Annotated in this window: 96 protein-coding genes, 1 tRNA gene and 1 riboswitch; of the genes, 26 read left to right on the top strand and 71 right to left on the bottom strand. The window is 44.6% G+C overall.

Annotation, left to right across the window (positions count from 1 at the left end; all coding sequences use genetic code 11):
• Nucleotides 1-158: 158 nt before the first annotated feature.
• From IQP38_RS11840 to yceD, 15 genes are all read right to left on the bottom strand, one after another.
• A complete protein-coding gene (locus tag IQP38_RS11840) occupies nucleotides 159-560 on the bottom strand; it encodes a hypothetical protein (protein WP_005372960.1) in 402 nt (133 codons plus the stop codon).
• Between the two features lie 212 nt (nucleotides 561-772).
• Nucleotides 773-2,203 (bottom strand): PTS glucose transporter subunit IIBC, encoded by a 1,431-nt coding sequence (gene ptsG, locus IQP38_RS11845; RefSeq protein WP_005372959.1) that lies wholly within the window; start codon nucleotides 2,201-2,203, stop codon nucleotides 773-775.
• A gap of 444 nt (nucleotides 2,204-2,647) precedes the next feature.
• Nucleotides 2,648-3,415, bottom strand: a complete 768-nt coding sequence (locus IQP38_RS11850) for a TatD family hydrolase (RefSeq protein ID WP_017633841.1) — start codon at nucleotides 3,413-3,415, stop codon at nucleotides 2,648-2,650.
• The gene (locus IQP38_RS11855) at nucleotides 3,406-4,368 is read right to left on the bottom strand and encodes a DNA polymerase III subunit delta' (RefSeq protein ID WP_017633842.1); all 963 of its coding nucleotides are present in this window, start codon (nucleotides 4,366-4,368) and stop codon (nucleotides 3,406-3,408) included. The genes IQP38_RS11850 and IQP38_RS11855 overlap by 10 nt, the downstream gene beginning before the upstream one ends.
• Nucleotides 4,369-4,392: 24 nt before the next feature.
• A complete protein-coding gene (gene tmk / locus IQP38_RS11860; protein WP_005387350.1) occupies nucleotides 4,393-5,025 on the bottom strand; it encodes a dTMP kinase in 633 nt (210 codons plus the stop codon).
• Nucleotides 5,022-6,038: an endolytic transglycosylase MltG gene (gene mltG, locus IQP38_RS11865; protein WP_054576217.1), complete on the bottom strand. Its 1,017-nt coding sequence runs from the start codon at nucleotides 6,036-6,038 to the stop codon at nucleotides 5,022-5,024. The genes tmk and mltG overlap by 4 nt, the downstream gene beginning before the upstream one ends.
• A complete protein-coding gene (gene pabC, locus IQP38_RS11870; RefSeq protein WP_005372949.1) occupies nucleotides 6,035-6,850 on the bottom strand; it encodes an aminodeoxychorismate lyase in 816 nt (271 codons plus the stop codon). Before pabC ends, mltG begins: the two co-directional genes overlap by 4 nt.
• Nucleotides 6,851-6,957: 107 nt before the next feature.
• Nucleotides 6,958-8,208, bottom strand: coding sequence for a beta-ketoacyl-ACP synthase II (fabF, locus tag IQP38_RS11875; RefSeq protein ID WP_005372948.1), 1,251 nt, complete (start codon nucleotides 8,206-8,208; stop codon nucleotides 6,958-6,960).
• Between the two features lie 93 nt (nucleotides 8,209-8,301).
• Entirely contained in the window at nucleotides 8,302-8,535 is a 234-nt protein-coding gene (gene acpP, locus IQP38_RS11880; RefSeq protein WP_004406112.1) for an acyl carrier protein, read from the bottom strand.
• A gap of 246 nt (nucleotides 8,536-8,781) precedes the next feature.
• Nucleotides 8,782-9,516 (bottom strand): 3-oxoacyl-ACP reductase FabG, encoded by a 735-nt coding sequence (fabG, locus tag IQP38_RS11885; RefSeq protein ID WP_025767222.1) that lies wholly within the window; start codon nucleotides 9,514-9,516, stop codon nucleotides 8,782-8,784.
• Nucleotides 9,517-9,561: 45 nt separating this feature from the next.
• Nucleotides 9,562-10,485, bottom strand: coding sequence for an ACP S-malonyltransferase (fabD, locus tag IQP38_RS11890; RefSeq protein WP_005387313.1), 924 nt, complete (start codon nucleotides 10,483-10,485; stop codon nucleotides 9,562-9,564).
• A 75-nt stretch (nucleotides 10,486-10,560) separates the two neighbouring features.
• Nucleotides 10,561-11,511: a beta-ketoacyl-ACP synthase III gene (locus IQP38_RS11895; protein WP_017821385.1), complete on the bottom strand. Its 951-nt coding sequence runs from the start codon at nucleotides 11,509-11,511 to the stop codon at nucleotides 10,561-10,563.
• A gap of 5 nt (nucleotides 11,512-11,516) precedes the next feature.
• On the bottom strand, nucleotides 11,517-12,542 hold the full coding sequence (gene plsX / locus IQP38_RS11900) for a phosphate acyltransferase PlsX (protein WP_017633846.1): 1,026 nt from the start codon (nucleotides 12,540-12,542) through the stop codon (nucleotides 11,517-11,519).
• Between the two features lie 10 nt (nucleotides 12,543-12,552).
• On the bottom strand, nucleotides 12,553-12,723 hold the full coding sequence (gene rpmF / locus IQP38_RS11905) for a 50S ribosomal protein L32 (protein ID WP_005396978.1): 171 nt from the start codon (nucleotides 12,721-12,723) through the stop codon (nucleotides 12,553-12,555).
• 59 nt (nucleotides 12,724-12,782) lie between these two features.
• Nucleotides 12,783-13,307, bottom strand: a complete 525-nt coding sequence (gene yceD, locus IQP38_RS11910) for a 23S rRNA accumulation protein YceD (RefSeq protein ID WP_005387307.1) — start codon at nucleotides 13,305-13,307, stop codon at nucleotides 12,783-12,785.
• A gap of 149 nt (nucleotides 13,308-13,456) precedes the next feature.
• Here yceD and IQP38_RS11915 point away from each other — a divergent pair, with 149 nt between their 5' ends.
• Nucleotides 13,457-14,038: a Maf family protein gene (locus tag IQP38_RS11915; protein ID WP_054577644.1), complete on the top strand. Its 582-nt coding sequence runs from the start codon at nucleotides 13,457-13,459 to the stop codon at nucleotides 14,036-14,038.
• A 58-nt stretch (nucleotides 14,039-14,096) separates the two neighbouring features.
• Here the strand turns inward: IQP38_RS11915 and rluC are convergent, their stop codons facing one another.
• Complete coding sequence (gene rluC, locus IQP38_RS11920; RefSeq protein WP_021033985.1) at nucleotides 14,097-15,041, bottom strand: 23S rRNA pseudouridine(955/2504/2580) synthase RluC; 945 nt, start codon at nucleotides 15,039-15,041, stop codon at nucleotides 14,097-14,099.
• A 639-nt stretch (nucleotides 15,042-15,680) separates the two neighbouring features.
• Between rluC and rne the strand changes: the two genes are divergently transcribed.
• A complete protein-coding gene (gene rne / locus IQP38_RS11925) occupies nucleotides 15,681-18,755 on the top strand; it encodes a ribonuclease E (RefSeq protein ID WP_193837603.1) in 3,075 nt (1,024 codons plus the stop codon).
• A 332-nt stretch (nucleotides 18,756-19,087) separates the two neighbouring features.
• Nucleotides 19,088-20,647, top strand: a complete 1,560-nt coding sequence (locus IQP38_RS11930; protein WP_005380840.1) for a SulP family inorganic anion transporter — start codon at nucleotides 19,088-19,090, stop codon at nucleotides 20,645-20,647.
• Between the two features lie 60 nt (nucleotides 20,648-20,707).
• Here the strand turns inward: IQP38_RS11930 and IQP38_RS11935 are convergent, their stop codons facing one another.
• Nucleotides 20,708-21,157, bottom strand: coding sequence for a low molecular weight protein-tyrosine-phosphatase (locus IQP38_RS11935; RefSeq protein ID WP_053304232.1), 450 nt, complete (start codon nucleotides 21,155-21,157; stop codon nucleotides 20,708-20,710).
• Nucleotides 21,158-21,274: 117 nt separating this feature from the next.
• Between IQP38_RS11935 and cobO the strand changes: the two genes are divergently transcribed.
• A complete protein-coding gene (gene cobO, locus IQP38_RS11940; protein ID WP_005380837.1) occupies nucleotides 21,275-21,880 on the top strand; it encodes a cob(I)yrinic acid a,c-diamide adenosyltransferase in 606 nt (201 codons plus the stop codon).
• Between the two features lie 62 nt (nucleotides 21,881-21,942).
• Here the strand turns inward: cobO and IQP38_RS11945 are convergent, their stop codons facing one another.
• The 3 genes from IQP38_RS11945 to apbC all read right to left on the bottom strand — a co-directional run bounded on the left by IQP38_RS11945 (nucleotide 21,943) and on the right by apbC (nucleotide 26,117).
• A complete protein-coding gene (locus IQP38_RS11945) occupies nucleotides 21,943-24,030 on the bottom strand; it encodes an AsmA family protein (protein WP_017633849.1) in 2,088 nt (695 codons plus the stop codon).
• 188 nt (nucleotides 24,031-24,218) lie between these two features.
• The gene (gene udk / locus IQP38_RS11950) at nucleotides 24,219-24,860 is read right to left on the bottom strand and encodes a uridine kinase (RefSeq protein ID WP_005380833.1); all 642 of its coding nucleotides are present in this window, start codon (nucleotides 24,858-24,860) and stop codon (nucleotides 24,219-24,221) included.
• Nucleotides 24,861-25,040: 180 nt separating this feature from the next.
• Nucleotides 25,041-26,117: an iron-sulfur cluster carrier protein ApbC gene (apbC, locus tag IQP38_RS11955; protein WP_017633850.1), complete on the bottom strand. Its 1,077-nt coding sequence runs from the start codon at nucleotides 26,115-26,117 to the stop codon at nucleotides 25,041-25,043.
• Nucleotides 26,118-26,279: 162 nt separating this feature from the next.
• On the opposite strand from apbC, the gene metG reads away from it, so the two are divergent.
• Nucleotides 26,280-28,355, top strand: coding sequence for a methionine--tRNA ligase (gene metG, locus IQP38_RS11960; protein WP_025767217.1), 2,076 nt, complete (start codon nucleotides 26,280-26,282; stop codon nucleotides 28,353-28,355).
• 78 nt (nucleotides 28,356-28,433) lie between these two features.
• Here the strand turns inward: metG and IQP38_RS11965 are convergent, their stop codons facing one another.
• Both IQP38_RS11965 and IQP38_RS11970 read right to left on the bottom strand, forming a co-directional pair.
• On the bottom strand, nucleotides 28,434-28,778 hold the full coding sequence (locus IQP38_RS11965) for a hypothetical protein (protein ID WP_104980051.1): 345 nt from the start codon (nucleotides 28,776-28,778) through the stop codon (nucleotides 28,434-28,436).
• A 10-nt stretch (nucleotides 28,779-28,788) separates the two neighbouring features.
• On the bottom strand, nucleotides 28,789-29,862 hold the full coding sequence (locus IQP38_RS11970) for a hypothetical protein (RefSeq protein WP_017633852.1): 1,074 nt from the start codon (nucleotides 29,860-29,862) through the stop codon (nucleotides 28,789-28,791).
• Between the two features lie 310 nt (nucleotides 29,863-30,172).
• On the opposite strand from IQP38_RS11970, the gene IQP38_RS11975 reads away from it, so the two are divergent.
• Nucleotides 30,173-30,982 (top strand): hypothetical protein, encoded by an 810-nt coding sequence (locus IQP38_RS11975; protein ID WP_017821380.1) that lies wholly within the window; start codon nucleotides 30,173-30,175, stop codon nucleotides 30,980-30,982.
• A 110-nt stretch (nucleotides 30,983-31,092) separates the two neighbouring features.
• On the opposite strand, the gene fadR is transcribed toward IQP38_RS11975, so the two are convergent.
• Nucleotides 31,093-31,932 carry a fatty acid metabolism transcriptional regulator FadR gene (gene fadR, locus IQP38_RS11980; protein WP_005380824.1) on the bottom strand — a complete coding sequence of 280 codons (840 nt, stop codon included), beginning with the start codon at nucleotides 31,930-31,932 and terminating at the stop codon, nucleotides 31,093-31,095.
• 639 nt (nucleotides 31,933-32,571) lie between these two features.
• Here fadR and nhaB point away from each other — a divergent pair.
• Both nhaB and dsbB read left to right on the top strand, forming a co-directional pair.
• Nucleotides 32,572-34,158 (top strand): Na(+)/H(+) antiporter NhaB, encoded by a 1,587-nt coding sequence (gene nhaB / locus IQP38_RS11985; RefSeq protein ID WP_005380822.1) that lies wholly within the window; start codon nucleotides 32,572-32,574, stop codon nucleotides 34,156-34,158.
• Nucleotides 34,159-34,241: 83 nt separating this feature from the next.
• Nucleotides 34,242-34,778, top strand: coding sequence for a disulfide bond formation protein DsbB (gene dsbB, locus IQP38_RS11990; protein WP_017821379.1), 537 nt, complete (start codon nucleotides 34,242-34,244; stop codon nucleotides 34,776-34,778).
• 79 nt (nucleotides 34,779-34,857) lie between these two features.
• Here the strand turns inward: dsbB and IQP38_RS11995 are convergent, their stop codons facing one another.
• Nucleotides 34,858-35,475 (bottom strand): YecA family protein, encoded by a 618-nt coding sequence (locus IQP38_RS11995; protein WP_005380818.1) that lies wholly within the window; start codon nucleotides 35,473-35,475, stop codon nucleotides 34,858-34,860.
• Nucleotides 35,476-35,645: 170 nt separating this feature from the next.
• On the opposite strand from IQP38_RS11995, the gene dusC reads away from it, so the two are divergent.
• Nucleotides 35,646-36,605, top strand: a complete 960-nt coding sequence (gene dusC, locus IQP38_RS12000) for a tRNA dihydrouridine(16) synthase DusC (RefSeq protein ID WP_017633856.1) — start codon at nucleotides 35,646-35,648, stop codon at nucleotides 36,603-36,605.
• Between the two features lie 51 nt (nucleotides 36,606-36,656).
• On the opposite strand, the gene IQP38_RS12005 is transcribed toward dusC, so the two are convergent.
• The 6 genes from IQP38_RS12005 to yfbV all read right to left on the bottom strand — a co-directional run bounded on the left by IQP38_RS12005 (nucleotide 36,657) and on the right by yfbV (nucleotide 43,910).
• A complete protein-coding gene (locus tag IQP38_RS12005) occupies nucleotides 36,657-38,117 on the bottom strand; it encodes a sensor domain-containing diguanylate cyclase (protein ID WP_005387278.1) in 1,461 nt (486 codons plus the stop codon).
• A 174-nt stretch (nucleotides 38,118-38,291) separates the two neighbouring features.
• Nucleotides 38,292-40,118, bottom strand: a complete 1,827-nt coding sequence (gene malZ, locus IQP38_RS12010; protein ID WP_064354186.1) for a maltodextrin glucosidase — start codon at nucleotides 40,116-40,118, stop codon at nucleotides 38,292-38,294.
• 141 nt (nucleotides 40,119-40,259) lie between these two features.
• The gene (locus IQP38_RS12015) at nucleotides 40,260-41,054 is read right to left on the bottom strand and encodes an ABC transporter ATP-binding protein (protein WP_005387275.1); all 795 of its coding nucleotides are present in this window, start codon (nucleotides 41,052-41,054) and stop codon (nucleotides 40,260-40,262) included.
• A complete protein-coding gene (locus tag IQP38_RS12020; protein WP_149192470.1) occupies nucleotides 41,051-41,986 on the bottom strand; it encodes an ABC transporter permease in 936 nt (311 codons plus the stop codon). Before IQP38_RS12020 ends, IQP38_RS12015 begins: the two co-directional genes overlap by 4 nt.
• A gap of 175 nt (nucleotides 41,987-42,161) precedes the next feature.
• Complete coding sequence (locus IQP38_RS12025; protein WP_053349612.1) at nucleotides 42,162-43,127, bottom strand: ABC transporter substrate-binding protein; 966 nt, start codon at nucleotides 43,125-43,127, stop codon at nucleotides 42,162-42,164.
• Between the two features lie 330 nt (nucleotides 43,128-43,457).
• Nucleotides 43,458-43,910, bottom strand: coding sequence for a terminus macrodomain insulation protein YfbV (gene yfbV / locus IQP38_RS12030; protein WP_005380809.1), 453 nt, complete (start codon nucleotides 43,908-43,910; stop codon nucleotides 43,458-43,460).
• 346 nt (nucleotides 43,911-44,256) lie between these two features.
• Here yfbV and IQP38_RS12035 point away from each other — a divergent pair, with 346 nt between their 5' ends.
• From IQP38_RS12035 to IQP38_RS12045, 3 genes are all read left to right on the top strand, one after another.
• The gene (locus IQP38_RS12035) at nucleotides 44,257-45,453 is read left to right on the top strand and encodes an acetate kinase (protein WP_005380807.1); all 1,197 of its coding nucleotides are present in this window, start codon (nucleotides 44,257-44,259) and stop codon (nucleotides 45,451-45,453) included.
• 136 nt (nucleotides 45,454-45,589) lie between these two features.
• Nucleotides 45,590-47,734, top strand: coding sequence for a phosphate acetyltransferase (pta, locus tag IQP38_RS12040; protein WP_005380805.1), 2,145 nt, complete (start codon nucleotides 45,590-45,592; stop codon nucleotides 47,732-47,734).
• A 342-nt stretch (nucleotides 47,735-48,076) separates the two neighbouring features.
• Nucleotides 48,077-48,499 (top strand): hypothetical protein, encoded by a 423-nt coding sequence (locus IQP38_RS12045; protein WP_005380804.1) that lies wholly within the window; start codon nucleotides 48,077-48,079, stop codon nucleotides 48,497-48,499.
• Nucleotides 48,500-48,613: 114 nt separating this feature from the next.
• On the opposite strand, the gene IQP38_RS12050 is transcribed toward IQP38_RS12045, so the two are convergent.
• The 11 genes from IQP38_RS12050 to moaA form a co-directional block, all read right to left on the bottom strand.
• Entirely contained in the window at nucleotides 48,614-49,561 is a 948-nt protein-coding gene (locus IQP38_RS12050; RefSeq protein WP_005380796.1) for a glutathione S-transferase family protein, read from the bottom strand.
• Between the two features lie 167 nt (nucleotides 49,562-49,728).
• Complete coding sequence (gene oppF, locus IQP38_RS12055; RefSeq protein ID WP_005387265.1) at nucleotides 49,729-50,742, bottom strand: murein tripeptide/oligopeptide ABC transporter ATP binding protein OppF; 1,014 nt, start codon at nucleotides 50,740-50,742, stop codon at nucleotides 49,729-49,731.
• Nucleotides 50,721-51,692 carry an ABC transporter ATP-binding protein gene (locus IQP38_RS12060; RefSeq protein WP_005380792.1) on the bottom strand — a complete coding sequence of 324 codons (972 nt, stop codon included), beginning with the start codon at nucleotides 51,690-51,692 and terminating at the stop codon, nucleotides 50,721-50,723. Before IQP38_RS12060 ends, oppF begins: the two co-directional genes overlap by 22 nt.
• A gap of 27 nt (nucleotides 51,693-51,719) precedes the next feature.
• Nucleotides 51,720-52,622, bottom strand: coding sequence for an oligopeptide ABC transporter permease OppC (oppC, locus tag IQP38_RS12065; protein ID WP_017633861.1), 903 nt, complete (start codon nucleotides 52,620-52,622; stop codon nucleotides 51,720-51,722).
• A gap of 15 nt (nucleotides 52,623-52,637) precedes the next feature.
• Entirely contained in the window at nucleotides 52,638-53,558 is a 921-nt protein-coding gene (oppB, locus tag IQP38_RS12070) for an oligopeptide ABC transporter permease OppB (RefSeq protein WP_005380786.1), read from the bottom strand.
• Nucleotides 53,559-53,686: 128 nt separating this feature from the next.
• The gene (locus IQP38_RS12075) at nucleotides 53,687-55,363 is read right to left on the bottom strand and encodes an ABC transporter substrate-binding protein (RefSeq protein ID WP_017633862.1); all 1,677 of its coding nucleotides are present in this window, start codon (nucleotides 55,361-55,363) and stop codon (nucleotides 53,687-53,689) included.
• 531 nt (nucleotides 55,364-55,894) lie between these two features.
• Complete coding sequence (gene moaE / locus IQP38_RS12080) at nucleotides 55,895-56,350, bottom strand: molybdopterin synthase catalytic subunit MoaE (protein ID WP_017821374.1); 456 nt, start codon at nucleotides 56,348-56,350, stop codon at nucleotides 55,895-55,897.
• A gap of 1 nt (nucleotide 56,351) precedes the next feature.
• Complete coding sequence (gene moaD, locus IQP38_RS12085; RefSeq protein ID WP_005388938.1) at nucleotides 56,352-56,609, bottom strand: molybdopterin synthase sulfur carrier subunit; 258 nt, start codon at nucleotides 56,607-56,609, stop codon at nucleotides 56,352-56,354.
• Nucleotides 56,606-57,085 (bottom strand): cyclic pyranopterin monophosphate synthase MoaC, encoded by a 480-nt coding sequence (gene moaC / locus IQP38_RS12090; RefSeq protein ID WP_005388936.1) that lies wholly within the window; start codon nucleotides 57,083-57,085, stop codon nucleotides 56,606-56,608. The genes moaD and moaC overlap by 4 nt, the downstream gene beginning before the upstream one ends.
• A gap of 26 nt (nucleotides 57,086-57,111) precedes the next feature.
• On the bottom strand, nucleotides 57,112-57,624 hold the full coding sequence (gene moaB, locus IQP38_RS12095; protein WP_005388935.1) for a molybdenum cofactor biosynthesis protein B: 513 nt from the start codon (nucleotides 57,622-57,624) through the stop codon (nucleotides 57,112-57,114).
• Nucleotides 57,625-57,725: 101 nt separating this feature from the next.
• A complete protein-coding gene (gene moaA, locus IQP38_RS12100) occupies nucleotides 57,726-58,715 on the bottom strand; it encodes a GTP 3',8-cyclase MoaA (protein ID WP_017636052.1) in 990 nt (329 codons plus the stop codon).
• A riboswitch (molybdenum cofactor riboswitch) is annotated at nucleotides 58,704-58,838 on the bottom strand. Its footprint overlaps the gene before it by 12 nt.
• Before the next feature lie 175 nt (nucleotides 58,839-59,013).
• Between moaA and IQP38_RS12105 the strand changes: the two genes are divergently transcribed.
• Complete coding sequence (locus IQP38_RS12105; RefSeq protein ID WP_193837604.1) at nucleotides 59,014-59,910, top strand: YvcK family protein; 897 nt, start codon at nucleotides 59,014-59,016, stop codon at nucleotides 59,908-59,910.
• Between the two features lie 138 nt (nucleotides 59,911-60,048).
• Here IQP38_RS12105 and luxU read toward each other — a convergent pair whose 3' ends face one another.
• The 3 genes from luxU to uvrB all read right to left on the bottom strand — a co-directional run bounded on the left by luxU (nucleotide 60,049) and on the right by uvrB (nucleotide 64,119).
• Nucleotides 60,049-60,393 carry a quorum-sensing phosphorelay protein LuxU gene (gene luxU, locus IQP38_RS12110; protein WP_054576229.1) on the bottom strand — a complete coding sequence of 115 codons (345 nt, stop codon included), beginning with the start codon at nucleotides 60,391-60,393 and terminating at the stop codon, nucleotides 60,049-60,051.
• Nucleotides 60,390-61,796, bottom strand: coding sequence for a quorum-sensing sigma-54 dependent transcriptional regulator LuxO (luxO, locus tag IQP38_RS12115; protein ID WP_005380768.1), 1,407 nt, complete (start codon nucleotides 61,794-61,796; stop codon nucleotides 60,390-60,392). Before luxO ends, luxU begins: the two co-directional genes overlap by 4 nt.
• 292 nt (nucleotides 61,797-62,088) lie before the next feature.
• Nucleotides 62,089-64,119 carry an excinuclease ABC subunit UvrB gene (uvrB, locus tag IQP38_RS12120; RefSeq protein ID WP_017636056.1) on the bottom strand — a complete coding sequence of 677 codons (2,031 nt, stop codon included), beginning with the start codon at nucleotides 64,117-64,119 and terminating at the stop codon, nucleotides 62,089-62,091.
• A gap of 559 nt (nucleotides 64,120-64,678) precedes the next feature.
• On the opposite strand from uvrB, the gene IQP38_RS12125 reads away from it, so the two are divergent.
• From IQP38_RS12125 to IQP38_RS12175, 11 genes are all read left to right on the top strand, one after another.
• A tRNA-Asn gene (locus IQP38_RS12125) sits at nucleotides 64,679-64,754 on the top strand.
• A 351-nt stretch (nucleotides 64,755-65,105) separates the two neighbouring features.
• Nucleotides 65,106-67,403: a formate C-acetyltransferase gene (pflB, locus tag IQP38_RS12130; RefSeq protein WP_065274718.1), complete on the top strand. Its 2,298-nt coding sequence runs from the start codon at nucleotides 65,106-65,108 to the stop codon at nucleotides 67,401-67,403.
• A gap of 305 nt (nucleotides 67,404-67,708) precedes the next feature.
• Nucleotides 67,709-68,287 (top strand): electron transport complex subunit RsxA, encoded by a 579-nt coding sequence (gene rsxA, locus IQP38_RS12135; RefSeq protein WP_005380762.1) that lies wholly within the window; start codon nucleotides 67,709-67,711, stop codon nucleotides 68,285-68,287.
• A 3-nt stretch (nucleotides 68,288-68,290) separates the two neighbouring features.
• Nucleotides 68,291-68,887, top strand: coding sequence for an electron transport complex subunit RsxB (gene rsxB, locus IQP38_RS12140; RefSeq protein WP_005380760.1), 597 nt, complete (start codon nucleotides 68,291-68,293; stop codon nucleotides 68,885-68,887).
• An 8-nt stretch (nucleotides 68,888-68,895) separates the two neighbouring features.
• Nucleotides 68,896-71,646 carry an electron transport complex subunit RsxC gene (rsxC, locus tag IQP38_RS12145; RefSeq protein WP_193837605.1) on the top strand — a complete coding sequence of 917 codons (2,751 nt, stop codon included), beginning with the start codon at nucleotides 68,896-68,898 and terminating at the stop codon, nucleotides 71,644-71,646.
• The gene (gene rsxD / locus IQP38_RS12150; protein ID WP_005390256.1) at nucleotides 71,646-72,692 is read left to right on the top strand and encodes an electron transport complex subunit RsxD; all 1,047 of its coding nucleotides are present in this window, start codon (nucleotides 71,646-71,648) and stop codon (nucleotides 72,690-72,692) included. The genes rsxC and rsxD overlap by 1 nt, the downstream gene beginning before the upstream one ends.
• A gap of 7 nt (nucleotides 72,693-72,699) precedes the next feature.
• Complete coding sequence (gene rsxG, locus IQP38_RS12155; RefSeq protein WP_193837606.1) at nucleotides 72,700-73,332, top strand: electron transport complex subunit RsxG; 633 nt, start codon at nucleotides 72,700-72,702, stop codon at nucleotides 73,330-73,332.
• Nucleotides 73,332-74,024 (top strand): electron transport complex subunit E, encoded by a 693-nt coding sequence (locus IQP38_RS12160; protein ID WP_005380745.1) that lies wholly within the window; start codon nucleotides 73,332-73,334, stop codon nucleotides 74,022-74,024. The genes rsxG and IQP38_RS12160 overlap by 1 nt, the downstream gene beginning before the upstream one ends.
• A 64-nt stretch (nucleotides 74,025-74,088) precedes the next feature.
• Nucleotides 74,089-74,730, top strand: coding sequence for an endonuclease III (nth, locus tag IQP38_RS12165; RefSeq protein ID WP_005380743.1), 642 nt, complete (start codon nucleotides 74,089-74,091; stop codon nucleotides 74,728-74,730).
• 32 nt (nucleotides 74,731-74,762) lie between these two features.
• Complete coding sequence (gene gloA / locus IQP38_RS12170; RefSeq protein ID WP_005380739.1) at nucleotides 74,763-75,179, top strand: lactoylglutathione lyase; 417 nt, start codon at nucleotides 74,763-74,765, stop codon at nucleotides 75,177-75,179.
• A 150-nt stretch (nucleotides 75,180-75,329) separates the two neighbouring features.
• On the top strand, nucleotides 75,330-75,764 hold the full coding sequence (locus IQP38_RS12175) for a DUF2753 domain-containing protein (protein ID WP_005384886.1): 435 nt from the start codon (nucleotides 75,330-75,332) through the stop codon (nucleotides 75,762-75,764).
• A gap of 120 nt (nucleotides 75,765-75,884) precedes the next feature.
• On the opposite strand, the gene motY is transcribed toward IQP38_RS12175, so the two are convergent.
• Nucleotides 75,885-76,766 (bottom strand): flagellar protein MotY, encoded by an 882-nt coding sequence (gene motY, locus IQP38_RS12180; protein WP_104975503.1) that lies wholly within the window; start codon nucleotides 76,764-76,766, stop codon nucleotides 75,885-75,887.
• 341 nt (nucleotides 76,767-77,107) lie between these two features.
• Between motY and rnt the strand changes: the two genes are divergently transcribed.
• Nucleotides 77,108-77,752: a ribonuclease T gene (gene rnt / locus IQP38_RS12185; protein WP_005384888.1), complete on the top strand. Its 645-nt coding sequence runs from the start codon at nucleotides 77,108-77,110 to the stop codon at nucleotides 77,750-77,752.
• A gap of 28 nt (nucleotides 77,753-77,780) precedes the next feature.
• The gene (locus tag IQP38_RS12190) at nucleotides 77,781-79,106 is read left to right on the top strand and encodes a Na+/H+ antiporter family protein (RefSeq protein WP_017821192.1); all 1,326 of its coding nucleotides are present in this window, start codon (nucleotides 77,781-77,783) and stop codon (nucleotides 79,104-79,106) included.
• Nucleotides 79,107-79,184: 78 nt separating this feature from the next.
• On the opposite strand, the gene IQP38_RS12195 is transcribed toward IQP38_RS12190, so the two are convergent.
• From IQP38_RS12195 to IQP38_RS12315, 26 genes are all read right to left on the bottom strand, one after another.
• Nucleotides 79,185-79,814 carry a DsbA family protein gene (locus tag IQP38_RS12195; protein WP_053304219.1) on the bottom strand — a complete coding sequence of 210 codons (630 nt, stop codon included), beginning with the start codon at nucleotides 79,812-79,814 and terminating at the stop codon, nucleotides 79,185-79,187.
• 780 nt (nucleotides 79,815-80,594) lie between these two features.
• Nucleotides 80,595-81,128, bottom strand: coding sequence for a hypothetical protein (locus IQP38_RS12200; RefSeq protein WP_193837607.1), 534 nt, complete (start codon nucleotides 81,126-81,128; stop codon nucleotides 80,595-80,597).
• 235 nt (nucleotides 81,129-81,363) lie between these two features.
• Nucleotides 81,364-83,004 (bottom strand): hypothetical protein, encoded by a 1,641-nt coding sequence (locus IQP38_RS12205; protein ID WP_193837608.1) that lies wholly within the window; start codon nucleotides 83,002-83,004, stop codon nucleotides 81,364-81,366.
• Nucleotides 83,001-83,474: a hypothetical protein gene (locus tag IQP38_RS12210; RefSeq protein ID WP_017635430.1), complete on the bottom strand. Its 474-nt coding sequence runs from the start codon at nucleotides 83,472-83,474 to the stop codon at nucleotides 83,001-83,003. Before IQP38_RS12210 ends, IQP38_RS12205 begins: the two co-directional genes overlap by 4 nt.
• Complete coding sequence (locus IQP38_RS12215) at nucleotides 83,468-84,358, bottom strand: hypothetical protein (protein WP_193837609.1); 891 nt, start codon at nucleotides 84,356-84,358, stop codon at nucleotides 83,468-83,470. Before IQP38_RS12215 ends, IQP38_RS12210 begins: the two co-directional genes overlap by 7 nt.
• The gene (locus tag IQP38_RS12220; protein WP_193837610.1) at nucleotides 84,355-84,756 is read right to left on the bottom strand and encodes a hypothetical protein; all 402 of its coding nucleotides are present in this window, start codon (nucleotides 84,754-84,756) and stop codon (nucleotides 84,355-84,357) included. Before IQP38_RS12220 ends, IQP38_RS12215 begins: the two co-directional genes overlap by 4 nt.
• Before the next feature lie 3 nt (nucleotides 84,757-84,759).
• A complete protein-coding gene (locus IQP38_RS12225) occupies nucleotides 84,760-86,538 on the bottom strand; it encodes a phage tail protein (protein ID WP_193837611.1) in 1,779 nt (592 codons plus the stop codon).
• A 6-nt stretch (nucleotides 86,539-86,544) separates the two neighbouring features.
• Nucleotides 86,545-87,141: a phage tail protein gene (locus tag IQP38_RS12230; protein ID WP_042522470.1), complete on the bottom strand. Its 597-nt coding sequence runs from the start codon at nucleotides 87,139-87,141 to the stop codon at nucleotides 86,545-86,547.
• Nucleotides 87,134-88,339 (bottom strand): baseplate J/gp47 family protein, encoded by a 1,206-nt coding sequence (locus IQP38_RS12235; protein WP_193837612.1) that lies wholly within the window; start codon nucleotides 88,337-88,339, stop codon nucleotides 87,134-87,136. Before IQP38_RS12235 ends, IQP38_RS12230 begins: the two co-directional genes overlap by 8 nt.
• Nucleotides 88,336-88,677 (bottom strand): DUF2590 family protein, encoded by a 342-nt coding sequence (locus tag IQP38_RS12240; protein WP_017635436.1) that lies wholly within the window; start codon nucleotides 88,675-88,677, stop codon nucleotides 88,336-88,338. Before IQP38_RS12240 ends, IQP38_RS12235 begins: the two co-directional genes overlap by 4 nt.
• A complete protein-coding gene (locus IQP38_RS12245; RefSeq protein WP_193837613.1) occupies nucleotides 88,667-90,646 on the bottom strand; it encodes a phage tail tape measure protein in 1,980 nt (659 codons plus the stop codon). Before IQP38_RS12245 ends, IQP38_RS12240 begins: the two co-directional genes overlap by 11 nt.
• A 30-nt stretch (nucleotides 90,647-90,676) precedes the next feature.
• Nucleotides 90,677-90,829, bottom strand: coding sequence for a DUF6890 family protein (locus tag IQP38_RS27035; RefSeq protein WP_017821181.1), 153 nt, complete (start codon nucleotides 90,827-90,829; stop codon nucleotides 90,677-90,679).
• Between the two features lie 32 nt (nucleotides 90,830-90,861).
• Nucleotides 90,862-91,143, bottom strand: a complete 282-nt coding sequence (locus IQP38_RS12250; RefSeq protein ID WP_017821180.1) for a putative phage tail assembly chaperone — start codon at nucleotides 91,141-91,143, stop codon at nucleotides 90,862-90,864.
• Nucleotides 91,136-91,324 (bottom strand): hypothetical protein, encoded by a 189-nt coding sequence (locus IQP38_RS12255; RefSeq protein WP_140337432.1) that lies wholly within the window; start codon nucleotides 91,322-91,324, stop codon nucleotides 91,136-91,138. The genes IQP38_RS12250 and IQP38_RS12255 overlap by 8 nt, the downstream gene beginning before the upstream one ends.
• Before the next feature lie 22 nt (nucleotides 91,325-91,346).
• The gene (locus tag IQP38_RS12260) at nucleotides 91,347-91,688 is read right to left on the bottom strand and encodes a hypothetical protein (RefSeq protein ID WP_052764199.1); all 342 of its coding nucleotides are present in this window, start codon (nucleotides 91,686-91,688) and stop codon (nucleotides 91,347-91,349) included.
• A complete protein-coding gene (locus IQP38_RS12265; protein WP_042522473.1) occupies nucleotides 91,663-92,253 on the bottom strand; it encodes a lysozyme in 591 nt (196 codons plus the stop codon). The genes IQP38_RS12260 and IQP38_RS12265 overlap by 26 nt, the downstream gene beginning before the upstream one ends.
• The gene (locus IQP38_RS12270) at nucleotides 92,240-92,449 is read right to left on the bottom strand and encodes an HP1 family phage holin (RefSeq protein ID WP_017635442.1); all 210 of its coding nucleotides are present in this window, start codon (nucleotides 92,447-92,449) and stop codon (nucleotides 92,240-92,242) included. Before IQP38_RS12270 ends, IQP38_RS12265 begins: the two co-directional genes overlap by 14 nt.
• Before the next feature lie 4 nt (nucleotides 92,450-92,453).
• The gene (locus IQP38_RS12275; RefSeq protein ID WP_017635443.1) at nucleotides 92,454-92,660 is read right to left on the bottom strand and encodes a TraR/DksA C4-type zinc finger protein; all 207 of its coding nucleotides are present in this window, start codon (nucleotides 92,658-92,660) and stop codon (nucleotides 92,454-92,456) included.
• A gap of 20 nt (nucleotides 92,661-92,680) precedes the next feature.
• On the bottom strand, nucleotides 92,681-93,133 hold the full coding sequence (locus IQP38_RS12280) for a phage protein (protein ID WP_017821175.1): 453 nt from the start codon (nucleotides 93,131-93,133) through the stop codon (nucleotides 92,681-92,683).
• Nucleotides 93,134-93,136: 3 nt separating this feature from the next.
• A complete protein-coding gene (locus IQP38_RS12285) occupies nucleotides 93,137-94,267 on the bottom strand; it encodes a DUF2586 domain-containing protein (RefSeq protein ID WP_193837614.1) in 1,131 nt (376 codons plus the stop codon).
• 2 nt (nucleotides 94,268-94,269) lie between these two features.
• Entirely contained in the window at nucleotides 94,270-94,929 is a 660-nt protein-coding gene (locus tag IQP38_RS12290) for a phage virion morphogenesis protein (protein WP_193837615.1), read from the bottom strand.
• A complete protein-coding gene (locus IQP38_RS12295) occupies nucleotides 94,922-95,410 on the bottom strand; it encodes a phage tail protein (protein WP_042522477.1) in 489 nt (162 codons plus the stop codon). Before IQP38_RS12295 ends, IQP38_RS12290 begins: the two co-directional genes overlap by 8 nt.
• Complete coding sequence (locus IQP38_RS12300) at nucleotides 95,407-95,871, bottom strand: head completion/stabilization protein (protein ID WP_017635448.1); 465 nt, start codon at nucleotides 95,869-95,871, stop codon at nucleotides 95,407-95,409. The genes IQP38_RS12295 and IQP38_RS12300 overlap by 4 nt, the downstream gene beginning before the upstream one ends.
• 108 nt (nucleotides 95,872-95,979) lie before the next feature.
• A complete protein-coding gene (gene gpM / locus IQP38_RS12305; RefSeq protein WP_193837616.1) occupies nucleotides 95,980-96,696 on the bottom strand; it encodes a phage terminase small subunit in 717 nt (238 codons plus the stop codon).
• The gene (locus tag IQP38_RS12310) at nucleotides 96,689-97,711 is read right to left on the bottom strand and encodes a phage major capsid protein, P2 family (RefSeq protein WP_017821171.1); all 1,023 of its coding nucleotides are present in this window, start codon (nucleotides 97,709-97,711) and stop codon (nucleotides 96,689-96,691) included. The genes gpM and IQP38_RS12310 overlap by 8 nt, the downstream gene beginning before the upstream one ends.
• A partial coding sequence (locus tag IQP38_RS12315) for a GPO family capsid scaffolding protein (protein WP_193837617.1) occupies nucleotides 97,711-98,548 on the bottom strand: 838 nt, incomplete at its 5' end. The genes IQP38_RS12310 and IQP38_RS12315, both read right to left, overlap by 1 nt.

Consider the following 98,548-nt stretch of genomic DNA (forward strand, 5'->3'; position numbering starts at 1 on the left):
AGCGAGGGAGTAATCGCGCTGAGTTCTTTTAGTTGTTGATTTCATAACACTCTCCAATTTTGGGGGTGGAAAGTGTCAACCTTATTTAGGACGGCACATTCCATACAAAAAAACGCCGGTAGTTACCGGCGTTTTTTTATACATACATTAGTTCAATTCTAGAAACTGTACTTGATGCCAACGGCGCCGCCAAGTTGCAAGTCAGCACCTTTGTAAAGATCTAGCTCTGGGTGTATTTGGCCATAAAGGTCCCAGCCGCGTGATAAATCCCAGTTCACACCAAGTGGTACTCTCACACCAAACTCGTCATCCCATTCATACCAGCCACCAACGCCGACATACCAAGTCACAGGCATGTTTTGATCGAATGTTCCACGCTTAGCGATGTAATCAAACGCCATACCATCGTTTCCGATAATGCCACGATATTTGTTATCTAACTCTACAACAACACTTAATTGTTGATCGACAGCCATACCAACTGATAGATCCGTTGGTTCGCTTGCCGCCATTGCCGTACTAGAAACTAGTCCCAAAACTAAAATGAATTTGTTCTTCATACACGTTATCAATTATTCAAAAAAACATTATTCGCTATTCAAACATAATGGCATATCAATATGTCAACGATGGGTAAGCTCGATGTATGAAAAAGCTGACAAAAGTAAAGATGAGTTTAGGATCACACTAAAAAGGAACTGTCAGTTAATAAAATAGGAACTAAAAAAGGAGGCCGAAGCCTCCTTTTATGCATTACTATGAATGACTGCGATTAACCGTGGTTACGAATCCACTCATCCATTTCAGTTTTTAGGTTATCAGACTTAGTACCGAAGATAGCCTGTACACCACCAGCTACAACTACAACACCAGCAGCGCCTAGTTGTTTTAGCTTGTCTTGGTCAACAGCTGCTGTATCTGCAACTGCTACACGTAGACGTGTGATACATGCATCTAGACCAGTAATGTTAGCTTTACCGCCAAACGCTGCAACCAGTTCACCGCCCATATCAGAGCCAGAAGTTACAGCTGCACTTTCCGTTTCATCTTCACGGCCAGGTGTTTTTAGGTCAAGCGCTGTGATTACACCACGGAACACTACGTAGTAAATTACTGCGTAAACTAGACCAACGGCAATCATTAGCACCATCTTCTGAGCGTTACCAGATAGAACTAGGAAGTCGATCAGACCGTGAGAGAAAGAAGTACCGTGTACAAAGCCTAGAGTGTTCGAAACGATGTATGCAGAACCAGCTAGTAGAGCGTGGATACCGTATAGTAGTGGAGCAACGAATAGGAATGAGAATTCGATTGGCTCAGTAATACCAGTTAGGAATGAAGTCAGTGCAGCTGACGCCATGATACCCATTACTTTTGCACGGTTTTCTGGTTTAGCACAATGAGCAATTGCGATTGCTGCAGCTGGTAGACCGAACATCTTGAACATGTAACCACCCGCTAGCTGACCGAAGCCATTACCAGCAGCACGAGATGCTTCATCAGCAACTAGGTAACAAGTTAGTACACCATTTTGAGCTTCACCGGCAGCGTTAACACAAGAACCTGCTTCGAAGAAGAACGGTACGTTCCATACGTGGTGTAGACCGAATGGGATTAGAGAACGCTCAACAACACCGTAGATACCGAATGCTAGCTGTGGGTTTTGGTGTGCAGCCCAATCAGAGAATGCAGAAATTGCACCGCCAATTGGTGGCCAGATAACAGAAAGGATAACACCTAGGATGATCGCAGCAAAACCAGTGATGATTGGCACTGCGCGCTTACCAGCGAAGAAGCCAAGGTACTCTGGAAGTTGGATTTTGAAGAAACGGTTGAATGCCCAAGCAGCCACACCACCGACAAGGATACCACCTAGTACACCTGTATCGATTTTCTCAACACCCATAACGCCCGCCATTACACCTAGCGTTGCCGTCATGATGCCGTAACCAACGATAGCTGCAAGACCTGCAACACCGTCGTTGTTAGTGAAGCCTAGAGCTACACCTACTGCAAATAGAAGTGCCATTTGGCCGAATACTGAACCACCAGCTTGTTCCATAAGATTAGAAACGATCTCTGGAATAAAGCTTAGATGGGCAGCACCCACACCTAATAAAATACCTGCAACTGGTAAAACTGATACTGGAAGCATCAGAGCCTTACCAACTTTTTGCAGGTTAGCAAAAAGGTTCTTAAACATGTTTATGCTCCTGATAAATTTATAAGTATTATTTGGGCACTAACGGCACACCCCCGTAGCCTAAAGGTTAGCACCCAATGAAAATGTAACCACAACTGCATTATATTTTCCGGCTCTAAATATATATTGATGACCCTCAAACTTTCCACACAGTTACGAAATTTAGTTTCAAAACAAGTCTTGGATCACACCCAAAAACAGCCGATGAAAAGGTTTGCATTGCACTTATATTACTGTTTTATAAAGAATTAATTATTTATATAATTAATTTTAAGGCGTAAATAAAATACGCCTCAATGTTATTTTTAGTAACAAAATTACATTTGTGATTTTTGAATGTTATTAAATCAACATTTTTAGTAAACATTAAACTCGTGAGCGTATCTGTTGTTTTTATCAACAAAAAAGGAGCCTAAGCTCCTTTTTTATGCTCTTATTATTTTTTCATCGCAAAAAAAGATCTCGGAAGTTTTCGGTGGTTTTTTGTGCCACTTCAGAAAGAGAGCACGATTTGAGTTGCGCAATATAAGAAGCGACTTCGACAACATAAGCGGGTTGATTCTCTTTGCCACGATGAGGGACAGGAGCCAAGTAAGGAGAATCTGTCTCAATAAGAAGCTTCTCTAAAGGTAGAGTCTTCACCACTTCTTTTAGCTCTGTAGCTTGACGGAAAGTAACAATCCCCGAGATAGAAATATAAAACCCCAGCTCCAGTGCAGCTTCAGCAAATGGAAGATCTTCTGTAAAACAGTGGATAACACCACCACATTTCTCTGCCCCACCCTTACGCAAAATATCTAGAGTATCCGCACGTGCGTTTCTGGTATGGATAATTAAAGGTTTGTTGAGCTCCACTGCAAGATCAACGTGTTGCTCAAAGCGCTCTTTCTGTAACGCGGCCGTTTCGGGCTTGTAATGATAATCTAAACCCGTTTCGCCAATAGCGACGACTTTTGCATTCGACGCATGGTGGCGCAATACGTCCATCGAAAAGTCGCTTTCAACATCAAGTGGGTGCACACCGCACGAAGCATAAACATTGTCATAAGGCTCGATCATTTCCATCATTTTCGGGAAAGAATCCAGCGTTACTCCAACAGAAAGTAGTTCAGTTACGTTTGCTTGTTTAGCTTTGTTAATAACGTCTTCCACATTGATGTGGAGATCGTCGTAATTCAATTTGTCTAAATGACAATGAGAATCTACGAACATAATGCCTCTCGTGATTCAATTAACCAATTCATTGATAGTAGCTCAAGGTTCAGGCCAGGAAAGGCTTGCACCTGAGCTTTCAGGTTCATCAGCGCCTTCGCTGATGAGTACAAACCGTTATAGTTGTCCGATTGAAACTTTGTCGCACCCGGAAGCATTTGAGCTTCTGATACACCAAACTGCGCTTTCTGAGCATCTGTCAGTAAATACCATGCCCAGTCTAGTGATTGCTCTGAGTGTTTAGCGATTAAAGAAGCACACTCAGAAACGTCTGAAACAGGCGAAGACATTGCCTTAATAAAACTGCGTTCAAAAGCCAAGTAAGCTTCGAGCTCACCATTATTTAACGCATCCAATGTTTTTATTGGAGAGCCCATATTCAGTTTTAAGGCATAAGCAGGAACTTGCTTCGCCCCTTGTTCGTGCATCCATTGCATCGCTTGTTCCGCTGACGGAGGCGCAACAACCCAGTGTTGGCAACGGCTACGAATCGTTGGGAGCAGACGCTCCTGATTGTGGGTAACGAGCAAAAACAAGCACTTTGCCCCAGGCTCTTCTAGCGTCTTTAACAGCGCATTCGATGCCGACTCGTTCATAGAGTCCGCCGGTTCTATTACAAATAGGCGGTAACCATTAAGCTGAGATGATTCCTGAGCAAGACGGTTACAAGCGCGAATTTGGTCCACCGTTATCGCCTTTCCTTCTTTCTCTGGCTTGATCCAGTGTAAATCAGGGTGGTTTTGAGATTGATTTAGCTGGCAGCTATGACAAAAACCGCATGCTTCACTCGCGTAATTTTGGCAAAGAAGTACTTGGCTAAAAAACTCGATAAGTTTTTCGATGCCCAAGCCCTGCTCGCTTTGTAATAAAAGCGCACCTGGTATTCTGTCCGACTCTAACCCTACTTTGAGGTTATCCCATATTGGCTGTAGCCATGGATAATCATTTAACATGAGTCACCTAAATTTACGTTTCACTTATTGACGAGCTAGCCACTCGTTTAGAGCGTCCCGAATATCACGCGACACGCCTTCAATCGTCTGTTCTGCGTTAATGATAACGATGGAAGGATCGGCATGAGCAATCTCCAAATAACGCTCACGTGTACGCTCGAAGAAACTAATATCCATCTTCTCTATACGATCTAACTCACCACGCCCACGCGCACGCTCAAGCCCAACACGAGGGTCAATATCCATATAGAGAGTGAGAGCAGGTTTAAAATCACCAAGCGTTGTATCCCGGAGATTTTTCATTAACGATGCGTCAATCTGACGGCCACCACCTTGATAAGCTTGCGACGACATATCGTGTCGGTCACCAACCACCCACTGACCGTTTTCCAAAGCTGGTTTGATCACGTTCTCAACCAACTGAACACGTGCAGCGTACAGAAGAAGCAACTCCGTCATGTCCTTAAGTTCTTCGCCTTCGTGCTCTTCTTTCACCAGAGCGCGCATTTTTTCTGCTAGCGGTGTGCCTCCTGGCTCACGGGTATTTACGATATCCTCAATACCGGCCGCTTTTAGCGTATCTAAAACGGTTTTAATCGCAGTGCTTTTACCCGCGCCTTCTAGGCCTTCAACGACAATAAAGTTTGCTTTCATCATTTTTTCTTTCTTAGTTCTCTTAAATAGGCACGAACAGCACGGTTGTGCTCAGCAAGGGATTTCGAAAATACATGTCCGCCCTTTCCACTTGCTACAAAATATAAATAGTTGCTGCTTTCTGGATTCAAAGCCGCTTCAATGGAAGCTTCACCAGCCATCGCAATCGGTGTTGGTGGCAAACCATTGATGGTATAGGTGTTATATGGTGTCGGCGTACGCAAATCTTTCTTACGAATGTTGCCATCGTAGGCGTCACCCATACCATAAATAACTGTCGGATCAGTTTGTAACCGCATGCGTTTGTTCAATCGGTTGATAAACACAGAAGCGACGCGCTCACGCTCAGAATCAATAGCCGTCTCTTTCTCGATGATAGACGCGAGAATCAAGGCTTCATATTTATCCTGTAATGGCAGCTTTTCTTGACGAGCTTCCCAGCTAGCATCCAGTATTTTATTGAGTTTTCGATGCGCTCGTTTTAATAACTGGCTTTCACTCGCACCCGCTGTGTAATGGTAGGTTTCTGCTAAAAACAACCCTTCTAGCTTTTCTCTCTCAATTCCGAGCTTCGCAGCCATTTCTTTTTCTGAAAGATCGGTTAAATCATGCTTTAAATAAGGAGCACTTTTTAGTTGATCTACCCATTCAGAAAAGCGGCTGCCTTCAACAAAAGTGATCGCAAACTGGTATTCTTTTCCAGTATTCAGATGCTCCAATGTTTGCGAAAGCGACATACCAGGCTCAAGTTGGTAAGTACCCGCTCGCACTTGCAACAATTCTGGATATAAGTGAGGAATTAAACGGATGTACTCCGATGTTTCAATCACCTCATCTTCAACTAAGGCGCGCATGACATGATGAAAGCTTGTACCACTTTCTACAGTAAACAGCTGAGGTTGTTCCAATAGAATAGGCTTTTCAACGTATTGTTTAGCCTGTGAAATTATATAAAAAACAGCTGCTGCGCCTATCACTGCGATCAGCACAACAAAAGCCAACAGTTTTTTAATCACGTAGTTAAATTCCCTTGCAGTCGTTGAGTCAATTTTCCTATCGGAAATATAGTCTTAGAGTTCGATGTCACTATGCTGCGAATAGGTGCGACACCTAATATTGAGTTACACATGAAAGCCTCGTCAGCACTCAGCAAATCTGGAAGTATAAAACGCCCCTCGATGACTTCAATATGACTTACTTTAAGTAACTCAAGCACCTTACGACGCATTACGCCCGTAACGCCTGATAAGGTCAGCTCCGGCGTAAATACTTTATTACCTTTAACCCAAAAAAGGTTGGCCATTGTAGTTTCAATGACATGGTTTTGCACATTTAACGTTATTGCATCTGCAAACTCTGTATTGTCGATTTCAGCCTTGGCGAGAATCTGCTCTAAACGGTTGTTGTGCTTATGTCCCGCAAGTAAAGGTTGAATCCCTAGACGAGTATTACAAACGCCCAAGTCCACACCTTGTTCTTGCCAAGATGAATAATGAGAAGGAAACGCAAAATTGGAAATCGTCACGATAGGGCCTTTAATCCCATTAGGGCTATACCCTCGCCCGCCAATACCGCGGCTAACGTGAATCTTCACCCCCGCTCGTGCGTCAGATAAAACCGCTTTGCTTGCCCAATCATGCACAACTTTCCAGTCAGGTGAAGAGATCTTCAAAGCGTCAAGGCAAGCACTCATGCGCTCAGTATGTTCTTGCCAGTAAACCAACTCTCCATTTTGGGTCAGGATGGTGGTAAAGCCTCCATCACCGTATTGGAATGAGCGATCACCTAGCTCTACATGCGTTTGCGGAACTCCATTTACCCAAAACATTCACGTACCTTCAAATTAGCAGACAACAAATAAAACAAAACGGCTCAATGCTAAGCATCGAGCCGTTAGAATACAAGTTTCGCTTATCTAAATAAGGTTAGATAGTGTTACTCAGCGAACTTTTTGAAGATCAAAGAACCGTTTGTACCACCAAAGCCAAACGAGTTACAGATAGCGTATTCCATACCTTCAACTTTGCGCGCAGTGTGCGGCACAAGGTCGATGTCTAGACCTTCTTCTGGATCATCAAGGTTAATCGTTGGTGGAACGATTTGGTCAACCAAAGACATAACCGTGATAATTGCTTCAACAGAGCCTGCTGCACCTAATAGGTGACCAGTCATAGACTTAGTTGATGATACAAGTACTTGCTTCGCACCTTCTTCACCAAGAGCACGTTTCACGCCCTTGATTTCTGCAACGTCGCCAGCAGGAGTAGATGTACCGTGAGCATTCACATAACCTACTTGGGTACCTGTGATGTTCGCGTCACGCATTGCCGCTTCCATCGCAAGTGCACCACCAGAGCCATCTTCGCTTGGAGAAGTCATGTGGTAAGCATCACCAGACATACCAAAACCAACCAGTTCTGCGTAAATCTTCGCGCCACGTGCTTTTGCGTGTTCGTACTCTTCAAGCACCATCATGCCAGCACCATCACCTAGAACAAAACCATCACGGCCTTTATCCCATGGGCGAGACGCTTTTTGAGGCTCTTCATTACGAGTAGATAGTGCTTTAGCTGCACCGAAGCCAGCCATGCCAAGAGGCGTAGAAGCTTTTTCTGCACCACCAGCAACCATCGCATCTGCATCGCCGTAGGCAATCATACGTGCTGCATGGCCGATATTATGCAGGCCAGTAGTACATGCGGTAGAAATCGCGATATTTGGACCACGGAGACCACGCATGATAGATAGGTTACCTGCAACCATGTTTACAATGGTCGAAGGAACAAAAAATGGGCTAACTTTGCGAGGGCCTTTGTCTACTAATGCAGTATGGCCAGTTTCGATAAGGTCAAGACCGCCAATGCCTGAGCCGATAGCAACACCAACTCGAGCCGCATTTTCTTCGGTAATTTGTAAGCCAGAGTTATCAAGAGCTTGAATACCCGCTGCAATGCCGTACTGGATGAAAAGGTCCATCTTACGAGCATCTTTTTTAGACATGTACTCTGTGCAATCGAAATCTTTAACAAGACCTGCAAAACGAGTTGAGAAGTTCGTAGTATCAAAGTGCTCGATATTTACGATACCACTTTGACCTTCTAGCAGGGCTTTCCAAGATGATTCTACTGTGTTGCCTACCGGTGACAACATACCCATGCCAGTGACAACTACACGACGCTTGGACACGATATAATTCTCCGGGAATTGAATATTTCTATGAGAGGATAGAAGAAGTTAGAAAGAACACAGGCGGTCTAGGAGACCGCCTGGGAGAGCTAATTACTGAGCGCTGTTTACGTAGTCGATTGCAGCTTGAACAGTAGTGATCTTCTCAGCTTCTTCGTCAGGAATCTCAGTGTCGAATTCCTCTTCTAGAGCCATAACTAGTTCTACAGTGTCTAGAGAATCAGCACCTAGATCATCAACGAAAGAAGCTTCGTTTTTAACTTCTGCTTCGTCTACACCTAGCTGTTCAACAATGATTTTCTTTACGCGTTCTTCGATGTTGCTCATTTTTCTTTTCCTTTACAGATTTCGCCTAATGCGATGATTCCGTAGTTTATTCGAACTATTGAAAGTTGCAAGGGGGTCCTTGCTGGTCAAACCACAAAATTAGCGAATTTAACCGAATTTCAATACATTTTTGACTTAAATCATGCACAAATCTTGCGCATAAGCATGACAAGTTCATGACAGTTAACTGCAACTATAGGCTATTTTTCACAATGTAAAATAGCTTATTTTGCATAAACTGTCGCATTAAACCATGTACATGCCACCATTTACATGCAAAGTTTCACCAGTAATGTACGCTGCTTCAGGAGAAGCAAGGAAAACTACTGCTGATGCAATTTCACGTGGGTCACCTAAACGACCTGCTGGCACGTTCGACAAAGTTGCCGCACGTTGGTCATCACTTAGCGCCTTAGTCATGTCAGTTTCGATGAAACCAGGAGCAACAGTGTTCACTGTTACACCACGAGACGCAACTTCACGAGCCATTGATTTAGTAAAACCAATCACGCCCGCTTTCGCTGCTGCGTAGTTAGTTTGACCAGCATTACCCATGGTACCAACAACAGAGCCTACGTTGATGATACGACCCGCACGTTTTTTCATCATACCGCGTAAAACCGCTTTAGACATGCGGTAGATAGGCGTTAGGTTGGTATCGATGATGTCGTTCCACTCATCATCTTTCATGCGCATCAATAGGTTGTCACGAGTAATACCAGCGTTATTCACCAGAATATCGATCACACCAAATTCTTCGTTGATCGTTTTTAATGTCGCTTCGATAGACTCGACATCAGTCACGTTAAGCGCTAAGCCTTTACCGTTATCACCAAGATACTCGCTGATAGCAGCCGCACCACTTTCAGAAGTAGCAGTACCGATAACCGTAGCACCTCGCTCGACAAGAAGTTCCGCGATCGCGCGGCCAATACCACGGCTTGCGCCGGTAACTAGCGCGATCTTACCTTCTAGATTCATCATGTTGTGTTTCCTTTTCTTATCGCAAATTTATCGCTTGATGGATTACTTCGCAGCGTCTAGCGATGCGATATCATTCACTGCTGCTGCAGTTAGCGTTTTCACGATACGTTTTGTTAGACCTGTTAAAACTTTACCAGGACCAAGCTCAAGAAGATTTTCTACGCCTTGTTCGTGCATCAGTTCAACTGTTTCAGTCCAACGAACTGGGCTATGTAGCTGACGAACAAGCGCATCTTTGATTTTTGCAGGATCTGTCTCAGCAACCACATCAACGTTGTTGATAACTGGCAGCTGTGGTGAGTTAAATTCGATAGACTCAAGAGCTACAGCAAGTTTTTCCGCTGCTGGCTTCATAAGTGCACAGTGTGAAGGTACTGAAACAGGAAGAGGAAGCGCACGCTTCGCACCAGCTTCTTTACATAGCGCACCAGCTCGCTCTACTGCGTCTTTGCTACCAGCGATAACGACTTGACCAGGCGAGTTAAAGTTTACTGGAGAGACCACTTCGCCTTGCGCTGCGTCTTCACACGCTTTTGCAATCGCATCATCAGCCAAACCGATAATCGCGTACATTGCGCCAGTACCAGCTGGTACTGCTTCTTGCATAAGTTGACCACGTAATTCAACCAGCTTGATGGCTTCTTTAAAGTCAATAACACCCGCACATACAAGTGCTGAGTACTCACCTAGGCTGTGACCGGCTAGGTTTGCTGGTTGCTCTAAGCCAAGTTCCTGCCATACACGCCAGATTGCAACAGATGAAGCTAGCAAAGCTGGTTGAGTACGGAAAGTCTCGTTTAAATCTTCTGCAGGTCCATTTTGAACAAGCGCCCATAGATCGTAACCTAGTGCGTCAGATGCTTCTGCAAATGTTTGTTTTACTACGTCATATTGTTCGCCTAGTTCTGCAAGCATACCTACAGCTTGAGAACCTTGACCTGGAAATACGATAGCAAACTTGCTCATGTTGTTTTCCTTTAAGCAAAGTAAAAAGAAATAAGATGCACCAAGTGCACCTTAAATTTTGAATTCTTGTGAAACTTAGAACTTCACAAGGGCCGAGCCCCAAGTGAATCCGCCGCCAAACGCTTCAAGAAGCAGAGTTTGACCGCGTTTAATACGACCATCACGTACCGCTTCATCTAGTGCTGTTGGCACCGTCGCAGCTGATGTGTTGCCGTGTTTATCAAGTGTAATCACGACTTGGTCTAGTGACATCGAAAGTTTCTTCGCTGTCGCTGAAATAATGCGGTAGTTCGCTTGGTGCGGCACTAGCCAGTCTAGTTCAGACTTATGCATGTTGTTGGCTTCAAGCGTATCTTTTACTAGTTTCGATAGCTGAGTGACAGCGACTTTGAATACTTCGTTCCCAGCCATATGAAGCCATTTATCCGCATCTTGCCCCCGCACAGGTACAGGTAGGCTTAGAAGCTCTCCGAATTGACCATCCGAGTATATGTGGGTAGAGATAATGCCAGGCTCTTGGCTAGCGCCTACGACAACGGCTCCGGCACCATCACCAAATAGGATAATGGTTGAACGGTCTGTCGGATCACACGTTTTAGACAAAGCATCTGAACCAATCACAAGTACGTTTTTGCACATACCAGATTTGATATGTTGGTCTGCAACAGATAATGCGTACACAAAACCAGAACAAGCAGCGGCTAAGTCAAAAGCTGGACAACCTTTAATGCCAAGCTTTGCCTGCACCTGACACGCAGATGAAGGGAAAGTATGGCTACTGCTCGTTGTGGCTACGATAATCAGGTCGATATCGTTTTTATCAATACCCGCCATATCGATAGCGTTTTCAGCTGCGTAGAATGCCATGTCTGCTACAGTCTCGTTTTCTGCAGCAATTCGACGCTCTTTAATACCCGTGCGAGCAACGATCCACTCATCACTTGTATCTACCATTTTCTCTAGATCTGCGTTTGTACGCACCTGAGATGGCAGGTAGCTGCCAGTACCTAAAATTTTGCTATACATGAAGACTAATAATGCCTCTCGAGTAAAACCGCTTCCAAACGATCGCTAATACGGCTTGGTACTTGTCGTTTGACCTCGTGTACTGCCTCGCCAAGTGCATTGACAATCGCAGATACATCCGCACTTCCATGGCTTTTTATGACAATGCCGCGCAATCCTAGCAAACTTGCGCCGTTATACTGGTCGGGGTTCAGTGTTTTTAGTTCATTAAACAGCCTAGAAAACAACTTTCTAGCTATCCAACCCTTTATCGTTGATGCCATTATGCTGGTTTTAATTTTTTCGATAAAAAGTTGAGCTGTTCCCTCACTGGCTTTTAAGCATACGTTGCCGACAAATCCATCACAAACAATGACGTCAGCAACATCATGCAAAATTTGATTACCTTCAATATAACCGACAAAGTTAATCGCATCGGTCTGAGAAAGCATTTCTGCGCAACGTTTGACTAAATCGTTACCTTTAATCTCTTCTGCGCCAATATTGAGTACAGCAACGCGAGGAGGACGACCCAAGTGTTCTTCAGCTAATGCACTGCCCATTACAGCAAATTGGAACAAGCTATCAGCATCGCACGATACATTCGCCCCCAGATCTAGCATCCAAGTGCGCTTTCCGGTAATCGTCGGTAAAGCGGAAACTAAAGCAGGACGTTCAATGCCAGGAAGTAACTTAAGAATGAAACGCGATAGTGCCATTAATGCACCGGTGTTGCCACCACTAACACAAGCATCCGCTTTCTGCTCAGAAACCAAATCGATAGCCATACGCATAGAACTATTTTGGCTATTACGCAACGCCAATGAAGGTTTTTCTGAGTTCGAGATAACTTTCTCGCTGTGAAGAATAGTCAAGCGGGAACTGGTCGAGGTACCGAGTTGAGATAATTGAGACGTGATCAGAGATTGATCACCAATAAGAATCACTTTTAGCTCTGGGAAATGAGACAGTGCCTGCACGGCGGCAGGCACTGTTACGCGTGGACCGAAATCCCCGCCCATTGCATCAAGTGCAACGGTAATACTTTGCAAAGGTTCAACCTTACTTGTTGATAACCTTTTGACCACGGTAGTAACCTTCAGCAGTTACGTTGTGGCGTAGGTGAGTTTCACCAGAAGTCGCGTCTACAGATAGAGCAGCTGTAGTTAGCGCATCGTGTGAACGACGCATACCGCGCTTAGAACGAGTTTTACGGTTTTTCTGTACGGCCATTGACCCTACTCCTATACTATTGGGTTAAAAACCTGAAGAAGAATCGGCTACCACACCTATTACTTTTTCAGACTTTTCAAAACGTCGAATGGATTCGGTTTTTCTTCCTCAATTTCTTCAGGAATCTCACCAAAAACCATGTTATTTGAATCAACGCTACAATCCGCTTCATCGTGCATCGCAATTTGAGGTAATGCTAAGATGAACTCGTCTTCAACAAGTTGTATGAGGTCTAATTCACCATATTCATTTAGATCTACCAAATCATAAATTTCTGGTGCTTCCTGTTCTGTTTTCTCACCGTAGTAAGGAGTAGAAAGGAATTCAACTTCGCACTCATGTGCGAATACCTCATTACAACGCTGACACTCTAAATCGACTTCGATGTTAGCTTTACCAGAGATAACAACGAGTCGCTGTTCATCCATCCCAAATGACAATGAGACTTCTGCGTCGCGTTTTACGCCTTCAGTTGTTTCCACTAAGCGCTTGAAAAGACTAGCTTGGATGATGCCATCGTAATCCAATCGTTTCTGTGCAGCTTTAGCTGGGTCAACCGTTCGCGGTATTTTTACCTTTTGCATAGGGCGCGAATATTATCTTCCAAATCAAAATTAGTCAAAGAAAAAGGCAAAAAAGTTGTACTTTTTTGCGCTTAACATACAGAGCATTAGCCAGAATCATTTTTGATCGATTATCCTATTGGAAATGCTCCCACGAATTGTAATTCAAAATGAAAAATTACCAACTGGTTTTAGCCTCAACTTCCCCTTTTCGTAAACAACTGCTTGAAAAGCTCTCACTACCATTCGTTTGTTTATCACCTGATTGCGATGAAACACCTTTTGACCAAGAAACGCCAACTGAACTTGTGCAGAGACTGGCCCAAGAGAAAGCAATATCTTGCCAGACGGATAAAGCAAGTTTAGTTATCGGCAGTGACCAAGTTTGTGTCATTAATGGTGAAATCGTTGGCAAGCCTTTAAATAGAGATAACGCGATAAATCAACTTTTGGCTCAAAGTGGAAAAGTCATCACTTTCTATACTGGTCTTGCGGTACATAACACCGTCACAAACCATACAGAAGTCGGCTTTGATTCTTTCGAGGTGCACTTTAGAGATTTAACGCTTGAACAAATCAAACGCTACGTCGACAGGGAAGAACCTTTTTACTGCGCAGGCAGCTTTAAAAGCGAAGGCATGGGAATTTGCTTGTTTACGAAATTAGTTGGTAAAGACCCGAACACACTTGTCGGACTACCATTGATTGATTTGATTGATATGTTGCATGTTCAAGGACTCGATGTCCTTTAACCCAAATACGATAAAAGGGAGCCACAGGCTCCCTTTTGCATCCGCGAGGAAAACATGGTTACGCGTTTCTTAAACCCGCCAACACTTTTTCTAGTTTCGGTTCCATCGGTGCGTTGATTTCCATCCACTCATCATTTGATGGGTGTTGGAACTTGATGTTTGCCGCGTGTAGGAACAAACGATCTAAACCAACTTGACCTGTGTAAGCGTCAAAGCGACGATCACCGTAGCGATCATCCCAAGCGATTGGGTGACCAGTGTATTGCGTATGAACTCGGATTTGGTGAGTTCGACCAGTAATCGGACTCGCCTGAATCAATGTAGCTTGTTCGAACTTTTCCAAAATCTTAAAACGCGTTTCTGACGGCTTACCATTAGGGTTAACACGAACAATACTGTTCACTTCGTTTTTGAGCAGTGGCGCGTTCACAACCTTACAACTGCTTTTCCATTGCCCCATGACAAGAGCTAAGTAAAACTTCTTTACTGTCTTTTCACGAAACTGGGCTTGCAAGTGACGAAGTGCAGAACGCTTCTTAGCAACCAGCAAAATCCCTGAAGTATCACGGTCAATACGATGCACAAGTTCAAGAAAGCGAGCTTGAGGACGCAGAGCCCTAAGCGCTTCAATCGCACCAAACTTTAAACCACTGCCACCATGCACAGCGGTGCCAGATGGTTTGTTTAGAATCAACATATGATCATCTTCGAAGATAATCATATTTTCCAACTCAGCGACTTTGTTAAGTTTCGTACTTGGTGCGACATCGTCATCTTTTTTCTCGACGGTCACCGGTGGAATACGAACGAGATCGCCTGCTTTTAACTTGTACTCTGCTTTTATACGCTTTTTATTTACGCGCACTTCGCCCTTACGCACAATTCGGTAAATCATGCTTTTAGGAATGTCTTTTAATTGGTTGCGCAAAAAATTATCAATGCGCTGACCCGCCATATCTTCGTCGATATCGACGAACTGGACTTTTGTTCTTATTTCGTTCATGGGCGGTATTGTAAACTCAATTTCGTGCGACTTCACATTATTCTTGTCGTAAAAGAAACACTCCGTGGCACATACTGGTCTAAATTTCGCCAAGCTTTTGTTTAAATTATTAAAACTCTCAATCAAGTTCTCAATTTGTTTTCTGTCTTGAACAGTTTGCACATCTCAATTGCTTATGAAACAGCCAGTTATAAAATAGAAATTTTGAGTTTAGCGGCAAATTTTCTATCGTTTGCGTGAAAGCAGATTGCTGATAGCCACGCGCACTGCTATAGTTCACAGCTGCTAAGGAAGGTTTGGTTACATTTTATTCATTACCAATCATTTATCCTCAAGCAATGTGAGTAGATCGTTGAAGGTCGAGTGCAGCATTGGCGTGAGACACATCGAATTCAACACTCTTGCCACCCTACTCCTCGCATATTCACGTTGAGTACCTACCGCCCAAATAGCGGGTCACAAGTCTACGTTTCCAACAGAAACCACAAGAGGCTTGTGATGACTGAAGTGCCCGAGAGCATCCCCTTCCAGCCGGGAGGCTGCAAAATACAAGCCATGGGATCAGGCACCGTGAAAGAGCGAAAAAACAGTGGCAAGTCGACAAGAAAGATATAAAAGAAAAGACAACGAGAATTTTCAATGAAAAGAATGTTAATTAACGCAACTCAAAAAGAAGAGTTGCGTGTCGCTCTGGTTGATGGCCAGCGACTTTTCGATCTTGATATCGAGAGTCCAGGACATGAATCTAAAAAAGCGAATATCTACAAAGGACGTATCACACGTATCGAACCAAGCTTAGAAGCCGCATTTGTTGATTACGGCGCCGAGCGTCACGGTTTCCTCCCTCTCAAAGAAATTGCCCGCGAATATTTCCCTGAAGGTTACACCTACCAAGGTCGTCCAAGCATCAAAGAAGTGCTAACGGAAGGCCAAGAAGTTATCGTTCAAGTGGAAAAAGAAGAACGTGGAAGCAAGGGCGCAGCTCTTACTACTTTCATTTCTCTTGCTGGTAGTTACCTTGTTCTGATGCCTAACAACCCTCGTGCTGGCGGTATTTCTCGTCGAATCGAAGGTGACGAGCGTACTCAACTAAAAGCCGCATTAAGTACTTTGGAACTGCCTCAGGGCATGGGCCTAATCGTACGTACTGCTGGCGTTGGCAAGAGTGCTGAAGAGCTTGAGTGGGATTTGAATGTACTACTTAACCACTGGGGTGCAATCAAAGGTGCAGCGGACTCTAACCCTGCTCCATTCTTAATCCACCAAGAAAGTAACGTTATCGTTCGTGCAATCCGTGACTATTTGCGTCGTGATATTGGCGAAATCTTAATTGATAGCAACACCATCTACGAACGTGCAAAAGAGCACATTCAATTGGTGCGCCCTGATTTCCTTAACCGCGTTAAGAAATATGAAGGTGAAGTTCCACTATTCAGCCACTACCAAATCGAAAGCCAAATTGAATCGGCTTTCCAACGTGAAGTGCGTCTGCCATCTGGTGGTTCTATTGTTATTGACCCGACTGAAGCACTAACGTCTATCGATATCAACTCTGCTCGTGCAACCAAGGGCGGCGATATTGAAGAAACAGCTCTAAACACGAACCTAGAAGCAGCCGACGAAATTGCTCGCCAATTGCGTCTACGTGACTTAGGTGGCTTAGTGGTTATCGACTTTATCGATATGACCCCAGTTCGTCACCAACGAGAAGTAGAAAACCGTCTACGTGAAGCCGTTCGCCTTGACCGCGCTCGTGTACAAATCGGTCGTATTTCTCGCTTTGGTTTGTTGGAGATGTCACGCCAGCGCTTGAGCCCTTCTCTTGCAGAAGCAAGCCATCACATCTGTCCTCGCTGTAGCGGAACTGGTGTCGTTCGCGACAACGAATCTCTAGCACTTTCTGTACTTCGTTTAATTGAAGAGGAAGCGCTAAAAGACAACACAGCACAAGTACTTGCAGTCGTACCTGTGCCAATCGCCTCTTACTTATTGAACGAAAAACGTCGTTCAGTAAACCATATCGAACGCATTCAAGAAGTGAAAATTACGGTTGTTCCTAACTCTGATATGGAAACACCGCACTTTGAAGTTATCCGTGTTCGTGAAGGCGAAGAGTTCGATCTGATATCTTACTTACTTCCTAAGAAACTGGAAGCAATGAAAGAAGCAGAAGGTAAAGAGCCAGCGGAAGTTGACGTAAAACCAAAACGAATTGAAGAGCCAGTTCTTAAAGGCTTTGCTGCTCCGTCTCAAACCGCACCTGCACCAGCAGCTAAACCAGCTCCTGAGGCGAAGAAGAAAGAACAAAATGTTGAACAAGAAGAGAAACCTGGATTGTTCAGCCGTCTGTTTAAAGCACTTGGTAGCTTCCTATTCGGTGGTTCTGAAGAAACAAAAGAAGAACAGAAACCTCAGGAAGAGAAAAAACCAAATCGCGATAATCGACGTAATAAGCGTGATCGCAACGATCGTCGTCGCAATAACAACCAGCGCGATAATCGTGATAACCGCGACAATCGCGATAACCGACGTCGTCGTAAGCCTCGTGATGAGCAAGCGAATGAGCAAAACGAAGCTCAACAACAAACCAATAAACAGCAAAACCGCAACCAAAAGCGTAAGCCTAAAGCTCAACAAGCAGACAAAGCCCAAGAGCAAAAAGCAAATGCAAAAGTAGCGGAAAAAGGCCTGCAGCTAGCGGCGGAAGCTCGAACTGAAACAAAACCAGAAGAGAGCAAACCAAAGCAACAAAACGCGAAAGCAGAAAAAGTGAAGGAGCGTCGCCAACGTCGCAAACTGAACAAGTCTGTACGCGTTAAAGACCAAGAAGCGGTTGAGAGGAAAGCCGAAGAAACAGCGGTTAAGACTCAAGAAACGGTTGAAACCAAAGTTGAGAAGCCAACAGAAGCAGCGGTAGAAGCACAGCAAGACAACAAGCAAGCAGAGTCTAAGCAACGTCGTAATCGTCGTTCGCCACGTCACCTGCGTGCAAGCGGCCAGCGTCGTCGCCGTGGCCGTGATCGCCGCCCTAACCCGTTCCGCCTACGTAAGGGAGGTGTCGCTTCTCCTGAAATGGCTATGGGTAAAGTAATGCCACGTTACATTCCGAAACCAGCACCTAAGAAGGAAGAGCGAGTTAAGGAAGAAGCTGTAGCAGCAGTACCTACAATCCAAGGTGGCTTTGCGTGTCCAGAAATGGCAATGGGTAAAGTGATTATTCGTCGCGAGCAACCTGTCGTAACAGATGCTCCAGTTGTTGAACACAAGGTTCAAGAAACCGTTGAAGCGAAAGTTGAATCTCCAGCAGTAGAAGCACCTGTTGTGGAAGCAGTAATCGCAGAAAAAACTGAATCGGCAGTAGTAGAAACAGCCTCTGTAGAGCCTATCGTTGAAACTCCTGCAACTGAACATGCTGAACCGGTTGATGCCATTGTAGAAACGGCACCAGCTGAAGAGCCTGTGGTTGAAGCAGCAAAAGAGATTGCAGCCGAAGCGCCAGTAGCTAAACCAGAGCCTAAAGTCGAAGCCATCAAAGTTGCTGCTAAGCTAAACGCTAGCGCACCGATGACAAAAGCACCTGGCCCTCAAGAGCTACGCGAAATCACGGTTGCAGCAGCACCGTTCAAAACCGAACGTTACCAAGCTAAAGGTGCGGGTAGCCAAGTGGCTAAAAACCGCGCATCGGCAGAGATGACAAAGCCTAACTTTAACTAGGCTAAATCATTACGTTCAACTGCTTAACGGCATAAATAAATTAAAGGCTACCATCTGGTAGCCTTTTTTATCTTCATATCTGCCCAATAAATTGTTCATATAAATACCAATTCGCGATCACATTTGTACGCCATTATTCGTATCATTCTTGAACTTAATCACACTTTTCGGTAGCATGCGCCGACTCAAGTTTTCGACACCATTCTGATGCTGCTCTTTTAATACTACGGTTTACACTGCAATGTTTGATTAGAAATCAACCACTCAGTGGCTTGTGCAAATACGAATATGTGTCGGGTTTAACTCATTGCAAAGAGAACTTAAAAACAAACATGTTCGAATTTCCCCAATTTTCTAAGCACTCCGTAAAAAATGATGTGCTATCAGGCTTAACCGTTGCGCTAGCATTGGTTCCTGAAGCTGTCGCATTTGCGTTCGTCGCAGGCGTAGATCCGATGGTCGGTCTTTACGCTGCATTCATCGTTGGTCTTATTACTTCCATTTTCGGTGGTCGTCCCGGCATGATCTCTGGTGCAACAGGTGCCATGGCAGTCGTAATGGTTTCGCTTGTCGCGACTCACGGTGTCCAGTACCTATTCGCAGCCATCATGCTCGCTGGTATTCTTCAAATTGCCGCTGGTATGTTTAAATTGGGTAAGTTCATCCGTATCGTACCTCACCCTGTGATGATCGGTTTTGTGAACGGTCTGGCTATTGTTATCTTCCTAGCTCAGTTGGGTCAGTTTAAAGCGCCTGACATCAACGGCATGCTTACTTGGCTACCACAAGACCAGATGCTGCTAATGCTTGGTTTGGTTGCGCTGACTATGGCAATCATTCACTTTCTACCAAAAATCACAACAGCTGTACCCTCTTCACTTGTTGCGATCGTAACGGTGACGGCTTTAGTGGTTGGCTTGGATCTGGAAACTCGCACTGTTGTTGACTTCCTGCGTACAATGTCTGGAGATGAAGCTGCAACACTCGCAGGTTCACTACCAACCTTCTCTATTCCTGCGGTACCATTTACACTTGAGACACTACAAATCATTCTTCCATACGCGATCATTCTCGCGGCCATTGGTCTAATTGAATCTCTACTAACACTGACAGTTTTAGATGAGATGACGAATACTCGTGGTCAATCTAACCGCGAATGTATCGGTCAAGGTATGGCAAACATGACGTGTTCTGTGTTTGGCGCAATGGGTGGTTGTGCGATGATTGGTCAGTCGATGATCAACGTAAACTCAGGTGGTCGCGGCCGTCTATCTGGTATCGTTGCGGCTATCGCTCTATTGATGTTTATCTTATTCGCTTCTTCGCTAATTGAAATGATCCCACTCGCTGCTCTGGTTGGTGTGATGTTCATGGTTGTCATTGGTACATTCGAATGGGCAACATTTAAGCTAGCACGCCGCGTACCGAAGCAAGACTTCTTCGTTATTGTTCTTGTGACCGTTGTTACTGTTCTTACTGACCTTGCTGTTGCCGTAGCGGTTGGTGTTATCGTTTCTGCATTAATGTTTGCATGGCAACACGCTAAGCACATCTATGCCGACACGTGCTTAAACGAGGAAGGTTCAAAAGAGTACAAGATTCACGGCCCTATTTTCTTTGGCTCTGCGGCTAACTTCCTGGAGTTGTTTAACGCGCCTGAAGATCCAAAAGATGTGATTGTCGATTTTGCAGACTCTCGCGTGACAGATCACTCTGCAATTGAAGCCATTGAAACACTGGCTGAGCGTTACAATGCTCAAGGTAAAACGCTGCACCTTCGTCACCTAAGCCCAGATTGTCGTAAACTTTTGGACAAAGCTGGCAGCTTGGTTGAAATTAACGTGAAGGAAGACCCAAGCTACAAAGTCGCAACCGACATACTAGCGGGTTAACACGAATAAAAAGGGATGAGCTGAGCTCATCCCTTTTTCTATTGTCTTCAAGCACGGCGATTATAGCTTCTTCAAAATTGCGTCTGATGCCTCTTCGATTAAATCAAGCACCAGTTCAAAGCCATCTTCCCCACCATAATATGGGTCCGGGACTTCGTCGTAAACTGACTCAGAATGACTTAAAAATAACGATACTTTGTGTCGATACTTCAACGGACAAATATCCAATAAATCGGCCAAATTTGCTTTATCTGCGGCTAATATAAGGTCAAACTTTTCAAAGTCATCAATGGTGACTTGGCGCGCTTGCATTCCTTTAAAAGAATAACCTCGCTGCTTTCCTGCTGCCATCGCTCTTGAATCCGGTCGGTTTCCTGCGTGGTAGCCAATTGTACCTGCCGAATCAACCTCTACTTCAACGCCTAGCTTTTGAGCTTTCGCTCTTAACACTGCCTCTCCAGTTGGTGACCGACAAATGTTTCCCATACAAACAACAAGTATTTTCTTCATTTTATTCCCTGAATTATCGGTGGTTTTTCTTCACGATATGTTGGTCTATCATAGCGAGATAAATCAATGAACCCAAATTAGCTTGGGCACAGCACGAAAAGGAATTGAGGAAGTATTATGTCTATCGAAGAAAATAAAGAAGCACGCCATAAAGCTCGCCAACAAAAAGTCAAAGAACAGGTAGACGCAAAAATCGCTGCTGCTCAAGAGGAAAAAGGTCTGCTACTGATCATTACCGGAAATGGTAAAGGTAAATCGACATCAGGATTCGGTACGATCGCACGCGCAGTGGGTCATGGTTTGAATTGTGCTGTCGCGCAGTTTATTAAAGGTACTTGGGACAACGGAGAGCGCAACCTACTTGAGAAACTCGGCGTTGAATTCCAAGTAATGGCAACCGGCTTTACGTGGGAAACTCAAAACAAAGCCGCTGATACCGAAGCAGCGCAAGGCGTATGGCAAGAATGTAAGCGCATGCTGCAAGACGACTCTATCGATGTCATCTTGTTTGACGAGCTAACTTATATGGTGAGCTACGGCTACATCGACTTAGACGAAGTGGTCGAAGCACTGAGCAACAGACCTAAAATGCAGTCGGTTATTATTACTGGGCGTGGCGCACATCGAACCCTGATTGAAATGGCCGATACCGTTTCTGAAGTGAAAAATGTAAAGCACGCATTTGAATCTGGCGTAAAAGCCCTCAAAGGCGTCGATTGGTAACACTCGCAGAGTAATTTAAAAAGGGTTGGCAAAATGCCAACCCTTTTGATTTTCACGCACGGTTAGTTGAAAAGATTCTTCAATAAACCATCGACCGCATCTTTGGTTTTCTCGTCTTTGATTTTGTCCGTTAGCTTCTCCACGCCACGATCGATTTCTTTTTGAGCTTTCTGCTTCAGAACATCATCGAATACGAGCTTGAATTTAGGATCTGCCCACTTACCAGACACATTGATTGGAATCGTGATGTCTTTCAGCTCATCTATATCTTTACCGCCCTGGCCTTCTAGGCTGCCTACAACTGACGTGCTGATAGTAAAGTCGACTGTTTCATTGATGTAGTTTGCGGTACCTTTACCACGAACACGTAACAATGGAGACTGAGCTTGCATATTATCCGTTGATACAACACCTTTGTTGAGTTTCAATGTCGCCGTCATCGCACTGAAGTCTGTTTTCTTAGCTACATTGGTGCCTTCAACTTTTTGCCCTTTAAATTTCGCATAGTTTTCACGAATCAACTGAGCAACGTTGATGCCATTCACCGCACCGTCAGCAAAATTGATAACAACCGTACCAGATAGATTCTTCTTGATACCGGTAGGCGTGAGACTCTTACCTGTAACATTCACATCAATGTTACCTGTCCCTTCAAGTTTGTCGTTTTCAGCAACGTCTATAAGTAGCGGTTGAACTTTCACGCCTTTGATTGACTTTTTAACACTGTAAGTCGCTGGTGATTGGCGTGCATCTAACTTCGCTGTCGCTGAGATTGAGCCTTGGTACAACTTCGAACTAAAAGATGTAAGCTCAAACACGCCACGATTTACAGTGAAGCTCGTTTTTACCGCTTCCATCTTCGCATTTGCCGCTTTGAATTTGTCGATGGTAATGTCACCCTTTACATCTAACGTTTTCAACGCAGACAAATCAGGCTCAACCTCAGGTCCGGCAGGAGCACTCTCGCCACCAGAAGCAGGCTTATTACCTTCGGCAGCTTGCTTATCTAACCCTAAGAACTCATCAAGATCGATATTGGGGCTATGGAGAGCAAAGCGTACTTTAGGAATGTCACCGAGTGCCACATCAGCCTTACCATCTAAGGCGATAGCATTCGCTGTTAACTTCTCTAGAACAAAACTCAGATGGTTTTTCGTTAGGTCGAAAGACAGATCAGACACCATGTCGACTTTCATCGGGGACTGAGGTAAAGCATCACCCTCAAAAGTCGATTTAAGAGTTAACTTATCCAACTGTACTTTGCTGATAGCCTTGTCCACGCTAAGTTGACCAGCACCCTGCATATCTAACTTCATACCACCAGCGTCACCCTTAATGGCATAAGTCAGGTTATTTACTTTATCGAATTCAAACGTGTCTAAACCGATCGTTGCCGATTCAATTTTATTGGCAGGGTCAGAGTATGTCGCATCAAAGTTGATGTTCTTTAGCGCGTAGTTTGCCAAACCTTTTTCTAGCTTAAAGTCTGCCTGACCTTTCGCGGTGAACTTTTGGTCGTTCATTTCGCCCTTCACGCCAAAATCAGCCGTTGTCCAGTTGTCAAAAGCGAATTCGGAAAGGTTTAATGAAATATCATAAAGTTTGGTGTAACTACCGGCTTGCTTATCCTGCATTTCTAATGAACCGTTAGAAACCGTAACGCCAGCAAGATTAATACTCCAATCAGAACCAGAAGTTTGCGTTTCACCATTTTGCGTAGGCGCAGCATTGTTCTCTTGTTCTGCTTGTTGTGTTTGGGCTTTCGTCAATGCATCAATATTCTTGCTGCCATCTTTCTTGGTTTCAATGTAGAACTCAGCACCATCAAGCGTGACGTTTCCAATTTCAAGCTGTTGACTAAAAAGTGGCATAACAGAGATGTCTACACCAACGGTATCAACTTTGAATAAATTGGGTTTACTAAAGCCTTGTGGGTTTCGCAATTCTGTATGTCCCAACTCAAAGCCAATTGATGGGAAAAATTGCCAACTGATATCCCCTTCAATCACCAACTCTAATCCCGTTTGCTTTTGCGCTTGCTCAACAATAAGGGGTTTAAACTGATTCGGATTGACGAAGATGGTTAACGCTAAAATTGCGACCAAAATGACCACAATCGGTATTGCTAGAATTAAGAGCAGTTTCTTCATTTGTTTTTCCTTGCTCGAGTGTTTTTACAATTATAAGCGCAGACTCCATTTGCCGCTGACAGTTCCACAAAAGCGTGAAAAGTGTCTGGTTTTAACCTGCAACTGACTAATTTAAAAACAAAAAAAGAAGTGGCACTTAAGGTGCCACTTCTTCTCCTAAAAATAAAGCGATATAGCCGTCTATAGGCTTAAGCTTTCAAAAGTCTTGCAATGTGAGCTTTTAATACATCAATTGCGATACGGTTTTTACCACCGCGAGGAACAATAATGTCCGCATATTGCTTAGAAGGTTCGATAAACTGCATGAACATCGGACGTACTGTTTGTTGGTATTGCTTAAGAACAGACTCCATAGTTCGGCCTCGCTCTTCCACATCACGCTTAACACGGCGAAGCAAGCAAATATCTAACGGTGTGTCCATAAATACTGTCGCATGCATCAAATCACGAAGACGAGGGTCTGTAAGAAGAAGGATACCTTCTAGAATGATCACCTTTTTAGGTGTCATTGTGGTGGTGTTAATTGTTCTTGTGTGCTCAGTGTAGCTGTACTCAGGCACTTCTACTGCTTCACCACGTACCAATTTTTCTAGGTGCTCACACAGTAGGTCGTGGTCCAACGCACTCGGGTGATCGTAGTTCGTCTTTACTCGCTCTTCCATGCTTAGGTGGCTTTGGTCGTTGTAGTAGCAATCTTCCGTGATGACACCGATTTGATGATCGCCTACTTTCGCGCGAAGCTCATTATAAATAGTGCTCGCGATCAGACTTTTTCCAGAAGCAGAAGCGCCAGCAATACCTACGATGACGCATTGATTATTATCAGACATTAGTTTGCACCCGATGATGATTTCTAGTCACATAAAAAGATAAACTGCCTGATTATAGGGAGTTCACCCCATAGTTACTAGTTGGAATTAGGGTTTAGTCATAAGTTTCTGCCTGCTCAGAGGATTAACCTCCGAGCAAACGTTAAAATGTGCAATTATCAACCAGCAGGCATAGTAAACTTAGTTCACCATTGTAAAGCTAATCGCATCTGGTTTTGCTTTGCCTTGCCAAAACATCGTGCTACATACGCGATCGGCAAGTTGCTTATAATACCCTGCATGCTCACTTTCTGGGCGTCTTGCTACCGTTGGCACGCCAGCGTCAATATCTTCTCTCATAGAGATATGAAGCGGAATTTGTCCTAACAATGCTAAGCCAAATTCTTGCGACATTTTTTCAGCTCCGCCCATACCAAAAATATGCTCTTTCGCGCCACATTGACTACAAATGTGATAACTCATGTTTTCCACAACACCAATAACCGGGACATGGACTTTGTTAAACATTGCCGCTCCCTTCCTTGCATCGGCAAGGGCTAAATCTTGCGGCGTTGTGACTAACACGCTACCTGTTACCGGAATTTGTTGTGACAGCGTCAATTGAATATCCCCCGTACCTGGCGGCATATCAATCACCAAATAATCCAAATCTGGCCAATCTGTTTCAGTTAATAACTGCGACAACGCTTTTGAAGCCATTGGACCGCGCCATATCGCCGCTTCTGATCTATCCACCAAATAACCGATAGAATGAGTATAGATGCCGTGAGCAAAAATGGGTTCCATCCACTTGCCATCACGAACTTCTGGTTTAGCATCTTCTTGCCCCAACATCATAGGTACAGACGGACCATAGATATCTGCATCCAACAATCCCACTTTCGCCCCAGATTGAGCAATCGCCAACGCTAAGTTAACTGCGGTAGTAGATTTACCAACGCCACCTTTCGCAGAACTGACGGCAATGATGTTCTTAACACCCTTAACCGAGTTAGCCACTTGAGTTTCTAAAGCTTTAACTCCAAGGCGAATATTAAATGGGAATTCAGCCACTTTACCCGAGGCTTGCTGCTGTTTGATCCAGTCATGCAGTACGGTTTGAAGCTCATTACTTGCGAATGGCAACGTTATATCAATAGAACCCTGTGTCGTAATCGAAATTGCGCCATGAATATCTGCCCAGTTTTCCACCAACTGTGGATGTTGGAATTGGTTAAACCAGTGACAAAAATCTTGTTTTGAAGTGAACTGATGCATAAGCCCTCCTTTTAGATGTCATGCTACCACCGTCCAGGCTCAACCAGAACCCCAAAAAAACTAAGGCATTCCGCAGTTTGACACCTTGGAGTTAGTCAGTTCATGGGGTAGTATTATCCATCAAAATTTATTTATACCTATCAAGAAAAGCGAATATTAAGTATGGCAAACGATCCAAAAAACTTTCCGTCAAGGAAAATGCTGGTAACTTGTGCCCTTCCGTACGCTAACGGTTCGATCCACCTTGGTCATATGCTTGAGCATATCCAAGCGGACATTTGGGTTCGTTACCAACGCCTACGCGGCAACACTGTAAACTTCATCTGTGCTGACGATGCTCACGGCACGCCAATCATGCTTAAAGCGCAACAGATGGGTATTACTCCTGAGGAAATGATTGCCGCAGTTAGCGAAGAGCACCAAAAAGACTTCGCTGGATTTGATATCAGCTTTGATAACTACCACAGCACACACTCAGATGAGAACCGTGAGCTAGCGTCACACATTTATCTTGAGTTGAAGAAAAATGGCTTTATCTCTAGCCGCACTATCTCTCAGCTGTTCGATCCAGAAAAAGAGATGTTCTTACCGGACCGTTTCGTAAAAGGTACCTGTCCAAAATGTAAGTCTGAAGACCAGTACGGTGACAACTGTGACAACTGTGGTGAGACTTACAGCCCAACAGAACTGATCAATCCTAAATCTGCGGTTTCTGGTGCGACGCCAGTAATGAAAGATTCAGAGCACTTCTTCTTCGACCTGCCTCAGTTTGAAAGCATGCTAAAAGAGTGGACTCGCTCTGGCTCGCTACAAGCTGAAACAGCGAACAAAATGCAAGAATGGTTCGAATCTGGCTTGCAGCAATGGGATATCTCACGTGATGCACCATACTTTGGCTTCGAGATCCCTGGTGAGAAGAACAAATTCTTCTACGTATGGCTAGACGCGCCTATCGGCTACATGGGCTCTTTCAAAAACCTATGTGACAAGCGCGACGACCTAGATTTCGACGAGTACTGGAAGAAAGACAGCTCAGCAGAACTGTACCACTTCATCGGTAAAGACATCGTTTACTTCCACAGCCTATTCTGGCCAGCAATGCTAGAAGGTTCCGGCTTCCGTAAACCAAACAACGTATTCGTACACGGTTACGTAACCGTAAACGGCGCGAAAATGTCGAAGTCTAAAGGTACGTTCGTAAAAGCAAGCACTTACCTAGAGCACCTAGACCCTGAGTGTCTACGTTACTACTACGCTGCGAAGCTAAACAGCCGTATCGATGATCTAGATCTTAACCTTGAAGACTTCACTCAGCGCGTAAACGCTGACGTTGTTAACAAGATCGTTAACCTGGCATCTCGTAACGCAGGTTTCATCGCGAAACGTTTTGAAGGCAAACTGTCTGACAACTTTGCAGAGCCTGAACTTTACAACGAATTTGTTGCTGCTGCTGACCGTATCGCTGAGCTTTACGAAACGCGTGAGTTTGGTCGTGCAATCCGTGAAATCACGGCATTGGCAGACAAAGCTAACCAATACGTTGATGAAAAAGCACCGTGGGTTGTAGCAAAAGAAGAAGGCAAAGATCAGGAACTACAAGACATCTGTTCTGTCGGTATCAACCTATTCCGCGTACTGATGACTTACCTGAAACCAGTAATGCCATCGCTAGCTGCGCGTACTGAAGCGTTCCTAAACCAAGAGCTAACTTGGGAAAACATCGCTGATCCACTAACAGGCCACGAGATCACTAAGTTCAAAGCACTGTTCAACCGTATCGATCCGAAGAATGTTGAAGCGATGATCGAAGCGTCTAAAGAAGATGCGGCGGCAGAAATGGCGGCGAAAGAGAAAGCTGAAGCGGAAAAGAACAAGGCTAGCCAAACCGAGTTAGACAAAGAACCAATCGCTGAAGAGATTGAGTTCGATGCTTTTGCTGCAGTAGATATGCGTATCGCTCGTATCATCTCTTGTGAAGAAGTACCAAAAGCCAACAAACTGCTTAAGTTCCAATTGGACATCGGTGGTGAAACTCGTCAGGTATTCTCTGGCATCAAGTCAGCTTACAAACCTGAAGAGCTAGAAGGCAAGCTAACGGTAATGGTAGCAAACCTAAAACCTCGTAAGATGAAGTTTGGTATGTCTGAAGGTATGATCCTAGCGGCAGGCCCTGGTGGTAGCGACCTGTGGATCCTTGAGCCACACGAAGGCGCTCAACCTGGCATGCGCGTAATGTAAGTATCTTTATTGAAAAGGCTTAACTAAATCAGTTAAGCCTTTTCTCGCAGTTAAGCTTATCGATTAAGCTTGATTGTACTACAAAGAGAATTCTTCTGGACCCCAAGTAATAATCGCGCCACATGCAAGGAAAAGTACAAAGCTGATCGTGACTACAAAAGCGAGAACTCGATCAAATGTCGTTGCGTATTTTAGTATTAACTGATCATCTACAAGTGATACTTTCGCAGGCTTGCCTCGCATTAAAACTGTAGTATACATTGGGAATCTAACCCCCCAGGTATCTCTATCCCAACCGACAGGGCCATGACCATCCTTCGACATCTTTTTCTCGATCCGCTTTACCGAAACACGAATGAAAAGCAAAGTACTAACTAACCAAGTACATCCGATAATCATATTTGTCATATCAAAATAAGACACGTTGATCCCTTTAATTCCAATGAATGTTAGAACTAACTTCATAGGCACCTTTGGCTAAATTTTGCCCTGCACTATCAGCCATCTTAGCTGCTGCATAGCCGACACCTAAGCTTACACCAATTAATACTACGACTCCAAATGGGCCAGCAGCCAAAGCGATTCCCATTCCAGATGCAATCACTTTGGATGTGGTCCAAACGCCAGCAGCGTTGCTCGCACCAAACCCTGCAACTTCCATTGCTGCTCTTTTTTGCCAATTTTCTCCGTTATTCTTGGCATTTCGAACATTGTTAAAGCGAACACCAGCATCAATCATGATGATCTTTTTACCCACAATACTAGAGCTTTGTTCAAGAAATCGAATTGAGCGGATGTTAGCTATAGATGTTAAATGTAACTTAGTTATATCCCTGCCACTTCTCGCGATATTGGCAGCTCTATTCGGGTTGCTCCAAATGTTTCCACGGCTACTTTTAACTCGTCCTGCATAATGGGTAAGCTCTTTTGTAAATTTTGCATTCAAAGAATTGTGAGCTTCTTTAACTCTATATCCAAGCTTCACAAGCTCCTTTTTCTGCGCACCATTTCGTGAGGCTGTACGTACATCTAGTAAGGCATTTTGATATTTGAGCAAAGCTTTCCCGAAATTACTCAATCTGACTTGCTTTTCATTAACAGCAGTAGCGGCAGCACCTACTGCAGTATACTCATCGATTTTCCCCCCCATAGTATGATTAGTAGCATCTAAAAAAGGCTTAATCTCTTTTTCATAGAGGAGGGCTACCGCTTGTAAGTTTTCATCGCCAAACTCACTTGTTAGATTGGCTACATTTCTTTTGGTTTCTTGTGACCAACTTTTTACAGTATCAAGAGCACAAGCTATATCAGGTCTCTCGCTACGCAACTTAGCTATGTTGATCACAGAGCCTTCGTTCAGTATGAAAGGAGTACCTGCGGGAATAAAACTACCAAATATATGTGGGTTGTCCTTACGAAACTGAAGGTACCTATACTCATCATTTGTATCGATAGGGAGCGTTATCTTTGAGTGAGTACTGAAGCATAGGTCGAATTTATTAGACAAATTAATTACCTCGAACAATCAACAAAATAGACAACTTATATCATATAAAGTGTTCGAATATTTTAATTTCTAAACATTGTGACTTGAATCAGACTAAAAAGTAATCAATATGTAACTCACAAAGAATAACGCGTACACCAAGCATCGACACCGAATAATCAAACATGTTCACAAATTTGGTGAATCCATGCACCAACAACGACCATTCAAAAAGAACATTCAATATAACCAATTGTTTAAATTGAGTTTTTGTTTGGCATCAAAACTGCAATCTTCCTTGTTAGGTCCAAACACTAACAAGGAGTTGGTTATGTTTGTTTTGATTTCCACACTATTGTCCATCGCTATTTTAGCCGGAATATATCACTTATCTTCTAAACGAGAGCAGCAACATGCGCGCAAATATCAGCTGTTAACATTGTTGCGAGATGTTGTTCACCTTCTGAGACACCACCGAGCTGCTACTCACTACTCGCTTCAATTCCAACAAAACGATCAACAAAAATTGGACGCTCTTCATGATGCTCTGACTAACAAGCTGCATCTTTTAGTCGAAACATCACGGTTTGAAAACAAACCCATGTATCGCGTATTACAGATTAAAGTAGGGAAACTACTTGAACAATGGAATGACCATAGTGTTGCAAGAAACCAGATGGAGCATGGTAAGTTAATTCGTCATTGCTTGTTTTTGATGGATGAAGTAACCATCGCATGGCTAGCGGTTGAGCAAAGAGATGACTTGCATAATGAGTATCACATGAACTGGCAAAACATTATGGATAGCTTGGAGACCCTGACTCAGTTACGAATCAGCATTCAAGATTTAGGAGAGCAAGGCGGAAATGAGCGTTTCAAAAATTATGCATCGGTCATGATGCGTAAGCTAAACCAACTAGCGGTTATCGCTCCACTTAGCATTACCTCTCCTGCTTCCACGCGCTCAATACAGACGCTAAATGAATACGTGACAGGGAGTCATGTCGACTTAACAGAAGCAGAGCTTTATGGCGTCACATCGGACTTGTCATTGACCATCTTCAATACTTACGACCATGTCCTTTCAGATGTCGTAGAGTCATTATATCTACCGTTACCCAGACTCTCACTAGCAGGATAAACGTTCCATACCTTATTATTGGTGCTTGGTTCGTCGCCGACTTATAAATAAAAACAAAAAAACCGCAGGCCTAAGGCACTGCGGTTTTCGTTTATTCAACTTGTCAGCGCTTAGCTGTCGTCTTCCGTGAAGTTCGTTGGTAATTGCTTTTTCATTTCGTTCCAGATCAACGCACTTTCCATACCATAATGACGAATCACTACTGGTAGTTGCTCACGCTGGCCACTTTCACAAGTTTCGAGCAATTGATGGTAAAACTTCAGAGCTAGCTCACGAGAAGCTGGATTTGAGAAGTAGTAGCTACCGACACGATCGTAGAGCTTCTTCAAACCATTAAAGATCAAACCGTAAATTTGATTTCCTGAATGGAATGCTAGGCGCTGGAAAAGCATATAATCGTAAAAGTTGAACGTTTTAGCAATCAAGATTTCTTGACGCTTCGCTTCATCTTTCTCGTTATCTTCTTTAACATTCTGCAGAACTTTTTCAGCATACGGCGAAGAAGCGATGAATTCGTCCCAGGAAGCCGCATTCATTAAAGCTTCACAAGATTCGATTACGTTCTTAATTGTACGCTCAGAGCTCTCTTTGTTCGCTTTAAATGCATAGCGCATAAAGATAGGACTGATGTTGGTACGTGCCGCAAGCAGATCTTCTACAATGTTTGTCGCATTATCAACGTCTAGCGTCATTAAAGTATCCAAAATATGCAGGCCAGAGGTCTCCATAAATTGGTTAACTTTCGTAGGTTTGCCGTGCTGGATAGTTAACCATCCGTCACGGGCTAGTCGTTGAAGAACCTCTCTTAAAGTCGTTCGAGTAACACCAATCAGTTCGGACAGCTCGCGCTCAGCAGGTAAAATTGAGCCTGGAGGAAAACGGCCGTTCCAAATGCTCTCGATAATATATTTTTCTGCGAATCCCGCAGGGCTTTTCGCCTTTATGACCATTCTACTTTTTATCCAATATTGATTTCTGAGGGTCGATACTACTCATCATACCACTACTTAGCGGTTTGAGAAAATTTACGATCAATAGTGGAAATGACTCCATAACATAGAGTTAATACTCTATATGTTGTGTCAATTTAAGAGGCTCTAACATGCGAGCGAAAGCAGTAAAATATGAATTTTCATTTAATTAAACAGCTCACAAATCTCGGAGAAATAAAGACAACCGTGTCACATTTTTATATTCAAAATATGAAAAATTACTTTGTATATCACAGTTAATATTCTTTCTTAATTTGCCTTTTCTCGTCACTGACCGTCATTTAAAATCCAAGAGGATTTTTTTAAGACTTTCATGGTATAGTAACGCCGTTTTGATCGCGTTATTACATTTAAAAAGTCATTTTAGTCGGTAGCATCACGTTTTGTTATTGACTAATAAATGCCTGAGTGTAGAGTTTGCGGTCGAAAGTGAGCGGTGCTTGAGTTCAGGGGAAGTAACTTGGCAAGACTACAATAAACAAAGGATTGTTGTTTTACTAAGTTATTGTTTTTAAAGACTAGTTAATAAGTCTAACAAACAGATACTTAAGCACTATTGTAGTGTCTATTCATAATTTTGTTATAAAGAGAATTATCATGCCGATATCGCTCGGAAACGCTTTTATCAAGAACTTCCTTGGTAAAGCGCCTGATTGGTACAAAGTTGCCATTATAGCCTTCTTAATAATTAACCCGATTGTATTCTTCCTAATAAACCCATTTGTAGCTGGATGGTTGTTGGTCGCTGAATTTATTTTCACGCTAGCAATGGCATTAAAATGCTACCCATTACAACCTGGCGGTTTACTTGCTATTGAAGCCATTGCTATCGGCATGACTAGCCCTGCGCAAGTTAAGCACGAATTAGTAGCAAATATCGAAGTACTGCTACTTCTGGTATTTATGGTTGCGGGCATCTACTTCATGAAGCAGCTATTGCTGTTCATTTTTACCAAAATTTTACTTGGCATTCGCTCTAAAACCCTACTATCACTCGCGTTCTGCTTTGCTGCTGCATTTTTGTCTGCATTTTTGGATGCCTTGACGGTTATCGCCGTTGTTATCAGCGTGGCGATCGGCTTTTATTCTATCTATCACAAAGTGGCGTCTGGTAACCCTATAGGTGACCATGACCATACACAAGATGACACGATCACTGAACTAACGCGTGATGACTTAGAAAACTATCGTGCGTTTTTGCGCTCTTTGTTGATGCATGCTGGTGTAGGTACTGCCCTAGGTGGTGTAACCACGATGGTTGGTGAACCTCAAAACTTAATTATTGCAGACCAAGCGGGTTGGTTATTTGGTGAATTCCTAATCCGTATGTCTCCAGTGACACTACCTGTATTTTTCTGTGGTCTCATCACTTGTGCTTTAGTTGAAAAGCTTAAAGTGTTTGGCTATGGCGCGAAGCTTCCTAATAACGTTCGTCAGATCCTCGTCGATTTTGACCGTGAAGAGCGTAAAACGCGAACAAATCAAGATGTCGCAAAACTCTGGGTTCAAGGTCTTATTGCGGTTTGGTTGATCGTTGCACTCGCTTTGCACTTAGCGGCTGTCGGCTTAATTGGCCTTTCTGTGATCATTTTAGCGACCGCATTTACTGGTGTCATTGAAGAGCACTCCATGGGGAAAGCGTTTGAAGAGGCCCTGCCCTTCACTGCACTGCTTGCTGTATTTTTCTCGATCGTTGCTGTAATCATTGATCAAGAGCTGTTTAAACCAGTCATCGATGCGGTGCTTGCCGTTGAAGATAAAGGTACTCAGCTAGCTCTGTTCTATGTGGCGAATGGCTTGTTATCTATGGTGTCGGATAACGTGTTCGTTGGTACGGTTTACATCAATGAAGTAAAAACTGCACTCATTGAGGGCCTCATTACTCGTGATCAGTTCGACTTACTGGCGGTGGCAATCAATACTGGTACTAACCTGCCTTCTGTTGCAACGCCAAACGGTCAAGCGGCATTCCTATTCTTACTCACATCGGCTCTCGCTCCATTAATTCGTCTGTCTTACGGTCGAATGGTTATCATGGCGCTGCCTTACACCGTCGTTCTTGCGATTGTCGGTCTAATGGGAATCATGTTCTTCCTAGAGCCTGCAACAGCTTCTTTCTACGAAGCTGGTTGGATTTTACCTCATAGTGGTGATCTGACTCCCGTAGTATCCGGTGGTCACTAAAATTTGAGTTGATTAGGAAACTTATCCACGATAAAAAGCTCTGAGTATTCAGAGCTTTTTCTATTTCAGACAGGAACAAAAACGTGACTATTTTAAATTCACTTAACCAGTTTTCAAAGGGACGTTTATCGTGGCTACTGCTTCTGCTATTCGTCGTTTTCTTTGAAGCATGTGCCCTCTATTTTCAGCACGTCATGATGCTTGCACCATGTGTCATGTGTATTTATGAAAGAGTCGCGATGATGGGAGTGGGCGTCGCTGCAATGGTTGGTATATTGGCACCCAAGAACCCAATTTTCCGCTGGCTAGGTTTGATAGGCTGGGGATTAAGTGCTTACAAGGGTTTGTTACTTGCGATGCAGCACGTTGACTACCAGTTTAATCCATCACCATTCGCGACTTGCGATTTATTCGTCACATTCCCTAGCTGGGCTCCGCTCAATCAGTGGGTTCCTTGGATGTTTGAAGCATATGGTGATTGCTCTAAGGTTGTATGGCAGTTCCTTGATTTATCAATGCCACAATGGTTAGTCGTAATTTTTGCAGGCAATTTAATCGCTTTGGCATTAATTGTAATTGCACAATTCTTCCCTGCAAAACGCGTTAATCCAATTCGTTAATCCTACTGACGCGTAAAAATTAACAAAAAGCCGACCATCTGGTCGGCTTTTTGTTAAGTGGATAGCGCGGCGATTCGATTTAGCCGCGTGATTGACCACAGCACTGCTTGAATTTTTTTCCGCTCTCACAAGGACAGGGATCATTGCGCCCGATACCTTTGAATGGGTTTAGGCTTTGAGCTTTATTGCCTACCATCAACTCATCCGCGCCCAGCGCGACTTCACCGACCATTAAATCAAGCTGATCGACTAAATCTGTCAGGGCCGGTGGCGTTTCAATACCTGCGTCGCGCATCTGTTGCTGCGTTGCTGGCTCATCGATAGCCAGCATCAAAGTGGTCAGTAATGCTTGCAGCATACGCTGTAACCCATCATTGAGCTCAACGTCTTGCCATTGTTCTTCAATCATTGGCCAAACAGACATAAAGCCTTCGGCAAAATCAGCAAGTTGTTCAGGTTCTTTGCCTGTTAGCTCTAGCACGGAATATTCGTTTCGTTGAATTCGGTTATGCTGCTTGTGAATTTGCTCTTCCACAGCTGGTTGAATCGCTTTGAATCCCTCACCTAATAGCGGCTCTAACCACTTTTCAGGAGCGAGTGGTTTTGTCGTCAGATTCGCAGCTAACACTGCGCCTTCGATAAATAGGCAAGATTCATCGACGTGAACTTCACCTTTTTCAATCAATGTGTATTGCATGACATCTGATTTCCCATAAATTTGGCGGCATTATACCTCAGAGCTCAAAAGCACGTAACCTAACGTTGTGTGTTTGACTGCATTGGGCGCTTCGACTCTTTTAATGACAAACTTAACTTACATCGCTACAATCGCCCTCCTTTTTACCACCAAACTGTATTAGGCAAGCTATGCGAGTTGTACTAGGCCCAATGGAAGGCGTTTTAGATCATTTGATGCGCCAAATCCTGACCGAGATAAACGACTATGACCTGTGTGTTACGGAGTTTGTTCGCGTAATCGACCAGCTATTACCCGATCATGTATTTCACCGTTTATGCCCGGAGCTGTTGCAAGGTTCTCAGACTGCATCTGGTGTGCCAGTACATGTGCAATTGTTGGGACAAGAACCAAACTGGATGGCTGAGAACGCAATTAAAGCGGCAAATCTTGGCGCCAGAGGTATTGATATAAACTTTGGTTGCCCAGCCAAAATGGTCAACAAAAGTAAAGGTGGAGCAGCGCTACTCCAACATCCAGAGCTCATTCACCGTGTTGTTAAAGCTTGTCGAGAAGCCGTTCCAGAAGCCATTCCCGTAACTGCAAAAATTCGTCTTGGCTGGGAGAACCCTGAAGATTGCTTTGAAATTGTCGATGCCATTCAGTCTGCTGGCGCAAATGAATTGACCGTACACGCACGTACTAAACAAGGTGGTTATAAAGCTTCTGAGATAAAATGGGATTACATCAACCAAATTCGCGAACGTTTCGATATCCCACTGATAGCGAATGGTGAAATTTGGAATTATGAAGACGGTCAACGTTGCATTGAAACGACTGGCGTTAACTCTTTGATGGTGTGCCGAGGCGCTTTCAATATCCCTAACTTAGGCAATATGGTAAAACATAACCACCAGCCAATGTCATGGCCCGAGGTGGTTGAGTTGCTCATCTATTATTCCAAGTTTGAGATGAAAGGCGATAAAGGCTTGTATTACCCAAACCGCGTAAAACAATGGTTCTCTTACTTACGTCAGGCTTATCCTGAAGCAAAAGACCTATTTAGAGAAATCAGAACGTTCAACAAAGCCGCACCAATTGTTGAGCATATTCAACGCTACCGCGATGACTTAAACTCTCAGGTTGCATAACTCCCGAACACAAAAAAGGACGAATATCTCGTCCTTTTTTGTATCTAAATCCTAGTAACAGATCTTATTTTTGCCGGTACTTTTGGCTTGATATAACTTTTCATCCGCCGCTTTAAACAATTCATCAAAGTTTTCTACTCGGCTCTCTTTACTAAACACCACACCGCCAGAGATCGTAAAGCCTTCTTTCGTTACGCGTATCGAGCGCTCATCTATGGCTTTTTTTACTCTGTCTAAAATGAGTTTAATGCCTTCTGAATCTTCGTCATAAATCGCTAAAACGAATTCTTCGCCACCAAACCTTGAGGCAACATCGGTATGGCGAATATTTTCACGTATACATTTTGCAACAAGCTGAATTGCAGAATCACCGACATCATGACCATAGGTGTCGTTGATCTTCTTGAAGTTATCAATATCGAACACTGCCAAAGCAACCTGTTTTTTTGTCATCTTATTACGCCACACGGTTTGCATACCTCGACGATTCAATAAGCTGGTCATTGGGTCTCTTGCTGCCAGTTCTTTAAAGTAACGTCGCTCGCTATGCATATTCACATAGAACAAGACGACGGTACTCAGCACGTAAATAAATAGTGCGACAATAAGGCTGTATTTTTCAAAAACCGCTAGGTTCTTAGCTTCATCCCAAAGGTTGTACTCGTAGTACATGCTGTGATTCGCACTCAATCGCTCTAATTCGACTGGTTTGATTCGTGTACTGTTTGAAGGAATGGATTGTAAATTGGAAACCAAATGAAACTGACCAACAAGACCTAGCGACGAAGCCATGAGCGTATTGATGTCAAAATCAATAGACAAAACACCTTGATGTTCTCCTTTCTCATAGACGGGTACCGTCATACTAATGACTTGACCTTCCATCGAGTCCAACACAGGCCCTGGTCCAGCCAAGGTAATGTTCACTTTATCTTGCGCGGTTTTTTGCCAAAAAGGTCGGGCTTTTAGCGTTGACAAAAGCTCTCTTGTGAAATTTTTTGCGTAGGTATCGGGTGAGGAGATAACGTAACCGCGCTTGTCAATGTAATGGATTCCAACAATGTGCGATTCAATATCGTGCAGAAATGACAATGACGGCGCAAAACCCGCCTTTTGTTCAGCTAACTGGTTAATCGTTGAACCTTGCTGACATAAGCTTTCGTCCCCTACGATCATATAATCAAGGTCAACCGCAGGTAACCCTTCACTATAAACACTTTCGAGTAATAACACATCTATAGGCCAAAGATAACAAAGCCCTTCTTTGACTAAAGAATTATGTTCTTCAAACAGTGGGTTAGCGTAATTGGTATAGTTGGTGAAGCTGTAATCTAAAGCCGTGAGTACTTTAATACCGCGAGACATTGCACGCTCGATACGCGAATACTCAGAATCGATATAGCGGTTAACCGCATCATAGTAATTTTTCGTTGTCACGAGTAAAACCACTACAAATAACGCCAGAGGAAAAAAGATGACAAATGAGAGGCTAAATCGCCTTTGGTTTACCATTGAGTACCATGCATATGAAAGGTCAATAGTCTCTTATGACTGCTATTAAATTGATACTCGTTATCTGGTGACGCATGCAATGCAGCACCAGATAACAAGAGACCAAACAAATGTGTGCGCGCTGTTTGAGACCGTTTATATATTAAAGGAGTTTAATCAATATAGAGTGTGGTGTCACTTTAGTCGCCATAATTTGCAGCTCTGTGCCGACATATTGACAGAGATATGACCTTTATAATCAACCTGTTCTGTGTCATCTAACAACGATATAACTTGGCTAACCTCCAAGCCCAGTTGCCACATAGGTAAATCGATTGAACATTCATTACCACTGAGATTAATCATAACAACGACTGCTTCGCGACCCAGTACACGTGCGTACGCCAACTGGTTGTTAGTGCAATGAAGCCATTGAATACAGCCCGACTGTAAAGGCTTACATTGTTTACGTATCTTGATCCATTGTTGGTAAAGCGATAGCCATTGTGAACTTTCAATTTCATTCCAAGGAAAACAACGACGATTATCCGGGTCTAGCCCTCCTTCTAGACCGACTTCACTCCCGTAGTAAATACAAGGCGTGCCAACGTAAGTCATAAGCATTGCTAGCGCGATGTTCATTTTACGCTTATCACCATCAACCAATGTGATAAACCGAGCAGTATCGTGACTATCGAGTTGATTTAGCTGCGATAGCTGATTAGAAAATGGGATTTTTGCTCTGGCTTCGTCCAACCATGCTTTAAACTCCAAACCATCAATGTTGATTGGATCGTACATAATATCTTGTCGTGCGATAAAAGCTCGGACTGGATGAGCAAAACCGTAGTAGTTCATCGCCCCATCCTCTTGATCACCTTGCAACCACTGCGTTGCTTCAAAAAAGTGCTCACCTAACACATAAGCATTCGGGTTTACTGACTTAGTCGCATTACGAAACGCTGCCACATAATGAGCATTGTTTTTCGCGCCGTCCCCTTCGCCAAGCATATGGATTACATCAAACCGCCAGCCATCAACCAAGTACGGTGGCTTCAGCCAATACTTGATGACAGAATCTTCACTTTGGTAGATGTAGTCGCGCACCTGTTCATTTTCAAAGTTCAGAACCGGTAAGTTACCAATGCCTTTCCAACCAATGTAGTGATTGGTTTCACCTTCGAAAAAGTAGTAATCACGGAACTTTGACTGCGGATTGCCATACGCTCCTTCTCCTTTTTGTTGGATATCAAACCAAGGATGATGCACTGACGTGTGGTTAAACACCGCGTCTAAGACAATCTTCATATTCTTACCACGGATTTTCTCACACAGTTCAGCAAACTGATCGTTGGTGCCGAGCATAGGGTCAACAGTGAAGTAATCGGTGGTGTCGTATTTATGATTACTTGGTGAAGAAAAGATCGGGTTGAAATAAAGCGCAGTAACGCCGAGCTGTTCAAGATAGTCCAACTTTTGTTCTACACCTTTGAGGTCGCCGCCAAAGAATTCACGTGCCCCGGTATTTTGGTGAGAGCCTACCGCGTCTCCCCACGCCTTGACGACCGATGCAGAATCATACTGAGCATAAGCGTGGCGAATATCAGACTCACTTTTACTAGCAGAAAAACGGTCAGGAAAGATTTGATAGAAAACTTGCTCTTGGACCCAGCTTGGTGGTTGATGCTCTACATTCAACTTAAAGTGGAACTCTTTGGGTGGAATACGCTTTTGTACGCCTCGTGCATCGAGCCAGTATTGCTGTCCGTCTTTGAGGAGCTTAAACACATAATGTGTGACATCTCGATCTTGATTTGGTCGAAACGATGCCTCCCATAGTAATAATTCACCAGCCGTTCCTACTTGAGCCATGTCGACCAGATATTCTTCGTTGTCCGGCTCAATACGCACATAGACGGAATCAAAATCCAATGTCTCGGTTTTCAGTCTGACTGTAACTTGCTCGTCATTAAAAGCTAAACCATCAATAGTTTGACTATGAAAAATAAATGGCAGGTTCATTATGGGCACTCCTCGTCATCGGATATGCCACTATGTTATTGAAGAATTAGAGACAAGAAATCCTCCCTGCGAGTTGACATATCAGCCAATTTTCCCAAGGAGGATCACACTTAGTAGGCGTAGTGACTTGTCGGATACCGCTTAGTTCAACAAGAGACTGTCATCTGCAAGCTCTTCACCACGCACTTTAGAGAACATATCCAACAAGTCTGGTACTTGCATGTTAGCGCGCTGCTCTCCAGCCACATCAAGCACAATTTCACCTTGGTGAAGCATTACGGTCCTATCGCCACATGCTAATGCGTCTTTCATCGAATGCGTCACCATCATCACGGTTAAATCGAACTCATCGACAATACGTTTAGTTAAGTCGATAACAAACGCCGCCATACGAGGATCAAGCGCTGCCGTGTGTTCATCAAGCAATAACAGCTTACTCTCCGATAACGTCGCCATCACAAGGCTAACGGCTTGTCGTTGCCCACCAGACAGCAACCCAATGCTATCGCCCAAGCGGTCTTCTAAACCAAGACCGAGGATGCTAATTCGCTCTTGGAACAGCTTGCGACGTTTAGTAGAGAGCGCCAACCCCCAGCTGCGTTTTTTACCACGCATGTGCGCTAGAGCCATGTTCTCTTCTATCGTCAGTTCGCCACAAGTCCCGGCCAATGGATCTTGAAACACTCGGGCACATTGCGTCGCACGTTGGGCTACCGTCTGCTTGGTGACGTCTTTGCCGTCAATGATAACCTGACCACCTATCATCGGCGTCTCACCTGTCACCGCACCAAGCAACGTCGATTTTCCTGCGCCATTAGAACCAATCACGGTAAGAAATTGATGCTCTGGAACCTCTAAAGAGACGCCTTTCAATGCACGATTTTCCAAAATCGTCCCAGGGTTGAACGTGACCTGAATATTATTTAGTTCGATCATAATGCCTCCCCAGAACCATTTTTTGATGCCGCTTGTTTAGCATCAGTAACGCGTTGTTTCGCTCTTATGCTCTGTTTTAGCTTTGGAGCAATAAGCGCCACAGCCACCAATACTGCGGTAACCAGGTTGAGGTCTGAAGCTTGTAAACCAAACATGCCAGAGCTCAAAGCGAAAGCCACTGCAAGGCGATAAAGTACCGAACCGATGATGACCGCAAATACCGCAACCCAAATCTTGCGCCCGGGAATAAGGGTCTGCCCCAAAATCACAGCTGCCAAACCAACGACAATGGTGCCCACGCCAGAGGTCACATCCGCAAAGCTGTTCGTTTGTGCAAACAACGCGCCTGCGAATCCCACAAACCCGTTGGATAAAGCCAAGCCAAAGTAGGTATAAAAGCCAGTGCTCGCCCCTTGCGCAGAAACCATACGCGCATTCACACCCGTGGCTCGTAAACCAAGACCAAAGTCGCTGTTCAGCAGGCGAATGACAAAGAAAGCGGACAGAAGAACTAAGACCCCAACAACCAGAGGGCGAATAAACATCGCATCGCCCAATGCTTCAAACGGAGTGAGAATCGTATCCTCTCCAAGCAACGCCATATTAGGTTTGCCCATAATACGAATATTAATTGAAAATGCAGCGATCATGGTAAGAATGGAAGCTAACAGGTGTAAAATACCACACCGAACAGCCAGAAAAGCGGTTACCCACCCCGTCATACTACCAGCTATCATCGCCATTATTGTCGCAAGCCAAGGATTAATACCTGCGACAATCGCCGTTGCAGCCACCGCCGCTCCCATTGGAAAGCTACCATCCACACTCAAATCGGGGAAATCGAGAACACGGAACGTAAGATACACACCCAGAGCGACTAGGCCATAAATCAAGCCAATTTCGAGTGCACCAAAAAAAGCAAATGCAGACATAACTGCTCCTTTCTGCATGCTCAGGCTGGCTAATACCAACCTGAACTTAAGACTTCTAACGTATACTCCCCTTCTTCTCTAGCAGAATGCTCTACACGAGAAATCCGGCGAGTATCAATTTTGGGGCAAGCGTCTACCAACCAACGTGACAGGCTTAACCCCCAAAAAGCGTTACTTATTGCATGCTTGTCGCACGTTCAACCACAGAATTTGGCAGCTTGATACCGAGCTTAGATGCTGCGCTTTCATTAATTACAAGGTCAGAGCCCGTCGCGACTTTTACATCCAGCTTGCCTGGTTCTTGACCATCAAGAATCGCCGCCACGTAATCCGCGGTTTGTACACCAACCTGGTAGTAGTCAAAACCTAAGCCTGCAATTGCACCTTTTTCGACATACGACGTCGCGCCACCAAATACAGGTTTCTTCGCTTGATTCGCTGCCACAATCATTCCTTCAATCGCACTTGCAACTGTATTGTCTGTTGGGGCGTAAAGAATGTCTGATTTCGCTGCAATCGCTTGAGTCGCAGACTGAACATCAGCACTTTTTAGTGCGGTCGCTTCAACCACTTGTATGCCTTTTGCTTTTGCGCTTTCTTTTAGTAATTCAACTAAAGTCACGGCATTAGCTTCACCGGGATTAAATACAACCCCGATGCTTTTCACCTGAGGAAGAATTTCTTGGATGAGATCGACATGCTGAGCAACGGGTGAAAGATCAGACAGGCCAGTTACGTTTTTGCCTGGTTGTTCCATCGACTTAACCAATTTCGCACCAACCGGATCTGTTACCGCAGTAAAGACAACAGGAATAGAGCGAGTAGCCGACACCAAGGCTTGTGCCGAAGGTGTCGCGATGCCAACTAACACATCAGGATTTTCACCGACGTACTGACGGGCAATTTGCACCGCAATCGCTGGATTACCCTGTGCGGTCTTATAATCAAATTCTAGATTTTTGCCTTCTTCGTAGCCTTTCGCTTTCAAACCATCAAGTAACCCTTGGCGCGTCGCGTCTAACGCCGGGTGTTCGACAATCTGTGAAACTGCGACAGTTGCAGTGGCGGCCAGTACATTGGTAGAAGAGAAAATAGCAGTAGCTGATAGAACGGCAGTGGCTAGTAAACGTTTCGTTTTCATCATAACTCCTTGATGTGACTTCGTCCTTGTTTCACGAGCTTTCAATATGTGTATCGACTCGTGAATTCAAATGTTTGAAGGCGGTATTGTTGTGTTCATATAACTGTGCACTTCTTGCGCATCTTGTTTTTATTATTACTACTAAGTCTTAGTAAAGAAAAGAAAGATTTAACACTAAAGTAACATTTGTGATCGGGGGGACTTCTTCATCCGGAAAGAATCTTTGGTAAACAAAGCTTCGCTCGCTTCATCAACGACCGTCAAAGTAGGTAATAGAGGCAGGATCAAAAATGGAGCGGCCAGTGCACACTCCATTTCAAACAATTTAAATTAGAACCAACGCTCTAATGACGATTTATCGAGCTGGCGAAACGCTCGGTTCAGTATTATCGCAAGCTCTTTGTAACGAGGGCGAGCTTTGACAGGCTCTAATGCAAAACCTGTTTCCACAATTTTTTGATGCAACTCCCGATACCAAGAGGCCAAAGAAGGCGGCAATTTCGTGTTGGATCGAGCCCCAAGCCACCAAATGCCTTGAAGTGGCAAGCTAATCGCAAACAAGGCGACAACAATGGATTGAGGTAAAGCGTGGTAATTGTTGAATGCCATTTGAGTGAGTACGCTGATCGCAGCAACAGCTGGCATGACTTTAATGCCAAAGCGAGTCGCCTTAATGATACGCTGTTCCGGAAATATGGCGCTTAGCTCTTTACGAACCGGCCAGATCTCCATGTAATTCTGGCCATCTTTCAGGCTATGGATCAATCCGACTTTATTACTCATACCGTTCTCTCACTAAAAAATAGTTGAACATTTCAACTGAAGGTACAAAAAATTGATGAAAGTTAATATTCTTTCAAATTTTTTTTGTTATCATTGCTTATTATCGCTATCCTTTGCAGACCCTCAATCTCATTGTTGCTGTTATTTACAATTTAAGCAACTCCGAGATATCTATCTGCACGGATCGCATCATAGTGATGGAAGGGTTCATCACTATTTCTTTATATGGAATTAGAACAATTTTTGACCAGGATTAGTACGCAGCCTTCTGGGTATCGGCTATTCTTGTGATTAATTTTTCATTCTTTAACTGATTTTTTATCAGACGAATAACAGGTAGTCATACATGTCTAAGCTAGTTTTAGTTTTAAACTGCGGTAGTTCTTCTCTTAAATTTGCCGTTGTTGATGCCGAGAACGGCGACGAGCACTTGTCAGGTCTTGCTGAGTGTCTTCACCTTCCTGAAGCTCGCATCAAGTGGAAACTTGATGGAAAGCACGAAGCTCAACTAGGCAATGGTGCAGCTCACGAAGAAGCACTAGCGTTTATGGTAGAAACTATTCTTGCTTCTAAGCCAGAGCTTAAAGCTAACCTAGGCGCAATCGGTCACCGTATCGTTCACGGCGGCGAGCAGTTCACTCAATCTGCACTAATTACTGATGAAGTTCTAAAAGGTATTCAAGACGCTGCAACATTTGCACCTCTTCATAACCCTGCTCACATCATCGGTATCGAAGCGGCTAAGAAAAACTTCCCAGAGCTGAAAAACGTTGCTGTATTTGACACTGCGTTCCACCAAACTATGCCTGAAGAGTCTTACCTATACGCTCTTCCATACAACCTATACAAAGAACACGGTATCCGTCGTTACGGCATGCACGGTACTTCTCACTTGTTCATCACTCGTGAAGTTGCAGGCCTACTAAACAAACCAGTTGAAGAAGTAAACATCATCAACTGTCACCTAGGTAACGGCGCATCTGTATGTGCGATCAAGAACGGTCAATCTGTAGACACTTCTATGGGTCTTACTCCACTTGAAGGTCTGGTAATGGGTACTCGCTGTGGCGACATCGACCCTGCTATCGTCTTCCACCTACACGACGCTCTAGGTTACTCTGTTGATCAAATCAACACGATGCTAACTAAAGAGTCTGGTCTTCAAGGTCTAACTGAAGTGACTTCTGACTGTCGTTTCGTTGAAGACAACTACGGTCAAAAAGAAGAAGCAACACGCGCAATGGACGTGTTCTGCCACCGTCTAGCTAAATACGTTGCTGGCTACACTGCTTCAATGGAAGGCCGTCTAGACGCAATCACTTTCACTGGCGGTATCGGCGAGAACTCTGGCCCTATCCGTGAAATGGTTCTAAACCGTCTTGGCATCTTCGGTATCGAAGTAGATAGCGAAGCTAACCTTAAAGCTCGCTTCGGCGGCGAAGGCGTTATCACGACTGAAAACAGCCGTATCCCTGCAATGGTTATCTCTACTAACGAAGAGCTAGTCATCGCTGAAGACACTGCTCGCCTGACAGGTCTTTAATTGAATTCCTGGCTAGCCACTCGGCTAGCCAGATTTTCATTCAAACGAATTTCTTAGGGGCTCAACTCCTATTCTTCGAGCTTCATGGAATAAGAGTTGAGCTTTTATCCCCCAAATAGCTAAAGGTACTCTACGAATGTCTCGTACTATTATGCTTATCCCTACTAGCGCAGGCGTTGGCCTAACAAGCGTTAGCATGGGTGTTCTTCGCGCTATGGAGCGTAAAGGCGTTAAAGTTTCTTTCTACAAGCCAATCTGTCAGCCACGTTCAGGTGGTGATCAGCCAGATCTGACTTCAACTATCGTTGGTCGTAACAGCGATATGAAGATCGGTGAACCAATGGCGATGTCTGTTGCTGAAAGCCTAATCGGTAACGACAACATGGACGAGCTGCTAGAAACCGTTGTTGAACGTTACAACCAAATCAACAAAGACGCAGACGTTACGCTAATCGAAGGTCTTGTACCTACTCGTAAGCACCCATTTGCAAACCAAGTAAACGCGGAAATCGCGGCAACACTTGGTGCAGAAATCGTGCTAGTTGCGACTCCAGGTACTGATAACCCTGCGCAACTGAAAGAGCGTATCGAAGTAGCATGTTCTAACTTCGGCGGCACTAAAAACAAAAACATCTCTGGTGTTATCATCAACAAGCTAAACGCTCCTGTTGACGAAGCTGGCCGTACTCGCCCTGACCTATCTGAAATCTTTGACGATGCAGACAGCGCGAAACAAAACGAATTGAAAGTGATGGAAATTTTCAACACTTCTCCAATTCGTGTACTAGGTTGTGTGCCATGGAGCATTGATCTGATTGCGACTCGTGCAATCGACATGGCTAAACACCTGAAAGCAGATATCATCAACGAAGGTGACATCAACACTCGTCGCATCAAGAGCATCACTTTCTGTGCACGTTCTCTGCCAAACATGATTGAGCACTTCAAACCGGGTTCTCTACTTGTTACTTCTGCAGACCGTCCTGATGTTATCGTTGCTGCTTCTCTTGCTGCAATGAACGGTGTGGATATTGGTGCAGTACTGCTAACTGGCGGTTACGATATCCCTAGCGAAATCGAAGGCCTATGTAAACCAGCATTCGACACTGGTCTACCTATCTTCAAAGCACAAGGTAACACTTGGCAAACGTCTCTAAACCTACAGAGCTTCAGCATCGAAGTACCTGCAGACGATAAAGAGCGTATCGAGTTCATCAACGAACACGTTGCTGGCCACATCGACGGTAACTGGATCGAGTCTATGACTGAAGGCACTCAGAAGTCTCGTCGTCTAAGCCCACCAGCGTTCCGTTACCAGCTAACTGAACTTGCTCGTAAAGCAGGTAAGCGTATCGTTCTTCCAGAAGGTGACGAACCACGCACAGTTAAAGCAGCGGCAATCTGTGCTGAACGCGGCATTGCAGACTGTGTACTTCTAGGTAACCCAGATGAAATCCGTCGCGTAGCGGCTCAACAAGGCGTTGAGCTAGGTACTGGTGTAACCATCATCGATGCAGATGCTGTTCGTGAAAACTACGTTGCTCGCCTAGTTGAGTTGCGCGGTGCGAAAGGCATGACTGAAGTTGTGGCTCGTGAGAAGCTACAAGATTCAGTATTCCTAGGCACAATGATGCTTGAGAACGACGAAGTTGACGGCCTAGTTTCTGGTGCTGTTCACACTACGGCGAACACTATCGTTCCTCCGTTCCAAATCATCAAGACGGCACCAAATGCGTCTATCGTATCTTCAGTATTCTTCATGCTTCTGCCTGATCAAGTACTGGTTTACGGTGACTGTGCAATCAACCCAGATCCAACTGCTGAACAGCTTGCTGAAATCGCTATCCAATCTGCCGACTCTGCAGCAGCATTCGGTATCGAACCACGCGTTGCAATGATCTCTTACTCTACTGGTGAATCTGGTAAGGGTGCAGACGTTGATAAAGTACGTGAAGCAACAAAACTGGCTCAAGAGAAACGTCCTGATCTTATCATTGACGGTCCTCTACAGTACGACGCTGCTATTATGGAAAACGTTGCTGCTTCTAAAGCACCAAACTCTCCAGTTGCAGGTAAAGCGACAGTATTTGTATTCCCAGACCTAAACACGGGTAACACAACTTACAAAGCGGTACAACGTTCAGCTGACCTAGTATCTATCGGTCCAATGCTGCAAGGTATGCGTAAGCCTGTAAACGACTTGTCTCGTGGCGCGCTAGTAGACGACATCGTGTACACCATCGCTCTAACAGCTATCCAAGCAGACCAAGAAGCTAAATAATAGCTTCTTACATCTAGTTGGATATAGATACAAAGCCCTCGATTCGTCGAGGGCTTTTTCTATTGCTGGCCAGAACACTTATTTATTTTTTATACCAATCACTGCACAACCTATAATTACTGGTGCACAAAGCTTTTCTCCCTATCGCCCCCCATACCTAATCGACATTGCTCGTGCTTGTTCTTACACCGATTGACCCACTCCCCAAAATGCATTGGCTCCAAAGCAGCACGGTCCCTGTTCAATTTATCGACATTATTTACGTTTTAGCTAAACTTTTTTGCTAGGAAATACGTAAAAGCTACTGCAATGCACAAACTCATTGACTGCTAAGGAATATATATGAAGGATTTCATCAATACATCACTGATAAAGTTTGGTTTAGCTGCGTTTCTGATTAGTTTTTCTTCATTCAGCTTTTCCGCCCCGAGTATTAAAGGCGTCGATCAAGATATGTCCGGAGGAACGGTGACCGCTGAAATGGCTCATGCTGATGACAATGGGTGGATGGTTGTCCACCGAACAGACGAATCAATGAAGCCTGGTCCTGTTATCGGCTACGCTCCGTTAAAAATGGGAAAGAATGAAAACGTAAATGCAATTTTGATGGAACCAGTAGAATCAGGCGATATGCTGATGTTAATGGTCCACGGAGAGAAAGGTGGCATGAAGACTGGTGTGTTTGAGTATACGCTCGGCGCTAAAGAGGACGGTCCTGTAAAAGTGGACGGAAAGCTAGTGATGGACATCGTACGCGCTAAGTAGGGTGGCGATGAATGAAAAAGTAAACTTCCTACTCCCGGTATTTAGATGACACAAAAGTACTCAACGGCATTGCTAACCGTTAAGTACTTTTTCATTTGCGATGGAAGCAGCAAACTAGCCAATCCTTTCTCTTCCATGAGGAGTATTTAGGTCTAAATCAGGCCCTTTTGGTACAACTTGCGTCGGATTAATCCCAGTGTGGCTGAAGTAGTAGTGGCGTTTAATGTGATAGAAATCCGTCGTGTCTTCAACGCCTTCAACTTGATACAACTCTTTTAAGTAGCCTTGTATATTTTCGTAGTCTGCGATGCGCTGCTTGTTACACTTGAAATGCCCCACATACACCGCATCAAAACGAATAAGAGTCGTAAACAAACGCCAATCAGCCTCAGTAATTGTGTTCCCTGCTAAGTAACGATGCGTCGCTAAGTGAGCATCGATTTTATCTAACGCATTAAACAAAGAATCAAACGCTTCTTCATACGCCTCTTGTGTAGTCGCGAAGCCACAACGATACACTCCGTTGTTGACATTCGGATAAACAAAATCGTTCCACTCATCAATAACGTGTTTTAGATGATCTGGATAGTAGTCGTCGTGATTCCCTGTTAACGCATTGAATTCCGAATTGAACATGCGAATGATCTCTGACGACTCGTTTGACACAATAGTATTGGTCTTTTTATCCCAAAGTACAGGCACGGTTACGCGGCCCGTGTAATCGGGTTTGGCCTGCGTGTAAATTTGATACATGCGCGTGTGACCAAACAATGGCTCAGGAAGCCCCATTTGCCAACCTTGGCTGAGCATATCAGGGCAAACGACCGTGACATCAATATGTGGTTCTAAACCTTTCAGCTTGCGGAAAATGAGGGTTCGATGTGCCCACGGACAAGCAAGAGAGACATACAAATGGTATCGACCGGACTCTGGTGTAAACTCCGCATCAGGGTCGTTTTTAACCCAGTTACGGAATCCGGCATCTTCGCGCACAAATTTGCCACCATTTGATTTTGTGTCATACCAGACATCTTGCCAAACACCTTCAACCAACTTACCCATGATTGCTCTCCTCTCGTTCTGTTTGTGTCTATATTAGCGTTTCCTATCAAACAGAGAATCATCGAACTTAGGACATCATGTTCAAGAAATTCGAATGTATAAATCAGACACATAAAAAAAGCGCGACCCGATGAAGGTGTCGCGCTTAAGCCCGTCACAGGCTGAATTTATACACTAACGTGTAAACAAGATACCGCGTGAACGTCATTACCTAAAATGGTTGGCTTTGTCTTCGCACACTCTTCGGTTGCTTGTGGGCAACGAGTGCGGAATACACAACCCGACGGTGGGTTGATAGGTGAAGGAAGATCACCCTCTAGCATTTGGATTTTCTTATTGCGCTCAATATCCGGGTCCGGGATCGGAACCGCAGACATCAGCGCACGCGTATATGGGTGCTTAGGATCAGCAAACAGAGCCTCGGCCTCGCCAAGTTCCACGGCATTACCTAAATACATAACTAAAACGCGATCTGAAATGTGTTTAACGACAGACAAGTCATGCGCAATGAATACCAGAGAAAGCCCTAACTCTTTTTGAATCTCTTTAAGTAGGTTAACCACCTGAGCTTGAATAGATACATCAAGCGCCGATACTGGCTCGTCACAAATGATCATCTTAGGCTTAAGGATAAGCGCACGCGCTATCCCGATACGCTGACACTGACCACCCGAGAACTCGTGTGGGTAACGGTTAATCACGTTAGGTAATAGGCCAACTTTCGCCATCATCTCTTTAACGCGATCTTTCACTTCCTGCTTAGACAGTTCTGGATAGAATGTCTCAAGAGGTTCAGCAATGATATCACCAACAGTCATACGCGGATTCAGCGATGCCAATGGGTCTTGGAAAATCATCTGAATTTCTTTACGCGTCTCACGGCGCTGAACGCTTTTCATTTTAGTAAGGTCTTGACCCAACCAAACTACTTGGCCGTCAGTAGCTTCAACCAGACCAATGATGGCACGAGCAAACGTCGATTTACCACAACCTGATTCACCTACTACACCAAGCGTTTCCCCTTCGTATAGTCGAACGTTCACGCCATCTACCGCTTTCAGGCTCGAAGGCTTTGACCACGGCCATGCCGACTTTGAGGCAATGCTGAAGTGAACTTTCAGCTCAGAAATGTCCAGAATTAGTTTTTTGTCTACTGCGTTCATTTGTTCCAAGCCTCCCATTCAGAAAAACATGCACGCTGACGACCATCACCAAATGGTGTCAGAATTGGCGCCTCGCGCTTACAACGATCCATCACACGGTGACAGCGCTCTTGATAAGGGCAGCCCGGCGGTAGACGAAGCAAGTTTGGTGGATTACCAGGAATGGTCGGCAGAATTTCACCCTCAGTATCGAGGCGAGGAATCGCCTTCAGCAGCCCCTCCGCATAAGGATGGCTTGGATTGTAGAAAATTTCGTTTACGTTGCCGTACTCCATAGTACGGCCTGCATACATCACCAGCACCTTGTCACACGAACCTGCAACCACACCAAGGTCGTGCGTGATCATGATGATCGCTGTGTTGAACTCAGATTTCAGCTCATTCAACAAGTCCATGATCTGTGCTTGTACCGTCACATCAAGTGCTGTTGTTGGCTCATCGGCAATAAGCAGTTTAGGACGACATAACAACGCCATCGCGATCATTACACGCTGACGCATACCGCCTGAAAACTCATGCGGGTACATCGTGATACGCTTACGCGCTTCAGGGATTTTTACCGCTTCCAGCATGCGTACTGATTCTTCAAATGCTTCCGCTTTGCCCATGCCTTTGTGCAGCATAAGCACTTCCATCAACTGATCACTCACTTTCATGTAAGGGTTCAGTGATGTCATTGGGTCTTGGAAGATCATTGCGATCTGTTCCGCACGCACTTTGTTCAGTTCTTTTTCTGGTAAGTTTAGGATTTCTTTGCCTTCAAACTTTGCGCTACCAGAAATAATACCGTTCTTAGCCAAAAGGCCCATGATTGCGAATACGGTTTGAGATTTACCTGATCCCGACTCTCCAACGATACCTAAGGTTTCGCCTTGGTTGAGAGAGAAGTTCAAATCGTTTACTGCGGTTACGATACCATCTTGCGTGGTGAATTCGACGCGCAGATCTTTGACATCTAATAAGCTCATCATTGCTTCCTTAATCTTATCTTTTAATTATCTGTCTTTTGGATCCAGCGCATCGCGCAGGCCGTCACCAACGTAGTTGAAGCAGAATAGCGTCACAACCATGAACACTGCTGGGAATGCCAGCTGCCAGATTGCTACTTCCATTGTCTGTGCACCTTCTTGTAGAAGAGCGCCCCAACTTGTCATTGGTTCCTGAACACCAAGACCAAGGAATGATAGGAATGATTCCGTTAGAATCATACTTGGGATAAGCAGCGTAGAGTATACCGCTACAATACCCAGTACGTTAGGTACGATATGACGAGTAATGATTTTCCAGTTGCTTACACCACACACATGTGCCGCTTCGATAAACTCCTTGCTACGTAGACTAAGAGTCTGACCACGTACGATACGCGCCATATCTAGCCATGCGATAGCACCAATCGCAACGAAGATCAGCATGATGTTACGACCGAAGAATGTTACCAGTACAATCACCAGGAACATAAACGGTACCGCGTATAAAATTTCTAGAATACGCATCATTACGCGGTCAACTTTACCGCCGATGAAACCAGATGCTGCGCCGTAGAGCGTACCAATCAGTACCGCTACAAATGCACCCATAACACCTACCATCAACGAAATACGACCTCCAATTAGCGTACGCACGTATAAATCACGGCCTAAGCTGTCAGTACCAAACCAATGGTCAGCATTCGGTGCAACGTGCATCGCGTACCAGTCAGTATCATCAAATGTGTACGGTGCGATCATTGGCAGGATAATAACGGCCAACGTCATTAGAACAAGAAGGAATAAGCTCACCATCGCCGCTTTGTTGCGCATGAAACGGATACGAGCATCTTGCCAAAGACTGCGACCTTCAATCTCCAAGTTTTCGGAGAATTTCTCAATCGCTTCTAGGTTTTCTTTTTTCGTTAACATAACCAAACGTCCCTGTTAGTAGCGAATTTTCGGGTCAATCATTGCAAGTAAAATATCTACAATCGCGTTGAATAGAATGAATAGGAAACCAATCAGAATGGTTACCCCCATTACTAGCGAGTAGTCACGGTTAAACGCAGCGTTAACGAATAGTTTACCAATACCAGGCAGACCAAAAATGGTTTCGATAACAACGGAACCGGTGATGATACCTACGAAAGCTGGACCCATGTAAGAAACAACAGGGAGAAGTGCCGGCTTAAGAGCGTGTTTGATAATGATATAACGGTAACTTAGACCTTTAGCACGTGCCGTACGAATAAAGTTACTGTTTAGGGTTTCGATCATCGAACCACGCGTAATACGAGCAAAGGTAGCAACATACAGTAGCGACATACCAATAACAGGAAGCACTAAATACTGCCAGCTACCATCTTGCCAACCGCCCGCAGGGAAGATATTCCAGTGAAGCGAGAATATGTAGATAAGCGCAGGCGCTAATACGAAGGATGGCATTACGACACCAAGCATCGCAGTCGACATAATGGTGTAATCAATCCAAGTATTTTGCTTGAGCGCAGCAATGGTACCGACGGTAACCCCCATTATCAAAGTAAAGATAAAGGCGATGAAGCCCACTTTAGCCGAAACAGGTAAGGCAACCGCGATCAGCTCGTTTACTGAGTAATCAAGGTATTTAAATGACGGTCCGAAATCGCCTTGGATAACATTGGTCAAATACGTGGTGTATTGTTCAAATACAGGTTTATCCAAGCCATATTTAGCTTCGATATTTGCCATTACTTCGGGTGGCAATGGACGCTCTGTCGAGAAAGGGTTTCCCGGTGCAAAGCGCATAAGAAAGAAAGATACGGTGATCAAAACCAACATTGTTGGGATCGCCTCAAATATCCTTTTTGCGATGAATTTAAGCATAAACTCACTCTTTCAGTCTGTGACAGTTAAATTAAAGAAGTCGTCCAATTCTTTTGGACTAAAGATAGGCGCTACATGCAATTTCTCACATGTAGGGCCTCATTTTTATAGTTCTATCGAGTTACGAATTACTCTGTGATGTAGAGATCTTTAGAGTAAATCTTGTCTTCCGCGTTATTTACTGGGAAGCCACCAACTTTCGGTGATAGTAGACGTGATTTCACGTACTGGTAGATAGGTGCGATTGGCATATCTTTTGCCATCAACTTCTCTGCTTCTAGGTAAAGTGCTTGGCGCTCTTCGTCAGAAGTTGAAGCAAATGCTTTGTTCATGATCGCATCGTACTCTTTGCTGTCGTAGTGAATACCACCAGTAGTGTTATTACTCATCATCAGCGTTAGGAAAGATGAAGCTTCGTTGTAGTCGCCACACCAACCTGCACGAGCAACCTCAAAGTTGCCAGAATCTTTGGTAGATAGGTAAGTTTTCCACTCTTGGTTTTCTAGCGTAACGTCTAGACCAAGTGTCTTCTTCCACATTGAACCCAGTGCAACCGCAAGTTTCTTGTGGTTCTCTGATGTATTGTATAGAAGGTTAAATTCAAGAGGGTTGTCTGCGCCGTAACCCGCTTCTTCCAATAGACGCGCAGCTTCTGCGTTACGCTCTTCTTGCGTCATTTTGCCGTATGCAGGAATTTCTGGGTTGAAACCTGCCGTAATTTCAGGTGTTAGGAAGTAAGCTGGCTTTTGACCTTGACCTAAAATCGCATCGGTCACAATGTTACGGTCAATCGCATAAGAAATCGCTTTACGCACACGAACATCATCAAACGGCTTTTTCTTCGTATTGAAGATGTAGTAGTAAGTACATAAGTTACCGGTTACCGACACTTCTTGTGGGTGCTCTTTCTTCAGACGCTTGAAGTGCTCTGTAGGCAGCTCGTTCGTGAAGTCGATTTCACCCGCTAGGAAGCGGTTCATTTCCGCTACTTGGTTCTCGATTGGTAGGAAAGTAACCTGGTCAAGCGTCGTGTTTTCGTTGTCCCAGTACTGTTCGTTACGTTTTAGAACCAAACGCTCGTTTACAACCCAGTTGTCAACAACATAAGCACCGTTACCTACAAAGTTCTCTGGCTTCGTCCATTGATCGCCGAACTTTTCAACAGTTGCTTGATGAACAGGTTTCACTGTCGTGTGGCCCATCATCATTACAAAATATGGTACTGCAGTATCTAACTCAACCACTAACGTGTGATCGTCAACCGCTTTAACACCTAACTCGCTCTTATCTTTTTTACCCGCAACAATGTCTTTTGCGTTCTTCATCTTGGTGTATTCCATGTACCAAGCATATGGAGAGGCGGTTGCTGGATCGACTGCGCGTTGGAAGCTGTAAACGAAATCACCTGCAGTGACAGGATCACCGTTTGACCATTTTGCGTCTTCACGTAAGTGGAAAGTGTATGTTTTGTTGTCTTCAGTTTCCCAAGATTCTGCAACACCAGGGATAGTGTTACCGTCCGCATCTTGGTTTACAAGGCCTTCAAGAAGATCGCGAATCACGTGGGATTCTGGAACACCTTGAGATTTATGAGGGTCTATTGTCGCAACTTCTGTACCGTTACCACGCACCAATTCTTGAACAGCAGCAAGTTTTGGCTCTTTAGAATCAGATTTAGCTTCAGGGGCTGGAGCCGGAGCAGGCTCAGCAGCTTGTTTCTCCGCAGGCTTTTCACCACAACCAGCTAGAGCGAGAGAAAGACCAGCACCAATAAATAAAGCGCGCGTGATTTTATTCTTATACATGCGTAAAACTCCAAATTTTTTCGTTAGCATCCATGACTTCTTTGTAAGGGCCTGGAACGGTCAGAGTTTTAGATTTTTTTAGTGCACTTTCTGAGCACAAAAGTCTAAAACCTTACAAAGACTGCGGCACACATTAGCAATCATTGAAGTAATTTGCCATAAAAATGTAGCAAAAAAACCAATAATGCTGACTAAACCACACATATCTAGCAGTAAACTCTAACCCCAAAGCATTCACCAGCCAAATAAAGACCAGAAGCGACATTTAACAGGCGAAACTTTCGATTAATCTGAGTTTAAACCATTTACTAGCATCTTATGCTAGATATTTACACATCATTTAACATTTATGACAAATCAAGTCTAACAAATAATTGTTTATATATTGGGCAAAAAACTTTTATTGTGAAGAATATCACCAGACAAAAGATAGGAAATATTGAAACAAAGTGAGCAATACAATGAAGATAAATACAAAAAAAGCTAAGTACCATTAGCACTTAGCTTTTTTCACTAGAATGCGGGTTAGTTCTATTTTTCCCAACGCTGTGCAGCTTGATGATCGGTGTCGCGCGACTCAACCCAACGATCTTCATTCGTCGTACGCTCTTTTTTCCAAAATGGAGCTTGGGTTTTCAGATAATCCATGATGAACTCGCACGCATCAAATGCCGCGCCGCGGTGCGCACTGGAAACGCCCACAAATACAATTTGATCACCGCTATCCATGTCTCCGACGCGATGAATCACGCGTACACCTAATAGTGGCCAGCGAGACTCAGCTTGATCACAAATGTCGCTCAAGCTCTTCTCTGTCATCCCCGGATAGTGCTCTAGATGTAAACCAATGACATTATCCCCAAGGTTCATATCTCGAACTTTACCAACGAATGTAACGACAGCGCCGGCAGCCGTCCCTTCAGATAGACGTTGATATTCTTGCTCAACCGAAAAGTCTTCAATTTGTACAGATACACGAGAATCCATCTTAACCCCCAGTTACCGGCGGGAAAAACGCAACTTCGTCACCTGCTTTTACTTGTGTATCCAAAGGGACGATGGATTGGTTCACTGCAGCAAGTAGCTTTCCTGGCTCGAGCGCTAAATCCCACTTGCCATCTTTCTTAGTGCCTTCTTCCACTAGATGTGCACGAATTGATTCAACCGTTTCAAACGGCCCGTCTAACTCGACACTGTCGATGCCAATCAGCTCGCGAGTTTGAGCAAAGAAAAGTACTTTAATCATGATTCCACCTTAAAGTGACCAGATTTACCACCCGTTTTCTCTAGTAGACGAACTTGACCAATGACCATGTCTTTTTGTACTGCTTTACACATATCGTAAATCGTTAGAGCAGCAACGGAAGCTGCCGTGAGCGCTTCCATTTCCACACCAGTTTTACCCGCAAGTTTACATACTGATTCGATGCGAACTTTGTTTTCTGTTTCGATAGCTTCCAGTTGAACTTCAACTTTAGAGAGTAGTAGCGGATGACAAAGTGGAATCAAATCCCAGGTTTTCTTCGCAGCTTGAATACCAGCAATACGAGCCGTCGCAAATACATCACCTTTATGGTGCTGGCCAGAGACAATCAGTTGAAGTGTTTCTGGGGCCATGTGAACAAATGCTTCAGCACGAGCTTCACGAACCGTCTCCGTTTTTGCTGACACGTCAACCATGTTTGCTTCGCCAGAAGCATTGATATGTGTAAATTGGGTCATTGTTTTTCCTTCGCTTTTAGGAAAGGTTATACAGATAGGTGTGGCATGAAGTTACAAGGGCGATGACTTGCATCCAACTGCTGTTTAATAATTTTTGTCCAGCCTGTGCGGCACGCACCAGTTGAACCTGGCATTGCGAAGATCACGGTGTGGTTAGCAAAACCAGCAATCGCACGAGACTGAATCGTAGACGTACCGATCTCTTCGTACGACACCATACGGAACAACTCACCAAAACCTTCAACTTCTTTATCAAATAGAGGCTTAAGTGCTTCTGGCGTGCTATCACGTGAGGTGAAACCTGTACCGCCAGTAATCATGATCGCTTGTACGCTTTCATCAGCAATCCATTGAGAAACAATCGCGCGGATCTTGTACATGTCATCAATAACAATTTGCTTGTCTACTACGTTGTGACCCGCTTCTTGAGCATGTTCAGCAAGGTAACGACCAGAGGTATCGTTTTCTTCAGTACGAGTGTCAGATACCGTTAGAACGGCAATATTTGCAGGTTGGAATTTGCTTTCAGCGTGACCCATTTGTTCACCTATTCTCTTAATTAGCTTTGATACGCTTGGTATCGATTCGGAAAAAGTTAGAGCCAGCTTATCAGTGAACTCGCTCTAAAAATTGAATGAAGTTAGCCGCCGATAGACGCGAGGTGTGGCGTCATACCAGTATTGCCATCATGCAAGAAATGGCTTACCGACTTGGTTTGTAACTGCGCCTGGATACGTTCAATAAGCTCACTCTCTTGCTCATCACGTTCCAAAAGATCACGCAATTCTACACCGTGGTCTCCAAACAGACATAGGTGCAGCTTACCCATCGCCGAAACGCGCAGTCGGTTGCAGCTTTCACAAAAGTCTTTTTCATAAGGCATGATAAGACCTATTTCACCCTTGTAATCAGGATGAACAAATACTTGCGCAGGACCATCATTATGCGAGCGCACTTTCAGCAACCAACCATTTGCAATTAGCTGGTTACGAATTGCCACTCCGGATACATGGTGCTTATTAAATAGCTCATCCATCTCACCCGTTTGCATCAACTCAATGAAACGCAGTTGGATTGGACGATCTTTTATCCAGTTAAGAAACGCTGGCAGCTCGTGATGGTTCAGATCTTTCATCAACACCACATTAACTTTTACTTGCTCATAACCGACCTCGAACGCACGTTCGATACCATTCATGACTTCAGTAAACTTATTTTCACCTGTGATTTGATGAAACATACGCGGGTCAAGGCTATCCACACTGACATTAATGTGGGTTAAACCCGCTTCACGCCAATCTGCGACTTGTTTTGCCATGCGATAGCCATTGGTTGTCGTTGCAACTTTTTGAATGCCAGGCGTCGCCGCTACTGAATGGATAATGTCGGTAAAATCTTTGCGTAAGCTAGGCTCACCACCAGTGATGCGCACTTTTGACGTGCCACAATCAGCGAATGCTTTTACGACCCGTTTGATTTCAGGGAGAGATAAAAAAGACGAGTTTTTATTGCCCGAAGGCTTATAGCCATCAGGAAGGCAATAGGTACATTTGAAATTACATACGTCGGTCACAGACAGACGCAAGTAATAAAACTTACGATGAAATTTGTCTTCGAATTGTTGCGCCACGGAACACCTTTCCAAACACGGGAGGCATGGCCATTTCCAATCATGCCCTTGTGACAGTATGCCACTGGCTCAAAACGCTTATCCAAGGACTTAGCAATAGTGAGCTCGGAGTTATGGCAACCAGAGATATGAAATCTCTGATAGCTTTGCGGTGTAAAATACTTAATATTTGTAATGGAATCCAGACTTGAGTGATAAAAAACTCTCTAGAGACACAATTTACCGCTAAGTGAGTACCTTTAAGACACTCCTTAAGATAAATTGTAGCCGTTTTTTATTAGATTATTAGAAGAACATAATGAATATCTACACAGATAAAAAAGTGGTCGCTGTTGGCGGTGGTCATGGCTTAGGTCGAATGCTGGCCGCATTACGAGATTTTGGCAGCAATGCAACTGGGATTGTTGCCACGACTGACAATGGTGGTTCAACAGGAAGAATTCGTCACTGCCAAGGAGGAATCGCTTGGGGAGACACACGTAACTGTATTAATCAGCTCATTACAGAGCCTTCGATCAGTTCTATGATGTTTGAATATCGCTTCAAAGGCACTGGCGAACTTGATGGTCATAATCTTGGTAATTTGATGCTTACTGCACTCGATAACTTATCGGTCAGACCTTTAGATGCCATTAATCTGATTCGCAATATGTTAAAAGTCGACGTTAACATCCTTCCTATGTCCGAACACCCTTCGGATCTTTCCGCGTTATCCGTAGATGGGAAGTGGGTTACGGGAGAAACAAATGTCGACGAAATGAAAGCAGACTTGCGACGTTTGGATCTTTCACCAGAAGTGCCTGCTACCAAAGAAGCCATCACAGCTTTGGCGGAAGCGGACGCGATTATTCTTGGCCCTGGCAGTTTTTTAACTAGTATCATGCCTCCTTTATTGCTGCCTGAACTCGGCAAAGCGATTGCAGCAAACACAAAAGCAAAAGTCATTTTTGTTGCTAACCTGAGTCCAGAATACGGCCCAGCGGGACGAATGACGATGGCTCAAAAATTAGAATGGTGTGAACGTGCCTGTCAAGGAAGAAAAATAGACGTGGTTCTAGCAGAGAAAACCAAGCAAGACGTCTTAAGTCAATGGAATGTAGTGACGGAGTCACTCGCCTCCTCTAACCGAGACTGGCGTCACGATAGAAACAAGCTCAAACTAGCGATTGAAAATCAGCTACAACTTTCTATTTAAGAGCACGTTACCTGGCTAGCGCCCTCTTTTAAGGTGTTTATTGATAATGAAAACCCTTCTGTCATCGAAGGGTTTTAGTTCAGGCATCCAGTAAGAACAGATGTTTACTAAGAAAAAATGGTTAATAGGAATAAATAGTTACTGTCGCCAAGAGCGATAAGCATCTCGAGTTTCGTGCAAAAGATCGAACATAACCTCTAACTCCTCAGACTCCGCAGTCAACTCACCGGCTTTCGCTTTTTTGTCTATGGACATCGCCAGTTCACAAAGGCGATCTGCCCCAAAGCTCGCAGCACTACTTTTCAACGCGTGGCTGATTTCTTTTGAGTAAGCTAATCGCTCTGCCCCCTGCAGTTGGGATAAGTTCTCGATATAGGTATCCATTTCTCCTAGGAAGATATCGAACAGTACAGGTACGTTGTCACTGCCAATTTCCATCGACAGTTCATCTATTTTTTGCTGATTTAATACATTTACACTCATACTTTTTGCCGCTCTTCCTTGCCGTTCCATGCCTGTAACTTGCGGTAAATCGTCGACGGACTGACATCAAGGTATCCCGCCGCTCGAGGAATATTGCCATCACATGCTTCAATCGCTTGCTCGATTGCCATTTTTTCCGTCATCCATAATGGCATAATCTCAGATGCGGTCATCGCTTTCGGCTCAATTAATTTAGCCACAGACGACGGACGGTCAAGCGGTTGATTCAACGGTGGCGGTAACATGTCCAACGTAATCTCTTTACCGTTGTTTAGAACAACGATATTGCGTAGCACGTTTTGTAACTGACGAACGTTACCCGGCCACTCATAGCTGTTGAATCGCTCGATGACATCAGGCGCAAAACGTATGAAGCTTTTTCCTTCTTCGTGTGACATGTAACCTAGCAGTGAGTATGCAATTTCAATAACATCTTCGCCTCGTTCGCGTAAAGGCGGTAAATGCAAAGGAATGACATACAAACGATAGTACAAATCTTCACGGAATCGACCTTCTTGTACCTCTTTCCAGGGATCACGGTTAGTGGCACAAACAAAGCGCACATCCACGCTCTTCATTTTTGAGGAACCCACTTTTTGGAATGTGCCCGTTTGAATAAATCGTAGCAACTTGGTTTGTAAATCCAAGTCCATCTCACAAAGCTCATCTAGAAAAAGTGTGCCGCCATCCGCTAACTCAGCTGCCCCTTGACGATCATTCGCAGCGCCAGTAAAGGCCCCTTTTACGTGACCAAACAGTTCACTCTCAATCAAATCTTTTGGAATTGCAGCACAGTTAATTGCAATAAAAGGTTTGTCACCACGTTTACTTGCTGCGTGAATAGCCTCGGCACATACCTCTTTACCAGTACCACTTTCACCTGTGATAAAAATACTCGCTTTACTGCTCGCCGCTGAATCTATCGTACGGTAAACCTGCTGCATGGTTTGGCTACTGCCGATAAACCCCTGATAGCTCTGATTGCCTGGATTATCGGCTTCATTTTTTAGCTTGGTCGCTTTACGAATTGCATTGTTAACCGTGACACGTAAACGGTCCGCTTCACACGGTTTAATTAGAAAGTCTTGTGAGCCATGACGCATGGCCTCGACAGCGGTATCGATAGAACCGTGAGCGGTCATAAAAATTATAGGTACGTCGGGATGACTCTTTTTAACGGCATGTAAAACGTCCATCCCCGTCATATCTGGCAGACGGAGATCGAGTAAAATAAGATCTGGAATTCGATGATTTAGGCTCTCAATGGCATCCCTACCTGTGCCGACAATATTGATATCTATGCCAAGCGGTGTCAGGTATGAGCGGTACAGAGCCGCAACAGATGCGGTGTCCTCGACCATTAAAAGGTAACGAGACTTTGGGCCTTCGGGTTTTTGTTGCATAACCTAGCTATTATTTTGTTGTGTTTTAAACAATAATCGCATTACGCTTTGCATTTTGCAAATAACATTAGCTAAATTATGGGCAAAGGAAAAAATTCAAAAATAATATCAATTATTTAAAAAGTGGCACAAACCATGCTGTAACGATAGTGACCCCTCGGGTCACCTAGCCAACTGACGTTGTTAGTGAACGATATGTTCACAAAACAAGCCAATAGACCCGACTGCCTATTGGCTTCTTTTTTTTTACAAGCGACCTAAAATGCTTGGATAGTTAAATCGGTAAGTTTGTTCAACTATTTGCGATGAACTGCGCTCGTAGTTTTTCAATCTCGTCACGCTTTTGTGCCGCTAACTCAAATTCTAAATCTTGCGCATGCTGATACATCGCTGCCTCCAGTCGACTGATTTCTTTTTCTAGCTGCTGAGGGGACAGTGCCTCGTAAGTTTGCGAAGGCTCCGCCACTTTCGATAATGGTACCTGTTTAGTGTTACGCTGGCGTTTAGACTTAGTGATATCGCCAAGTTCCATGATGTCTTTGATATTTCGTTTGAGCGCTTGTGGCGAAATACCCATTTCTTCGTTGTACGCTTCCTGCTTCTCGCGACGACGGTTAGTTTCATCCATCGCCTTTTTCATTGAGTTGGTGATTCGGTCAGCGTATAAAATCGCCTTACCTTCGATGTTTCGTGCAGCACGACCAATGGTCTGAATGAGTGAGCGTTCAGACCGCAAGAAGCCCTCTTTATCCGCATCCAAAATTGCAACTAACGAGACCTCTGGCATATCCAGGCCCTCTCTCAATAAGTTTATTCCCACCAGCACGTCAAATTCCCCAAGACGAAGGTCACGGATAATTTCCACACGCTCAACAGTATCAATGTCTGAGTGTAAATAACGTACCTTAACATCATGTTCGTGAAGGTATTCGGTGAGATCTTCAGCCATTCGTTTGGTCAGTGTTGTAACCAGAACTCGTTCATCTTTAGCAGCGCGAATACGGATCTCAGACAATAGGTCGTCGACTTGGGTCGCTACTGGGCGAACTTCCAACTCAGGGTCAAGCAAGCCTGTAGGACGAACGACTTGATCCGCCACATCACCCGCCGATTTTTCTAGTTCGTAATTTCCGGGCGTAGCAGAGACGAAAATCGTTTGTGGCGCTAGTGCTTCAAACTCCTCAAACTTCAGTGGACGATTATCCAAAGCTGAAGGTAACCGGAAACCAAACTCCACCAGCGTTTCTTTACGCGAACGGTCGCCTTTATACATGGCACCTATCTGCGGTACTGTCACGTGAGATTCATCGATGATCAACAAGCCATCATGAGGTAAGTAGTCAAACAGGGTTGGTGGCGGCTCACCTTCCGAGCGTCCACTGAGATAACGAGAATAGTTTTCGATACCGGAGCAAAAGCCCAACTCATTCATCATTTCGATATCGAATTGAGTGCGCTGGCTAATTCGCTGCTCTTCCAGTAGCTTGTTGTTATCTAGAAGCTGCTTTTTGCGCACTTCTAGTTCGACTTTAATATTTTCAATCGCTTCAAGAATGCGATCTCTTGGCGTGACATAGTGCGTCTTGGGATAGATGGTATAGCGCGGCAAGTCTCGTTGTTTCACCACGCCTGTCAATGGATCGAACACACTGATGCAATCCACCTCATCGTCAAACATCTCAACGCGCACAGCGTCTTGGTCTGATTCGGCTGGGAAGATGTCAATCACTTCACCTCGAACACGGAATTGGCCACGCTCAAATGCAACGTCATTGCGTGAGTATTGCAGCTCTGCAAGACGGCGTAGCATATCGCGCTGGTCAATCACATCACCGCGACGTAGGTGCAGCATCATTTGTAGATACGATTCAGGATCACCCAAGCCATAGATAGCCGATACCGATGCAACAATAATGGCATCTTTACGTTCTAGTAGTGCTTTTGTAGCAGACAAACGCATTTGTTCTATATGCGCGTTAACTGAAGCGTCTTTCTCTATAAAGGTATCCGTGGTCGGAACGTACGCTTCAGGTTGGTAGTAATCGTAGTAAGAAACAAAATACTCAACCGCATTATTAGGAAAGAATGACTTCATCTCACCATATAACTGAGCAGCAAGCGTTTTGTTTGGCGCAAGTAATATTGCAGGTCGTTGGGCTTGAGCAATCACATTCGCTAGTGTGAAGGTTTTACCTGAGCCTGTGACCCCCAACAAGGTTTGATGTGCTAGCCCAGCATCGAGCCCCTCAAGCAACTGATTGATCGCTCCTGGTTGATCGCCCGACGGCTGATAATCGGAGACCAATTCATAGACTTTACTCATACCCTTCCTCAATTTTACTGCGCTTTGGCTGTATATATATACACCTTAGCTAATGAAATCTACGTCTATCGAGAATTTAACCATCATTGTTAATAAATTTTCTTGTTTGTCTAGAATGCTATAGCCATACAAAAGTGACTCTGATATAGTACTTCGCCCTAGTTGAAGAGCTACACACATTCTTCACATTATAGTTTCCACAACTTTTCCCCAAAAATTAGCTTAAAACTTTCTTATCCCCAAAAGATTGATTTTTATCCACTTTGAATACCTTTTGATTAACATCGATAAACCTCTGTTTTATTTGCTTATTTTACGCATAACTCTGACTAAAAATTCATTAAATAAAAACTTAGTTGCATATCAATTTTCTTTACCCAGATCTCATCAACATACTTATCCACAAATTTAGTGGATAACTAACCTCGAGCCTTTACTGGCAAGCCATACAGAAAAGTAAAGCCCTTAACTCAATATTTTTTTCTAAAAATGTATTTTTTTACTGTTGACAGTAGTTTGAGTGCTCGGTAAGATTCGTCCCGCTTTCAAGCAAAGCAATTCCTCCTTAGCTCAGTTGGTAGAGCGACGGACTGTTAATCCGCAGGTCGCTGGTTCGAGCCCAGCAGGAGGAGCCAGATTATAGAAAAGCCGTGTCGCAAGACACGGCTTTTTTTGTATCTTAATCGCCATGAAATCTAAGCCAATCTAGGCGTCATAAAATCACACCGAAATAAGTTCAAATTACAGAACTCATAACATTGTCATAGATAGTGTTCTCACAGTACCACACATTTAATTCTGTCTCTTTTCTAGCAAAAAACAATCATAACCAATTGAATCTATTATTAATGCAATTTAATCATTGAAAAAATGAAAAGCATTCATTTTACTCATACCAAATAAATCCATACGATTAAAAGGGTTAAGAATGGTTCCGTCCTACTCGTCGCCTCCATTCTAATTATCAATAACTTAGGGATTTACTTATGACTATTCCGACAACTGACATGCTAGATGCATGGGCTGGATTTACTGCTGGTGAATGGCAAAACTCTGTCAACACTCGTGACTTCATCCAAAAAAACTATACACCCTATGAGGGAGACGAGTCTTTCTTAGCCGAGGTTAGCAAATCCACTTCAGCATTATGGAACCAAGTGCTTGAAGGCATAAAACAAGAAAGCCGCACACACGCCCCTATTGATTTTGACACAGACTTGCCCTCAACAATCACTTCCCACGATGCAGGCTACATCAACAAAGATCTGGAAAAGATCGTTGGCTTACAAACTGATCAACCGCTAAAACGTGCAATCATCGCCAATGGCGGGATTCGCATGGTAAAAAACTCGTGCGAAGTTTATGGCCGCGAATTGGATCCAACGGTTGAAAAAATCTTCACTGAATACCGTAAAACTCACAACAAAGCGTGTTTCGACCTTTACACCAAAGAAATTCTAGCCTGTCGTAAATCCGGCATCATCACGGGCCTTCCTGATGCTTATGGCCGTGGTCGTATCATTGGTGACTATCGCCGTCTCGCCCTATACGGTATCGACTTCTTAAAAGCAGACAAAAAAGAACAATACAATTCAACACAAACGTTCTTAGAACAAGGCAACGATCTTGAGAAAACACTTCGTCTTCGCGAAGAAATAGCCGATCAAGTTCAAGCACTTGAAGACATTCGTCAAATGGGTCTGAAATACGGCATTGATATGTCGCTACCTGCAAAAACAGCACAAGAAGCGATCCAATTTACCTACTTTGGCTACCTAGCGGCGGTTAAATCGCAAAACGGCGCAGCAATGTCACTGGGCCGTACTTCGACTTTCCTAGACGTCTATCTAGAGCGCGATATCGCAAACGATTTGATTGATGAATCACAAGCGCAAGAAATGATTGACCACTTCATCATGAAGCTACGCATGGTTCGCTTCCTACGCACACCAGAATACGATTCATTGTTTTCTGGCGACCCAATCTGGGCAACCGAAGCCATGGCAGGTATGGGTGTTGATGGCCGTACACTAGTATCTAAAACGACATTCCGATACTTACATACGCTACATACTATGGGCCCTGCTCCTGAACCAAATATGACGATTCTTTGGTCAGAGCAATTGCCTGAAGCGTTCAAACAATATGCTGCAAAAGTGTCGATTGATACCTCTTCGGTTCAATACGAAAACGACGATCTAATGCGTCCTGATTTCGACAATGACGACTACGCGATTGCCTGTTGTGTGAGCCCGCAGGTTGTTGGTCAGCACATGCAATTCTTTGGTGCACGTGCCAACCTTGCAAAAGCACTGCTTTACACCATCAATGGTGGTATCGATGAAAAATCGAAAGCGCAAGTGGGTCCGGTAGTGGACAAAGTTCAAGATGAAATTCTCGACTTTGACGCTTTGATGCCTCGTTTCGACAATATGTTGGAGTGGCTAGCAACGCAATACGTCACAGCGTTGAACATCATCCATTATTCGCATGACCGTTACAGCTACGAAGCATCACTGATGGCATTGATGGATCGCGACGTGCACCGCACGATGGCGTGTGGTATTGCAGGTCTGTCTGTTGTTGCAGACTCTTTAGCAGCAATTAAATACGCAACCGTGAAACCCGTTCGTGATGAAGATGGCATCGCCGTTGATTTTAAAATCGAAGGTGATTATCCAAAATTTGGTAACAACGATGCCCGTGTTGATGACATCGCTTGTGATCTAGTTGAGCGCTTCATGAAGAAAATTCAGAAGATGCACACCTACCGCGAAGCAGTGCCAACTCAATCGATTTTAACAATCACATCTAACGTGGTTTACGGTAAAAAAACGGGTAATACACCAGATGGCCGTCGCGCAGGTATGCCTTTTGGACCGGGTGCAAACCCAATGCACGGTCGTGATGAAAAAGGGGCGGTTGCGTCTCTGGCATCGGTTTCTAAATTACCGTTCGCTTACGCTAAAGATGGTATTTCTTACACTTTCTCAATTGTGCCTAACGCATTGGGTAAAGATGACTTGAGTCAGAAGAAGAACCTAGCTGCGCTAATGGATGGTTACTTCCATCACGAAGCAAGCAACGAGGGCATTGCGATTGAAGGTGGTCAACACCTTAACGTCAACGTTCTAGACCGAGAGATGTTATTGGATGCGGTTGAACATCCAGAGAAATACCCTCAGTTGACGATTCGAGTGTCTGGTTATGCGGTACGTTTTAACTCTCTAACGACAGAGCAACAGCAAGACGTCATCACTCGTACCTTCACGAGTAAGATATAAACACAGTCCATCAAGCACTCAGAAAGTTTAAATAATTAGCTTGTAAATATACATTGCCCGCCTCTCTTTTCTACCTGGGAGAGGCGGGCTTTTTTTAAAATCACACATTAGATGAAAATTAATAGGTAGTATCCTCTCGCTAACAATACATTCAGCAAACGATTCAATTTCTTATTGATTCATCAAAATAGATCAAATAGACGACTATTTTTCCATCGTGTATGTAAAACCACATCGTTCACTGGTTGTTATTGGTGTCACAAAACACGATAATATCAAGATCGGATTTTAAGAACGTAATAACTATGACCGAATATGTTTTGTTGTTGGTCGGCACTGTGCTGGTGAACAACTTTGTACTGGTGAAGTTTTTGGGCCTATGTCCTTTCATGGGTGTGTCCAAAAAACTGGAAACAGCAATAGGTATGGGCTTAGCGACAACTTTTGTGCTAACGCTCGCGTCAGTGTGTGCGTATTTAGTGGAAAGCTACATCCTTCGTCCACTAGGTATTGAGTACCTTCGAACCATGAGTTTTATTTTGGTGATAGCCGTTGTGGTGCAGTTCACCGAAATGGTTGTGCACAAAACCAGCCCGACGCTTTATCGCTTGCTTGGCATTTTCTTACCGCTGATCACAACAAACTGCGCAGTATTGGGCGTGGCACTTCTTAACATTAATGAAAACCATAACTTTATTGAATCGATCATCTACGGCTTCGGCGCCGCTGTTGGTTTCTCATTGGTGTTGATACTTTTTGCATCCATGCGAGAGCGCATAGCCGCCGCCGACGTTCCTGTACCTTTTAAAGGTGCATCAATAGCAATGATTACAGCAGGTTTAATGTCACTCGCCTTTATGGGCTTTACAGGTTTGGTGAAGTAAGCGATGAGTACGATTTTAATTGCGATTATCGCGTTAGCGGTTCTGGCTGCGATTTTCGGCGCGATACTTGGTTTTGCTTCTATTCGCTTTAAAGTTGAAGCGGACCCTATTGTGGATCAAATCGACGCCATTTTACCGCAAACTCAATGCGGTCAATGTGGCTACCCTGGTTGCCGTCCTTATGCTGAAGCAATTGCAAATGGCGACCACATCAACAAATGTCCCCCTGGAGGCCAGGCAACAATCGAAAAGCTCGCCGACTTAATGGGTGTTGAGCCAGAAGAATCTGCGCACGATCTCGACAGCAAAATTCCAACCGTTGCGTTTATTCATGAAGACATGTGTATTGGCTGCACTAAGTGTATTCAGGCGTGTCCGGTGGATGCAATTGTAGGCGGAACAAAGGCGGTCCATACCGTAATCAAAGACGAATGTACGGGCTGTGACTTGTGTGTTGCCCCATGTCCGACTGATTGTATTGAAATGATTCCTGTGGCAACGACCACAGAAAGCTGGAAGTGGCAACTTCACTCCATTCCAGTACTTAACATTACGGATGCTGCCGACAATGCAGCGAACGTGAAAGATTCAATTAAGTAAGGTTTCACATGTTGTCTTTGATTGAACAAATTCGTACAGGCGCGCTTTGGGATTTCCCAGGTGGTGTGCATCCGGCAGAAAATAAAAAGCAGTCCAACAAAACTGAACTCGCTCATGCGGCTATCCCGTCAGAAATTGTATTGCCGCTAAAACAGCACATTGGTAAAGCGGGTAACCTACTGGTTGCCGAAGGTGACTACGTATTAAAAGGTCAGCCATTAACGCAATCGGAGACCGGCTTTACGGTTCCAGTGCATGCTCCAACATCAGGTACGCTCACCGCGATTGAGCCACGAACTGTCGCGCACCCTTCTGGGTTAAGTGAGTTGTGCGCAGTCATCACGCCTGATGGGAAAGATGCATGGTGTGAAAGAAATCCCGTCGCAGATTACCAACAAGAAACCCCTGACGCACTGATTGATATTATTCGTCTCGCTGGTATTTCTGGTATGGGTGGCGCAGGCTTCCCTACTGCAAAAAAAATCCAATCAGGTTTTGCTCGTACCGAGATTCTTATCGTTAATGCAGCAGAGTGCGAGCCATACATCACGTCTGATGACAAGCTCATGCAAGAATATGCCGAAGAGCTTATTCAAGGTATCGAAATTGTCGAACATATCCTGACACCAAAGCTCACGATTATTGGCATTGAAGACAACAAGCCAGAAGCAATCAAAGCGCTAGAAGCTGCGGCTATAAACAAAGATATCGTTATTCGCGTTATCCCGACTAAATACCCTTCTGGCGGTGAAAAACAGCTGATCAAAATTTTAACCAATAAAGAAGTACCAAGTGGCGCGATTCCAGCCGATATTGGTATTTTGGTTCAGAATGTTGGTTCTCTTTACGCTATAAAACGCGCAGTCATCGACGGTGAACCGATGATAAAGCGCATCGTGACTCTCACTGGTAAAACCTTCAAACAACCACGCAACGTTTGGGCATTGTTAGGGACACCAGTACAAGCACTGTTGGATGAGTTTGGCTATAAAGCAGATAAGAAGTTACAGCGTTTAATTATGGGTGGGCCAATGATGGGCTTTACCCTTCCTCACTCCCAAGTGCCGATTACCAAGACAGCAAACTGTATCCTTGCTCCGACTCGTCGTGAGATCTCTCCGCACCAGTATGAGATGGAATGTATTCGCTGTAGCCAATGTGCAGAAGCGTGCCCTGCTTCGCTGCTGCCTCAACAACTGCAATGGCATGCAAAAGCTGAAGAGTATGACAAACTCGAAGAATTAAACTTAAAGGATTGTATCGAGTGCGGCGCTTGTGCGTTTGTATGTCCAAGTGAAATTCCGCTCGTACAGTATTACCGCCAAGCAAAAGCGGAAATTCGCACCAGAACACAAGAAGCGGAAGCTGCTGAGCGAGCGAAGCTGCGTTTTGAAGAGAAGAAAGCGCGTATGGAACGCGAAAAAGCAGAACGTGAAAATCGCTTTAAGAAAGCAGCCGATCAGCGCCGTAAAGACATGAAATCTTCTGGTGGTGATGATGCGATTGCAGCAGCGATCGCACGAGTGAAAGCTCAAAAGACAGAAACAACAGAAAAAGCAGAGCCAGCCGTTAAACCTGCCGTAGCGGCAGCCATTGCCAAAGCGAAGGCAAAACAGGCCGCAGCCGCTAAAGCAGGCTCTAGTGAACCTGATAACTCAGAAATGGCAAAACTGCGCGAAGAACGCAAACGTCTAGCCCGCGAACGTAAAGCACAAAAAGAGCAAGGCGAAACGCCAGACAATAACGCTGATGATAAAAAATCGGCAGTTTCGGCCGCCATCGCCCGAGCTAAAGCGAAAAAAGCACAACAAGAAGATTCAACTGAATCCGTAGAATCGGAAACGTCTGCACAGCAAGACGGCGATCCGAAGAAAGCCGCGGTTGCTGCTGCCATTGCACGTGCCAAAGCACGCAAAGCGAAGCAAGCAGACTCAACTGAAGCGGAAGAAGCTGAAGCACCTGCTGAGCAAACCGACGATCCGAAAAAAGCCGCCGTGGCTGCTGCGATTGCACGTGCCAAAGCACGTAAAGCGAAGCAAGCAGACTCAATTGAAGCGGAAGAAGCTGAAGCACCTGCCGAGCAAACCGACGATCCGAAAAAAGCCGCAGTTGCCGCTGCAATTGCTCGAGCCAAAGCGCGCAAAGCGAAGCAAGCAGACTCAACCGAAGCGGAAGAAGCTAAAGCACCTGCTGAGCAAACCGACGATCCGAAGAAAGCCGCAGTGGCTGCTGCCATTGCACGTGCCAAAGCGCGTAAAGCGAAACAAGCAGACTCAACTGAAGCGGAAGAAGCTGACGCACCTGCCGAGCAAACCGAAGATCCGAAGAAAGCCGCCGTGGCAGCTGCCATTGCACGTGCCAAAGCACGTAAAGCGAAGCAAGAAACGCAAACTGAGCCTGTTGAAGACGCAACTTCTGAAGAACCAGAAGTGGATCCGAAAAAAGCCGCGGTTGCCGCAGCAATTGCGCGCGCGAAGGCTCGTAAAGCGAAACAAGCAGACTCAACTGAAGCGGAAGAAGCTGAAGCACCTGCCGAGCAAACCGAAGATCCGAAAAAAGCCGCCGTGGCAGCTGCCATTGCACGTGCCAAAACGCGTAAAGCTAAGCAAGAAACGCAAACAGAGCCTGTTGAAGAAGCAACCTCCGAAGAACCAGAAGTGGATCCGAAGAAAGCCGCGGTTGCCGCAGCAATTGCGCGCGCGAAGGCACGCAAAGCGCAACAAGAAGCTAATAAAAATAATACTGAGGAGAACGAGTAGTGTCGTTTTTTATTGCCAGTTCACCGCATACCCACAGTCGTCGTAGTACGCCAGACTTAATGAAATGGGTGGCACTTTGCGCACTTCCAGGTTTAGTAGCTCAAACCTACTTCTTTGGTTGGGGTACGCTTATTCAGCTGATTTTTGCCATTGCAGTCGCTGTATCCCTTGAAGCCTTAGTCATGATCTGTCGTAAACGCTCACCAATGAGAGCGCTACGTGATAACAGTGCAATAGTTACCGCTTGGTTATTAGCCGTTGCTATACCACCATGGTCTCCGTGGTGGATTATGGTGATCGGGCTTATTTTTGCGATAGTAATCGCTAAACACCTCTATGGTGGCCTTGGACAAAACTTATTCAACCCTGCAATGGTCGCTTATGTGGTCTTGTTGATCTCTTTCCCAGTACAAATGACGAGTTGGAGTGCACCGACATCACTCATACCTGATCATGTAAATTTTGCAGATACACTCTCTTTAATTTTTACGGGCTATGATTACGACGGCTTATCACTTCAGCAAGTTCGCTCAGGTGTTGACGGTGTGACAATGGCGACACCACTTGATGCATTTAAGACTGGCATTCTTACAGGTGCCACTCCAAGCGAAGTAATGTCGCAGCCAATATTTGATGGCTTAGGTGGTATTGGTTGGCAATGGGTAAACCTTGCTTACCTTCTTGGCGGGATAGTCATGATCAAAAAGCGTATCATCCAATGGTATATTCCAGCAGGTTTCCTTGCGAGTCTGACTCTGTTTAGCCTAGTGTTCACGTTGCTGACGCCAGGGGAAACTGCGTCGCCAGTTTTACACTTGTTATCTGGTGCAACCATGCTTGGCGCATTCTTTATTGCAACCGATCCCGTTTCGGCGTCTACCACCGTCAAAGGACGTTTAATCTTCGGTGCGCTTATTGGTGCTTTGGTTTTTATCATTCGCAGTTGGGGCGGTTTCCCAGATGGTGTTGCATTTGCAGTGTTGCTTGCAAATATGTGTGTGCCACTGATCGATTACTACACCAAACCTAGAACTTACGGTCACTGAGGTAAACATGTTAACCGCTATTAGAAAAAATGGTCTGACACTCGCGATATTTGCATGTGCAACAACCGGATTAGTCGCCCTTACTCAGTACCTAACAAAAGACCAAATCAAGGTACAAGAGCAAAAACAATTACTTTCTGTTTTGAATCAAGTCATTCCAGAAAACATGCATGACAACGCACTCGCGCAAGCTTGTACAATGGTCACGTCTCCAGATCTGGGGACATTACGTGCGATGCCAGCCTACCTCGCCACGAAGAATGGTGAACCAACAGCAATCGCAATAGAATCTATCGCGCCAGATGGCTACAATGGTGAGATAAAAGTAATTACTGGGATTGATAATCAGGGCAATATTTTGGGGACACGCGTCCTAAACCACCAAGAAACCCCTGGTCTGGGCGATAAAATCGATCTTCGTGTCACAGACTGGATCCTGAGCTTTACAGGAAAACAAGTCACGGAAAACAATTGGAATTCGTGGAAAGTTCGTAAAGATGGCGGAGATTTCGATCAATTTACTGGTGCAACGATCACGCCAAGAGCCGTCGTAAAAGTCGTGCGAAATACCGTTAACTACGTAAACCAATCTCGTGAAGACATTCTTAGCCAGCCGTTAGGCTGTGAAGGAGAGCAGTAATGAATGAGAATAAATTACTGATGAAAAACGGTATGTGGAGTAATAACCCCGCTCTCGTACAACTGCTGGGCTTATGTCCACTGCTAGCGGTTTCTTCCACGATAACCAATGCATTAGGTCTTGGTATTGCAACCTTACTCGTGCTAGTTGGATCCAACGTCACGGTTTCTCTTATTCGTAACTATGTGCCAAAAGAGATCCGTATACCTGTATTCGTGATGATCATTGCCTCACTCGTTACCTGCGTTCAGTTGTTAATGAATGCCTATGCGTACGGTTTGTACCTGTCTCTAGGTATCTTTATTCCTCTGATTGTAACGAACTGTATTATTATTGGCCGAGCAGAAGCTTACGCGTCAAAAAATGATGTTGCACCCGCTGCGCTAGATGGTTTGTGGATGGGCCTTGGTATGACGAGCGTCTTGGTTGTTTTAGGTGCCATGCGCGAATTAATTGGTAATGGCACACTATTCGACGGAGCAGACCTTCTCCTAGGAGACTGGGCTTCAGCTCTACGGATTCAAGTTTTCCAATTTGACAATAGCTTCCTGTTAGCGCTTCTCCCACCTGGTGCATTTATCGGTGTTGGGCTGTTGATAGCGCTCAAAAATGTCATAGATAATTCAATTCAGGCACGTCAACCAAAAGAAGAAAAACCAACCATAGAACGTGCTCGCGTCACTAACGCATAACAAGATAAGGCTCTGTCATAGGAGCCTTTTTCATAAACCGCAGAGACGGTATTGGAAGTCAGCAATGAACAAAATAAAAAGAATCGAAATTCTTGAGCGATTACGAGAAAACAATCCGAATCCTCAAACTGAGCTTAACTGGAGCTCCCCTTTTGAGCTGCTAATCGCTGTATTACTATCAGCTCAAGCAACCGATGTAAGCGTCAATAAAGCCACCGACAAGCTTTTCCCTGTAGCGAATACACCTCAAAGCATTCTTGATTTGGGAGTCGATGGCTTAAAAGAATACATAAAGACCATCGGTTTGTTTAACTCAAAGGCAGAAAACACAATCAAGACTTGTAAGATCTTGTTGGAAAAACACAATGGTGAAGTTCCTGAAGATCGTGCAGCGTTAGAAGCGCTACCAGGCGTAGGTCGCAAGACCGCAAACGTCGTGCTCAACACCGCTTTTGGTTGGCCAACCATTGCCGTCGATACGCACATTTATCGCGTGTCGAATCGTACTAAGTTTGCAATGGGCAAAACGGTTGATGATGTCGAGCAAAAGCTATTAAAAGTTGTGCCAAAAGAGTTCAAACTCGATGTGCACCACTGGCTCATTCTTCATGGTCGTTATACGTGCGTAGCAAGAAAGCCTCGCTGCGGTAGCTGTATTATCGAAGATTTGTGCGAATATAAAGAGAAAGTATACCCAGATAGCTAACGCTATTTGTAAATCAAAGCTAGGAGCAAAAAATGTCAAACGGTCGAATTCTCCACACTATGCTTCGCGTAGGTGATCTAGACAAATCCATCAAGTTTTACACTGAAGTTATGGGCATGCAGCTGCTTCGTACTAACGAAAATAAAGAGTACGAATACACGCTAGCGTTTCTTGGTTATGGTGACGAATCCCAAGGTGCAGTGATCGAACTGACTTACAACTGGGGTAAAACTGAGTATGACCTAGGTACTGCTTTTGGTCATATCGCCATTGGTGTTGATGATATCTACACAACTTGCGACGCTATCAAAGCGGCGGGCGGTAATGTGACTCGTGAGCCAGGTCCAGTAAAAGGCGGAAGCACGCACATTGCATTCGTAAAAGACCCAGATGGTTATATGATTGAGCTTATTCAAAACAAGCAAGCTTCAGCAGGTCTTGAAGGCTAAGCGGCACTTCTAATAATCACTTGTACTGCAAGTTGAACTCCGATTACAGGCAGGTCTGCGATCTGCCTGTCCTTTTATAAACAAAACTCTTTACTTGATAATAGTTATCGTTTAGATTTATCCGCAACTTCGATATGCGGGATTACGATAATGATCAGTGAATGGGAAAAACACACACTTCTAGCCGATACGGCACTTCAACTAGATGACCCTGTTCGCAGCATTCTTCATTACCAGCAAGCCCTAAGCCTGAGTGAAGATATCAGCGAATGTGTGGAAATTGAGGCGGACGAGCGATTATTAATTTCTGTGATTTCTTGTCATAACTTAGCTCAGTTCTGGCGTTGGGCTGGAGATACTGACTATGAACTCAAATACCTTCAACTGGCCTCTGAGAAAGTCTTAACACTTATCCCACAATGCCCAAATAAAGAGTGTGCAAGCTTTATCGACTCGATAGGATGCTGTACTAAGGCGTTGATAGACTTTATGAAGCGTCACCCTAATCCGGCTATTGCCAAACAGGTTGAAAAAATAGATACCGCAACCAATTGCGAAGTCATTGCCAAATTCCGCTTAAACTAACATTCAAATTATACAGCAAGAATCACCGAAAGGTGCTTGGCAAAATACCACTAAAATATTATTAACAACGTCAGTAAATCAAAAACGCCGAAGCTTTCAGCTTCGGCGTTTTTATATGCATCACACTTGGGTTCGCCCTAGAGATATCACGACTCGGCGGTTTTTGTCTTTTCCTATTGGCGAACCGTTATCTGCAATAGGACGACGCTTGCCGTACCCTTGCACTTGAATTCGATCTTCCGGTAGCCCTAGAGACTGAAAGTAATCACGAAGTGACTCTGCACGTCGCTCTGATAAACTTTGACTCGCACTTTTACCATCGGTTGAATCTGTGTACGTCGCCACCAGCACGAGATCGATATCTTGATTATGTCGGATATAATCTGCAATTTGTGATAAACGCTTTTTAGAAGCCTTGGTTAACTGATCACCTTGTCTTTCGTAGTGCAAAATCGTAAAAGCAATGTCCTCGAAACTGTATTTCAATAAGTTGGAAATACAGTCGCTAAACGCGTTGTACTTGTTTTGAAACAGTACTGATGACAATGCGACTTCAATTCTCTGATCTCGGCTCTGCCAATCTTGGTAACTAAAAGTCGGATAACGGCCTTTTTCCAGCTCAGACAACATACCCCATGCTGTTTGCCCTCCGACATAACCATCAAACTGTTTAAAAAACTTTAGGTTTGTAATTCGATCGGCGTGTTCACCTGGTCGCCAAGGTGGCGGCATAGAAATGAGACTGACGTTACGTGTTTCTCCCATCGGACGACGCATTTTTAACTCAAAGTCTAAATTGATTTTTTTATTTGCACGAGATGAAAATACCGCATCTCCAAAGCTTGGAATGGGGTGTACAAGCTGACATTCTAGTGGTGTATTGACCACCATTTCCCATTGAGATTGCTGTGGAGTTGCAGCATAACGTTTGCCCATCAAAGCGAAGCTGCTTGTGCTAAACAACGAAAATACAACACCACTGGTAATCAGCCATTTCTTCATCTAATACTGTCTCTTAAACGGCAGTCTGTTGCCGTCAATTTGCATCAATAAAATTACTTCAACCGGCATGCAAAAATCTCGCCAATATAGGGTTATCTGTCACACTGCCATTAATGTGAGCCACCGTGTTCCAATCACCTTAACCGCCACTTAGCGTTTTACTTCCTCATGTTTTATCGGTTTACATGATGCAAAGTATGGCGAATAAACGTCTACATAATATGCAATACAAACTTATTGATTGGATGCAAAATAGAATTCCGGTTTTCTCTTAAATTGCGGTTTTTCTCATCGGTATAATCTGCAATAATGCAGCCTTCGTCACACAAAAATAAGCCAACATGACACTAGAAAATGAAGCTCTAACCTTGAAAAAACGCTTTCGTGGTTATTTCCCTGTGGTAGTAGACGTTGAGACCGCTGGTTTCAATGCTCAAACTGATGCACTTTTAGAAATCTGTGCCGTTACGTTGAAAATGGACGAACATGGCGTGTTGCATCCGGCCTCCACCATTCATTTTCATGTGGAACCATTTGAAGGCGCTAACTTAGAAAAAGAAGCGCTTGAATTCAATGGTATTCGTGACCCTTTCAGCCCTCTTCGAGGTGCTGTTTCTGAGCAAGAGGCGCTAAAGGAAATTTATAAGCTTATTCGCAAAGAACAAAAAGCCGCAGATTGCTCACGTGCAATTATGGTTGCTCATAACGCAGCATTCGACTTGGGTTTTGTAAATGCGGCAAATGAACGCTGTAAACTAAAAAGAGTCCCTTTTCATCCCTTTGCTACTTTTGATACGGCTACATTAAGTGGCCTTGCTTATGGCCAAACAGTTCTCGCTAAAGCATGCAAAACAGCCGGGATGGAATTTGATAACCGTGAAGCACACTCTGCGCTTTACGATACACAAAAAACAGCAGAATTATTCTGCGGTATTGTCAACAAATGGAAGGCCCTCGGCGGTTGGCCGCTTGTCGACGAAGAATAATAAGTAAACACAACATATTAGGAAAAGTATGAATCCTGTCGTTATATCAGTGTGCGTCATGCTCGTGTTAGCATTGATGCGCGTAAACGTGGTGGTTGCCCTCACGTTTAGTGCCATCGTAGGCGGCCTAGTCGCAGGCATGAGCCTTGGGGATACGGTTGCCGCATTTGAAAGTGGTCTAGGTGGCGGTGCAACTATCGCGCTAAGCTACGCCATGTTAGGTACTTTCGCTGTTGCCATCTCAAAATCAGGCATCACGGATCTACTGGCCAAAAGTGTTATCAAGCGCTTAAATGGTAAAGAAAACTCGGCGTCAACTACCGGGTTAAAGTACGCGGTGTTAGTCGCGCTCGTTCTTGTCACTATGTCATCTCAGAACGTAATTCCGGTCCATATCGCCTTTATTCCAATTTTGATTCCACCTCTTTTGGGCGTATTTGCGAAACTTAAACTCGACCGACGTTTGGTCGCGTGTGTTCTTACCTTCGGTTTGATCACACCTTACATGATCTTACCTGTTGGTTTCGGCGGTATTTTCTTAAACAACATTCTATTAAAGAACCTACATGACAACGGTTTGGAAAACGTGGTTGCAAGCCAAGTCCCAACCGCCATGTTACTGCCAGGTGCAGGAATGCTGTTTGGTCTATTACTGGCTATCTTTGTGAGCTATCGTAAACCGCGTGTCTACAAAGAAACTGAGTTGACTGTCGTTGACGAAACCGATCACGTCATCAATAAAAAGCACATCTTAGTTGCGGCACTTGGTATTGTCGCTGCTTTGGGTGTTCAGCTTTACACGGGTTCAATGATTATCGGTGCTCTAGCTGGCTTTATGGTGTTCACTTTCGGCGGCGTTATCGCATGGAAAGAGACGCACGACGTGTTCACTAAAGGTGTACACATGATGGCAATGATTGGCTTCATCATGATTGCAGCGGCAGGTTTTGCAGCAGTAATGAAGCAAACTGGCGGTGTTGAAACACTAGTACAATCGCTATCAACCAGCATCGGTGACAATAAGCCTCTAGCTGCACTACTGATGCTGATCGTTGGTCTATTAGTAACAATGGGCATTGGTTCATCGTTCTCTACGATTCCAATCCTTGCAACTATCTATGTTCCTCTTGCGCTAGCATTCGGCTTCTCGCCGATGGCAACGATTGCACTGGTAGGTACTGCAGCTGCGTTAGGTGATGCAGGCTCTCCAGCTTCTGACTCTACATTAGGCCCTACATCTGGTCTAAATGCCGACGGTCAACATGAGCACATTTGGGAAACAGTCGTTCCAACCTTTATCCATTACAATATCCCTCTAATCATCTTTGGTTGGATTGCAGCAATGGTGCTTTAATACTATTGTTTGGATGGATATACATTTAGTTACGAAAAAGCCGCTCAATGAGCGGCTTTTTGTTATTCATAACTGAGGTTATTGCGCTGGCATATTGTCAATAATACGCTCACGAATCAGCTTCAAGGTTGGTTCTGTCGACAGGTAATCGATGGCAATCGGAAAATAAGCGTCGTTAATTTTAAGAACCAAGCTAGGGTAAGAGTTCACACCTAGGCTCTTTGCAAGGCTCAATTGATCTTCGAACACACCCTCTAAGAAAGAGCCGTCCATATCATTCTTGAATTGCTGAACATTCAAGCCAATTTCTCTCGCTAGTTGCAAGTGAGTGGCTTCTTCATGAGGAGGCATCGCACGTAAGTAATACGCATGCTGAATCGCTTCTAGCATCTGCTCATAAGAATCTTGAAAGCCCGCTGCAATAACCGCACGACAAGATTGGTAAGTGCTTCTAACTGGCGTACAAAGCTTCCAGAAATCGTAGTTAAACTTAGTGCCTAACTGGCGCTCAATCTGCTTCCAAATACCTTCGAGTTTTTGTTGCATCTCGGGCGGCATCGGTAAATTAGTATCTGGCGCAAGACCACCAACCACATACTCAAACTGAATCACACCTGGCAGTTGCTGTTTTAGTTTATCCAGCGTTGGTTTGTAACCCCAACACCAACTGCACATTGGGTCATGCACGTAGTAAAGCTTTATATCCACTTTAATTTTTTAACCTATAAAATCAATTAGTTAAATGAAACAAGAATAATAAATGGCGATAAAGTGGCGACACATTTAAATCTTATTGCTTGGTTTCTGCTTAAGAGTTAACGAGTTTTGCTTGTAACCCTGATAACAATATAGGTCCAGCACTCACTCGTTCCCCTCTTCTTCATCAACACGTAAACAGCGGTTTTGTCCCGTTAACTGCACAGTGATTTTGACATCTGAGTTTAATTATACCGTCTCATAAATTGAAAAACTGCTTTATCTTAATAATTCGCTCTAAAGCCTTATAGAGTAAGGCTCTACGCCCTCTTAATCAGATCTTATCTTCGCTCACCTGATCATCTACATTTCTCACAAAATTCTGAACAACACTTATTTTTCATGCACTTACAAAAGTCACCTTGATCTTTCCAGATCATTAAAATTGGAATTTACTGAAAATATTTTCAATCTTTGAAATTTTCAAAACATTCTCAGTCTAGGCTCTAAGTAGCTCTATACTCTCGCAAGCCCCGCTATATATATGGTTTCCCATGAGACACTCTAGGAACTCTCCCCACTAAATTTCAGTACACAAAAACTGAAAAAAAACTGATCGAAAAACCTCGCAGGCGGGTGAGGAGAGTGCGGATTTTGTCATCCGCTCAGTGTGTCCCGTGAGTTCATAACCGTTCATCGCCATATGACTTGTAGCTTTAGTTTGAGGCCAACATAAAAAAACGCAGCCGTATGGCTGCGTTGATTGTGTGAAAATCAAGTTCTTTATGTGTGCTAATATGCCTTAAACTTGCTTTCATCATCACCTTGTCCTACGGACTGCATTTCAGAGCAGCTCCATAGCAGCTCAAATTGGTTCAGATCTTCATCGTCTTCGGGAAGAACAATGGTTGAATCTTGAATAACTAGCTTCACGCAACTTGATTGTTTAGTTGGGATACAGTGGTAAAGCTCAGCAACTTTTTTATCATCTTCGACTCCCCCAAGCACAAGCGTTGAAGCGTCTAGAATGAGACACTGGCAAGGTACAAAGTCCGGCAATGCCCCAAACTTAGTTTCTAGATTATTCAATAACTCCGTATCTAAACTATCTCTCTTCAAGCAACCAACGATAGCAAACTGGTAATTTTTCGATTTTCTAACCACCTTACCAGAGAGCCAAGGTTTGTGGTCTTCGTTGACAATTTCTACCCACCAATTCCAGTCCTCAAACATTTTATAGATCTTCTTATTTTGAGTGCTTTTTTTAAAAGCGAGATACAAACCCACCACTACAAATGCTGCAGCTACTAGAGTACTGATTGTCATCCCCTTTCCCCTACTTAATGGTTCTTTAAATACAAAAATAGGAAAGAGAATAACAATAATTTCAAACAGTTATTATTCTTAATGGAGTATTCCAGCGAATCTCCCTACAAAATGGTTATTTTGTCTATCAAAAACATGGCATAAGAAGGTAATAAGCCTAATTAATATATGGATAACCATTGTTTAAGCTATCAACATTAAAGTCCAAGTGAGTTATCCCCCACCCGTTGGGCAACTAGCTTGTTTGTGTTATCGGTTCGAGTCTTCCCTTCAATTTCATACTAGCCTCCCCATGGCCAACAATATCATTCGCTTGGACTGGTGTTTTGGTGCTTGCTCGTCCTGGTGCTACACCGCTATGTGTATGCGTTGCTAAAGTGTCGGCCAATTCTTTAACCACCTGCATTAGCTCCGATAAAAGAATCAACACATTCTCTTGCTTAGAGCCTATCCAAGTCTTAGGTGATTGAAGCCATTGGTGCTCAGCGGCAATACTTCGGCGAAATTTTCCGATGGTCTCAATCAGTTCGCCAGCGGTAGCCGTTTGCATGTTACCCAAGCTTCCTAACACCAGATCATCTCCTGACAACAAATTAATAGCGCCAAGCGCTTCAATAAGCTTCTTACCATTCACTTCTTCAGTACTGTGCTCATTTACAAAAAGCTGATGCTGGCCAAACTCACCTTTATACCGTTCAAATTGGTCTAACTTACCAAACGCTCTCTGATTTTGAGTTTGGTCAGTCTGTAGTGTTGTATTTCCTGCGGCATCGACTCGATAACTCACTTCTTCACGTTGTTGTTGTAGTTGTTCACCAGGCTCTATTGAGGGAAGCGCATATTCACGTCCATAAACGCCACGTATGATGGGCCTATCGCTTCGACCATAAGCGAAAGCAATTTCAACCAATGTTCCTTCTAATGGATACGCTAACAATCCGGACTCATGTCCGCTCATGTTAACCGGCAGTGGAATCGAGCGATAAACCGGTACGTTACTATCTGGTTGCAAGTTCTCATCTAGAACTTGCACATCAACAGAGAGTCTTGGCCGAAATGGGTCAGATACTTTACCCGCCGTCGCACTGTCTCTGACCATTTCGACTCGCCCGAACTTTGGCAAGTGAAAGCCTGCTGTTAATTCAGGAAAATGCTGTAGTGTTTCTCGCATTTTAGGTATGACTTCAGACTGCTCAGCTTTCCAATACGCCGTCATATCATCCTGTATTAAGTCAACCCGATTGACTCGCTTACCATTCACAACACGACCTGGTCTAAGCATAGGAAACGGAACAAAGGTGGCACTGTTACCATTTTGGCGACTCGTAAACTCTTCAGGTAATGGCATTGGTTTGTCGTTGAAATGGCTATCTTGATAGGAGCCAAAATAAACCACCTGGTCAGTATGTTGAAACCACACACAGTCAGGAATAGAAAAAGCCTTAGCGACCTGATCTAAACATTGATAACCCGTTCCCTGGCAAACAAAGTTTGGGATCGCGGTCTTCATGTATTCTTTATTAGGTAGATTAAACTCGAGACCAGTAAGGTGAGAGAGCGCATCAATAACTTGCTCGGCATTTGGATGCTCTAAACTGAGAGACCAACGTTTACTCAAAATACCTGTCAGTTCTTTTACTGTGACTTTTTGGTAGCCATTGACTGTAGATTGGATTTTATCAACATAGCCCTCAAACCAAGGCGACGTTTTGTTTTCATATCCAATATCAAAACGCACCGGCTCGAATAATTTCAAGGGTTGTGTAGCTTCAATTTCAAAGATGGCCGCACTACCCAAAGAAAGCTTTAAGCTCACCATGTTACTTGCCAATTTGACTTCTTCGCCGCTTATATACAAGCGCTTCTCTAACTTCATTGAGTCGCCTCCTCTGCGGTGATGAGTGCCTGTTTCAAGCGAGTATTCTCTCGCTGCTCTGGCTTGCTTTGCGCTTTAATCCGCTGCTCTTTTTGCTCGGCGACACTGTTGTACTCCCGAAGCTCAAAAGATACATTCCAGGCCTGTAGAGTTTCATGTTCTCTTGCTTGAATACGCCCAGTGAACTTCACATTGCGAATTTTAAGTGCGAGCGCAATGTCATTGCCGATTCGATAAATACGTCTAGCATTCGCCTCATCTTTGTCCGAAGCAAACGCATAAAGTTGGGTCAGTGTGTCTATACGAATGAATGGAACACGACCACTAAAGGTAAGCTTTTTGCCTTTGTCACCTTGCTCTGCCACATCGGTACCAGAAGACTGCCCACTCATGTCCTGGTCTTTAAACTCCATGGACACTTCAACCGTCATCGAGTCTAAGTTAATTGGCACACCATCTAGAGCTAGCATAATAGCTCCTCAAAAAACGTCATAGGTTCATAACTAAGCAATAAGCTTGCTAATGTAAATTGATGATTGTTGGGCGTACCCGCTTGATTCAATCGTGTTGCTATACTTTCCGCATTGCCCTCCACGGATAACGCATAGATACTTCCTTTTAGGTTCTTCAGGGCGTTGAGCTGAGCCTTGATTTCTTCCATCTTTTTATTGCGTTTCGCTGCTAGTAACTGCAACTTGTCAATTACGTCATGGTCATCGTCTGCTAATGACTCTAGCGTAGCTACTTGGGCACCTTGCCAATGTAAAGCATCATGTAATGGGTTAGCGTTGAGTAAAGCCATCGGCTTAAAGCGTGGTAGAGCGATCGCTGCAGGTTGATGGAACTTATCAACGTCATTGGTATTTAAAGCATGACTTTGCCTAGCTACTTGGCACCACTCAGGCATTGGAAACAATGATGTAAGCTCAATGAGCTGCCGAGAGAATTGGTTCAATTGAGAGGCCGTTACCATTATCGCAATACCGTGAAGATGGCCATTTGGTCGGTACCTATCAGCGTAATCCCGCAGCTTATTAGATAACGTTTTAATTGCAGTACTAGGATTGAGGTAACACCCCGAGTCCAAACGGGTCCCCACTTGAAACTGATATGGCGACACTGTAAGTACGGTTCCTGAGACAAGTAAGGGTTGAAGTTCACTACGCAGCTTAAGCAAAGCGCTCGCCTCTTCACTTAAAGAGTGACGCCCGTAATTGGCGTCACTTGTATGGTTGGTTAACCGGTTAATCGCTTCATTCATTACGGCGCCGACTGCGTCTGTCACTGACTCAGCCTTGGTTTGAATATTCTGCGAGTAACTTGGCCAGTTTAATTGGGATAAGTGCCAAGTCATAAGCGGCCTTCAATTGTCATGGATTTCTCTGTAGGGCGTTGTGGTCGAATGGCCATCGTTACTACACCGTCCTTTACATAGTCGCGTAGTGCTCTCCGGTAACTTCTCCAAACTGAAGCAGTTAGCGTAGAACGAGGGTCGGAGTCTTCATGTAATGTGACTTGTCTATCCACATAAACCATTTCATGTGCCACCCACTGATTTTCTGCTTCAGCAAAAATGGCTGGCTCTTCTTGACCAGAAACTGCATCTGGATATGTCCATATGCCATTTGATTGTAAGACAGCGGGCAACTTTTCGGGTGGTGAAGGGATCTCTATCCATCCATGCGGAGGGGTACCTCCGACAACTTGAAAGCACCCTGTTCCCACTAATCCATATATTTGCTCGTTATCCATGCCTTACACCTTAACGCCCACAATCTTTCTCAAATAATGCTCACCTGAATAGGCGGTCACACCATCGTATTTTAGAGAAGTACCACCTCTAACCGATTGAACTTCCTTACATGTCAAGGTAAACCCGTACTTGCCATCACTCTGCAAGATGATATAAAACTGGCCCAGCTCCATTGCTAATTGCACATCAACAATCGCGCTAAGACTTAGCCCTGACGCCGCTGCATAACCACCTTCGGCTGTCACTATCAAGAAATCGAAGTTCGTAATAGGCTCTGACGTTTTTAGCTTCGTATCACCTGGCGCTCTTCCATTCCATAAAATTGACCGCTTTGTATTTGATTTACTACTGAGTGCTTCTTGTAAACCTCGAATAGTAGAAATAGCTTGAGTGCCCGTATGATTAGCTCGGTTCTTTAAGTATGCGTCTGTTTGATTTTTCGTAGCTTGAGTGGCAACTCCATCGAGCTTTTTCTTATCTGCTGCCGTCATTACCCCTGCATGAGATGTCGTCACCGCACTTAAAACCGCATCTTTACCCGTAGAACTCTTGATCGTTTGAGTTGTGGCGTTGCGAGATGCCGTCAAGTTAGTTGCGATATTCGCTTGCGCTCCAGCTTGTATGCCATCCAGCTTCTTCTTGTCTGCTGCGGTCATAACCCCGGCGCTCGATGTTGTTGCGGCACTTAAAGTGGCATCTTTACCCGTAGAGCTATTAACCGTTTGAGAATTGGCGTTGCGAGACACGCTCAAGTTAGTTGCTACATTGACTTGAGCCCCACTCTGAATCCCGTCTAATTTTTTCTTATCGCTTGCACTCATCCAACCGGAGGCTGTTTTAGTGGCATTCTTAACATTCTTGTTGATGTATGACGCGACAGACTGAAAGACTCGCTTTGCACTCCATAGGCTACGGTATTCATCCTCACCAGCTTCAGCTTGTTGCTGAGTGATAACATCCCACACGCGCCAATCAGTAACATTGCCATGGGAGTCAATGCCAGCAAGTCGAGCGATGTAATGCTGTTGACCGTTTTCATCAACGTAATTACTGAGTTCTGTTTTTGAGCTTCTTACTGTCGCTATGTTTTCCCAACGAGAGAGTGCGCTGCCTTGGCGTACCACATCTAAGTACAAACCACATGGGATGCCATCACTGACCACCACCTCTTTTTTTGACAGCTCAACACGTAACCCTGAGACATAAACAACTCCGGGACTAACAACAAACGTGTTTGACTTTCCTTTAGCGACGACCGAGCAGCCACGAACAAAGGCCGAATGGCCATAATGGTCAAGATTCGCCAAACGTAAATCATCATCAATGCCCATTAAGCGCCCATGAAAATCTATCTGCCAAGTTCCTGGTTCAACATGAATATTTGCTATCGCTGCAGCGCCACTGTACTCCTGCGCGACGGACTTAATAGTGGTCATGTTTTCTTCTTTAGTTTCCGTGTTCTTATACACGATCAAGCCACAGGAGTTCTCAACATGCTTATCATGGAGGTAAATCGCATTGAACTTAAAACTCGGTGTGGTTGACTGAAGAATGACGGAATACACCAACGTATTACTATTAAGTCGCGCAGCCTGGTCCACTTTTTGACGATGCACGATATACGCTTCACTAGGCAGACCTAGGGCTCGGTCAATCGGTGATTCAGCGTCTAAGTTAGGAATATGAGCAAACACAAACTCGTTCATGTCTGTCGTACTACCCGTTGTAATTTTATCCACTAAATAGCGCTCAAACTGAGCAGGGATAATGGTCTGGCTCATACTGTATTATTCCTCTAGTTTTGCACTAAATAGCTGCTGACTCTGGCTGAAACAGGCCGTACGAATGTGCACCTGAATGGGATAAACGACTTCAAATCGATATCGACGGCAAGTTCTCCCATATTGCTCTATGAGCACTTGAACCAACTTGCTGTTTTGCGAGATATCGCCATCACTTAGCTCAATAGTACAAACGTCCCACTGAACTTCGTTTTGACGCTCTTTGAACTTAACGATACCAATGCCTAACCTTTCAAAAATCCGCTTGAAGCCCGCTACGCTACCTGCGTCTTTGGCGTTCACTTCTGCGTATTTCACTCGCTTTCGAAACAGTGAAAGTGGCTCACTCTCAAACCTTTTGATATCTCTATCCCATGCCATTAATTCCAATGCTTTTTCGTTACAGGTCAACGCATCCATTTGGCGAAGCGGAAATAGTAGGCTGCTCCAAACTATCCGGAAGAATGAAAAAACGCCTTTAGATAAAAAGTGAGGTTCTTTGACTTCATCCGCCGTCGTTCTTCCGTCCTGCCACCATGGGATCACAATTTCGGGTAAGCGAGGGGAATGTCGGCTTTGGTCGTAATTTCGAGACTCAGACATCCACGAGTTCCTTAACTGTGAGTGATTTCAAGCGAGGCTGTTCTAGCTTGCTGATAATGTCTTTTTGGACTTTTCCGTCTACGGTAAACCTTACCGATTCAACTTCCGTCATGTTGGTATGTATCTCAGTACCAAGCAAAGATAAGCTAAAACGATGCTCAGGTTTCGCGCGTGTCATTTCTGGGTAAGCTGCTGTTTCTCGAAAAGCCGCTCTAATCCTCTCTTCCACTTCAAGAAGTTCATTCACTTTGGTGGCGCTGTCTAAGTTCTCAGCTAAGACGACATCCGCCGTGATCTCATGTTTCGTATCGGGAATGGCTTTACAGGTAAGTACATCACCGTGACCGTGATGCCCTTTAGACATTATGTGCTCATTTAGCTGTTCAAGAACGGTTAGCGGGGTTGGTCCCACTTCCATCAAAATCAATGCTTCTGCTGAACCAGGGGTTATGTCCCCTGTATTTCTAAAATAGATGTTATCACTTCGGATCCCCGCTACGCTGGCGATGATAGAGCGATACACATCATCGATGTGCCATTCACCAGAGCTAGTAAAGGCATTTTGAATACGAAGCGCTAACTCTTCATCAGTTTCTGCGTCAGCACCGAGTACAGAGAGCCAGTCAGGTTCATTCACCGCATCAACAATGCCCGGTATCGCTTCAGGAATAATGTTGAAATACCCCGCCGGCAAGTTAAACGCGGAGCCCGCTTCAAGTGCTTCGACAAGCACCTTACCCTTTAGGTGACCAGCCTCGATGATTCCAGGCTCAATAACTTGAACTTTATACATAACGCCATCTATAGGTAGCGTTTGAATAACCGCCCCTTTCTCAATCGTCACCGCATCAGCAGCATTTGCTTTAGTTAGTGTGATGTAGCCTTGTGCTCTTTGAGCTACTTTCGGCGCGATATTGTGCTCCCATGCTTTTAGGTCCAGAGCCCAACGCTCAGCGGTTGCCACGAACATATTGGGCATAACGTGCTGAGCCAATAGATGTCTAATCAGCCAAACACATGGCGTGACCACTGCAGCGCGAACCCAACGCCAAAACGGTGACATTTCGGAGTCATTCGAAACCTTGCTACCAGCCCCCACGACTTCTTGTTTTAGTTTGGTTTCAAAGTCCTTTTCGGTAACTGGCACACCCGATTCACTTAGCACCTGAACAAAATCCGTACTTGGTCGTTTACTCATACTTTCACCTCAAGTTCCCCATATTCATAAGCCTTAGCGGTTAAGGTGATATCACCAGTTTCTGTTTCTCTTGCTGTCGCTGAACCCGGTACCACTCTTACATCTCTCTCAGCAAGTTGCTCAATTTGCACCATTACATCAGCGCGTAACGCTGGGTTTCTTTCTGCAACCAATTGGCGAGCCAATCCTGATTCCATGATCGCGTGCTTAATGTCTTGCGCGATGCTGTATAAATCACTGCACTCTTTAGGCTGTTGGCCTGCGTCCATATCCCAGCCACCCTCGACCACTTTGATATCGTTGTAGCGCTTGCGTTCTGTTAAGTCGTTACCCCACATTGAGCTCATCCCACTCGGCTAATTGGTCTGGTGTTATTCCGTTAGGGGCAGTGATATACACGTCACCAAAAGAGCTAACTCGACTAGCATCACTGTGATTGGTTGCTTTCATATTGTTCACCACTTGAGGAGGCAATCGTGGCTCGTTGCTCTTCCCTTTGTATTCGATAAACGGTTGAGGCGATTGAGTATCTAGATTTGGAGCTTCAACGTTGATGCTTGGCTGAGAAATAACCTGGCTTTCTGCAATTTTGAACGGCGCCATTTGCTCTGGCTCATATCCATAAACGTCTTGGTTCGTCGCTATCGCAGACTCGTAACTCATTTGAGGTTGAAGTAGTTCTAATTGCTTAACTTCTGACGCATCACCCGGAGTTAGGTTCTGTGATATAGGAGTACTGTGTTCAGCTTGGACGGCCGTTGTCATCTCTGGCGTTTCAATTTGGCTCCCCAGTTCAATATCAACACCTGGGATCATATTGAGTAAATCAACGAGCCCTTCGATAGCATGAGCAATAACATCAAACCAAGCCGTATCTTTAAACGCGGAGGTTAAGTCGTCCCACCAATAAATTGCCGCAGCAATACCACCTATAAGCAGCGCTATACCAGCGACAACCCAAGTTAGCGGGTTGGCCCAAAGCGCGGCGTTAAATAGCCATGCAGCAGCAGTACTCGCCAGCGTACTAATACGCAGTAGTTTCATGATGCTATTTAAACTCGTCATGGTAACCGTCCAACCAGCAGACATCATTTGCCCGATCCCCATGGCAAGCGACAATGTTGCAATCACCCCGCCAAGAGACAGGCCTGCGATAGCGACATAGCCAAGAATTTCAGCAAGCCAAGGAAATTGGTCCGTCCAACCAACAATCACCATTAAGCCGTCAGCCATGGTGCCTACAACTGAATTGATTGAAGGAAGAATCGCACCAAATACCGCAGCACGAACCGCAAACCATGCCGCTTCTAACCGTTCCCACTGATCTGTCATGGTGCTGGCCATTTGCTCAGCCTTCGACATTCCCTCGATTTGACCAAGTTGGTCAATACTGCCTGCGAGTCCTTCAGTATCAGCCATTAATAACTTAATCATGCTAACGGCTTCTTCTGAGCCGAATGCCTTTTTCAAATCAGCCGCTTCAGCAACACTTAAGGTGTCACCATATTTACCTTTCAATTGTTCAAGAATATCTAGTATAGGCAGCATCTGACCTTGGCTATCGGTAAACGACAAATTGAGCTTATCTTGAGCGTTGGCCACACCCGCTAAGAATGCTTTGTATTTGGTACCCGCTTCGCTGCCACTCATGGTTGATTGAAGGGTGCCTAAAATCGCCATCTGCTCTTCGATAGCAACTCCTGCACTGGTCGCATTCGCTCCGATGCTAGTGAAAGCACTACTCATGCCTGCGCCTGTAGTCTTAAACATTTCAACAGACTGCGCAGTCATGCCGGCAATTTGTTTGGACCAAATTCCAACCCCAATTTCATCAGCTTGATTTTTGAAAACACCATACATGGTGCCCATATAATCCGTAATGGTTGCTGTATCAGCCTTAGTCGCAGCAGCTAAAACGGCAGAGCTTTTGGTGATGTCAGAAAGGTTGTCTCCATCAATATCACCAAATGCTGACTTGATATCATATGAGGCGCCGACAATATCTGTGGCGGATTTCCCGTACTGTGCCGATGTCCAAAGCGCGGTCTTTGAAAGCTTCGTGAGATCCTCATCCAGAACCCCTAACGACTTCACTTCGCCTAGCTTTCTATCCATTTCAATCGCTGGCATCAGCGCATTTTGAATAGCAAAGCCCGTGGCGACTAAACCCGCACCACCTGCCGCCATGTTTTGCATGCCTTGCTTACCAGCATCCATCGAAGCTTGTACTTCTTTAGTAATCCCCTGCAACGGCTTGGTGACTTGATCAACCAACGCTATGTGCATCAACAGTTTTTCCATGCTCATCGCGTAATACTCACTCGCTCTTTATGTCTGTTAATGACTAAACAGTCGGCTGATAGCACTCATTACCGCTCTTTCTTCGCGTTCGAACTGGTGTTTGTCCAGCCAGATAGCGCGACTTAAACTTCTTTCGTCGTCTGGCTCACTCGGCAAAAAATGACGACGAAGGGCAAAGGCTTGTTCCAAAGGATTATCTTCAATCCGCTTTGCCCTATCTGTTATTTTTTTAGTGTGATTTCGATACCACCTTTAGAAGCGTTACTGACCGTGGCATAAAGCTCGATAGTTAAGCCAGGAACGCTATCAAGTAACTCAGTGAGCTCATCTTTTTGCTCTGGGTTTACGGTACGCGTTAAGTACGTATAGGCAGGCGCGACTTTGTTGTTAGGCATCATGTCATTGGTATAGTTATTTGCATCCTGTACCGTTGGCGTAAATACGAAGTCAGTGCCACCGATAGCGACTACGACAGGTTTTGATGTAAAGGTAGGTTTAGTCATTTTTACTTCTCTTCTTGTTTTCGTGCCTAGCACGCCATTGCAAATAATCTTCAATCTGGTTATCACACTCAGTCAGTGCGTTTTTCAGCTTGGGAATGTCGTCGGTAACCACTTCTGGCCATGTCCCTTGAACTTGTGGTTTTGAACAGGGCACCAACATTCCAGCAGGTGGCAATTTCATGAACACCTGCGTTGCGACGGTTTCAGTAGGGTTCGCGCAGGCGGTCAGTAACAGTGGCAGGGATATGGCACTGAACGTTTGCCAGCTCTGTTTTAAGTGCTGCCAGGTCTGCATTGAGTTTTTCCTCTGCTGCTATGTGTTGCCGTTGCCGCTGAACTAACATGTTGTTAGCTTGCTCACTTTCACCCTTCAAAAATTCAATGGTGGTTAAGTTGATTTGGTTGTCTGCTTCTGCCTTGGTGAGCTTTTCACTTAATGTGGTTTTCTCTGCTTTGACGGTATGAAGCTGCAGCTTCAGCACCGCGATGGTCGTCACCAACACCGCAAGACCAATCCACTTAATCCATTTCCATGCAGCGATCACGTTCTAATCCTCTTCGAGTGACGAGTCCTTTAAGTACAACGCCCTGACTCTTTACCCACTCCGTAATGTGACCGCAGGCTTTGGGATAATTGCCATGTTTGATTGCTGCGTAAATCCGAGTGTCAGAGCCGTCCTTATTTTTGCGAAACTTGGTACACCCGAAGTTGAAAACAAAGCTGGTAAATGCGTCAAATTGACCCGTGCTCATTTGCGCTCCTGAAATCCTTTCTGCATTGGTCACACATCGTTCGGCCGATTGAATATTTTTCACCCAGTCGATCGCGACTTGCTCCAATGTGATTGGCGTATCTGGCACACCATGAGTATTCCCAATCCCATTCGTAGGAATACCTCCCGGGCAAACGTAAGGGTTCTGCCGGCATCCCTCGGCATCACCAATCAACTTCAGTCCTTTAGGGGTGATGCGCAGCGCTCCTAAGTCTCGTTCCGATACCACAACTTGCCCAATGGGCTGCGTCAATTCAGGTCCATAAACAGCCGTACCACCTGTTACCAAGCCGATCACAGCGACTACAGAACAAATGATCCGCTTAGTCAGTTTCACTCAGTGCTACTCCTTTTTCGCTAGCAATACGTTGCATTGCTCGCTTGTGCCAATAGTTCAATCCCAGTGCTGCAAGGCCAATCACTAGTGATAAAATGAAATACCACTGCTCAAATGTCAGCTTGCTGAAAGTCATTCCTGCCAATGACACAAGGTAAGCAACTCCACTGGTTAATTTGTCGAACCAATCTTTCATATCGTTACTCCAACTTAGCCTGGCAAGGGGCGCAAAACTGGCATCCCGCTATCGCTATCTGACGCCCTTCAGGGATAGGGTCACCACATTCAAGGCATTCTTTTGCACTCTCTTGTTCGCTTGTCTGCATAGACTGTTTAAGCTGGTTTGCGATTGCCATTTCAGTAAACTTGGTTTCGTTACTACTAGCATGGTCGATAAAGTCAGGCATTCGTTCTCTCTCTGATAGGCTTAAAGCAAACCGCGGGTATCATCATTACTTAGGTATGAGATGCCATTAATGCGAACAAAGTGAGGGCTCGTCACAAAGCCTTTAAGCTTGCGCTTGGTTTTATCACTGCTGTTTGGATCAACACTAAGTAAATCTGAGATTTGAAGCTTCACACCAAACAGCTCTACTTTGTCTTCATCATCGCCAGTATTTGCATAGAACATACAGTCGTGTGGCTTAATACCGCGCCAACTGCCAGCTTCGCGAGCTTTTTGTTGAAGCTTACGGAAGTTGTTCAAGTCCAGCTCATACTCAACATCACAACTCACAGCTCCATGAGTAAATCCAGTGGGAATGCCGCGCTCTTTATCAACAGCAGACTCATCATTGATGGTTGCTGTAGCCGACTCCACATGAACCAAAATCCCCAGCATGTTTATGTCGAAGCTTCGCCCTGTATAACGAGAATTCATTGTTTACTCCCCTAGTCGTTGATTGAGCATGATGCCGATGGTGATTTTCACTGGGCACTCGTAAGGTGTAACTGCGAGTAGAATTTCAACTTCTTCACTATTAACCCATGTAATGGTGATGTCATCGTCTTGAGGTGGTTTGATTTCACCAGGGAACTCGTAATCACCAATTTTTTTCACTACCGCCATTTCACGGAGGTCTTGAGTAAAATACAGCTTTGCGCTGGCTTCACTGCCTGGTGTGGAATTGAATTCTCGATCAGCAATTCGTGCAATTGCTCGTACCCGCACTTTACGTGCTGCTTTCATGGCGACACGAATGTGACGAATATCTTGATAATCACCACCAGGGACATCTAGCGTACGTCCAGTTGTCCAATATTGCCCCGGATAGTCCGGATACCACATCGGCACAGCGATTCGAGCAGCTTCTAGTGCTTTAAGTGTTGCTAGCTCTAATGGCTTTCCATCCTTATCTTTTGCTAATGCCATACTGCCGAGAATGCTGCCTGTTTTTACTCGTGCCGGTGAGTCAGCAATAGATACTTCTTGATTGGCCAACCGACCTGCATAAATGCCAACTGTAGAGTTTCCTTCGTGTACTTGTGGCACTACGGTGATGTATTCACTTGCAATGTTCTTTGGCACATTCACCGTTTGCGCTAACCACTCGGCCCATGTTTCACCGTCCTCGGAATCATTAATTCCTGGTAAGGAACAGATCATGAAAACTTCTCGTCCAAGCTTGGCTTTAAGTTCATGGCGAAATGCGACTGCATCTTCAAGAGTGGACGCTCCAGTATTTGGCTTATCCAACACAACAGCTTCAAAGCTTGATGTCTCATTGGCTTTAAAAACCGCAGCCTGCCAACTATCTGATGGGTTTAAAACGATCACACCGGCAGTCCAGTTCTGTTTCCCATTTAACTGAGCAGCTTTTAGCGTGAGCATGTGTACAGGGTCGATGTTATCGAACGCGCTGTCTGAAAAATCCGTGGTGTTATCCACCATAATTAGGTTGCGCTCTGTTCCTGCAACTGTGCCGTACACAACAAACAGAAAGTGAAATTCAACGCCCGGGATCGGTCCGCGCATCATGTTCAGAATGTTAATAATGACGGTAGGCCATGCCATGTTTAGTTGCTCCTATTTCGATTCATTTCCCGCTTGATAATCATTGCTGCCCGTTTCGGACTAATGCCTATCAATCGGCGTTCTGGGCGATCTACTTCCCACTTACGTAATGGCGTTTTATTTTCCAGATCACTAATCAGTTTTGCGGCTTCAGCGACGGTCATATTCTGAGTAATGAATTTGAGCGTTGGCTTTTTGCCTCTCTTCTGCCTGCCTTGGGGCGGAAGTCTGTAACCTAAATCGCGTAACTCTTTTGCTTGCTCTCTCGTTGCCGGGTCGGTTTTCTTTGGTTCTTTCGCTTTCTTGGCTTGCTTGAATCGCTGCTGCAATCCGCTTTCCTCTGCTTCACCGGTATGGTGAGCCAGTGCAACGGTTCCTCGTCTTGATGGCCAACCAACAACCAAAACCCGGTTATTGTCTTTTTGAAAATGCTTTAGCTTCTTAGTGAAACCTCTAAGCATTTTTCGCCTGCCGTTTTTGCGCTTTGACCACGCTTTACCGTCTGGGTCACGATGTGCTCGAATGTTTTTTTTGGTCGTTTTGGTGATGTATTTACCAAGCTCTTTCAGCACTCGGGCTCTGGCTTTTTTCTCAAGCTTTAGCAGCTCGAATTGCTCTTTAACTCGCAAATAACTGCGCTTATCGGCCCGTATCTCATACATTGCGGAGAACTACATGTGATAGCCTTTCCGCCTGCCAAATCTCGTACTCTTCAATCTTCCAGCGTTGACCATTCCAATAGATTGGCCCGTCGGGGTCTGCAGCCACTTTGACGGGTTCTTCAAACATGACTGAGACCAACACTTCGGCGTTTTTCTCATCTTCCAGTACTACGTCTACGTATGGGTCGTCTAAGTCTTCGATGCGGAAACGGTCAGAATCGTTGTCCATCAACCACGCCCCAACATTAGCGAACAGCACCGCTGGGTCGTATTCTTTGAAAGGGAATTTGTCGAAGTAGAAGTCAGCAACATAACGCTGATACAGCAGGTCAAAACCATGACCCATGTGCTTGGTTTCTAGTTTCAACTCAACCTTGCCCATTTCACATTCCATGCGCTTGGCTATCTTGTCGCCCACAACGCTGATTAAAAATGCGTTTAGGTCACGCAGCTTGTAACCTGCTTGGTATTGCGTTCTCATAGCAAATCCACCGATGAACGGTTCAGCCCTTTCATATTTCGAATAATGCGCTGGCTTTCTGAAAGTAATTCAGTGCGCACCTCTACGCTTCTGTCTGCGATGTGATCGCCCTTGTCCTTGGTATGAACAGTTGCAATGTCCGGCAGCAAATCAGCTTTGGCTCTCGCAAATACTGCTGATTCGTATTGATATACAACACGGTTTTTATCATTCATTTTCGGAAATGTAGGAACATTGCCAGCAGTTGCATGCCCCTCTTCCCGATACTTAGCTTTTAAGTCTTCGAGTTGCTGATTAACTTCCGAAACCGCATTAACTAGAGCGATAGCAATACGTTCTGAATCTTGAGCAGCAGGAATACCGCGACGCTTTTCAAAATCACCGGCATTGATGTTCGGCCAAAAACCGTCATTAGTGATTTCTGTCGCTTGATAATCCGAACCGGAAGATCCCGTAAACATCGTTATTCCTCTTTTAATAAGTGAGCCTCTAGCCACTGGGTCGACGGTATTGAGTTAGCCTATTGGCACTCTTACCTCACCAGCCGAGGCTCGGCGGCGTAGGAGCTGTTATAAATTTTTGTTGTCTTTAATCGCTCGAATACGTTGTTCTACCTGACCAATTTTGGTTTTCACCCCAATTTTGGCGTACTTCTCATGAGCACACTGCAGTAGCAACAAGGCCTTTTCCAAGGTATCTAAACAACCGATAGATGTCGGTTGCGGTTGTCCTTCTTCATTTCGAAGTAAGTGCAACCCAGCAAATCGATACCACTTGGCATGCACTTCTTCGTGTAGTCGCCATTCGCTCTCAACCTTTTCAAAAACCGCGCTGAAATAAGGCTCGATAGAATGTCCTCTGCCAGACTCTTTTTCCGCCCAAGCTAAAACTTCATCGGCGCACACGGTTGGCCAGTCACGTCGGAAGTTATCTGGTGTAGGTAAATCAAGCGCTATGGCTTTCAAGCACCAATCAATCGCGGTTTCCATGTCGTTGACATCGAACAACCAGATAACCATATTGGTGAAAATTGGGTTCTCGAATACTTCGCCTTTTGCTAGGTAAGCTTCCACGTACGGTTTGTACTTGGGCACCAAAACATCACGCTTATGTTTCACCTTGTCTTCGATAGCATTGAGCTGTTTTAGATATTTGCGGTCTTCTTCAAAATCGATCAGCTTGATGTGCAGGCTTTCGGTATTTGCACTAACACTCAACTTCGATGCAGAATGACTGACTTGATTTTCTAGAAGCTGACGACGCTGCCTTGCTAAAGGACTAGCCATTCATCACCTCTGCAGTGGCTGATTCGACGACTGAAACAGATTCGATAGCCGCGAACTTTTTAAGATTTCCCACAGCGTAACCTTCCATACGGATATGGTTTTGCTTGAAACGAAGCTCATCTTCATCGTTTTTCTGCTTACGCCACTGAGTGCCTTCTTGCGTCAGAATCTGTAGGTTCTTGGTATTGGTAACCCAAAGTTGATCAGCTGGGAAAAATGGTGGTGTGTAAGCCTTTTTGCCAGCAATTGTCTTGGCTAGGCTTTGGGCCGCTTTATGCTCTGTTGGACTATCGGCAGCCTCAAGTAAGCGGTGCTGCTCAGCCGCGACTAGATTCGACCCAACTAAAACAACGAGATCTGGGTCTTGACGATGTTCGGGAGCAATCGTCGTGTTGATTAGATCTTGCGTAAGTGAATCAAGATTCTTGTATGAATCAGTCGCAGTGCCTGTTGGGTCAAGCTTTGCTGATGCGAGTACCTGGCTAGATCTCTTCTCTTTAACAATCGTGAGCCAGCCTTTATTTACATCCTGGCCTAATGGATTTTTAATCGGGTCCGTATTAGTTGCGATAGACGTACCGTTAAAACCGACACGCAACATATCCAATGCAAAACGACGAGAAATCGCGCTTTTCATCATGCTCAACCAGTGACCTTTAGAGCCAGAGTTTGCCCATTGCGTCATAGTTTCCCAAAGGATGTGTGCTCCTGAATCTGTCTTTGTAAGCTCGTAGGTATTACCACTTTGGCCCACTTCCACGCTAAAACGTCCCGAACCAGATCGACCGGTCGAAAGGCCATCATCACCAACATCAACAACCTGACCTTTGATTTGCTGAACTGGCAGCAATGAAACCATACCTAGGAAAGCATCCGATTCCATAATTGCTTGACGTAGCTTAGTTTCCATTGGGGGCGTCAAGTTAAACGACTGTGTACCTTGCGGAGCATTTGCGGCGGATAACGTCGCTGTACAAAACTCTTGTAAATAACTGGTAGATAGTGCGTTCAGCATTAAAACATCTCCTTAGATGAGAAAGATTCACTAGCACCTGATGGATCTGGTTCCTGGTCAGGGACTTCTTGTGATAGTTCAGCAAACTTAGTTTCTAGTCCGTTCACTTTCTCAAACAACGGATTTAGCTTTTCTTCCAGCGCAGCGGAAAGCTGCTCGACCGTCGCATCTTTGCTTGCTACTTCTGGTGTTTCTGGTTGTTCAGGTGTGTTTTGCAAATTGAACTCTTCTTTTAGTTCTTGCTTAAACTCACCTTTGAAAGCAGAAAACTGCTCTTTTAGTGCGACTTTTAATTGTTCTTCGGTCACGTTGGTGCCCTCTGCTGTTGATAGCGTTTCTGGCTCTTCATCGTCAGAAGAGAAAAATTCATTGAATGCCGCAAAAAAGCGGTCTTTGCGAGTAAAGCAATCTGAAAAGTCCACCTCTTCTAAATGGCTTGCTTTGATCTCGGTGGTTTCCCCATGAACACGAGAGAATTGAAGGAGCGATGTTCCTGTGGAGGCTGGGGAGTCAGTCGCAGCTAGGCCCATTAGATAGCAACGCCCTTCCCCCTTGTAGTCGGGATTTGGCTCAATAGATGTGAAAAGTTTTTGTTTTTTACGGTTGGCTTCAAGCAGATAGTCATTCGGCTCTAGCTTGGCGAACAGACGTAATTTTCCGCCTTGTTCCTCCGCTTTTACTTCAACCACTCGGCCCCAGTTTTCACCGTAACCGTAAAATCGACGATGCTCAGGCCAAATTAGTGCGGTGTACTCATCCATCGAATAACTAGCGGCCATTTGCTCAATCCAATCACGGGTTATTTTACGCCCGTCGACGGTCGGTCCTTCTGTCGCG

It is taken from the genome of Vibrio sp. OPT41 (assembly GCF_015163595.1).
Classification (GTDB): Bacteria; Pseudomonadota; Gammaproteobacteria; order Enterobacterales; family Vibrionaceae; genus Vibrio; species Vibrio alginolyticus.

Bases quoted from the DNA above. Each gene is read 5' to 3' on its own strand.
- IQP38_RS11975 (WP_017821380.1), top strand. From the start codon at position 30,173: ATGTTTGTTTTGATTTCCACACTATTGTCCATCGCTATTTTAGCCGGA.
- IQP38_RS12035 (WP_005380807.1), top strand. From the start codon at position 44,257: ATGTCTAAGCTAGTTTTAGTTTTAAACTGCGGTAGTTCTTCTCTTAAA.
- moaC (WP_005388936.1), bottom strand. From the start codon at position 57,085: ATGACCCAATTTACACATATCAATGCTTCTGGCGAAGCAAACATGGTT.
- IQP38_RS12290 (WP_193837615.1), bottom strand. From the start codon at position 94,929: ATGTATGAGATACGGGCCGATAAGCGCAGTTATTTGCGAGTTAAAGAG.
- dusC (WP_017633856.1), top strand. From the start codon at position 35,646: ATGCGAGTTGTACTAGGCCCAATGGAAGGCGTTTTAGATCATTTGATG.
- fadR (WP_005380824.1), bottom strand. From the start codon at position 31,932: ATGGTCATAAAGGCGAAAAGCCCTGCGGGATTCGCAGAAAAATATATT.
- IQP38_RS12050 (WP_005380796.1), bottom strand. From the start codon at position 49,561: ATGGGTAAGTTGGTTGAAGGTGTTTGGCAAGATGTCTGGTATGACACA.
- acpP (WP_004406112.1), bottom strand. From the start codon at position 8,535: ATGAGCAACATCGAAGAACGCGTAAAGAAAATCATTGTTGAACAGCTA.
- pflB (WP_065274718.1), top strand. From the start codon at position 65,106: ATGACTATTCCGACAACTGACATGCTAGATGCATGGGCTGGATTTACT.
- IQP38_RS11915 (WP_054577644.1), top strand. From the start codon at position 13,457: ATGAAAAATTACCAACTGGTTTTAGCCTCAACTTCCCCTTTTCGTAAA.
- tmk (WP_005387350.1), bottom strand. From the start codon at position 5,025: ATGATGAAAGCAAACTTTATTGTCGTTGAAGGCCTAGAAGGCGCGGGT.
- rsxC (WP_193837605.1), top strand. From the start codon at position 68,896: ATGTTGTCTTTGATTGAACAAATTCGTACAGGCGCGCTTTGGGATTTC.
- IQP38_RS12025 (WP_053349612.1), bottom strand. From the start codon at position 43,127: ATGAAAACGAAACGTTTACTAGCCACTGCCGTTCTATCAGCTACTGCT.
- moaB (WP_005388935.1), bottom strand. From the start codon at position 57,624: ATGGGTCACGCTGAAAGCAAATTCCAACCTGCAAATATTGCCGTTCTA.
- IQP38_RS12270 (WP_017635442.1), bottom strand. From the start codon at position 92,449: ATGAAAGATTGGTTCGACAAATTAACCAGTGGAGTTGCTTACCTTGTG.
- yfbV (WP_005380809.1), bottom strand. From the start codon at position 43,910: ATGAGTAATAAAGTCGGATTGATCCATAGCCTGAAAGATGGCCAGAAT.
- IQP38_RS11945 (WP_017633849.1), bottom strand. From the start codon at position 24,030: ATGAAGAAACTGCTCTTAATTCTAGCAATACCGATTGTGGTCATTTTG.
- rne (WP_193837603.1), top strand. From the start codon at position 15,681: ATGAAAAGAATGTTAATTAACGCAACTCAAAAAGAAGAGTTGCGTGTC.
- gloA (WP_005380739.1), top strand. From the start codon at position 74,763: ATGTCAAACGGTCGAATTCTCCACACTATGCTTCGCGTAGGTGATCTA.
- oppF (WP_005387265.1), bottom strand. From the start codon at position 50,742: ATGGGAGGCTTGGAACAAATGAACGCAGTAGACAAAAAACTAATTCTG.
- motY (WP_104975503.1), bottom strand. From the start codon at position 76,766: ATGAAGAAATGGCTGATTACCAGTGGTGTTGTATTTTCGTTGTTTAGC.
- IQP38_RS11895 (WP_017821385.1), bottom strand. From the start codon at position 11,511: ATGTATAGCAAAATTTTAGGTACTGGCAGCTACCTGCCATCTCAGGTG.
- ptsG (WP_005372959.1), bottom strand. From the start codon at position 2,203: ATGTTTAAGAACCTTTTTGCTAACCTGCAAAAAGTTGGTAAGGCTCTG.
- IQP38_RS11855 (WP_017633842.1), bottom strand. From the start codon at position 4,368: ATGTTAAATGATTATCCATGGCTACAGCCAATATGGGATAACCTCAAA.
- IQP38_RS12235 (WP_193837612.1), bottom strand. From the start codon at position 88,339: ATGAGTAAACGACCAAGTACGGATTTTGTTCAGGTGCTAAGTGAATCG.
- IQP38_RS12215 (WP_193837609.1), bottom strand. From the start codon at position 84,358: ATGACTTGGCACTTATCCCAATTAAACTGGCCAAGTTACTCGCAGAAT.
- moaE (WP_017821374.1), bottom strand. From the start codon at position 56,350: ATGGATTCTCGTGTATCTGTACAAATTGAAGACTTTTCGGTTGAGCAA.
- IQP38_RS12275 (WP_017635443.1), bottom strand. From the start codon at position 92,660: ATGCCTGACTTTATCGACCATGCTAGTAGTAACGAAACCAAGTTTACT.
- oppB (WP_005380786.1), bottom strand. From the start codon at position 53,558: ATGCTTAAATTCATCGCAAAAAGGATATTTGAGGCGATCCCAACAATG.
- IQP38_RS11930 (WP_005380840.1), top strand. From the start codon at position 19,088: ATGTTCGAATTTCCCCAATTTTCTAAGCACTCCGTAAAAAATGATGTG.
- uvrB (WP_017636056.1), bottom strand. From the start codon at position 64,119: ATGAGTAAAGTCTATGAATTGGTCTCCGATTATCAGCCGTCGGGCGAT.
- rluC (WP_021033985.1), bottom strand. From the start codon at position 15,041: ATGAACGAAATAAGAACAAAAGTCCAGTTCGTCGATATCGACGAAGAT.
- gpM (WP_193837616.1), bottom strand. From the start codon at position 96,696: ATGGCTAGTCCTTTAGCAAGGCAGCGTCGTCAGCTTCTAGAAAATCAA.
- IQP38_RS12250 (WP_017821180.1), bottom strand. From the start codon at position 91,143: ATGACTAAACCTACCTTTACATCAAAACCTGTCGTAGTCGCTATCGGT.
- IQP38_RS11850 (WP_017633841.1), bottom strand. From the start codon at position 3,415: ATGTTCGTAGATTCTCATTGTCATTTAGACAAATTGAATTACGACGAT.
- IQP38_RS12255 (WP_140337432.1), bottom strand. From the start codon at position 91,324: ATGAAATTGCCACCTGCTGGAATGTTGGTGCCCTGTTCAAAACCACAA.
- cobO (WP_005380837.1), top strand. From the start codon at position 21,275: ATGTCTATCGAAGAAAATAAAGAAGCACGCCATAAAGCTCGCCAACAA.
- IQP38_RS12240 (WP_017635436.1), bottom strand. From the start codon at position 88,677: ATGTGGGGTAACGACTTAACAGAACGCAAGCGCTACAACGATATCAAA.
- rsxB (WP_005380760.1), top strand. From the start codon at position 68,291: ATGAGTACGATTTTAATTGCGATTATCGCGTTAGCGGTTCTGGCTGCG.
- IQP38_RS12210 (WP_017635430.1), bottom strand. From the start codon at position 83,474: ATGCTAGCTCTAGATGGTGTGCCAATTAACTTAGACTCGATGACGGTT.
- luxO (WP_005380768.1), bottom strand. From the start codon at position 61,796: ATGCAACAAAAACCCGAAGGCCCAAAGTCTCGTTACCTTTTAATGGTC.
- fabD (WP_005387313.1), bottom strand. From the start codon at position 10,485: ATGAGCAAGTTTGCTATCGTATTTCCAGGTCAAGGTTCTCAAGCTGTA.
- rsxA (WP_005380762.1), top strand. From the start codon at position 67,709: ATGACCGAATATGTTTTGTTGTTGGTCGGCACTGTGCTGGTGAACAAC.
- IQP38_RS12300 (WP_017635448.1), bottom strand. From the start codon at position 95,871: ATGTTTACGGGATCTTCCGGTTCGGATTATCAAGCGACAGAAATCACT.
- rpmF (WP_005396978.1), bottom strand. From the start codon at position 12,723: ATGGCCGTACAGAAAAACCGTAAAACTCGTTCTAAGCGCGGTATGCGT.
- IQP38_RS12310 (WP_017821171.1), bottom strand. From the start codon at position 97,711: ATGCTGAACGCACTATCTACCAGTTATTTACAAGAGTTTTGTACAGCG.
- pabC (WP_005372949.1), bottom strand. From the start codon at position 6,850: ATGTTTTGGGTAAATGGAGTTCCGCAAACGCATGTAGAGCTAGGTGAT.
- IQP38_RS12245 (WP_193837613.1), bottom strand. From the start codon at position 90,646: ATGAGCATGGAAAAACTGTTGATGCACATAGCGTTGGTTGATCAAGTC.
- IQP38_RS12225 (WP_193837611.1), bottom strand. From the start codon at position 86,538: ATGAGCCAGACCATTATCCCTGCTCAGTTTGAGCGCTATTTAGTGGAT.
- IQP38_RS12075 (WP_017633862.1), bottom strand. From the start codon at position 55,363: ATGTATAAGAATAAAATCACGCGCGCTTTATTTATTGGTGCTGGTCTT.
- fabG (WP_025767222.1), bottom strand. From the start codon at position 9,516: ATGAATCTAGAAGGTAAGATCGCGCTAGTTACCGGCGCAAGCCGTGGT.
- IQP38_RS11840 (WP_005372960.1), bottom strand. From the start codon at position 560: ATGAAGAACAAATTCATTTTAGTTTTGGGACTAGTTTCTAGTACGGCA.
- IQP38_RS12190 (WP_017821192.1), top strand. From the start codon at position 77,781: ATGAATCCTGTCGTTATATCAGTGTGCGTCATGCTCGTGTTAGCATTG.
- IQP38_RS11935 (WP_053304232.1), bottom strand. From the start codon at position 21,157: ATGAAGAAAATACTTGTTGTTTGTATGGGAAACATTTGTCGGTCACCA.
- moaD (WP_005388938.1), bottom strand. From the start codon at position 56,609: ATGATTAAAGTACTTTTCTTTGCTCAAACTCGCGAGCTGATTGGCATC.
- IQP38_RS12230 (WP_042522470.1), bottom strand. From the start codon at position 87,141: ATGTCTGAGTCTCGAAATTACGACCAAAGCCGACATTCCCCTCGCTTA.
- IQP38_RS12220 (WP_193837610.1), bottom strand. From the start codon at position 84,756: ATGGATAACGAGCAAATATATGGATTAGTGGGAACAGGGTGCTTTCAA.
- rsxG (WP_193837606.1), top strand. From the start codon at position 72,700: ATGTTAACCGCTATTAGAAAAAATGGTCTGACACTCGCGATATTTGCA.
- nth (WP_005380743.1), top strand. From the start codon at position 74,089: ATGAACAAAATAAAAAGAATCGAAATTCTTGAGCGATTACGAGAAAAC.
- IQP38_RS12105 (WP_193837604.1), top strand. From the start codon at position 59,014: ATGAATATCTACACAGATAAAAAAGTGGTCGCTGTTGGCGGTGGTCAT.
- IQP38_RS12045 (WP_005380804.1), top strand. From the start codon at position 48,077: ATGAAGGATTTCATCAATACATCACTGATAAAGTTTGGTTTAGCTGCG.
- IQP38_RS12015 (WP_005387275.1), bottom strand. From the start codon at position 41,054: ATGATCGAACTAAATAATATTCAGGTCACGTTCAACCCTGGGACGATT.
- IQP38_RS12200 (WP_193837607.1), bottom strand. From the start codon at position 81,128: ATGACAATCAGTACTCTAGTAGCTGCAGCATTTGTAGTGGTGGGTTTG.
- yceD (WP_005387307.1), bottom strand. From the start codon at position 13,307: ATGCAAAAGGTAAAAATACCGCGAACGGTTGACCCAGCTAAAGCTGCA.
- IQP38_RS12160 (WP_005380745.1), top strand. From the start codon at position 73,332: ATGAATGAGAATAAATTACTGATGAAAAACGGTATGTGGAGTAATAAC.
- apbC (WP_017633850.1), bottom strand. From the start codon at position 26,117: ATGCATCAGTTCACTTCAAAACAAGATTTTTGTCACTGGTTTAACCAA.
- IQP38_RS12205 (WP_193837608.1), bottom strand. From the start codon at position 83,004: ATGAAGTTAGAGAAGCGCTTGTATATAAGCGGCGAAGAAGTCAAATTG.
- IQP38_RS12005 (WP_005387278.1), bottom strand. From the start codon at position 38,117: ATGGTAAACCAAAGGCGATTTAGCCTCTCATTTGTCATCTTTTTTCCT.
- IQP38_RS12060 (WP_005380792.1), bottom strand. From the start codon at position 51,692: ATGAGCTTATTAGATGTCAAAGATCTGCGCGTCGAATTCACCACGCAA.
- IQP38_RS11995 (WP_005380818.1), bottom strand. From the start codon at position 35,475: ATGCAATACACATTGATTGAAAAAGGTGAAGTTCACGTCGATGAATCT.
- IQP38_RS12020 (WP_149192470.1), bottom strand. From the start codon at position 41,986: ATGTCTGCATTTGCTTTTTTTGGTGCACTCGAAATTGGCTTGATTTAT.
- malZ (WP_064354186.1), bottom strand. From the start codon at position 40,118: ATGAACCTGCCATTTATTTTTCATAGTCAAACTATTGATGGTTTAGCT.
- nhaB (WP_005380822.1), top strand. From the start codon at position 32,572: ATGCCGATATCGCTCGGAAACGCTTTTATCAAGAACTTCCTTGGTAAA.
- rnt (WP_005384888.1), top strand. From the start codon at position 77,108: ATGACACTAGAAAATGAAGCTCTAACCTTGAAAAAACGCTTTCGTGGT.
- pta (WP_005380805.1), top strand. From the start codon at position 45,590: ATGTCTCGTACTATTATGCTTATCCCTACTAGCGCAGGCGTTGGCCTA.
- IQP38_RS12285 (WP_193837614.1), bottom strand. From the start codon at position 94,267: ATGGCATGGCCTACCGTCATTATTAACATTCTGAACATGATGCGCGGA.
- metG (WP_025767217.1), top strand. From the start codon at position 26,280: ATGGCAAACGATCCAAAAAACTTTCCGTCAAGGAAAATGCTGGTAACT.
- IQP38_RS12175 (WP_005384886.1), top strand. From the start codon at position 75,330: ATGATCAGTGAATGGGAAAAACACACACTTCTAGCCGATACGGCACTT.
- IQP38_RS12280 (WP_017821175.1), bottom strand. From the start codon at position 93,133: ATGAATTCTCGTTATACAGGGCGAAGCTTCGACATAAACATGCTGGGG.
- udk (WP_005380833.1), bottom strand. From the start codon at position 24,860: ATGTCTGATAATAATCAATGCGTCATCGTAGGTATTGCTGGCGCTTCT.
- IQP38_RS12295 (WP_042522477.1), bottom strand. From the start codon at position 95,410: ATGAGAACGCAATACCAAGCAGGTTACAAGCTGCGTGACCTAAACGCA.
- oppC (WP_017633861.1), bottom strand. From the start codon at position 52,622: ATGTTAACGAAAAAAGAAAACCTAGAAGCGATTGAGAAATTCTCCGAA.
- luxU (WP_054576229.1), bottom strand. From the start codon at position 60,393: ATGAGTGTAAATGTATTAAATCAGCAAAAAATAGATGAACTGTCGATG.